At 62.4% G+C, this 112,513-nt stretch carries 109 protein-coding genes, 1 other RNA gene and 2 pseudogenes (2 of these 112 cut by a window edge); 55 read left to right on the plus strand and 57 right to left on the minus strand.

The window, feature by feature from the left end; genetic code table 11:
• Nucleotides 1–457: the 3' end of a CYTH domain-containing protein gene (locus tag FS777_RS04035; RefSeq protein ID WP_058638179.1), read on the plus strand. Its footprint begins 911 nt before the window's first position; the window shows 457 of its 1,368 coding nt (coding positions 912–1,368); its start codon lies off the left edge, out of view; the stop codon is at nt 455–457.
• Nucleotides 458–462: 5 nt separating this feature from the next.
• Here FS777_RS04035 and FS777_RS04040 read toward each other — a convergent pair whose 3' ends face one another.
• Nucleotides 463–933, minus strand: a complete 471-nt coding sequence (locus FS777_RS04040) for an Lrp/AsnC family transcriptional regulator (RefSeq protein WP_027913434.1) — start codon at nt 931–933, stop codon at nt 463–465.
• 125 nt (nt 934–1,058) lie between these two features.
• On the opposite strand from FS777_RS04040, the gene FS777_RS04045 reads away from it, so the two are divergent.
• The 3 genes from FS777_RS04045 (at nt 1,059) to FS777_RS04055 (ending at nt 3,575) form a co-directional block, all read left to right on the plus strand.
• Nucleotides 1,059–1,370: a hypothetical protein gene (locus tag FS777_RS04045; RefSeq protein WP_058638180.1), complete on the plus strand. Its 312-nt coding sequence runs from the start codon at nt 1,059–1,061 to the stop codon at nt 1,368–1,370.
• Between the two features lie 132 nt (nt 1,371–1,502).
• A complete protein-coding gene (locus FS777_RS04050) occupies nt 1,503–3,176 on the plus strand; it encodes a GspE/PulE family protein (protein ID WP_058638181.1) in 1,674 nt (557 codons plus the stop codon).
• A gap of 84 nt (nt 3,177–3,260) precedes the next feature.
• A complete protein-coding gene (locus FS777_RS04055) occupies nt 3,261–3,575 on the plus strand; it encodes a DUF2388 domain-containing protein (protein WP_058638182.1) in 315 nt (104 codons plus the stop codon).
• A gap of 94 nt (nt 3,576–3,669) precedes the next feature.
• Here the strand turns inward: FS777_RS04055 and gcvH are convergent, their stop codons facing one another.
• The 9 genes from gcvH to FS777_RS04100 all read right to left on the minus strand — a co-directional run bounded on the left by gcvH (nt 3,670) and on the right by FS777_RS04100 (nt 12,974).
• Complete coding sequence (gene gcvH, locus FS777_RS04060) at nt 3,670–4,053, minus strand: glycine cleavage system protein GcvH (protein ID WP_058638183.1); 384 nt, start codon at nt 4,051–4,053, stop codon at nt 3,670–3,672.
• A 51-nt stretch (nt 4,054–4,104) separates the two neighbouring features.
• A complete protein-coding gene (gcvT, locus tag FS777_RS04065) occupies nt 4,105–5,187 on the minus strand; it encodes a glycine cleavage system aminomethyltransferase GcvT (protein ID WP_058638184.1) in 1,083 nt (360 codons plus the stop codon).
• A gap of 135 nt (nt 5,188–5,322) precedes the next feature.
• On the minus strand, nt 5,323–6,945 hold the full coding sequence (locus FS777_RS04070) for an iron ABC transporter permease (RefSeq protein WP_058638185.1): 1,623 nt from the start codon (nt 6,943–6,945) through the stop codon (nt 5,323–5,325).
• Nucleotides 6,946–7,019: 74 nt separating this feature from the next.
• Nucleotides 7,020–8,021 carry an extracellular solute-binding protein gene (locus FS777_RS04075; RefSeq protein WP_058602829.1) on the minus strand — a complete coding sequence of 334 codons (1,002 nt, stop codon included), beginning with the start codon at nt 8,019–8,021 and terminating at the stop codon, nt 7,020–7,022.
• A 142-nt stretch (nt 8,022–8,163) separates the two neighbouring features.
• Nucleotides 8,164–9,387, minus strand: coding sequence for a 2-octaprenyl-3-methyl-6-methoxy-1,4-benzoquinol hydroxylase (locus tag FS777_RS04080; protein WP_145254082.1), 1,224 nt, complete (start codon nt 9,385–9,387; stop codon nt 8,164–8,166).
• Nucleotides 9,388–9,390: 3 nt separating this feature from the next.
• Complete coding sequence (locus tag FS777_RS04085) at nt 9,391–9,873, minus strand: DUF4442 domain-containing protein (protein ID WP_058638188.1); 483 nt, start codon at nt 9,871–9,873, stop codon at nt 9,391–9,393.
• The gene (gene ubiH / locus FS777_RS04090) at nt 9,870–11,069 is read right to left on the minus strand and encodes a 2-octaprenyl-6-methoxyphenyl hydroxylase (RefSeq protein ID WP_058638189.1); all 1,200 of its coding nucleotides are present in this window, start codon (nt 11,067–11,069) and stop codon (nt 9,870–9,872) included. The genes FS777_RS04085 and ubiH overlap by 4 nt, the downstream gene beginning before the upstream one ends.
• Nucleotides 11,066–12,400: a Xaa-Pro aminopeptidase gene (gene pepP, locus FS777_RS04095; protein ID WP_058602826.1), complete on the minus strand. Its 1,335-nt coding sequence runs from the start codon at nt 12,398–12,400 to the stop codon at nt 11,066–11,068. Before pepP ends, ubiH begins: the two co-directional genes overlap by 4 nt.
• 19 nt (nt 12,401–12,419) lie before the next feature.
• Complete coding sequence (locus FS777_RS04100; protein ID WP_027913422.1) at nt 12,420–12,974, minus strand: YecA family protein; 555 nt, start codon at nt 12,972–12,974, stop codon at nt 12,420–12,422.
• A 181-nt stretch (nt 12,975–13,155) separates the two neighbouring features.
• On the opposite strand from FS777_RS04100, the gene FS777_RS04105 reads away from it, so the two are divergent.
• The 4 genes from FS777_RS04105 (at nt 13,156) to FS777_RS04120 (ending at nt 14,540) form a co-directional block, all read left to right on the plus strand.
• Nucleotides 13,156–13,338 carry a TIGR02449 family protein gene (locus tag FS777_RS04105; protein WP_033693939.1) on the plus strand — a complete coding sequence of 61 codons (183 nt, stop codon included), beginning with the start codon at nt 13,156–13,158 and terminating at the stop codon, nt 13,336–13,338.
• On the plus strand, nt 13,335–13,655 hold the full coding sequence (locus tag FS777_RS04110; RefSeq protein ID WP_023532287.1) for a cell division protein ZapA: 321 nt from the start codon (nt 13,335–13,337) through the stop codon (nt 13,653–13,655). The genes FS777_RS04105 and FS777_RS04110 overlap by 4 nt, the downstream gene beginning before the upstream one ends.
• A gap of 17 nt (nt 13,656–13,672) precedes the next feature.
• Nucleotides 13,673–13,852, plus strand: a non-coding RNA gene (ssrS, locus tag FS777_RS04115) — 6S RNA.
• Nucleotides 13,853–13,931: 79 nt separating this feature from the next.
• Nucleotides 13,932–14,540, plus strand: a complete 609-nt coding sequence (locus tag FS777_RS04120; RefSeq protein WP_058602825.1) for a 5-formyltetrahydrofolate cyclo-ligase — start codon at nt 13,932–13,934, stop codon at nt 14,538–14,540.
• Nucleotides 14,541–14,556: 16 nt separating this feature from the next.
• Here the strand turns inward: FS777_RS04120 and FS777_RS21360 are convergent, their stop codons facing one another.
• Nucleotides 14,557–14,709 (minus strand): hypothetical protein, encoded by a 153-nt coding sequence (locus FS777_RS21360; RefSeq protein ID WP_023532702.1) that lies wholly within the window; start codon nt 14,707–14,709, stop codon nt 14,557–14,559.
• 178 nt (nt 14,710–14,887) lie between these two features.
• Between FS777_RS21360 and FS777_RS04125 the strand changes: the two genes are divergently transcribed.
• On the plus strand, nt 14,888–15,337 hold the full coding sequence (locus FS777_RS04125) for an EVE domain-containing protein (RefSeq protein WP_058638191.1): 450 nt from the start codon (nt 14,888–14,890) through the stop codon (nt 15,335–15,337).
• Nucleotides 15,338–15,408: 71 nt separating this feature from the next.
• On the opposite strand, the gene FS777_RS04130 is transcribed toward FS777_RS04125, so the two are convergent.
• A complete protein-coding gene (locus tag FS777_RS04130; RefSeq protein WP_058638192.1) occupies nt 15,409–15,813 on the minus strand; it encodes a flagellar basal body-associated protein FliL in 405 nt (134 codons plus the stop codon).
• Nucleotides 15,814–15,971: 158 nt separating this feature from the next.
• Between FS777_RS04130 and FS777_RS04135 the strand changes: the two genes are divergently transcribed.
• Nucleotides 15,972–16,955 (plus strand): NADPH:quinone oxidoreductase family protein, encoded by a 984-nt coding sequence (locus FS777_RS04135; RefSeq protein WP_058638193.1) that lies wholly within the window; start codon nt 15,972–15,974, stop codon nt 16,953–16,955.
• Here the strand turns inward: FS777_RS04135 and FS777_RS04140 are convergent, their stop codons facing one another.
• From FS777_RS04140 to trxA, 5 genes are all read right to left on the minus strand, one after another.
• Nucleotides 16,956–17,606 carry a gamma-glutamylcyclotransferase gene (locus FS777_RS04140; protein ID WP_058602821.1) on the minus strand — a complete coding sequence of 217 codons (651 nt, stop codon included), beginning with the start codon at nt 17,604–17,606 and terminating at the stop codon, nt 16,956–16,958.
• 265 nt (nt 17,607–17,871) lie between these two features.
• Nucleotides 17,872–18,840 (minus strand): CDP-6-deoxy-delta-3,4-glucoseen reductase, encoded by a 969-nt coding sequence (locus FS777_RS04145; protein ID WP_058638194.1) that lies wholly within the window; start codon nt 18,838–18,840, stop codon nt 17,872–17,874.
• The gene (gene ubiD, locus FS777_RS04150) at nt 18,840–20,306 is read right to left on the minus strand and encodes a 4-hydroxy-3-polyprenylbenzoate decarboxylase (RefSeq protein ID WP_023532812.1); all 1,467 of its coding nucleotides are present in this window, start codon (nt 20,304–20,306) and stop codon (nt 18,840–18,842) included. Before ubiD ends, FS777_RS04145 begins: the two co-directional genes overlap by 1 nt.
• A gap of 172 nt (nt 20,307–20,478) precedes the next feature.
• Nucleotides 20,479–21,738 (minus strand): transcription termination factor Rho, encoded by a 1,260-nt coding sequence (gene rho, locus FS777_RS04155; protein WP_023532437.1) that lies wholly within the window; start codon nt 21,736–21,738, stop codon nt 20,479–20,481.
• 225 nt (nt 21,739–21,963) lie between these two features.
• Entirely contained in the window at nt 21,964–22,290 is a 327-nt protein-coding gene (gene trxA / locus FS777_RS04160) for a thioredoxin TrxA (protein WP_058602819.1), read from the minus strand.
• 256 nt (nt 22,291–22,546) lie between these two features.
• Between trxA and ppx the strand changes: the two genes are divergently transcribed.
• Complete coding sequence (ppx, locus tag FS777_RS04165; protein ID WP_058638203.1) at nt 22,547–24,049, plus strand: exopolyphosphatase; 1,503 nt, start codon at nt 22,547–22,549, stop codon at nt 24,047–24,049.
• On the opposite strand, the gene ppk1 is transcribed toward ppx, so the two are convergent.
• The gene (ppk1, locus tag FS777_RS04170; RefSeq protein ID WP_058602818.1) at nt 24,036–26,279 is read right to left on the minus strand and encodes a polyphosphate kinase 1; all 2,244 of its coding nucleotides are present in this window, start codon (nt 26,277–26,279) and stop codon (nt 24,036–24,038) included. The genes ppx and ppk1 overlap by 14 nt on opposite strands.
• A gap of 213 nt (nt 26,280–26,492) precedes the next feature.
• On the opposite strand from ppk1, the gene FS777_RS04175 reads away from it, so the two are divergent.
• Nucleotides 26,493–27,077: a DedA family protein gene (locus tag FS777_RS04175; protein ID WP_023532679.1), complete on the plus strand. Its 585-nt coding sequence runs from the start codon at nt 26,493–26,495 to the stop codon at nt 27,075–27,077.
• A 101-nt stretch (nt 27,078–27,178) separates the two neighbouring features.
• Nucleotides 27,179–27,838 carry an isoprenoid biosynthesis glyoxalase ElbB gene (elbB, locus tag FS777_RS04180; protein WP_058638195.1) on the plus strand — a complete coding sequence of 220 codons (660 nt, stop codon included), beginning with the start codon at nt 27,179–27,181 and terminating at the stop codon, nt 27,836–27,838.
• A 54-nt stretch (nt 27,839–27,892) separates the two neighbouring features.
• On the opposite strand, the gene FS777_RS04185 is transcribed toward elbB, so the two are convergent.
• A complete protein-coding gene (locus FS777_RS04185) occupies nt 27,893–28,345 on the minus strand; it encodes a YaiI/YqxD family protein (protein ID WP_058638196.1) in 453 nt (150 codons plus the stop codon).
• 152 nt (nt 28,346–28,497) lie between these two features.
• On the opposite strand from FS777_RS04185, the gene FS777_RS04190 reads away from it, so the two are divergent.
• Entirely contained in the window at nt 28,498–31,353 is a 2,856-nt protein-coding gene (locus FS777_RS04190; protein ID WP_145254085.1) for a class I adenylate cyclase, read from the plus strand.
• Between the two features lie 32 nt (nt 31,354–31,385).
• Here the strand turns inward: FS777_RS04190 and rnk are convergent, their stop codons facing one another.
• The 3 genes from rnk to cyaY all read right to left on the minus strand — a co-directional run bounded on the left by rnk (nt 31,386) and on the right by cyaY (nt 32,570).
• On the minus strand, nt 31,386–31,796 hold the full coding sequence (gene rnk, locus FS777_RS04195) for a nucleoside diphosphate kinase regulator (protein ID WP_058638197.1): 411 nt from the start codon (nt 31,794–31,796) through the stop codon (nt 31,386–31,388).
• 218 nt (nt 31,797–32,014) lie between these two features.
• A complete protein-coding gene (locus FS777_RS04200; protein ID WP_058602813.1) occupies nt 32,015–32,236 on the minus strand; it encodes a DUF1289 domain-containing protein in 222 nt (73 codons plus the stop codon).
• A 1-nt stretch (nt 32,237) separates the two neighbouring features.
• Nucleotides 32,238–32,570 (minus strand): iron donor protein CyaY, encoded by a 333-nt coding sequence (gene cyaY, locus FS777_RS04205; RefSeq protein WP_023532439.1) that lies wholly within the window; start codon nt 32,568–32,570, stop codon nt 32,238–32,240.
• Nucleotides 32,571–32,814: 244 nt separating this feature from the next.
• Here cyaY and FS777_RS04210 point away from each other — a divergent pair, with 244 nt between their 5' ends.
• Genes FS777_RS04210 through FS777_RS04235 form a run of 6 tightly spaced genes read left to right on the plus strand, consistent with a single transcriptional unit; the run spans nt 32,815 to nt 37,437 of the window.
• Complete coding sequence (locus tag FS777_RS04210; protein ID WP_058638864.1) at nt 32,815–33,030, plus strand: lipoprotein; 216 nt, start codon at nt 32,815–32,817, stop codon at nt 33,028–33,030.
• Between the two features lie 9 nt (nt 33,031–33,039).
• Nucleotides 33,040–34,287 (plus strand): diaminopimelate decarboxylase, encoded by a 1,248-nt coding sequence (gene lysA, locus FS777_RS04215; RefSeq protein WP_058638863.1) that lies wholly within the window; start codon nt 33,040–33,042, stop codon nt 34,285–34,287.
• A gap of 4 nt (nt 34,288–34,291) precedes the next feature.
• Entirely contained in the window at nt 34,292–35,122 is an 831-nt protein-coding gene (dapF, locus tag FS777_RS04220; protein ID WP_058602810.1) for a diaminopimelate epimerase, read from the plus strand.
• A gap of 13 nt (nt 35,123–35,135) precedes the next feature.
• Nucleotides 35,136–35,846, plus strand: a complete 711-nt coding sequence (locus tag FS777_RS04225) for a DUF484 family protein (protein ID WP_145254087.1) — start codon at nt 35,136–35,138, stop codon at nt 35,844–35,846.
• Nucleotides 35,846–36,742 (plus strand): tyrosine recombinase XerC, encoded by an 897-nt coding sequence (gene xerC, locus FS777_RS04230; RefSeq protein ID WP_058602808.1) that lies wholly within the window; start codon nt 35,846–35,848, stop codon nt 36,740–36,742. The genes FS777_RS04225 and xerC overlap by 1 nt, the downstream gene beginning before the upstream one ends.
• The gene (locus FS777_RS04235) at nt 36,742–37,437 is read left to right on the plus strand and encodes an HAD family hydrolase (protein WP_058638861.1); all 696 of its coding nucleotides are present in this window, start codon (nt 36,742–36,744) and stop codon (nt 37,435–37,437) included. The genes xerC and FS777_RS04235 overlap by 1 nt, the downstream gene beginning before the upstream one ends.
• A 77-nt stretch (nt 37,438–37,514) precedes the next feature.
• On the opposite strand, the gene sutA is transcribed toward FS777_RS04235, so the two are convergent.
• The 3 genes from sutA to glnK form a co-directional block, all read right to left on the minus strand.
• Nucleotides 37,515–37,844 carry a transcriptional regulator SutA gene (gene sutA, locus FS777_RS04240; RefSeq protein ID WP_023532471.1) on the minus strand — a complete coding sequence of 110 codons (330 nt, stop codon included), beginning with the start codon at nt 37,842–37,844 and terminating at the stop codon, nt 37,515–37,517.
• 505 nt (nt 37,845–38,349) lie between these two features.
• The gene (locus FS777_RS04245) at nt 38,350–39,681 is read right to left on the minus strand and encodes an ammonium transporter (RefSeq protein WP_058602806.1); all 1,332 of its coding nucleotides are present in this window, start codon (nt 39,679–39,681) and stop codon (nt 38,350–38,352) included.
• A gap of 47 nt (nt 39,682–39,728) precedes the next feature.
• Nucleotides 39,729–40,067, minus strand: a complete 339-nt coding sequence (gene glnK, locus FS777_RS04250; RefSeq protein ID WP_002555808.1) for a P-II family nitrogen regulator — start codon at nt 40,065–40,067, stop codon at nt 39,729–39,731.
• A 363-nt stretch (nt 40,068–40,430) separates the two neighbouring features.
• Here glnK and FS777_RS04255 point away from each other — a divergent pair, with 363 nt between their 5' ends.
• The gene (locus FS777_RS04255; RefSeq protein WP_058602805.1) at nt 40,431–40,688 is read left to right on the plus strand and encodes an accessory factor UbiK family protein; all 258 of its coding nucleotides are present in this window, start codon (nt 40,431–40,433) and stop codon (nt 40,686–40,688) included.
• Between the two features lie 35 nt (nt 40,689–40,723).
• Here the strand turns inward: FS777_RS04255 and FS777_RS04260 are convergent, their stop codons facing one another.
• On the minus strand, nt 40,724–42,733 hold the full coding sequence (locus FS777_RS04260; protein WP_078479464.1) for a DUF4034 domain-containing protein: 2,010 nt from the start codon (nt 42,731–42,733) through the stop codon (nt 40,724–40,726).
• A 232-nt stretch (nt 42,734–42,965) separates the two neighbouring features.
• Between FS777_RS04260 and FS777_RS04265 the strand changes: the two are divergent.
• The 4 genes and pseudogenes from FS777_RS04265 (at nt 42,966) to FS777_RS04280 (ending at nt 47,188) form a co-directional block, all read left to right on the plus strand.
• Nucleotides 42,966–44,455, plus strand: a pseudogene (locus FS777_RS04265) (YifB family Mg chelatase-like AAA ATPase).
• A gap of 117 nt (nt 44,456–44,572) precedes the next feature.
• Nucleotides 44,573–45,349, plus strand: a complete 777-nt coding sequence (locus FS777_RS04270; RefSeq protein WP_145254090.1) for an alpha/beta fold hydrolase — start codon at nt 44,573–44,575, stop codon at nt 45,347–45,349.
• The gene (locus tag FS777_RS04275) at nt 45,349–46,146 is read left to right on the plus strand and encodes an SDR family NAD(P)-dependent oxidoreductase (RefSeq protein ID WP_145254092.1); all 798 of its coding nucleotides are present in this window, start codon (nt 45,349–45,351) and stop codon (nt 46,144–46,146) included. Before FS777_RS04270 ends, FS777_RS04275 begins: the two co-directional genes overlap by 1 nt.
• 130 nt (nt 46,147–46,276) lie before the next feature.
• The gene (locus FS777_RS04280) at nt 46,277–47,188 is read left to right on the plus strand and encodes a LysR substrate-binding domain-containing protein (protein WP_058638856.1); all 912 of its coding nucleotides are present in this window, start codon (nt 46,277–46,279) and stop codon (nt 47,186–47,188) included.
• 200 nt (nt 47,189–47,388) lie between these two features.
• Here the strand turns inward: FS777_RS04280 and FS777_RS04285 are convergent, their stop codons facing one another.
• From FS777_RS04285 to ycaC, 4 genes are all read right to left on the minus strand, one after another.
• On the minus strand, nt 47,389–49,230 hold the full coding sequence (locus tag FS777_RS04285) for an amidohydrolase (RefSeq protein ID WP_058602800.1): 1,842 nt from the start codon (nt 49,228–49,230) through the stop codon (nt 47,389–47,391).
• A 77-nt stretch (nt 49,231–49,307) separates the two neighbouring features.
• Nucleotides 49,308–50,126 (minus strand): alpha/beta fold hydrolase, encoded by an 819-nt coding sequence (locus FS777_RS04290; RefSeq protein ID WP_058638855.1) that lies wholly within the window; start codon nt 50,124–50,126, stop codon nt 49,308–49,310.
• Between the two features lie 37 nt (nt 50,127–50,163).
• Complete coding sequence (locus FS777_RS04295) at nt 50,164–50,730, minus strand: antibiotic biosynthesis monooxygenase (protein WP_078479338.1); 567 nt, start codon at nt 50,728–50,730, stop codon at nt 50,164–50,166.
• 113 nt (nt 50,731–50,843) lie between these two features.
• Nucleotides 50,844–51,473 carry an isochorismate family cysteine hydrolase YcaC gene (ycaC, locus tag FS777_RS04300; protein ID WP_023532859.1) on the minus strand — a complete coding sequence of 210 codons (630 nt, stop codon included), beginning with the start codon at nt 51,471–51,473 and terminating at the stop codon, nt 50,844–50,846.
• Between the two features lie 223 nt (nt 51,474–51,696).
• Here ycaC and FS777_RS04305 point away from each other — a divergent pair, with 223 nt between their 5' ends.
• Nucleotides 51,697–53,124 (plus strand): mechanosensitive ion channel family protein, encoded by a 1,428-nt coding sequence (locus FS777_RS04305; RefSeq protein WP_145254094.1) that lies wholly within the window; start codon nt 51,697–51,699, stop codon nt 53,122–53,124.
• Between the two features lie 29 nt (nt 53,125–53,153).
• Here the strand turns inward: FS777_RS04305 and FS777_RS04310 are convergent, their stop codons facing one another.
• Entirely contained in the window at nt 53,154–54,440 is a 1,287-nt protein-coding gene (locus FS777_RS04310) for an FAD-binding oxidoreductase (protein ID WP_058602796.1), read from the minus strand.
• A 159-nt stretch (nt 54,441–54,599) separates the two neighbouring features.
• Nucleotides 54,600–56,090, minus strand: a complete 1,491-nt coding sequence (locus FS777_RS04315; RefSeq protein ID WP_058638851.1) for an aldehyde dehydrogenase family protein — start codon at nt 56,088–56,090, stop codon at nt 54,600–54,602.
• Between the two features lie 133 nt (nt 56,091–56,223).
• Here FS777_RS04315 and FS777_RS04320 point away from each other — a divergent pair, with 133 nt between their 5' ends.
• Together FS777_RS04320 and FS777_RS04325 are read left to right on the plus strand one after the other, a co-directional pair.
• Nucleotides 56,224–57,114: a LysR family transcriptional regulator gene (locus FS777_RS04320; RefSeq protein ID WP_058602794.1), complete on the plus strand. Its 891-nt coding sequence runs from the start codon at nt 56,224–56,226 to the stop codon at nt 57,112–57,114.
• A 137-nt stretch (nt 57,115–57,251) separates the two neighbouring features.
• Nucleotides 57,252–58,646 (plus strand): VOC family protein, encoded by a 1,395-nt coding sequence (locus tag FS777_RS04325; protein WP_078479340.1) that lies wholly within the window; start codon nt 57,252–57,254, stop codon nt 58,644–58,646.
• 38 nt (nt 58,647–58,684) lie between these two features.
• Here the strand turns inward: FS777_RS04325 and FS777_RS21830 are convergent, their stop codons facing one another.
• The 3 genes and pseudogenes from FS777_RS21830 to FS777_RS04335 all read right to left on the minus strand — a co-directional run bounded on the left by FS777_RS21830 (nt 58,685) and on the right by FS777_RS04335 (nt 61,665).
• The gene (locus FS777_RS21830) at nt 58,685–59,545 is read right to left on the minus strand and encodes a methyl-accepting chemotaxis protein (protein ID WP_372239207.1); all 861 of its coding nucleotides are present in this window, start codon (nt 59,543–59,545) and stop codon (nt 58,685–58,687) included.
• Nucleotides 59,540–60,583, minus strand: a pseudogene (locus tag FS777_RS21835) (Cache 3/Cache 2 fusion domain-containing protein); the annotation flags it as partial. The gene FS777_RS21830 and the pseudogene FS777_RS21835, both read right to left, overlap by 6 nt.
• Before the next feature lie 155 nt (nt 60,584–60,738).
• Nucleotides 60,739–61,665: a LysR substrate-binding domain-containing protein gene (locus FS777_RS04335; RefSeq protein WP_058602791.1), complete on the minus strand. Its 927-nt coding sequence runs from the start codon at nt 61,663–61,665 to the stop codon at nt 60,739–60,741.
• Between the two features lie 154 nt (nt 61,666–61,819).
• Here FS777_RS04335 and FS777_RS04340 point away from each other — a divergent pair, with 154 nt between their 5' ends.
• Nucleotides 61,820–63,208, plus strand: a complete 1,389-nt coding sequence (locus tag FS777_RS04340) for a NorM family multidrug efflux MATE transporter (RefSeq protein ID WP_058638848.1) — start codon at nt 61,820–61,822, stop codon at nt 63,206–63,208.
• Nucleotides 63,209–63,257: 49 nt separating this feature from the next.
• Here FS777_RS04340 and FS777_RS04345 read toward each other — a convergent pair whose 3' ends face one another.
• Nucleotides 63,258–64,925, minus strand: coding sequence for a bifunctional diguanylate cyclase/phosphodiesterase (locus FS777_RS04345; RefSeq protein ID WP_145254098.1), 1,668 nt, complete (start codon nt 64,923–64,925; stop codon nt 63,258–63,260).
• A gap of 290 nt (nt 64,926–65,215) precedes the next feature.
• Between FS777_RS04345 and rep the strand changes: the two genes are divergently transcribed.
• Entirely contained in the window at nt 65,216–67,225 is a 2,010-nt protein-coding gene (gene rep, locus FS777_RS04350; protein WP_058638846.1) for a DNA helicase Rep, read from the plus strand.
• Between the two features lie 62 nt (nt 67,226–67,287).
• On the plus strand, nt 67,288–67,860 hold the full coding sequence (gene xpt, locus FS777_RS04355; protein WP_023532789.1) for a xanthine phosphoribosyltransferase: 573 nt from the start codon (nt 67,288–67,290) through the stop codon (nt 67,858–67,860).
• Between the two features lie 60 nt (nt 67,861–67,920).
• Here xpt and FS777_RS04360 read toward each other — a convergent pair whose 3' ends face one another.
• From FS777_RS04360 to dadA, 5 genes are all read right to left on the minus strand, one after another.
• Entirely contained in the window at nt 67,921–69,777 is a 1,857-nt protein-coding gene (locus FS777_RS04360; protein ID WP_058638845.1) for an acetyl-CoA hydrolase/transferase C-terminal domain-containing protein, read from the minus strand.
• Nucleotides 69,778–70,204: 427 nt separating this feature from the next.
• The gene (locus FS777_RS04365; protein WP_228385158.1) at nt 70,205–70,654 is read right to left on the minus strand and encodes a cytochrome c5 family protein; all 450 of its coding nucleotides are present in this window, start codon (nt 70,652–70,654) and stop codon (nt 70,205–70,207) included.
• Nucleotides 70,655–70,763: 109 nt separating this feature from the next.
• On the minus strand, nt 70,764–71,312 hold the full coding sequence (locus tag FS777_RS04370; protein ID WP_023532512.1) for a cupin domain-containing protein: 549 nt from the start codon (nt 71,310–71,312) through the stop codon (nt 70,764–70,766).
• A gap of 94 nt (nt 71,313–71,406) precedes the next feature.
• Entirely contained in the window at nt 71,407–72,480 is a 1,074-nt protein-coding gene (gene alr / locus FS777_RS04375) for an alanine racemase (RefSeq protein ID WP_058638844.1), read from the minus strand.
• Between the two features lie 80 nt (nt 72,481–72,560).
• A complete protein-coding gene (gene dadA, locus FS777_RS04380; RefSeq protein ID WP_023532358.1) occupies nt 72,561–73,865 on the minus strand; it encodes a D-amino acid dehydrogenase in 1,305 nt (434 codons plus the stop codon).
• A gap of 154 nt (nt 73,866–74,019) precedes the next feature.
• Between dadA and dadR the strand changes: the two genes are divergently transcribed.
• Nucleotides 74,020–74,508, plus strand: a complete 489-nt coding sequence (gene dadR / locus FS777_RS04385) for a transcriptional regulator DadR (RefSeq protein WP_039581953.1) — start codon at nt 74,020–74,022, stop codon at nt 74,506–74,508.
• A 22-nt stretch (nt 74,509–74,530) separates the two neighbouring features.
• On the opposite strand, the gene FS777_RS04390 is transcribed toward dadR, so the two are convergent.
• Nucleotides 74,531–74,884, minus strand: coding sequence for a YkgJ family cysteine cluster protein (locus FS777_RS04390; protein WP_023532519.1), 354 nt, complete (start codon nt 74,882–74,884; stop codon nt 74,531–74,533).
• A 102-nt stretch (nt 74,885–74,986) separates the two neighbouring features.
• Here FS777_RS04390 and FS777_RS04395 point away from each other — a divergent pair, with 102 nt between their 5' ends.
• Nucleotides 74,987–76,279: an FAD-binding oxidoreductase gene (locus FS777_RS04395; RefSeq protein ID WP_058638843.1), complete on the plus strand. Its 1,293-nt coding sequence runs from the start codon at nt 74,987–74,989 to the stop codon at nt 76,277–76,279.
• Between the two features lie 6 nt (nt 76,280–76,285).
• Here the strand turns inward: FS777_RS04395 and FS777_RS04400 are convergent, their stop codons facing one another.
• The gene (locus FS777_RS04400; protein ID WP_078479345.1) at nt 76,286–76,516 is read right to left on the minus strand and encodes a DUF1127 domain-containing protein; all 231 of its coding nucleotides are present in this window, start codon (nt 76,514–76,516) and stop codon (nt 76,286–76,288) included.
• A 176-nt stretch (nt 76,517–76,692) separates the two neighbouring features.
• On the opposite strand from FS777_RS04400, the gene FS777_RS04405 reads away from it, so the two are divergent.
• Complete coding sequence (locus FS777_RS04405; RefSeq protein ID WP_058638841.1) at nt 76,693–78,123, plus strand: PLP-dependent aminotransferase family protein; 1,431 nt, start codon at nt 76,693–76,695, stop codon at nt 78,121–78,123.
• Nucleotides 78,124–78,181: 58 nt separating this feature from the next.
• The gene (locus FS777_RS04410; protein ID WP_058638840.1) at nt 78,182–79,735 is read left to right on the plus strand and encodes a phospholipase D family protein; all 1,554 of its coding nucleotides are present in this window, start codon (nt 78,182–78,184) and stop codon (nt 79,733–79,735) included.
• 10 nt (nt 79,736–79,745) lie between these two features.
• Here the strand turns inward: FS777_RS04410 and FS777_RS04415 are convergent, their stop codons facing one another.
• Both FS777_RS04415 and FS777_RS04420 read right to left on the minus strand, forming a co-directional pair.
• On the minus strand, nt 79,746–80,885 hold the full coding sequence (locus FS777_RS04415) for an MFS transporter (RefSeq protein WP_058638839.1): 1,140 nt from the start codon (nt 80,883–80,885) through the stop codon (nt 79,746–79,748).
• 178 nt (nt 80,886–81,063) lie between these two features.
• Entirely contained in the window at nt 81,064–82,557 is a 1,494-nt protein-coding gene (locus FS777_RS04420) for an aldehyde dehydrogenase (protein ID WP_078479347.1), read from the minus strand.
• A gap of 193 nt (nt 82,558–82,750) precedes the next feature.
• On the opposite strand from FS777_RS04420, the gene FS777_RS04425 reads away from it, so the two are divergent.
• Nucleotides 82,751–83,110: a cupin domain-containing protein gene (locus FS777_RS04425; protein WP_058638837.1), complete on the plus strand. Its 360-nt coding sequence runs from the start codon at nt 82,751–82,753 to the stop codon at nt 83,108–83,110.
• 80 nt (nt 83,111–83,190) lie between these two features.
• Here the strand turns inward: FS777_RS04425 and rpmG are convergent, their stop codons facing one another.
• Together rpmG and rpmB are read right to left on the minus strand one after the other, a co-directional pair.
• Nucleotides 83,191–83,346 (minus strand): 50S ribosomal protein L33, encoded by a 156-nt coding sequence (gene rpmG, locus FS777_RS04430; RefSeq protein ID WP_003253507.1) that lies wholly within the window; start codon nt 83,344–83,346, stop codon nt 83,191–83,193.
• Between the two features lie 11 nt (nt 83,347–83,357).
• On the minus strand, nt 83,358–83,594 hold the full coding sequence (gene rpmB / locus FS777_RS04435; protein WP_003253504.1) for a 50S ribosomal protein L28: 237 nt from the start codon (nt 83,592–83,594) through the stop codon (nt 83,358–83,360).
• 361 nt (nt 83,595–83,955) lie between these two features.
• Here rpmB and FS777_RS04440 point away from each other — a divergent pair, with 361 nt between their 5' ends.
• Nucleotides 83,956–85,545, plus strand: a complete 1,590-nt coding sequence (locus FS777_RS04440) for an ABC transporter substrate-binding protein (protein WP_058602777.1) — start codon at nt 83,956–83,958, stop codon at nt 85,543–85,545.
• A gap of 103 nt (nt 85,546–85,648) precedes the next feature.
• Here FS777_RS04440 and radC read toward each other — a convergent pair whose 3' ends face one another.
• Nucleotides 85,649–86,329 (minus strand): DNA repair protein RadC, encoded by a 681-nt coding sequence (gene radC, locus FS777_RS04445; RefSeq protein ID WP_145254101.1) that lies wholly within the window; start codon nt 86,327–86,329, stop codon nt 85,649–85,651.
• 123 nt (nt 86,330–86,452) lie between these two features.
• Between radC and coaBC the strand changes: the two genes are divergently transcribed.
• From coaBC to argB, 4 genes are all read left to right on the plus strand, one after another.
• A complete protein-coding gene (coaBC, locus tag FS777_RS04450) occupies nt 86,453–87,664 on the plus strand; it encodes a bifunctional phosphopantothenoylcysteine decarboxylase/phosphopantothenate--cysteine ligase CoaBC (protein ID WP_023532606.1) in 1,212 nt (403 codons plus the stop codon).
• 5 nt (nt 87,665–87,669) lie between these two features.
• Entirely contained in the window at nt 87,670–88,125 is a 456-nt protein-coding gene (gene dut, locus FS777_RS04455) for a dUTP diphosphatase (RefSeq protein WP_058638836.1), read from the plus strand.
• Between the two features lie 119 nt (nt 88,126–88,244).
• Nucleotides 88,245–89,636, plus strand: a complete 1,392-nt coding sequence (locus FS777_RS04460; protein WP_372239208.1) for a phosphomannomutase/phosphoglucomutase — start codon at nt 88,245–88,247, stop codon at nt 89,634–89,636.
• A gap of 30 nt (nt 89,637–89,666) precedes the next feature.
• Nucleotides 89,667–90,575 (plus strand): acetylglutamate kinase, encoded by a 909-nt coding sequence (gene argB / locus FS777_RS04465; protein ID WP_023532327.1) that lies wholly within the window; start codon nt 89,667–89,669, stop codon nt 90,573–90,575.
• A 102-nt stretch (nt 90,576–90,677) separates the two neighbouring features.
• Here argB and pyrE read toward each other — a convergent pair whose 3' ends face one another.
• Entirely contained in the window at nt 90,678–91,319 is a 642-nt protein-coding gene (gene pyrE / locus FS777_RS04470) for an orotate phosphoribosyltransferase (protein ID WP_058602773.1), read from the minus strand.
• Nucleotides 91,320–91,399: 80 nt separating this feature from the next.
• Between pyrE and FS777_RS04475 the strand changes: the two genes are divergently transcribed.
• Nucleotides 91,400–92,179, plus strand: a complete 780-nt coding sequence (locus FS777_RS04475; protein ID WP_023532406.1) for an exodeoxyribonuclease III — start codon at nt 91,400–91,402, stop codon at nt 92,177–92,179.
• 34 nt (nt 92,180–92,213) lie between these two features.
• On the opposite strand, the gene FS777_RS04480 is transcribed toward FS777_RS04475, so the two are convergent.
• Nucleotides 92,214–92,582 carry a DUF4870 domain-containing protein gene (locus FS777_RS04480; RefSeq protein WP_023532399.1) on the minus strand — a complete coding sequence of 123 codons (369 nt, stop codon included), beginning with the start codon at nt 92,580–92,582 and terminating at the stop codon, nt 92,214–92,216.
• Nucleotides 92,583–92,604: 22 nt separating this feature from the next.
• Nucleotides 92,605–93,327 (minus strand): ribonuclease PH, encoded by a 723-nt coding sequence (gene rph, locus FS777_RS04485; RefSeq protein WP_023532860.1) that lies wholly within the window; start codon nt 93,325–93,327, stop codon nt 92,605–92,607.
• Nucleotides 93,328–93,552: 225 nt separating this feature from the next.
• Between rph and FS777_RS04490 the strand changes: the two genes are divergently transcribed.
• Nucleotides 93,553–94,416: a YicC/YloC family endoribonuclease gene (locus FS777_RS04490; protein WP_058638834.1), complete on the plus strand. Its 864-nt coding sequence runs from the start codon at nt 93,553–93,555 to the stop codon at nt 94,414–94,416.
• Nucleotides 94,417–94,429: 13 nt separating this feature from the next.
• Entirely contained in the window at nt 94,430–95,050 is a 621-nt protein-coding gene (gene gmk / locus FS777_RS04495; RefSeq protein ID WP_058638833.1) for a guanylate kinase, read from the plus strand.
• A 68-nt stretch (nt 95,051–95,118) separates the two neighbouring features.
• Here the strand turns inward: gmk and FS777_RS04500 are convergent, their stop codons facing one another.
• The gene (locus FS777_RS04500) at nt 95,119–96,660 is read right to left on the minus strand and encodes an APC family permease (protein ID WP_058638832.1); all 1,542 of its coding nucleotides are present in this window, start codon (nt 96,658–96,660) and stop codon (nt 95,119–95,121) included.
• A gap of 110 nt (nt 96,661–96,770) precedes the next feature.
• Entirely contained in the window at nt 96,771–98,153 is a 1,383-nt protein-coding gene (locus FS777_RS04505) for a glutamine synthetase family protein (RefSeq protein ID WP_058638831.1), read from the minus strand.
• A 206-nt stretch (nt 98,154–98,359) separates the two neighbouring features.
• Between FS777_RS04505 and FS777_RS04510 the strand changes: the two genes are divergently transcribed.
• From FS777_RS04510 to FS777_RS04530, 5 genes are all read left to right on the plus strand, one after another.
• On the plus strand, nt 98,360–99,232 hold the full coding sequence (locus FS777_RS04510) for a LysR family transcriptional regulator (RefSeq protein WP_078479351.1): 873 nt from the start codon (nt 98,360–98,362) through the stop codon (nt 99,230–99,232).
• 237 nt (nt 99,233–99,469) lie between these two features.
• Nucleotides 99,470–99,733: a DNA-directed RNA polymerase subunit omega gene (gene rpoZ / locus FS777_RS04515; protein WP_012312123.1), complete on the plus strand. Its 264-nt coding sequence runs from the start codon at nt 99,470–99,472 to the stop codon at nt 99,731–99,733.
• A gap of 59 nt (nt 99,734–99,792) precedes the next feature.
• On the plus strand, nt 99,793–101,901 hold the full coding sequence (spoT, locus tag FS777_RS04520; protein ID WP_058638829.1) for a bifunctional GTP diphosphokinase/guanosine-3',5'-bis pyrophosphate 3'-pyrophosphohydrolase: 2,109 nt from the start codon (nt 99,793–99,795) through the stop codon (nt 101,899–101,901).
• 23 nt (nt 101,902–101,924) lie between these two features.
• Nucleotides 101,925–102,305 (plus strand): RidA family protein, encoded by a 381-nt coding sequence (locus FS777_RS04525; protein WP_058638828.1) that lies wholly within the window; start codon nt 101,925–101,927, stop codon nt 102,303–102,305.
• Between the two features lie 58 nt (nt 102,306–102,363).
• Nucleotides 102,364–103,095 carry a hypothetical protein gene (locus FS777_RS04530; protein WP_058638827.1) on the plus strand — a complete coding sequence of 244 codons (732 nt, stop codon included), beginning with the start codon at nt 102,364–102,366 and terminating at the stop codon, nt 103,093–103,095.
• Between the two features lie 55 nt (nt 103,096–103,150).
• On the opposite strand, the gene FS777_RS04535 is transcribed toward FS777_RS04530, so the two are convergent.
• The gene (locus FS777_RS04535; protein ID WP_078479354.1) at nt 103,151–104,002 is read right to left on the minus strand and encodes an SDR family oxidoreductase; all 852 of its coding nucleotides are present in this window, start codon (nt 104,000–104,002) and stop codon (nt 103,151–103,153) included.
• Between the two features lie 165 nt (nt 104,003–104,167).
• Here FS777_RS04535 and exbB point away from each other — a divergent pair, with 165 nt between their 5' ends.
• The 6 genes from exbB (at nt 104,168) to FS777_RS04565 (ending at nt 110,871) form a co-directional block, all read left to right on the plus strand.
• Complete coding sequence (gene exbB, locus FS777_RS04540; protein WP_058638825.1) at nt 104,168–105,130, plus strand: tonB-system energizer ExbB; 963 nt, start codon at nt 104,168–104,170, stop codon at nt 105,128–105,130.
• 3 nt (nt 105,131–105,133) lie between these two features.
• Nucleotides 105,134–105,562, plus strand: a complete 429-nt coding sequence (gene exbD, locus FS777_RS04545; RefSeq protein WP_058602766.1) for a TonB system transport protein ExbD — start codon at nt 105,134–105,136, stop codon at nt 105,560–105,562.
• Nucleotides 105,559–106,290, plus strand: coding sequence for an energy transducer TonB (locus FS777_RS04550; protein WP_027913359.1), 732 nt, complete (start codon nt 105,559–105,561; stop codon nt 106,288–106,290). The genes exbD and FS777_RS04550 overlap by 4 nt, the downstream gene beginning before the upstream one ends.
• A 93-nt stretch (nt 106,291–106,383) precedes the next feature.
• Complete coding sequence (locus FS777_RS04555; protein WP_023532770.1) at nt 106,384–107,310, plus strand: hydrogen peroxide-inducible genes activator; 927 nt, start codon at nt 106,384–106,386, stop codon at nt 107,308–107,310.
• 3 nt (nt 107,311–107,313) lie between these two features.
• Nucleotides 107,314–109,392, plus strand: coding sequence for an ATP-dependent DNA helicase RecG (gene recG, locus FS777_RS04560; protein ID WP_023532570.1), 2,079 nt, complete (start codon nt 107,314–107,316; stop codon nt 109,390–109,392).
• A 75-nt stretch (nt 109,393–109,467) separates the two neighbouring features.
• Complete coding sequence (locus FS777_RS04565) at nt 109,468–110,871, plus strand: aminoacyl-tRNA deacylase and HDOD domain-containing protein (RefSeq protein WP_058602765.1); 1,404 nt, start codon at nt 109,468–109,470, stop codon at nt 110,869–110,871.
• A gap of 32 nt (nt 110,872–110,903) precedes the next feature.
• Here the strand turns inward: FS777_RS04565 and FS777_RS04570 are convergent, their stop codons facing one another.
• The 3 genes from FS777_RS04570 to FS777_RS04580 form a co-directional block, all read right to left on the minus strand.
• A complete protein-coding gene (locus tag FS777_RS04570) occupies nt 110,904–111,278 on the minus strand; it encodes a helicase (protein WP_078479356.1) in 375 nt (124 codons plus the stop codon).
• Between the two features lie 145 nt (nt 111,279–111,423).
• A complete protein-coding gene (locus FS777_RS04575; RefSeq protein WP_058602763.1) occupies nt 111,424–111,723 on the minus strand; it encodes an HU family DNA-binding protein in 300 nt (99 codons plus the stop codon).
• Nucleotides 111,724–111,912: 189 nt separating this feature from the next.
• Nucleotides 111,913–112,513, minus strand: partial view of an NAD(P)/FAD-dependent oxidoreductase gene (locus FS777_RS04580; protein WP_078479357.1) — the 3' portion only. 548 nt of this gene lie beyond the right edge of the window; only the last 601 of its 1,149 coding nucleotides appear in the window; its start codon lies beyond the right edge, outside the window; it ends in the stop codon at nt 111,913–111,915.

Below are 112,513 nucleotides of genomic sequence, written 5' to 3' on the forward strand. Positions count from 1 at the left end.
TGACGAAGACATCCGCCGCGCTGCGCCCGAGCAGTTCGCAGAAGAGCTGGATGATCCTCGCTGGGGCCAGTTCTCCCTGGAAACCTCGCGTTGGCTGCTGTCGCGTGCCTGGGCTGCCGAGCGCAAGGGCCGTGGCGAGCGCCAGGGCAAGGCGCTTCTGGCAAGCTGGCTGGCACACCTGATTGCCGAGGAAGGCCGCGCTCTGAAGTTGTCGCTATACACCCAGCGCCCCGAAGACCTGGCAGAGCAACTGCCGCGCATCGAGCAAGTGATGGCCTGGCTGCACCATGCCCGCCATGTGCTGGATGCACCACAAATGGACCGCCTGTACGGCGACATGAAGAAACTGCACGAGCTGGCTGAGCACCCGATCAGCGATGAGGTGCTCGAAGCCCGCATCGAGCAGGCGCGTGCCGTCGATCAGAGCCGTGGCTGGAAGCATCTGCTCAAAGCGTGATGCCTTCAGCCCGACAGCGGCAGGCTGGTGGTGGACTTGATCTCCGAAAGGGCCACGATCGAGTTCACCTCCTGAATACCGGGCACGTTCGAGAGCTTTTCGAAGAAGAACCGTTCGTACGCCTCGATATCCGGGGTGACGATACGCAGCAGGAAGTCCACCGAGCCCATCAGCACGTAGCACTCGAGCACCTCTGAAAACCCGCGGATCGCCTCTGTGAACTCGGTGAAATTCGAGCGGCCATGGGCATTCAATTTCACTTCGGCGAATATCTGGGTGTTCAGCCCGATTTTCTTGCGGTCCAGCAAGGTGACTTGCCCGCGAATCACCCCTTCCTCTTTGAGCCGTTGAATCCGTCGCCAGCATGGCGACTGTGACAAGCCAATGCGTTCGGCGATCTGAGCGCTGGACAGCGAAGCGTCTTCTTGTAGCAACTCGAGGATACGACGGTCGTAGGCATCCAATGCGCTGTGCATGAAAAATTCTCCAGATCGAACTGCTTCGATCATAGTTATGCAAGAACAGGCTGATTGGGTCGAATCTTAGCGAAAAAATACCGGTTCAGGCGTGCAAAACTTCCTTCACTCAAAGAGGATGACGCATGAACTCACTGCCGCGTGTCGATGTATGGGCCAACAGCAATGCTCACACCACTGTGCTGTATCGCTTGCAGGCCGAAGCCGAGCCCGACAGCTTGTGCCGGGTGCTCAATCAGTTCGCCTTGCAAATGCTCACACCGCATAGCGTCCAGGTCACTCAACAGGATGACTGGTTGGCCATCGATATCGGCATTGGCGGCTTGAGCTGGCACCGCGCCGAAGTGATCGCTCAGAAATTACGCAACATGGTGTGTGTGGCTGACGTGCACTTGGCCCCGCAACACCGTGTAGAGCTGTCGGTAGTGCACGCCTAGCGGCGCACCGGCCAGCGCTTTGACATGAGCATGAATAGCCCTCAGGCAAAACCCTGACATCCTTTCGATTCGGCTTTGGCGGAGGCTGAACTAGCCTTGATCGGGTCTTCTTGATCAGGCACGGACGCCTTTATGCACAACCCCGATACCCTGGCACTCGATCTGCATCGGGTGCTCGAAGCCTTGCTCATTGACCAGCGCCTGCACGCCAGCGATAGCGTGCGTGTACTTGAACATGCCGTCGATCACCCTGCCGATCATCCGCTGGAGCAAGTGGCCGCCTGCAACCTTGCCGACCGCCTCCATCCGGGGCAAGTACTGGACCTGGATCGGCTTTGCCAATGGCTGGCTGCCAAGACGGGCCTGCCCTATCTGCGTATCGATCCGCTGCAAATCGACCTGCAGCAGGTGGCTGAGCTGGTGTCCCCAGCCTTTGCGCAGAGCCACGGCATTCTCATCGTGGCAGCTGACGCGGCGAGCGTCACCGTGGCCAGCGCACAGCCCTATCAGTGCCGTTGGCAGGCCGATCTGGCCCTGAGCCTTGGACGAACCGTGCGGCGAGTGCTCGCAAGCCCTGTGCAGATGCGTCAGGCCGGTGAACCCTTCCAGCGCCTGGCGCAGTCGGTCAAGGGCGCGCACCACCAGCAATCGAACCGCTTCGGCGAACTCGAGCAGTGGCTGGAGCTGGGCAAGCGTCACTCGCAGGCCAACGCGGATGACGCGCATATCGTGCATATCGTCGACTGGCTGCTGCACTACGCGATCGACCAGCGCGCCAGCGACATCCATCTGGAGCCGCGCCGCGACCAGGGCCACTTGCGCTATCGCATCGATGGCCTGTTGCACACCGTCTATGTTTTCCCCGCCGCAGTCGCAGTGGCCTTGATCAGCCGCCTGAAGCACCTTGGGCGCATGGACGTCGCGGAAAAACGCAGGCCTCAGGATGGCCGACTGCAAAGCCGCCTGCCAAACGGGAGCGAGGTGGAGCTGCGTTTGTCGACCCTGCCCACTGCCTTTGGTGAAAAACTGGTATTGCGCCTGTTCGACCCGCAGCAGCTGCACGAGAGCTTTGATCGGCTCGGTCTTCAGGGGCAGCAATTGGGTCAATGGCAAGGCCTGCTGCAACGGCGCCAGGGCATCATCCTGGTCACAGGGCCTACGGGCTCAGGCAAGACCAGCACGCTGTACGCCAGCCTCAAGCTATTGGCCACCCCGCAGGTCAACCTGTGCACCATCGAGGACCCCATCGAACGGCTCGAACCCGGGTTCAACCAGTTTCAGGTGCAGCCGGCCCTGGACCTGGGCTTTGCCAACGGCGTGCGCGCTATGCTGCGCCAGGATCCGGACATCATCATGATCGGCGAAATACGGGACCCCGACACCGCACGGGTGGCCGTGCAGGCCGCCCTTACCGGGCACCTGGTGCTGTCTACCCTGCACACCAACGACGCCTGTGCCGCGATCATCCGCCTGCAAGAACTGGGTGTGGCTGACTACTTGATCAAAGCGACATTGATTGCCGTGATGGCCCAGCGCCTTGTGCGCACGCTGTGCAGCCAGTGCCAGGGGCGCGACGCAGCCAGCTGCAGAACGTGCCGCGGCACGGGTTTTCATGGGCGTACCGGCTTGTTCGAATTACTCGAACCCAGCGACAACCTGCGTGCCCTGATCGGCCCTCATACGGACCTTGCGCAATTGCGACGCCAGGCCCAGGCAGATGGCCTTGTGGACCTGCGCCGCTGCGGCGAGGCCAAGGTTGCGTGTGGGCAAACCCTGGCTGACGAAGTACTGCGTGCATGCAGCTGATCAGAAGCGGCAGGCCCAGGAACTTGGCAGGTTCGCGAGCATCCAACCGCACATCTTCAACCCTCACCTTCGAGGTGTCTCATCATGCGTCTCAACACTGCCATCGCTGCCGCAGCCCTGCTCGCGCTGCCTGTGGGCTCGGCCATGGCCGATTCCTTCTGGCGTAATGTGATCTCTTCCGGTGCAACCACCGGCTCGACCTACCTGACCTCGCGTGACCACAAGTTGGTAATGGCGGCGCAGGATGATGCTGGCAGCTTCGTAGCCAGTGAAGGCGCCATCCGTGGGCCATTCCTGGAGTCGGCAATCAAGCAGGTGCGTGCGGAACATCCAGGGCTTCACGCGTCTGACATGGAGCTGGCCAATGCCATTCTGGCCAAGCATGCAATAGCCGACTGATCGGTACAGCGCCGGCCTCAACGCCGGCTAACTCGCGCCGGGAGGTCTTCAACCCCTGGCTGCGAGTGCTTTCTGCCGGTGACGCAAGGACGGCTTACTCGCCAATGGCGGCCTTGTAGCCAGCCGCATCCAGCAGTTTCTCCAGATCGGCCTGGCTGCTCGGCTTGAGCTTGAAGATCCATGCGTCGTAGGGCTGCTCGTTTAGTTGTTCAGGGCTGTCGGCCAACGCCTCGTTGACCGCGATCACTTCGCCACCGACCGGGGCGTAGATGTCGGACGCGGCCTTGACCGACTCCACGACACCGGCCGCGTCGCCTGCGGCAAACACCTTGCCCACTTCGGCCAGCTCGACGAATACCACGTCACCTAGCGCTTCCTGCGCATGGTCACTGATGCCTACCGTGACGGTACCGTCGGCTTCCAGGCGGGCCCATTCATGGCTTTGGGCAAAACGAAGTTCGGCGGGGATAGTGCTCATGTCTTGAATTCCTCGATTGGCTCAGCGGTACGCCCGCCGTTTGATGATGGATCAGATCAGGATCTTGCCGTGGCGCACGAAAGTCGGCCTGACCACGCGCACCGGGTACCACTTGCCACGAATTTCCACTTCGGCCCGGTCGCCCGTGGCCATGGGCACGCGTGCCAGGGCAATGGACTTGCTCAGCGTAGGTGAGAAACTACCACTGGTGATCTCTCCTTCGCCAATTCCCGCCACACGGACCACCTGGTGGGCGCGCAGGACACCACGCTCCTCCAGTACCAAACCCACGAGCTTTTCCTGTACGCCCCGCTCGATTTCCGCCAACAGTGCCGCGCGGCCGATGAAGTTTCGGCTTGCCGGCTCCCAGGCGATGCTCCAGCCCAGGTTGCACGATAACGGCGTATGCTGCTCGTCGATGTCCTGCCCGTAAAGGTGCATGCCGGCTTCGAGCCGCAACGTGTCGCGAGCCCCCAAGCCGCTGGGCGCGATACCGGCGCCGACCAGGTCGTTGAAAAAGGCCACGGCCTGGTCACCCGGAAAGATCAACTCCAGGCCATCTTCGCCGGTATAGCCGGTGCGCGCGATGAACCAGTCCCCGTCCATCACCCCTTCGAAGGGGCGTAGCGTGCGTATCAGAGCGGCCCGCGAGGCACTGACCAAAGCAGCTACCTTCTCGCGCGCGTTCGGGCCCTGAACGGCAAGAATGGCGAGGTCCGGACGAACCTGAACGTCGACGGCAAGCCCATCACGCTGCTGGTCCAGCCACTCCAGCACCCGGGCTCGGGTGGCAGCGTTGGTGACCAGGCGGTAACCGGTCGCCGTGCGGTAGGCGATCAAGTCATCGATCACCCCGCCCTGCTCATGCAGCATCGGGCTGTAGAGTGCCTTGCCAACCTGATCGAGCCGGGCGACATCATTGGCCAGCAGCCGCTGCAACCAAGCCGTGGCCGCATCGCCCCGGATATCAATGACGGTCATGTGGGACACGTCGAAGACCCCACAGTCACTGCGCACCTGGTGGTGCTCATCGACCTGCGAGCCATAGTGCAGCGGCATGTCCCAGCCACCGAAATCGACCGTCTTGGCACCAAGCGCCAGATGCAGGTCGTACAAAAGCGTGCGCTGTCCCATGGGTTTCTCCTTCCGGGCGTGGCGAAGCGGCAGCAGTGGAAGGCTCATGGCCTTCAGCTGTGTGAACAGCGTTGTTTTGATTGCCTGCTGCGCGAGTGCCGCGCATTGTAGCGGCAAGGGCGCAAGCTGACACCCTTAGCAGGAATGGCCTGGCCTGCGCGCCGAGCGGCGTATCAGGCCAATGACCGGCAGCAGCCCGACCACCACCAGCGTCAATGCCGGCAGCGACGCCCGCGCCCATTCACCCTCGCTGGTCATCTCGAACACCCGTACCGCCAGCGTATCCCAGCCAAAAGGACGCATCAGCAGGGTAGCCGGCATCTCCTTGAGCACATCGACGAACACCAGCAACGCCGCGCTCAGTGCGCCTGGCAGCAGCAGCGGCAAGTACACCTTGATGAACAGCCGCACCCCGCCCACACCCAGGCTGCGCGATGCCTGCGCCAACGAGGGACGAATCCGTTCCAGGCTGCTCTCCAGCGGGCCGTAGGCCACGGCGATGAAACGAATCACATAGGCCAGCAGCAATGCTGCAAGGCTGCCCAGCAGCAATGGCCTGCCCGCGCCTCCCAGCCAGCTGGACAGCGGCGCGACGACCTGGCTGTCCAGGTAGCTGAAGGCCAGCATGATCGACACCGCCAGTACCGAGCCGGGCAAGGCGTAGCCCATGTTGGCGAGCCCTACACCGACGCGAATGCCCGGCATGGGCGCCTGGCGCCGGGCAAAGGCCAGTAGCAGCGCCACGCAGACCGTCACCAGCGCTGCAACGCCGCCCAGGTATAGGGTATGAAGCACCAGGCCGATGTAGCGCTCATCCAGATCGTGGCGCCCGCGCTGCCAGAACCACACCAGCAGTTGCAGCAAAGGGATGACGAATGCGCAGGCGAAGACCAACAGGCACCAGCCGCTGGCCAGCACGGCCTTGCCACCCTGCAGGCGGTACAGCGCCTGGCCTCTGGGGCGTTCACTGGCGCTGTGGTTGGCGCCCCGCGCACGGCGCTCGCCGTACAGCACCAGCATGACGGCCAGCAACAGCAAACTGGCCAATTGCGCAGCGCTGGACAGGCTGAAGAAGCCATACCAGGTCTTGTAGATGGCGGTCGTGAACGTGTCGAAGTTGAAGACCGCCACGGCGCCGAAGTCGGCGAGGGTTTCCATCAGGGCCAAGGCGATGCCCGCCCCGATGGCAGGTCGGGCCATGGGCAGGGCCACCCGCCAGAATGCCTGCCAGGGCGAGAGCCCCAACACCCGGGCGGCCTCCATCAACCCTTTGCCCTGGGCAAGAAACGCTGTGCGTGCCAGCAGGTAGACATACGGATAGAACACCAGCACCAGCACGATGATCACGCCGCCGGTAGAGCGCACCCGCGGCAGGCGCATGGGCCCGAAAGCCTCGCGCAGGGCACTCTGCACCGGGCCGGCGAAGTCCAGCAAACCTACGAAGACGAAGGCCAGGACGTACGCCGGAATGGCGAACGGCAACATCAGCGCCCAATCCAGCCAGCGACGGCCCGGAAACTCGCACAGGCTGGTGAGCCAGGCCAGGCTGACACCGAGCAAGGTGACACCCAGACCGACCCCCACCACCAAGGTAACGGTGTTGCCCAGCAAGCGCCCCATCTGCGTGTCGAGCAGGTGTGACCAGATCTGCAGGTCGATCGACTGCCACGACAACAGCAGCACGCTCAGGGGCAGCAGCACGAGGCCGGCGATCAGAGTGACGGGGAGGTACCAGCGACGACGGTGGGTGTAGGGCACGTTATGTCTCGATGACGGGTCGCTGCAGGACCCACGAAGAGGCCTCGGCAGGCCTCTCGGGCAGGGAGCGCCGCTCAGTTCCAGCCAGCACGGTCCATCAGGCGGATGGCTTCGGCCTGCCGCTTGCCGGCCACTTCCACCGCAATGCTGTCGGCCTTGAAGTCGCCCCACGCGGCGACTTCGTCAGAGGGCTTGACCTGGGGGTTGGCCGGAAATTCCTGATTGAGGTCGGCGAACAACTTCTGCGCCTGTTCACCGGTCATCCATTCGACCAGCTTTGTTGCGGCCTCAGGATGAGGCGCGTGCTTGGTCAGGCCGATGCCGGAGAGGTTTACGTGCACGCCACGGTCTTGCTGGTTGGGCCAGAAGATCTTCACCGGCAGGTTGGGGTTCTGCTTGTGCAGCCGGCCGTAATAATAGGTGTTCACCACGCCCACGTCGCACTGACCCGCCTCGACGGCCTGGATCACGGCGTTGTCATCCGAGAACACGTCGGTGGAGAGGTTATTGACCCAGCCCTTGACGATCTGCTCGGCCTTCGCCTCACCATGGCTTTCGATCAGGGTGGCGGTCAGGGACTGGTTGTACACCTTCTTCGCCGTGCGCAGGCACAGCCGACCTTCCCACTGCTTGTCGGCCAGGGCTTCATAGGTGCTGAGCTCGGCCGGCTTGACCCGTTCGGTGGAGTAGATGATGGTGCGCGCCCTCAGGCTCAGGCCGGTCCAGTCGTGGGACGAGGCACGGTATTGAGGCGGGATGTTGCGCTCGATGATCTCGGATCGGATCGGCTGCAGGATGCCCATCTGCTCAGCCTGCCACAGGTTGCCTGCGTCGACGGTGAGCAGAAGATCCGCCACACCGTGCTCGCCCTCGGCCTTGATGCGCTGCATCAGGGGGGCTTCCTTGTCGGTGATGAACTTGACCTTGACCCCGGTCTCGGCCGTGTAGGCGTCGAACACTGGCTTGATCAGCTCGTCGATACGCGAGGAATAGACCACGACCTCGTCAGCTGCCTGCACGGTACCACCGACAACGCTCAGGGCCAGGGCGGCCAGTAGGGACTTGCGTGGCAACATGGAAGGCGCTCCTCGATCGATTAGAGAGGCGCAGATGGTAGTGAATCCCATTTGAACCCTCACCCCCATTGCCGTTACTGGATGTTGCTATGTGCCAGGGTCCGCCACGTATCCATACTCGACAGTAGGCCCTGAGCAGCCTTCACGCCTTGGCAAGATCCGGCAAGTCGCCACTCAAGCCGAGCGCCTGGCGCACGAATACGGCTTTTGCCTCCGGCAACTGCTCGACCAGCTTCAAGCCACTGTTGCGCAGCCAGCGCAGCGGCAACTTGTCGGCCTGGAACAGCCGCTCGAATCCTTCCATGGCTGCCATCAGCGCCAGGTTGTGCGGCATGCGTCGACGCTCATAGCGGCTCAGCACCTTGACATCGGCCAGCCTTTCCCCCCGCTTGCAGGCGTCCATCAGGACTTCGGCCAGTACCGCCGCGTCAAGGAACCCCAGGTTCACCCCTTGCCCTGCCAGCGGATGAATGGTGTGGGCCGCATCACCGATCAACGCAAGGCCGGCTTCCACGTATCGCTTGGCATGCCGCTGGCGCAGGGGTACGCACAGCCGCGGGTCAGCTTGCAGCACCGTTCCGAGGCGGCCCTCGAATGCACGCTCCAGCGCCCTGAGGAAGGCTGGCTCATCCAGCGCCATCAGCCGCTCGGCCTCGACCGGCGTGGTTGACCACACGATCGAGCACCAGTCCTGCTTGCCGTCTCGGGTCAAAGGGAGGAAGGCGAGCGGGCCATCGTCGGTGAAGCGTTGCCAGGCGGTGGCTTGGTGATTTTGGGCACAACGCACGCTGGTGACGATGGCGTGGTGCAAGTAATCCCACTCGCGCGTTTCACACCCAGCCAGGCGGCGAACCGCAGAATGAGCACCGTCGGCAGCCACGACCAGCGGTGCGCGCAGCTGCCGGCCGTCGTGCAGCGTCATCAGCCAGTCATCGCCGGAATGGCGCAGCTGTTCCATGCGCGCATTGGGCAGCAGGCCGATGTCGCTGTCATGCAGGCGTTCGAGCAAGGCATCCTGCACCACTTTGTTCTCGACGATATGGCCCAGCACCTGCGCATGCACGCTGGTGGCGGAAAAGTGAATCTGCCCAGTGCCACTGCCATCCCAAACCTGCATATTGGAATAGGGCGTCGCGCGCCGCCGTGCAATGCCCTCCCAAGCGCCCAGGCGGTCGAGAATACGCTGGCTAGCCGCGGACAACGCACTGACCCTGGGCTCGAACGGCGCCTTGGCGTCGAACGGCCTGACTGCCAGGGGGCCGCCATCGAGCAGCAGCACCTGCAGACCGCTATGGCGCAATGCGAGCGCCAGCGCGCTGCCGACCATACCAGCACCTACGATCAGAACATCTGCGCGTGTTTCCATGCCTTACGCCAGCCTCGCTTGCGGCTTGAGCCGCACGTATAGGGTTTTATCGACCCGCGCCACCAGTTCACCAGCGCCGTCGCGGATATCGACCTGCAAACGGGGCAGGCATTTCTTGCCAGTGGCGGTCTGCTGGCGGATATCGTCCAGCAGCGCGTCATCGACATGGAACTCGGCATACACAGGGCCCTTGCCAGGGGTGATGAAATCGATGCTGGCGGCCTTGTCCCAGACGATGTAGTCGCGCCCCAGCCGTTCGATGAGCAAGAGCATGTAGAACGGGTCGACCATGGCGTAGAGGCTGCCACCGAACTGGGTGCCCACGTAGTTGCGGTTCCAGCGGGTAAGCTTCATCGCCACCCGGATGCTGCGCATGTCAGGGCTAATGTGCTGCACACGGATACCTGCGCCCAGGTAAGGCGGATACAGGTTCAGCATCCAGCGCAGGACGCGCGCACGCCGGGCCAGTTTGCGTGGGTTGTTCATGCCTTGCCCCGTACATCGGAACGCGTACCCAGGCCCATGGCCTGACGGGCGAACCAGCTTTTGGCCGGTGGCAGCAGGTCAAGGCCCAGCAAACCCAGGTTACGGCCTGCGGCGAGCAAAGGCTGGCCGCTGCCGAACAGCCGCGTCACCTGATCGGAAAACCCGATGGTCAGCGTTTGATCCAGGCGCTGGCGCTTGCCATAAGCCTGCAAGGTCGCAAGGTCACCTGGCCGTTGCGGCCCTGCAAGCAGCGCCTCGGCAAGGGACTGCACATCCCGCAGTGACAGGTTGAATCCCTGCCCCGCGATGGGGTGCAGGCTGTGCGCAGCGTTACCTAGCACGACCAGGTGGGGACGGATCTGCTCCTGCGCCTCGATTAGCGACAGCGGGTACAGATGCCGTACGCCTACCTGCCGAAGGGTGCCCAGGCGGTAACCGAAGACGCCCTGCAATTCACGCAGGAAACTGCGCTCATCCATGTCAGCCAGGCGCTGCGCATCCATGCCCTGCCGTGTCCAGACCAGCGCGCAGCGGTTTTCCGGTAACGGCAGCAAGGCCATGGGACCGGCTTCGGTGAAGCGCTCGAAGGCCTGCCCGCGGTGAGGCTCGCCGGGGGTGATGTTGGCGATCAATGCGCTTTGTTCGTAAGGGGTATGGCAGACGTGAATACCCAGTTGCTCACGCAGGCCCGAGCGGCCACCATCGGCCAGCACCGCCAGGTCGCAGTCAATGTGCGTGTCGTCATTGAGGCGCAGACGGTAACCGCCCTCGATAGCCTGCATCGACGTCACTTCCGCCGGGCAGCGCCAACTGACCACATCGCTGTCCAGGCCCTGCCACAGGCATTGCCCGAGCCAGGCATTCTCGACCACGTAGCCCAAGGCCGGAACGCCTTCTTCCCTCGCATCCAGGCGGGTGGCACCAAAGCGCCCCCGGTCCGAGACATGAATTTGGGCGATCGGTTCGGCACGCCGCTCGATGGCAGGCCACAAGCCCAGTCGATCGTAGATCTGGCGGGTACCGAACGACAGCGCCGAAGAACGCGCATCGTAGCTAGGCTGGAAGCTGTCGCCGGGGGCGAAGGGCTCAATGAGAAGGATTTTCCAACCACGCGCCTTGGCCCCTGCCTGCAGGGTCAGCGCCAAGCTGGCCCCAACCAGCCCGCCGCCGATGATCGCGAGATTCACCTGGGTCATAGGCTGGCCTGACGCGCGTCGTGCATCAACGCCTCGATCTCGGCGACGGTGCGGGGAACGCCCGATGTCAGGATTTCACAGCCTTGCCTGGTGACCACCACATCATCCTCGATCCGAATGCCGATGCCGCGCCATTTCTTGGCCACGCTTTCATTGTCGGCTGCTATGTAGATGCCGGGCTCGACGGTCAAGGCCATGCCTGGCTCGAGCACCCGCCACTCACCGCCCACCTTGTAATCGCCCACGTCATGCACATCCATGCCCAGCCAATGGCCGGCACGGTGCATGTAGAACGCCCGGTACGCCTCGCTCTCGATCAACGCCTGCACGTCGCCCTTGAGCAGACCCAGCTCAACCAGCCCTTCGGTGATCACCCGCACGGTGGCTTCATGGGCATGGTTCCAGTGCTTGCCCGGGGCGATTTCGGCAAACGCCGCTGCCTGGGCGCTGAGAACCAGCTCATAGATCGCCTTCTGCTCCGGTGAAAACCGCCCGCTGACGGGGAAGGTGCGGGTGATGTCACTGGCATAGCAATCGATTTCGCAGCCCGCGTCGATCAGGACCAGGTCGCCCTCTTTGAGCGGCGCGTCGTTCTGCTGGTAGTGCAGGATGCAACCATTGCGCCCTGCGGCGACGATCGACCCGTACGCCGGCATTTTTGCCCCGCCCTGGCGGAAGGCGTAATCGAGTTCGGCTTCCAGGCTGTACTCATGAAGGCCCGGGCGGCAAGCCTGCATCGCCCGTACATGGGCTTTGGCAGATATCTCGGCGGCCGTGCGCATCACTTTCACTTCCGCCGCCGATTTATACAGGCGCATGTCGTGCAGCAGGTGATCCAGGGCAACGAATTCGTTCGGGGGCTGTGCACCGAGGCGGGCCTTGGAGCGGATCACGTTGATCCAGTCCATCAGCCGGCGATCGAACTCGGGATTGCTGCCCATGGCGCTGTAGACGCGTTCGCGGCCTTCAATCAGGCCCGGCAGGATCTCGTCAATGTCGGCGATGGGAAACGCGTCGTCAGCACCGAAGTCGCGCACCGCACCTTCCTGACCGGCCCGCAAGCCGTCCCACAGCTCGCGCTCAGGATTGCGCTCGCGGCAGAACATCACGTATTCGCCATGCTCACGGCCAGGTATCAACGCAATGACCGCCTCGGGCTCGGGAAAACCACTGAGGTATTGAAAGTCGCTGTCCTGGCGATACACGTGCTCCACATCACGGTTGCGGATGGCAACGGCGGCGGCAGGCAGGATGGCAATGCTGTTGGGAACCATCTGCGCCATCAGCGCCTTGCGCCGGCGGGCATATTCGGCCTTGGGAATGCGGCTCATGGGCAGACTACCCCGTCGTTCAGTGCAGAGAAGGCTTGGGCGCAGGCGCTGCGGGCTTGGCCAGTTCGGAAAACAGCAGCAACGGCGCGACGCGCAGGTATTCCATCACTTCCATGTAATCGCTTTCGCCGTCCTCGGATTCTTCCAGCGCTTCCTGCACCTGGGAGATGGCCACCAGGTCCTGGAGCACTTCCTTGGCCTCGATGGACAGGTCTTTGCCACCGGCGTTCAGGCCGAAGCCTGTGATAAAGCCTTGGCACCACTGCCCCAGGGCGGTGGCGCGATCGGTCAGCGCAGCATCATCGGACGGCAGCAGCAGCACGATCGCCATGTCGTCGCTGGTAAGCTCGCCCTTGACCATTTCCTGCAGGCCGATCAGGGCATTGCGCACAGCGTCTTGCGGTTCGGTTTCCAGCAACTGGGCCGCATCGGCCAGCCAGCCGTCGGCATCGAAGCCGGCACCCGCACAGCTGCGGCCGATGAGCAGGCCGTGCAGTTCGGCGGGTGTGACGGGGTGGCCATTGCTGGAAAGCAGCATGGCGAAAGCAACGTAGGGCGATTGAGTATTGGGCATGGGCTGCTAGGCGCCGGAGGGCGCAATGACTAGAATGAAGGCCTTGTATCCTAGCACCGGCAGGCGCGCCAAGACCATCGGCACTGGCAGTCACGGCCCAGGGAGAGGCATCATCGCAAGATGAGTCAATGACGGAGCGAATCGAGTGCAACCCACGCAAGAGAACGACCTGCAGGCCCTGATGAGCCGATTCGAGCTGCTGATCGAGCGTGTCGAGCAACTTAAACGGCAAAATGCACTCCTAGTAGCTCAGGAAAAGTCCTGGCGCGAAGAGCGCGCCCACCTCATCGAAAAGAACGAGATCGCCAGGCGCAAGGTCGAGTCGATGATCTTGCGTCTCAAGGCCCTGGAGCAAGACTCATGAGTTCAAGCAATAGCGTCACCGTGCAGATCCTCGACAAGGAATACTCGATCATCTGCCCGCCCGAAGAGCGCAACAACCTGGTCAGTGCAGCTCACTACCTGGACAGCAAGATGCGCGAGATTCGCAGCAGCGGCAAGGTGATCGGTGCCGACCGCATCGCGGTCATGGCGGCGTTGAACATTACCCACGAGATGCTCCATCGCCAGGAAGACCGCAGCGCGGCTCCGGCCGGCGGGGCCACGCGCGAGCAGGTGCGCGATTTGCTGGACCGGGTCGACCAGGCGCTGTCCGACGAGACGGGTACCAAAAAAAACTGAGGTTGTTATACTGGCGCCACTCCCTGGTGGATGCGCCAGTCGGTTATGTCCCTGAGCCGATACGCACAACCACGGGGGTTGCACGCTGGGGCAGGTGTGCATGTCCGCTCGACGGAAAGCCTTAATGTCCCCTGCAATCTCCACCTTGAACTTTCGGGTTCAAGGGCTACACCGATAGCGGTCTTATCGGGGAGCCCGAATTCCTTTGCCCGCCACTCGGCGGGCAAGTCGTTTTGGCCGACAGCAATGGCCAGCACTTCTCGGATCGCCCGTGCCATGACCGACACCGCGACGCTCACCCGCCCTCAACTTCGCAGGCACCTGCGCAACGCGCGCCGGGCGCTCACGCCCGCCCAGCAGCGTCAGGCCGCTGCAGGCCTGTACCGTCTGCTGGCACAGCATCCACTCTTTCGCAAGGCCAGGCATATCGCCTTGTACCTGCCCAACGACGGCGAAATCGACCCTGCATTGTTGCTGCGCGAGGCGCAGCGTCGCGGCAAGCGCACGTACTTGCCGGTGCTGCATGCATGGCCACGCACCCGCATGGTGTTTCAGCGATTCGAGAAGGGCGAGAAGCTCACGCCCAACCGTTTCCGAATCCCTGAGCCGGCCACTGACCGCAGGCGTCAACGCCCGGTGTGGGCACTGGACCTGATTCTGCTGCCCCTGGTGGGCTTCGACGACGCGGGAGGGCGACTGGGCATGGGCGGTGGCTTCTATGATCGCAGCCTGGCTTACCTGGCCCGTCGGCAGACCTGGAAAAAACCACGGCTGCTAGGCTTGGCGCATGAGTGCCAGAAGGTCGAGCGGCTAGCACAAGCCAGTTGGGACGTGCCTTTGCAGGGAACGGTCTCGGATCGTCACTGGTACGTGGCACCGCGCTAAGCGGTGCCGGGAAGGGTCAGCGTTGCGCCTGACCAGCTTCGTATGGCATCTGGTAGGCGTTATCCAGCTTGCGCTCCCAGATCCCCTGCGCATAACCGGTGGTAACCACACCCAAGCCAAAGATGAACACCAGGACCCACAGCAGGTCCGGCTTTTTACGTTGATTCATCGACGATTGCCCCCCAGGCAAACTGTTCAGTGCTCGGCGACTTCTGGGTAGTACCTGAGCATCGCACCTCAAACGGGGCGCATTCTCCGACAACCTGAGCCACCACGCAAACGTTGACGTCAACCGGCCGTCGGTTTGATGGAACGAGTTATTTCAAAGCATTTCTGGAGCAAACAACATGGCCTATTGGCTGATGAAGTCCGAGCCCGACGAACTGTCGATTGAAGGCCTGGCTCACCTTGGCGAAGCTCGTTGGGACGGTGTACGCAATTACCAGGCGCGCAACTTTATGCGTGCGATGAGCGAGGGGGACACGTTCTTCTTCTACCATTCCAGCTGCCCTCAACCCGGCATCGCCGGCATTGCCAAGGTCATCCGCGCAGCCTATCCGGACCCCACTGCGCTGGACCCGCAGAGCCCTTACCACGATGCCAAGGCCACGCCCGACAAGAACCCGTGGAGTGCGGTAGACGTGGCCCACGTGCGGACCCTGCCGCGCGTGCTTGAGCTGGGCTGGTTGAAACAACAGCCAGCCCTGGCCGAGCTGGCGCTGGTACAAAAAGGCAGTCGCCTGTCGGTCATGCCGGTCACGGCCGAGCAGTGGACGGCCATCCTGGCGATGGTTTGAGGCACCTGCCCCGCTCCGGCATTCCCTTGAACCCCAGCCTTGAGTGGCTGACCGAAAACCGGGTCAGCCGCTCACTGGACGATCAGGTTGTTGAACAGCAGGTCCTCGACGATCGGCTTGCCCTCTTCGGTCTCCATCACCTGCTGAACCTGCTTTAGGGCCTCCTGACGTAAATGCTCCTTGGCCTCCACATTGCTCATGCTGTCCACGGTCTGTTGAGTGAACAGTGCGACGAGCTGGTTGCGGATCAGTGGTTCATGATGCTGTACCGCCTTGGCGGCCTCATCCCCGGTCACTCGCAATGCGACGTCCGCCTTGAACACCCGCAAGCGCGGACCACCATCGAGCGCATAGTTGCCCACGAACGGCGGCGTCAGCGTGATATAGGCCACCTTGGGCGCACCCTCCTTGCCCTCCTCGGCCACGGCTGCGGCGGGTAACACCAGTGCCAACACCATCAATATCCACGCTTTCACGAAATCGCTCCTCTATTCAGGTGGCGCCAGCTTAACCAGCACATCGTTCAAACCCAAGCCTGGGCTTATGCCGGCCCATCAGGACAAGCCATGCTCGTTGACCCAACTGGCGGCCCTCCTACACTTATCGGCCATTACCCGCAAAGGAATAGGCCACGATGAAAGCGCTGCTATGCAAGCACCTGGGCCCGGCCCGCGAACTGGTCCTGGAAGACGTGCCCAGCCCAACGCCCAAGCCCAACGAAGTGCTGTTGAACGTGCAGGCGGCTGGGGTCAACTTTCCCGATACCTTGATCATAGAAGGTAAATACCAGTTTCAGCCGCCCTTGCCCTTCTCACCGGGTGGAGAGGCCGCGGGCACGGTCGCAGCCGTCGGCGCCAAGGTGGGCGCCTTCAAGGTGGGTGACCGGGTCATGGCACTGACCGGCTGGGGTGCTTTTGCCGAGCAAGTGGCAGTGCCCGCCTCCAACGTAATGCCCGTGCCAGCCAGCATGGACTTCATCACCGCCGCCGCATTCGGCATGACCTACGGCACCTCGATGCACGCCTTGCACCAGCGCGGTCGATTGCAAACCGGCGAGACCTTGCTGGTATTGGGCGCGTCCGGCGGGGTGGGCCTGGCGGCGGTCGAGATCGGCAAAGCCATGGGGGCGCGGGTCATCGCGGCTGCCAGCAGTGCGCAAAAGCTCGCGGTGGCCCGTGCCGCTGGGGCCGATGACCTGATCGACTACAGCCAGGACAATCTGCGCGAGGCCATCAAGCGTCTGACCGATGGCAAAGGTGTGGATGTGATTTACGATCCGGTAGGCGGCGAACTGTTCGAGCACGCCGTGAGGGGCCTGGCGTGGAACGGTAGGTTGTTGGTAGTGGGTTTTGCCAGCGGCACCATTCCCCAATTGGCAGCCAACCTTGTGCTGCTCAAGGGGGCGGCGGTACTGGGCGTCTTCTGGGGCGCGTTTGCCCAGCGCCAACCCGAGGATAACGCGGCCAACTTCAAGCAGCTGTTTGCCTGGCACGCGCAGGGCAAATTGAAGCCTCTCGTTTCACAGACATACGCCCTGGCCGACGCGGGTGCGGCCATCGAAACGCTGGGCCAGCGCCAGGCGGTCGGCAAGCTGGTGGTGGTGCCGCCGCGTGCGTGATCACCGTTCGCGCAGATCGTGACAGCGCCTGAAGCGCGCTTCCAGGTTGCGATCAGGCATATGGTGGCTGCGCAGGGCATGAAGGGTCTGCTCGACGTAATCGCGCGTGGTGCCATAACGCCCTTTGGCGCTGGCCAGTATGTGGCTGAGCACGTTATCCGGCAGATTGCCCGCGTAGCAAGGCAGGTGCCGCTCCAACACGAACCCCAGGGCCTGCACCCTGCTGCCATCGTCGAGTCGACAGTTGAGCCAGTGGGGGCGGTAGGCGGGGTAAGGCATTTCGCGTTGCCACAGGGCTCGCAGCGATGCATCGAGTGTCGCGTCATCCAGCCTGTAGGCAAAGCCGCTGCACGAGCCGCCTCGATCCAGGCCAAACACCAAACCTGGGGTTTCGGGCGTGCCACGGTGCTCGTGCGACCACAGGTACAAGCCCCGGTGGTAACCGTGCACCCGCGCACGTCGACGCTCCACCGCGCTGCACTCGGGCCGCCAGATCAAAGAGCCATAGGCAAACAGCCACACCGGCCCGCCCTGGTGACGGGACATGGCGGCTTGCATGGAGTGATGCAATTGCTCGTGGGTCAGTTGCTGACCAAAATCGAGCGAAGGGGGGTATGTGACTTGCCAGGATGACCGTTCGAGCGCCGACATAAGCTGCCGCTATGATTCCCTGTTAACAAAGCATGTAACGTGACCGAGCCTGATGCGTTGTCACTGCGTCGTTGACCAGAACCCTCAGGCAAGTCATTCACGGCAGTCGCGCCAGGCGGTGTATAAGCTAAGTCAGGGCAAGGGGCTGAACAAGTGCATGCAGTGATTTTCACGTCAGGCGCCGACGACCGGCCGTGCAGCGCGTTACCTGCTTACGGGGTGGCGCGGGCAGCCACAGGGGCGCCACGCACCGCGATGGAATTCCTCAGCCGCGAGGCGCGTAGGCGAACACGTCCGCACGCATGCGGTGCGCATCCATGCCAGCGTCCACCAGTGCATCGAGCGTTGCGTAGATCATGTTCGGCGAGCCACTGGCGTACACATGAACGCTGTTGAGGTCGGGGATGTCCTCGCAAACCGCTTCGTGCAGCATCCCGCAACGGCCTTCCCAGCCGCACAGGTCGCTAACCACCTGGTGCAGGTACAGGTTAGGCAAACTCAGCCACTGATCCCAATGCTCGATCTGGTAGAAGTCTTCCGGGCGTCGTACGCCCCAGTACAAGTGAACAGGGTGCTTGAAGCCCTGAGCGCGGCAGTGCTCCACAAGGCTGTGCATCTGGCCCATGCCGGTACCGGCGGCGATAAGCACCAATGGCCCGTCCGGCAGTTCGGCCAGGTGGGTATCGCCAAAGGGCATTTCGATGCGAGCCAGGCGATCGCGCTGCAATTGCTCGATCAACTGCACGGCACTGGGCTCGCGCGCCAGTACATGCAATTCAAGCTCGCGTCCGGAATGGGGAGCGCAAGCCAGCGAAAAAGCGGCCGGCTTACCCGCTTCGCGTTCGATCATCAAATACTGCCCAGCATGGTAGCGCGGCGGCTTGCCCGCAGGGGCCAACAGCCGCACGCGCCAGACGTCGCCACCCACTTCACGGCATTCACTGACCGTGCAGGTCAGCTTGCGCACCGGCAGCTCGCCCAGGGCGAGCACGCCGTCCCACAGCAGGATGCAATCCTCGAGCGGCTCGGCGATGCAGGTGAACAATTCGCCATGGTCCCGGACTTCTCCGTTCTGGCGCACGCTGCCTTCGACCAGCAATGCAGCGCAGACATGGCAGTTGCCATTACGGCAGCTGTTGGGGCAGTCATAACCCAGCCGACGCGCACCTTCCAGGATCCGTTCCCCGGGCTCTAGCGTCAGCACTGCTCCGGACGGCTGCAACGTTACCTGCATCAATCTATTCCCAACTGATCCCACAGCTCATCGATACGCCGGGTGACGGCTTCGTCCTTGACGATGACTCGCCCCCACTCGCGTGTAGTTTCGCCCGGCCACTTGTGCGTGGCATCCAGGCCCATTTTCGATCCCAGGCCCGACACCGGAGAGGCAAAATCCAGGTAGTCGATCGGCGTGTTGTCGATCATCACCGTATCACGCTTGGGGTCCATGCGTGTGGTGATGGCCCAGATCACGTCGTTCCAGTCGCGGGCGTTGATGTCGTCGTCGGTCACGATAACGAACTTGGTGTACATGAACTGTCGCAGGAACGACCACACACCCAGCATCACGCGCTTGGCATGCCCTGGGTACTGCTTCTTCATGGTCACCACCGCCATGCGGTAGGAGCACCCCTCTGGCGGCAGGTAGAAATCGACGATTTCCGGGAACTGCTTCTGCAGGATCGGCACGAACACTTCGTTCAGCGCCACCCCGAGAATGGCCGGCTCATCCGGCGGCCGGCCGGTGTAGGTGCTGTGATAGATCGGCTTTTGCCGATGGGTGATGCGCTCGACGGTGAACACCGGGAAACTGTCCACTTCGTTGTAGTACCCGGTATGGTCCCCATACGGGCCTTCAGGCGCCATCTCGCCCGGGTGAATGACCCCTTCGAGGATGATCTCGGCCGTGGCCGGCACCTGCAGATTGCTGCCGCGGCACTTGACCAGCTCGGTGCGATTACCCCGCAACAGGCCCGCGAAGGCGTATTCGGAAAGCGTATCGGGAACCGGGGTCACTGCACCCAGGATAGTGGCAGGGTCTGCCCCCAACGCCACGGCCACTGGGAACGGCTGGCCAGGGTTTTTTTCACACCACTCACGGTAGTCCAGGGCGCCACCACGGTGGCTGAGCCATCGCATGATCACTTTGTTGCGACCAATCACCTGCTGCCGGTAGATACCCAGGTTCTGGCGGTCCTTGTTCGGACCGCGCGTTACGGTCAGGCCCCAGGTGATCAGCGGTGCCACATCGCCCGGCCAGCAATGCTGGATCGGCAATGCGCCAAGGTCCACGTCCTCTCCTTCGAGCACCACTTCCTGGCAAACGGCGTCCTTGACCACCTTGGGCGCCATCGACACCACTTTCTTGAAGATCGGCAGCTTGGACCAGGCGTCCTTGAGCCCTTTGGGAGGCTCAGGCTCTTTGAGAAAAGCCAGCAGCTTGCCGATCTCGCGCAGCTCATCGACCGACTCGGCACCCATGCCCATGGCCACCCGTTCAGGCGTACCGAACAGGTTGCCCAGTACGGGAATGTCGAAGCCGGTCGGCTTTTCGAACAACAGCGCAGGGCCTTTGGCACGCAGGGTGCGATCGCAGACCTCGGTCATTTCCAGCACTGGGGAGATCGGGACCTGGATGCGCTTGAGCTCGCCGCGCTGTTCCAGGCCACGAATGAAGTCGCGCAAGTCGCGATACTGCATGCATGAGCCTCGTGTTGGCCGTATCGATCGGGGGTTCAGAGTGTAGCGCCGTTCAGCGTGCAATGGTCAAAACTGATCAGGGCCGCTTCGCGTCCCATCGCAGCCGGTCCGGGGCACCGGACCGACTGCGATGGGCTGCGAAGCGGCCCCGTTCGATTCAGACCTGAAACGCTTACTTGCGCTTCATCGACAGGAAGAACTCGTCGTTGGTCTTGGTCTGCTTGAGCTTGTCGACCAGGAACTCGATGGCAGCGATCTCGTCCATCGGGTGCAACAGCTTGCGCAGGATCCACATGCGTTGCAGTTCGTCGTCAGCGGTCAGCAGCTCTTCGCGGCGAGTACCCGAACGGTTGATGTTGATGGCGGGGAACACACGCTTTTCAGCGATACGACGGTCCAGGGGCAGCTCCATGTTACCGGTGCCCTTGAATTCCTCGTAGATCACCTCGTCCATCTTCGAACCGGTTTCGACCAGCGCGGTGGCGATGATGGTCAGCGAGCCGCCTTCCTCGATGTTACGGGCGGCCCCGAAGAAGCGCTTGGGCTTTTCCAGGGCGTGGGCGTCGACACCACCGGTCAGCACTTTGCCCGAGCTTGGAATGACCGTGTTGTAGGCGCGTGCCAAGCGGGTGATGGAGTCGAGCAGGATGACCACGTCCTTCTTGTGCTCGACCAGGCGCTTGGCCTTCTCGATGACCATTTCGGCCACTTGCACGTGACGGGTTGGCGGCTCGTCGAAGGTAGAGGCAACCACTTCGCCGCGTACGGTACGCTGCATCTCGGTCACTTCTTCCGGGCGCTCGTCGATCAGCAGAACGATCAGGTGGCACTCAGGGTTGTTACGGGTGATGTTGGCTGCGATGTTCTGCAGCATGATGGTCTTGCCCGCCTTGGGCGGGGCGACGATCAGGCCACGCTGGCCCTTGCCGATCGGGGCGCACAGGTCGATGACACGGCCGGTCAGGTCTTCGGTGGAGCCGTTGCCAGCCTCCATCTTCAGGCGCTTGTTGGGGAACAGCGGCGTCAGGTTTTCGAACAGGATCTTGTTCTTGGCGTTTTCCGGCCGGTCGAAGTTGATGGTATCGACCTTCAACAGGGCGAAGTAACGCTCCCCTTCCTTCGGCGGGCGGATCTTGCCAACGATGGTATCGCCGGTACGCAGGTTGAAGCGGCGGATCTGGCTAGGCGAAACGTAGATATCGTCAGGGCCGGCCAGGTAGGACGCATCAGCAGAACGCAGGAAACCGAAGCCATCCTGGAGAATCTCCAGCACGCCGTCACCCGAGATCTCTTCGCCGCTTTTCGCATGCTTTTTCAGCAGGGAGAAAATCACGTCCTGTTTGCGCGAACGGGCCATGTTCTCGATGCCCATTTGTTCGGCCATTTCCAAAAGATCGGTAATCGGCTTTTGCTTGAGTTCAGTCAGGTTCATAAGGGGAATGACGTAATCATGTAAGAAGGGAGAATTAAGCTTCTGGCTTAATGAAGCCGCGCCGCTAGATGGCGAAAGGATCGCGTACTGATTCGAATTGGGGATGCTTCGGCGACGGCATGTAGAGGGCACTGAAGAAGCAGTGCGAGGCCGAATGTAACACTTGCTTTTTTGTGCGTCTAGTGCTCTGGAAAAGAAAAGCCCCGCATTTGCGGGGCTTTTTCATCACAGGTGGGCGTCGAGAAACGCTGCCAGCTGCGATTTGGACAAGGCGCCGACCTTGGTGGCTTCGACGTTGCCGTTCTTGAACAGCATCAGCGTCGGGATACCACGCACGCCGTGCTTGGCTGGGGTTTCCTGGTTTTCGTCGATGTTCAGCTTGGCAACGACCAGCTTGCCTTCGTACGTAGTGGCGATGTCGTCCAGAACCGGAGCGATCATCTTGCACGGGCCGCACCATTCAGCCCAGTAGTCGACCAACACCGGGCCTTGAGCCTGAAGCACTTCGGCATCGAAGGTGGCGTCGGTGACGTGTTTGATTTTGTCGCTCATGGAAATCTCCAAGGTCGTAAGCACGGAAAACGTTGCCCATCATAGCCGCCCCCGCGGTCGACAGGAAGCCGCAGACGATTGAGTGTAACTATAGTTGTGCAAGAGCACTCGAATCGAAACTGTCACATCGCCGTCATCCAATCGAATGGCATATTGCCGTATATCAAGCTCACCGCGCAGGCCAGGTGCCACGCGTTGGCGACCAGCCTGCTATCGTGGCACGATTGCCAGGTTAATGACCGAGAACTTCCAGATCATGCCGCATACAACCGCGAAGAACCTGTCCCTGATAGCCGCCATCGACCTTGGCTCCAACAGCTTCCACATGGTCGTGGCCAAGGCCCACCACACCGAAATCCGCATTCTCGAGCGGCAGGGCGAGAAGGTACAGCTGGCCGCCGGCATCGATGAGGAGCGCAAGCTCAGTGAAGAAGCCATGGAGCGCGGCCTTGAGTGCCTCAAGCGCTTCGCTCAGCTGATCAACGGCATGCCCGCAGGCTCGGTGCGCATCGTCGGCACAAACGCCTTGCGTGAAGCGCGCAACCGCAACATCTTCATCCAGCGTGCCGAAGCCATCCTTGGCCACCCGGTGGAAGTCATTTCAGGCCGCGAAGAGGCCCGCCTGATCTACCTGGGCGTTTCCCACACGCTGGCCGATACCCCAGGCAAGCGCCTGGTGGCGGACATCGGCGGCGGCAGCACCGAATTCATCATTGGCCAGCGCTTCGAGCCCCTGTTGCGCGAGAGCTTGCAGATGGGCTGCGTCAGCTTCACCCAGCGCTATTTCCGTGACGGCAAGATTACCCCGGCGCGATATGCACAGGCGTATACGGCCGCCCGGCTTGAGCTGATGAGCATCGAGCATGCCCTGCACCGCCTGACCTGGGATGAAGCCATCGGCTCGTCCGGCACTATTCGTGCCATCGGCGCCGCCATTAGGTCCGCAGGCCTGGGCAATGGTGAGGTGAATGCCGACGGGCTGGCCTGGGTCAAGCGCAAGCTGTTCAAGCTGGGCGAAGTCGACAGGATCGACTTCGATGGGGTCAAGCCGGATCGGCGCACCATCTTCCCGGCGGGCCTGGCCATCCTCGAAGCGATCTTCGATGCCCTGGAGCTGCAGCGCATGGACCACTGCGACGGTGCGCTGCGTGAAGGTGTGCTGTTCGATCTGCTTGGACGGCATCATCATGAGGACGTACGCGAGCGTACCCTCAACTCGCTGATGGAGCGCTACCACGTCGACCAAGGCCAGGCCGCCAGGGTCGAGCGCAAGGCACTGCATGCCTTCGACCAGGTGGCCGAGGCATGGGACCTGCAGGACGGCAACTGGCGCGACCTGCTGGGTTGGGCAGCCAAGGTCCACGAGATCGGCCTGGACATCGCCCACTATCATTACCACAAGCACGGCGCGTACCTGATCGAGCACTCCGACCTGGCAGGCTTCTCGCGCGAGGATCAGCAGATGATGGCCTTGCTGGTGCGCGGCCACCGCCGCAACATTCCCAAGGACCGTTATGCCGAACTGGGGGATGAAGGGGTCAAGCTGCTGCGCCTGTGCGTGCTGCTGCGCTTCGCCATCCTGTTCCACCATATCCGGGGCACGCAGCAGATGCCCAAAGTCGAGCTCAAGGCGGCCGACAACCGCCTGGAAGTGGTATTCCCGGAAGGTTGGCTCGAACAGAACCAGCTGACCCAGGCCGACTTCGCCAACGAGGCGGAGTGGCTGGCCCGGGTCGGCTTCGTCCTCAGCGTACGTTAAGGACCGGGTTGCTCAGGCGCTCCAGCAGGGTCGCCTGGGCACTGCGCGGGTTCTGGTTACCCGTTGGACTGCTGCGCACATAGCGCCCGTCTGGCTGAAGGGTCCAGGCGTGGGTGTTGTCGGTCAGGTACGCCTCCAGTTCCTTCTTCACCCGCAACAGCAGCTTCTTGCCCTCGACCGGGAAGCAGGTCTCGACCCGCTTGTCGAGGTTGCGCTCCATCCAGTCGGCACTGGAGAGGTAGATCTGCTCTTCACCGCCATTGAGGAAATAGAACACACGGGTGTGTTCCAGGAAGCGGCCGATGATCGAGCGCACCTGGATGTTATGTGAAACCCCTGGAATCCCTGGACGCAGGCAGCACATGCCACGCACGATCAGGTCGATCTTCACCCCCGATTGACTGGCCTTGTACAAGGCCTTGATGACCTTCGCATCGGTCAGCGAGTTGAATTTGGCGATGATGTGCGCCGGCTTGCCGTCCAAGGCGAACTGGGTTTCGCGGGCGATCATGTCCAGCATGCCCTTTTTCAAGGTGAACGGCGCATGCATCAGTTTCTTCATGCGCAGGGTCTTGCCCATGCCGATCAACTGGCTGAACAGCTTGCCGACGTCCTCGGTGAGCGCATCGTCGGAGGTGAGCAGGCTGTAGTCGGTGTACAAACGGGCGTTGCCAGCGTGGTAGTTGCCGGTCCCCAGGTGCGCATAACGTACGATCTCGCCCTGCTCGCGGCGCAGGATCAACATCATCTTGGCGTGCGTCTTGAAACCGACCACGCCATAGATCACCACCGCGCCTGCCGCTTGCAGGCGGCTTGCCATCTGCAGGTTGGACTCCTCGTCAAAGCGTGCACGCAGTTCGATCACTGCGGTGACTTCCTTGCCGTTGCGCGCTGCATCGACCAGCGCATCGACGATTTCCGAGTTGGCGCCGGAGCGGTACAGCGTCTGGCGTACGGCCAGGACGTGCGGGTCCTTGGCTGCTTGGCGCAACAAGTCGATGACCGGCGTGAACGACTCGAAGGGGTGCATGAGCAGGATGTCCTGCTTGCTGATCACGCTGAAAATATTGTCGGCGTTCTGCAGCAACTTCGGGATGGCCGGGGTGAACGGCACGTATTGAAGCTCGGGGTGGCTGTCCAGCCCGGTAATGCTGAACAACCGCGTCAGGTTGACCGGCCCGTTGACCTGGTACAGCTCGCTTTCGCTCAGGCTGAACTGCTTGAGCAGGTAGTCCGACAGGTGCTTGGGGCACGTATCGGCGACTTCCAGGCGCACGGCATCGCCATAGCGGCGCGAGAACAGCTCGCCACGAAGCGCCCGGGCCAGGTCGTCGACTTCCTCGGAATCCAACGCCAGGTCGGCGTTGCGGGTCAGGCGGAACTGGTAGCACCCCTTGACCTTCATGCCCTGGAACAGGTCGTCTGCGTGGGCGTGGATCATCGACGAAAGGAAGACATAGTTGGCACCGGTGCCACCCACTTCCTCAGGCACGCGAATGACCCGTGGCAGCAGCCGCGGTGCCGGAATGATGGCCAGGCCTGAATCGCGGCCGAAGGCATCGACGCCTTCGAGCTCGACGATGAAGTTCAGGCTCTTGTTCACCAGCAACGGGAATGGGTGGGTAGGGTCCAGGCCGATCGGGGTGATGATGGGCGCGATCTCGTCGCGGAAGTAGCGACGCACCCATGTCTTGAGCTTGGGTGTCCAGTGACGACGACGAATGAATCGAATCTGGTGTTTTTCCAGCTCCGGCAGCAATACATCGTTGAGAATCGCGTATTGGCGATCGACCTCGATATGCACCAGTTCGCTGATGCGCGTGAGGGCCTGGTGCGGCTGCAAGCCGTCGGCGCCGGCCTGCTCGCGAGCGAAATTGATCTGTTTCTTAAGCCCAGCCACACGAATCTCGAAAAACTCGTCCAGGTTGCTCGAGAAAATCAGCAGGAACTTCAGGCGTTCGAGCAGCGGGTAGCTTTCATCCAGCGCCTGCTCCAGTACCCGGATGTTGAACTGCAGTTGGGACAGTTCGCGATGAATGTACAGGCTGGTATCGTCCAGGCCGGGCACGGCGATGGGCGGTGCCGGGGCCGGCGTGGGCGTCGCTGGCTCCGCTGCAGGCTCTACAGCGACCTGGGACCCGGGTGGCAGATCAGGCGGGGTCTGCACCAGCTCCTCTGGAAGCTCCTTGGCATCCTTGATCAAGACAGGGGGAAGCACTTCGTTATTCATCTGGCGGTCCTGAGGACGTTAACGCCCTATCATCAATTGAGCGGCAAGATAAGCGCCCATTATGACGCCTGTGTTACACGCCAGGGCAAGCCATGGCACACGGTTGCAGACATTGTGGTGGCGGGCACTGTTCACGTCGAGACACATTTGGACACTTTCCCGAACGCACGCGAAGGGGTAGGCTGCGCGTTCATTTCGCCAGCACCTCAGAAAATGCTCCAACAATTCCTGCAGGATTTCGGCTACTTTGCCCTTTTTCTAGGCACCTTCTTCGAAGGCGAGACCATTCTGGTCCTTGCAGGCTTTCTTGCGTTCCGCGATTACATGGACATCAAGCTGGTATGCCTGGTGGCATTCATGGGCAGCTATGCCGGTGATCAGCTGTGGTATTTCATGGGTCGTCGCCATGGGCGCAAGATTCTGGCGCGCAAGCCCCGCTGGCAGGCAATGGGCGACCGCGCCCTGGGCCACATCCGTCGCCATCCCGATATCTGGGTGCTCAGCTTCCGCTTCGTTTACGGGCTTCGCACGGTAATGCCGGTCGCAATCGGCCTCTCGGGCTATCCGCCGCGGCGCTACCTGCTGCTCAACGGCATCGGGGCCGCGATCTGGGCCATCGCCCTGGGTGCTGCGGCCTATCATTTCGGCGCAATCCTCGAAGGCCTGCTGGGCAATATCAAGCGCTACGAACTGTGGGTACTCGGTGCCTTGCTGGTGCTTGGCGTAGGCCTGTGGCTGCACCGGCGCTTTCGTACGCTGCGGGCAGAGCGCCGGGCTGCGCGCGAGTCCCAGGACTGAACACCTGCACCGCGGCACACTCCAACAGACATGGACCATCCCGCACTGCGCCGCGCTGCCAGCCTGACGGGTATCAAGCGCTTCGACCTGGAGTAATGAGCATGACAAAAAAAGTGGCGGTGATTCTTTCTGGCTGTGGCGTTTATGACGGTGCAGAAATTCACGAAAGCGTGATCACCCTGCTGCGCCTGGACCAACGCGGCGCGCAGGTGCAGTGCTTTGCACCGAACATCGCGCAGATGCATGTCATCGACCACCTGACCGGCAACGAGATGCCCGAGTCGCGCAACGTGCTGGTGGAATCTGCCCGTATTGCGCGTGGCGATGTGAAAGACATCCGTGAGGCGCGCGTCGAGGACTTCGACGCGTTGATCGTTCCGGGCGGCTTTGGCGCAGCCAAGAACCTCTCGGACTTTGCCGTAAAAGGCGCAGACTGCACTGTCAATCCGGATGTCCTGGCGTTGGCCGAGGCGTTCGCCGCTGCCTGCAAGCCAGTTGGCCTGATCTGTATCTCGCCTGCACTGGCTGCCAAGATCTATGGCCCTGGCGTGGTCTGCACCATCGGTAACGACGCCGATACCGCTGAGGCCGTCGTCAAGATGGGCGGCACCCACGAAGAATGCGACGTGCACGACATCGTCGAGGACCCGCAGCGCAAACTGGTGACCACTCCCGCCTACATGTCGGCAAAGACCATCAGCGAAGCCGCTAGCGGGATCTACAAGCTGGTTGATCGCGTGCTGGAGCTGACCCACGAGTAAGCTCCGCTTGCCCGGCTGGAGCGCCTGACCGGGTGGTTGACGCTCTACTGGATATCAACGCACCGATAGCCGAGTGATAATCCGGTCCAGCGCATTGGCAAACGCCTGTTTTTCGCGATCCCCATAGGGCCCCTGCCCGCCGCCCGACTGGCCCTGTTCACGCAGTTCGGTGAACAGGTTGCGCGTAGCCAGGCGCTCGCCCATGTTGCGCTCGTCGAACTCGCGCCCGCGCGGGTCCAGCGCCGCTACGCCTTTCTTCACAAGCCGGTCGGCCAGCGGTACGTCGCTGCAGACGACCAACTCACCCGGCACGGCATGCTCGACGAGATAATCGTCGGCCGCATCCATGCCGCTGGGTACCACGATCAGTTGTACGATGCCGAAGGCTGGCTTGGCCACCGCCTGACCCGCGACCATGACCACTTCGAACTTGCGCTTGAGGGCGAACTTGACGATCAGGTCCCTGGCGGCCTTTGGACACGCGTCGGCATCGATCCAAACACGCATGATTTACCTCACGTTGTCATTTAGCCAGCCATGATGCACTACCCCACAGGTTGCAGGAACTCGCGCAAATGGCCTCAGTACTCAATGAGCCTGCGTGGGCCGTATCGTTCAGGCTACACTCGCCCCAGCTTCAGCGGACTGATGAGCGCAAAATGAATTGTCCCGACGAGATCCAACTGGACCTGGACAACGGGATCGACCGTAAGCAGCTGGCCACCTTGCGCGGGCGCTATCTACAGATCAACGCAGGCCGCCTGCAGCGGGCAATGGCCGGTTTGCCCTCCCGCCAGCAGCAGGTGCTGACCGTGCTGCCAGTGCTGTTCCATGTGAACCATCCGTTATTGCCCGGCTATGTTTCGTCGATGACGCCGGCAGGGATCTGCGACTTCGAGCCAAGCGGCGACCAGGTATTCGAAGCCCAGCGCCTGGCACGTGCCTTCAGCTACAAAGCCCGCGACAACACCTCTGCACGGTCCATCGACGGGCTGTTTCTAATCGGCAGCCTGGGCACGCTTGCCCAGGCTGAGGACAGCGACATCGATGTGTGGGTATGCCATACCAGCGACCTGGAGCACGAAGCGTTGGAGTCACTGCAGCGTAAATGCCAGTTGCTGGAGACCTGGGCCGCGAGCCAGGGCGCCGATACGCATTTCTTCCTGATTGACACCCAGGCGTTCGCTCAAGGCCAGCGCACAGGCCAACTCGGCACCGACGATTGCGGCACCACGCAGCATTATCTTCTGCTGGACGAGTTCTACCGCACGGCCCTCTGGTTGGCAGGTCGGACGCCACTGTGGTGGTTGGTGCCGCCCGATCAGGAGTGCGCTTACCCGGCCTACGCCCAGGCCCTGCTGGCAAAGCGTTTCGTACGCCCTGGGGAAGCGCTCGATCTGGGCCACCTGGCGCAGATCCCAGGCCACGAATTCATTGGCGCCGGGCTTTGGCAGCTGTTCAAAGGTATCGATGCCCCTCACAAGTCCTTGCTCAAACTGCTGCTGGCCGAAGCCTATGCCAGCGAATACCCCACCGTGCGGTGCCTGAGCCTTGACTACAAGCAAGCGGTGTTCGCCAATCAGCTCGACCTTGACCGTCTCGATCCTTACGTCATGGTCTACCGACGGATCGAGCGCTACCTGATACAGCGCGGTGAGCTGGCTCGGTTGGAGCTGGTGCGGCGCAGCTTGTACCTGAAAGTGAACGGCAAGCTCAGCGAACAGGGGCGCGCCGAGGGCTGGCAACGCCGCCTGCTGCGCAGCCTGACCGACGCATGGGGATGGGGAGGCGCGCAGCTGGCCATGCTCGATGGACGCCCTGGCTGGGGGGTGCACCAGGTTACCCTGGAGCGCCGCGAACGGGTGGCCGAGCTCAGCCGCAGCTACCGGTTTCTGGTGCAGTTCGCACGCGCTCACGACGCGACCAGCCGCGCTGACCTGCGCGAGCTCAGCTTGTTGGGGCGGCGCCTGCAAGCGGCATTCGAACGCCGTGCAGACAAGGTGGAAATCCTCCAGGGCGACCGTGCTTGCGACCTGGCCGAACAAACCGTGACGTTGGCCCAATCACCCAGCCGCAGAGCGCCAGGCAGCCACCCCTGGGCACTCTACAGCGGTAACCTGCATGGCCATGAGATGGAACTCGCCAACCCGATCAAGCGCTGCTGGCACCTTGTGGAACTGTTGGTCTGGGCCCATTGCAATGGCGTGATAGACAGCCACACACGACTGGCGCTTCATCCGGGCATCAGCGATCTGAAAGAGCCTGAATTGCAGGGCCTGCTCGCGAGCCTGCAGCAACTCATCGTGTTGCCGCTGCTGGCCGTCAGCGAGATGAGGCTATTGCAGCCAAGCGCTGCCGACGATGTGCTGCTGCTGATCAACGTGGGCATCGACCCCCTGCCCCACCACCGTGAACTGGATATCCTGCTGACCACTGAACGTACCGACTCGCTCAGCTACGGTGGCCTGCGGGAAAACCTGGTATTGACGGTGGACCAGGTCACGATCAGCTCCTGGAACGAGGTGCTGGTACACCGCTACGACGGCGAGCACGCGCTGATGCGATGCCTGCGCGACTTCATCAACCTGCCGAAACAGGCAAGCGGCTGGCCCAACGTGCGGGCGCACTGCTTTGCCCAGCACCGGGCGCAGGCCATCAGTCAGCGTGTCGCCGAGCTCTTCCAGACCGCGCGGCAGTTGCACGAACAGGAGGCCCCTGGCCGTTACCTGGTGCAAGTGGCGCACCAGGTTCATGTGCTGGAGTGGCTTGGGGGCAAGGTCGTCCTCACAAGCCTGGACGATCATGATGCGCTACTCGCGTTCCTGGGCCAGGCGCGCAGCACCTACAGCCCTGTGTATCTGGACGCCAATGCCCTGGCGGACACCGATGTGGGCCTTGTGCTCGAGCAAGCCCGCCGCGACTGCGTTCAGGTCTTCTATCGACTATTCGACAACTGGGCCGAGCTCTACGTGCTGGATGAATGCAACGCCTTGTGGCACGAGCGCGTGCCGTTGCAGGACGAACCTCATCTTCTGCTGCCGCTGCAACGCTTTCTGGCATCGGTCTTGCGACGACGCGAGGCGCAGGTGCCTTATGGTGCAAGGCAAGCAGCACGCCTGGACATCGCGTACGCGCAGCTGCTCGGGTCTGGATCAGGCAGGGCACGGGGCCTGGAGCAGCGGGTGGCACCGGATGCGGGGAACGCGCAGCCCTACTACGACGTCCAGGCCATGCTTCACGCCGACACCGACGGTGCCACGCACGTGACCTTGTTCTGCGAAGAGCAGGAGTTCTCCGAGCTCGACCATGGGCCGAGCCTGTATGGCGTGGTGGCCCGGAAAATCATCGCCCAACGGCGAAACGCGGGCCAGTATCGGTGCTACATCACCGATCTGGATGTTTCCGGGTTGCTCGATGGCCACCATGCCACGACGCAGGTCCACCTGAACTACAAACGGACGCTTGAGCAGGCCTTGAATGAGGGGCTACGGCAGGTGCTGGCGAGCCAGGCTTAGGCACTGGCCGCGCCAGCGGTGCGTTGCAAGCACTAAAGGTCGAAATCGCCCGCCGCTTCCGGCTGGTACTCGACTTCCAGCAACTCCAGCTTGAGGGTCTTGCCCCCTGGCGCCGGCCAGTCGATCTGCTCACCCACCGACAACCCGAGCAAGGCACAGCCGATGGGCGCCAGGACCGAGACCTTGCCGTCTGGCCCGGCATCCTTGGGGTAGACCAAGGTCAGGTGGTAGTCCTTGCCACTGGCTTGCTCGCGGCAATGCACGCGCGAATTCATGGTCACCACACCTGCCGGTACCTCATCATGACCTACCACCTGCTCGGCACGGTCGAGCTCGCCGCTGAGCGCGAGCACGCCAGGGGTACTTTCGTCGAGGCTATCGAGCAGACGCTCCAGACGTTGTACATCCAAACGGGTGAGGATAAGGGAAGGCTTGGTGCTCATGATCCAGTCAGACTCCTTTGAACAGGCAGTTTTTCGATGCACAGATAAAGCGAAACCCCGCCCTGAGCGCGTAGTGCTGTTCACTTGAGATTGTTGGGGCTGCTGTGCAGCCCTAAGTGACCAGCATTACGCCCAAAGGCGGGGTTTTCGAATGCTTTGGCGTCATCGACGCAAGCCCCGACACTACCACAGCGGGGCAAATACTCAAGCCCTTGCTATCAGTGTGCCTTACGGTCGCGAAGCGCAGTGGCTTCACGGCAGATCTGCCGACGGCGCTCGTCATCGGCAGAGCGCCATTCGCGGATATGTTCCACATGCCGATGACAGCCGGTGCACACGCGCTGCTCGTCAAGGCGGCAGATGCTGATGCACGGCGATGGCACCGCTGGGCTGACGTTGCTGTAAAGCGGTTTGGGGGGCCGAACGGGTGCATTGCTCATGTCAGATGTCGTCGAAATCCAGCTTTTCGCCGGCTCGCTCCCACACGATGCGCTCGAGCATTTCACCTAGCAGCTCTTCGCTCTTCTCGCACACCCACTTGCCGCTCTCTTCGTCATAGTCAAAGTGGAAGCCGCCTGACCGATCGGCCAGCCACAGCTGGCGCAAAGGCTCCTGGCGGCTGAAGATCAGCTGGGCTCCACCTTCGAACTTGACGGTAAGCACCCCAGCGGAGTTCTCCATGTCCAGGTCCAGCCCGCTTTCGTCGAACAGGTCTTCCAGCGCCTGCTGGGTAGCGTCGACCAGATCATGGAAACGCGCTTCACTCAAACTCATTGCAGGAACCTCGAAATTGGCGGCGTGACAGGCAAGCCGGGCACGATACGGGCGCTGGCCGATGAATGCAAAGGTTTAGCCAGGGTCCTTGCAGGCCACTTCGCTCGCAATGCAGCCCTGACGGCAAACAGGTGCAGGTCGGCACCAAGGATAGCCTGCCCGGCGGGCCGGTACTTGCATAGGCAAGCCGCCGGTCGCTCGGTATACTCGGGCTCAATACTGCATTTTTCTAAGGATTTCATCCATGAAGCGCCTGATTTCCTCCCTCGCGGCGCTGGTCGCTGTTGCCTGCCTCGTTTCTGCATGCGGCCAGAAAGGCCCGCTGTACCTGCCCGATGACGGCAAGGACCGCAAAGACGCCCACTCGGCGCACCAGCACCAGACCAAAGCCAAGTCAGCACAGACCGAGGAGCAGCAAGACACGCTGCAGTCCGAGCCTGAGCAGTCGCCTGAGCAATAAGGGAATCGGATGAACGTCTTCAATTACCGCGACGGTGAACTGTTCGCGGAAGGGGTGTCCCTGTCGGCGATCGCCGAGCGGCACGGTACCCCCACCTACGTGTATTCGCGCGCCCACATCGAGGCCCAGTACCGCAGCTACACCGATGCCTTGCAAGGGTGTGAACACCTGGTCTGCTTCGCCGTCAAAGCCAACTCGAACCTGGGCGTGCTCAATGTACTGGCGCGCATGGGTGCAGGCTTCGACATCGTTTCAGGTGGCGAACTCGAGCGCGTGTTGGCTGCTGGCGGGCGCGCCGACCGCGTGGTGTTTTCCGGCGTGGGCAAAACCCGCGAAGACATGCGTCGTGCGCTTGAAGTGGGCGTGCATTGCTTCAACGTCGAGTCCACCGACGAGCTGGAGCGCTTGCAGCAGGTGGCCGCCGAAATGGGCAAGGTCGCGCCCGTCTCGCTGCGGGTCAACCCGGACGTGGATGCAGGTACCCACCCGTACATTTCCACCGGGCTCAAGGAAAACAAGTTCGGCATCGCCATCGCCGATGCAGAGGCCATCTACGTGCGGGCCGCTCAGTTGCCCAACCTGGACGTAGTCGGGGTCGATTGCCATATCGGTTCGCAGCTGACCACCGTGGAGCCCTTCCTCGATGCGCTGGACCGCTTGCTGGTACTGGTCGACCGCCTGGCAGAATGCGGTATCCACCTGCGCCACCTGGACCTGGGCGGCGGGGTCGGCGTGCGCTACCGCGACGAAGAACCACCGCTGGTAGCCGATTACATCCAGGCCATTCGCACGCGCCTGGGCGATCGAGACCTGGCACTGGTGTTCGAGCCGGGGCGCTATATCGTGGCCAACGCTGGCGTGCTGCTGACCCGTGTGGAGTACCTCAAGCACACCGAACACAAGGACTTCGCCATCATCGATGCGGCCATGAACGACTTGATTCGCCCAGCCCTGTACCAGGCCTGGATGGGCATCTGTGCAGTCAAGCCGCGTGAGGGCGAAGGTCGTCCGTATGACCTGGTCGGTCCGATCTGCGAAACCGGCGATTTCCTGGGCAAGGACCGAGTCCTGAACCTTGCCGAAGGTGACCTGCTGGCCGTTCAGTCAGCAGGCGCCTATGGTTTCGTGATGAGCTCCAACTACAACACCCGTGGCCGTTGCGCGGAAATACTGGTCGACGGCGACCAGGCTTTCGAAGTACGCCGCCGGGAAACCATCGCCGAATTGTACGCTGGCGAAAGCCTGCTGCCGGAGTAAGCCCATGCTGCTGCGTTTTACCAAGATGCATGGGCTGGGCAACGACTTCATGGTCCTGGACCTGGTAAGCCAGCATGCCCACATCCAGCCCAAGCACGCCAAGCAGTGGGGCGATCGCCACACGGGCATCGGCTTTGACCAGTTGCTGATCGTCGAGGCGCCAAACAACCCGGAAGTCGATTTCCGCTACCGTATCTTCAATGCCGACGGCTCCGAAGTTGAACAGTGTGGCAATGGTGCACGCTGCTTTGCGCGGTTCGTGCTCGACAAGCGCCTGACCGCCAAGAAGCGCATACGTGTGGAAACCAAGGGCGGCATCATCGTGCTGGACGTGCAGAACGACGGCCAGGTCAGTGTCGACATGGGCCCGCCACGCTTCGTCCCTGCCGACATCCCGTTCGTCGCCGACGCGCAGTCGGTGAGCTACCCGCTGGAGGTGGACGGTAAGGTGCATTCGATTGCAGCGGTGTCCATGGGCAACCCTCACGCCGTACTGCGCGTGGACGATGTGGTCAGTGCCCCTGTGCATCAGCTGGGGCCGAAGATCGAAAACCACCCGCGCTTCCCCCAGCGCGTCAATGCCGGCTTCCTGCAGGTCATTGACCGCCACCGCGCCAACTTGCGCGTGTGGGAGCGCGGTGCTGGGGAAACCCAGGCGTGTGGTACCGGGGCCTGTGCAGCTGCCGTGGCTGCCATCAGCCAGGGCTGGATGGACTCGCCCGTCTCCCTTGACCTGCCGGGCGGGCGCTTGCATATCGAGTGGGCCGGGCCAGGCAAGCCGGTGGTGATGACCGGCCCAGCCGTACGCGTCTACGAAGGACAGGTTCGATTTTAAGCGAGTAACCGTCATGACCGATCACCCCAAGGATATACCCCAGCAGGCCGCTGAGCTCGATGCCCAAGCGGTGGTCGCTTACCTGCGTGCTCATCCGACCTTCTTCACCGAGCATGATGAACTGCTGGTCGAGCAGCACATTCCACACCAGCGCGGTGACAGTGTTTCCTTGGTCGAGCGCCAGCTCAAGTTGCTGCGCGACCGCAACATCGAGATGCGCCACCGCCTTTCGCAGTTGATGGACGTGGCCCGTGACAACGATCGGTTGTTCGACAAGACCAGACGCCTGATCCTGGACTTGCTCGACGCCACCACGTTGGAAGACGTGGTGATGGTCGTCGAGGACAGCCTGCGTCAGGAGTTCCAGGTGCCTTTCGTCAGCCTGATCCTGTTTGGCGACAACGTGGCGCCCGTGGGGCGCTGGGTCAGCAACGCCGAAGCCCAGCAAGCGATCGGCCCGCTGCTCGGTAGCGGCAAGACCGTCAGCGGCAGCCTGCGTGATCATGAGCTGGCGTTTTTGTTCGGTGAGGAGCAACGCCGCGACGTAGGCTCCAGCGCAGTGGCGACCCTGGAGCACCAGGGGCTGCATGGTGTGCTGGCCATTGGTAGCCGCGACCCGCAGCATTACAAGAGCAGTGTCGGCACGCTGTTCCTGAGCTATATCGCCGAGGTGCTGGGCCGTGTGGTCCCCCGCGTCAGCCAAAGCCTGCGCCCGGTGCGCTGATGGAGCGCCAGCTGGAGGCTTACTGCGCACACCTGCGCAATGAGCGCCAGGTTTCCGAGCACACGCTTGTGGGCTACCGTCGGGACCTGGAGAAGGTCATGGCCTACTGCAGCGAGCAGGCTATCGGGGGCTGGCAAGCCTTGCAGATTCAGCACCTGCGCCAGTTGATCGCGCGCCAGCATCACCAGGGCCAGTCTTCGCGCAGTCTGTCCAGGCTGCTATCGGCGGTGCGAGGGCTGTACCGTTACCTCAACCGCGAAAAGATCTGCCAGCACGATCCTGCCAATGGCCTGAGCGCCCCCAAGGGGGAGCGTCGATTGCCCAAGGTGCTCGACACCGACCGTGCCTTGCAACTGCTCGATGGCGGCGTGGACGATGATTTCATTGCCCTGCGCGATCAAGCCATCCTCGAATTGTTCTACTCCTCAGGCCTGCGCCTTTCGGAGCTGACCAACCTTGATCTCGACCATGTCGACCTGGCCGGTGGCCTGGTACAGGTGCTGGGCAAAGGCGGCAAAGCCCGCGTGCTGCCGGTAGGGCGCAAGGCGCGGGAGGCGCTGCAGGCGTGGTACCGCGTGCGTGGCGCCGGCAACCCCAGGGATCGCGCCGTATTCATCACTCGGCAAGGCAATCGCATCAGCCCACGCGCCGTGCAACAGCGGGTCAGGGTGGCCGGAGAACGCGAGCTGGGCCAGCATTTGCATCCGCACATGCTTCGCCATTCCTTCGCCAGCCACGTGCTGGAATCGTCCCAGGACTTGCGCGCTGTACAGGAAATGCTCGGACACGCCGACATCGGCACGACGCAAATCTATACGCACCTGGATTTCCAGCACCTGGCAACGGTGTACGACAGCGCCCATCCCAGGGCCAAACGCAGCAAAGGCACCGACTGATGAACATCAAGCTGATCACCTTCGACCTCGACGATACTCTGTGGGACACAGCGCCGGTCATTGCCAGTGCCGAGGTTGTGCTGCGCGACTGGCTTCAAGCCAATGCCCCGTTGCTGGGCGACGTGCCTGTCGAACATCTGTTCGCCATCCGTGAACGGATCGTCCTGGCAGAACCCGAGCTCAAGCACCGCATAAGCGCCTTACGCCGCCGCGTGCTGACCTGCGCCCTCGAAGATGTCGGCTACGGCCAGACGCAGGCGCAACAATTGGCCGAACAGGGGTTCGAGGTGTTCTTGCAGGCCAGGCACAAGGTCGAGATTTTCCCGGAAGTCCAGCCGATGCTGGAATTGCTGAGCCAGCATTACGCCCTGGGCGTCATCACCAATGGCAATGCCGATGTCAGCCGGCTGGGGCTGGCCGACTATTTCCGCTTCGCCTTGTGCGCGGAGGACCTGGGTATCGGCAAGCCCGACCCTGCCCCGTTTGAAGAGGCCCTGCGGCGCAGCGGCGTGCCTGCCAGCGAAGCGGTGCACGTCGGCGATCATCCTCGCGATGACATTGCCGGTGCTCAGCGCGCCGGGCTGCGCGCTGTCTGGTTCAACCCCCAGGCCAAGGCATGGGTCGGTGAACAAGCGCCCGATGCCGAAATTCAGCGCCTGTCGCACCTGCACGAGGTGCTTGCTCGCTGGCAATGACCTCGCCGACAGCACCTCGCCGCGCAAACCAGGCATAAAAAAACCCGCAGCGACGGCGGGTTTTTCGAGGGCATCGCTTATATAGGGCGACTGCCGTATTTGTTGTCCGGCTTCTTGGGTGGGTCGGCGACCACGTTGGCCTCGACTTCCTGAACCTTGCCACCACGCGACAGGAACTCTTCCATGGCCTTGGCCAGGGCATCGCGCTCCTTTTGCTTGGCTTCCAGGCTGGGCATCTCGTCTACCGAGACAGCCGCCTTGGATTTGCCCTTGGCAGCGGGTGCAGGACTGCTGTCGTCGTCGCCAGCGTCTTCTGCAACATCATCGGCAGCCGCTTCCAGGCCGTCGTCAGCCTCGTCTTCATCACCGACCTCGAGGTCATCATTTTCCAGATCGTCGTCGCTCATGTTCTACCTCATGACGTGCAAAAGCAGGTTAGTTAGAGACCAGTGCAGCCGTAGACCGGCAGCTCTTCGTGAAAATTCAACTGGCCGTGGGTCCGACCTCGGCCTTTGGGGCAACACATCTGACGGACGGCTGTACCCTGGTGGGCCTGCACGTGGCAGTGCCGCACAAAACCTGTGGCCCCTGCTGGGCCACGCGCTTTTTAGCAAGCCCGGCAAAGGCTGGCAGGGGTGATGAATGCATGATCCAACACCCTTCGGCGCGCATTCTAGCGCGCTCGCAGAAAAAGCAAAGCGCCATGAATGCCCCAACTTTTGTAAGTTTTGTACCCGTGTCACAAACAGGCGGGATAAACCGTTTGCGCGCCTGAAAATACTGGGCAAATGATTAAAAAAGGCAGCAGGTGAGCCACATGCCAGCCCATGCCCCGGACGCCTGCCCAGGCCGACCCCAACCACAAGACGAAAAAATGCCCGGCAAGCCGGGCACATTTCTGCAGCTTCGTTGTTACAGGTTGTAGCCGCGTTCGTTGTGCTGCGCCAGATCCAGACCAACGGCTTCTTCTTCTTCGTTGACCCGAAGCCCCATCACCAGGTCCAGGACCTTGAGGATGATGTAGGTGACGATGGCGGTGTAGGCCACGGTGAAAATCACGCCCTTGGCCTGCACCCAGACCTGCATGCCGATATCGGTGACCGCGCCGAAGCCGCCCAGCGCCGGGGCTGCGAACACACCGGTCAGAATGGCGCCGACAATACCGCCGATGCCGTGTACGCCAAATGCGTCCAGGGAGTCGTCGTAGCCGAGCTTGCGCTTGAGGCTGGTGGCGCAGAAGTAGCAGATCACGCCCGATGCCAGGCCGATGACCAGAGCGCCCATCGGCCCCACCGTGCCCGCTGCCGGCGTAATGGCGACCAGGCCGGCGACCACGCCCGATGCGATACCCAGCGCACTGGGCTTACCGTGACCGATCCATTCGGCGAACATCCAGCCCAACGCCGCAGCAGCCGTGGCGATCTGGGTGACCAGCATGGCCATGCCTGCAGTGCCGTTGGCCGCAGCCGCCGAACCCGCGTTGAAACCGAACCAGCCGATCCACAGCATGGCCGCGCCCATCAGCGTGTAGCCCAGGTTGTGCGGTGCCATGGGTGTGGTCGGGTAGCCTTTGCGCTTGCCCAGCACCAGGCAGCAGACCAGGCCTGCGATACCGGCATTGATGTGCACGACGGTGCCACCCGCGAAGTCCAGCACGCCCCAGTCCCACATCAGGGCACCGTCACCGCTCCACACCATATGGGCGATCGGCGCATAGACGAGGGTGAACCAGATGCCCATGAACACCAGCATGGCCGAAAACTTCATGCGCTCGGCGAAGGCGCCCACGATCAAGGCCGGTGTGATGATGGCGAATGTCATCTGGAAGGTGATGAACACCGCTTCGGGGAACAGCGCCGTGGCCGAGGTCAGGCTGTCAGGCGTCACGCCGCTGAGAAATGCCTTGGAGAAGCCGCCGACGAAGGAATTGAAGTTGAGAACGCCCTTCTCCATACCGGTGGTATCGAAGGCCATGCTGTACCCGTAGACGACCCAGAGAATGCTCATCAAGCCAGTGATGGCGAAGCACTGCATCATCACCGACAACACGTTTTTCGAGCGCACCATGCCGCCATAGAACAGCGCCAGGCCTGGGATGGTCATGAACAGCACGAGCGCCGTGGCGGTGAGCATCCAGGCGGTGTCGCCGGAGTTGAGTGCTGGCGCGGCCTCCTCTGCTAGGGCAAGCCCTGGCATGACGAAGGACAATAGGGCTCCTAGCCCTGCGATCTTACGCAGAGTCATATTGTTTTCTCCTGGGGCGTTGGGTTTGGTGAGGCTTGTGTTGCTGCTTAGATCGCGTCGGTATCGGTCTCGCCGGTACGGATGCGGATCGCCTGCTCCAGATTCACCACGAAGATCTTGCCGTCACCGATCTTGCCGGTGTTGGCAGCCTTGGTGATGGCCTCGATTACCCGATCCAGGTCTTTGTCATCGATGGCAACATCGATCTTCACCTTGGGCAGGAAATCGACCACGTATTCGGCACCGCGATACAGTTCGGTGTGACCCTTTTGACGCCCGAAGCCTTTGACTTCGGTGACGGTGATGCCCTGCACGCCGATTTCCGACAGTGACTCGCGCACGTCGTCCAGCTTGAACGGCTTGATGATGGCTGTGACTAGCTTCATGAAACTCTCTCCCGATTTGGTGGACTTGCCCCAGGAAAACAAACCCGTCTCAAGTCTAAGCGCAGCGGTTGCCTTTTGTAACGCGTCGTCGGCATGCGCACTGCCTGGTCACAAGGAACTGCATCAGTGCATGGCTCGCTTAGCACTTTGCAGAAACCTTGCCAGGTCTGTGAAAGCCAGCAAAATCAGACCTTTGGTCACATTGCACGGCTTTGGCCCATCGCCACTACGCAGCCTGTGCACTCATACGGTGCGAAGCCGACACTGCCGTTGCGCGAAAAATGTGCAACGCCGCCTTGTCATTGGAGGCATCGGGGTGCGTGGTACACTGGCCGCCATTTCCCGACACCGGTGGACACCTTCATGCTCGCGCCCAAAGCCCTTCTCGATGCCCTGAGCGACCAGGCCTCGCGCCTGTTCAGCAGCGACAACACCCAGCCTCGGGCCGAGCTGGAAAGCCAGTTCAAGGCCCTGATGCAGGGCGCTTTGAGCAAGCTCGACGTGGTCAGCCGCGAGGAATTCGATAGTCAGATGGTTGTGCTGGCACGCACCCGGACTCGCCTGGAGGCGCTGGAAAAACAAGTCGCCGAACTCGAAGCGCGCCTGGAAGCTAAACGCTGACGCCTAGGCTGAGTGAATCAGCCTCTTATCAGGTTTCAGCGCGCTTCAAGCCTGCGGGCCGGTCGATCCAGGCCAGGTTTGGGCGGCAGTTCGCTGGGGCGTAGGGTGCCCCGGAACAATGCAGCACCGTATTGCGTGAACAGGGTGCGTACCCTGTTATGCGAATTGAGGACTTCGGCGTGAATGTCTTCGATGGCAGTGTCGCCAGGTCGCAGACTCGCCGCGTGGGTCACCCACTCGATGGCTGCGTAGCGGCTTTGCCTGCGTGTACCTTGCCCCTGCATCCAGGCAAGCCCCAGCTCGGCACTGGCACGCGCCGCAATAGCGCTGTCCGGGTGTTCCACCAGGCTGAGCAAGTAGGCGACCGCCTCGGCTCGCTCACGCGGCTGGCCAAACTGGCGCAGCAATATGCCCAGGTGCAACCGTGCGCAGGCATTGGTCTGAGCATTGCCCAGGGCGTCTATCAACAGGCACCTGACCTCAAGCACCTTGTCTCGATCACCAAAGTTCGTCCCCCCTTGCATCTGCAGGCAGGCCAACCGGTATTTGGCTTGGCGACTGCCCGTCTGAACGGCGCGCAGCAACCATTGCTCAGCCACTTCACGGTCCAGATATCGCCCAGGGGTATCGTTCCACTCACCCTGGTGCAGTTCGAACAGGCTCAACGCCGCACCTGACAGGGCTTGCTCGGCGCCGCCCTGAAGCAAAAAGTAGGCGACCTCATGCCGACCGTAGGACCAGAGCAAGCGGGACAGTTCCAGGATTTTCAGGCCCGGCGCCTGGCCCGCCCGCTGGCGCTTGATCGCAATCGCCAGCCAGCGCTTGGCTTGATCGCCGCTGCGCGCCAGGCCCCACAAGCCAAAGTGATGACCCGCGGCCCGCAGCGCACAGGCAGCGGCGTGAGAGCGGCCATCGCTCAGGCGAAGGATCGCGGTATTGAGCAATGCCTGTTCGCGCGCGGGCGTGCTCGTCAAAGCCGTGATGACCAAATGCCGAAGCGGCGGCCCCAGCGCCTGGATGCCGCCCAGGTCGGCAGGGCATGCAAGGCTCTGGGTAAAATCGGCCAGTGCCTTGTCGTGATCGCGCAAAACGCTCGCCTGCAAGGCACCGCGCCATGCCAGCATCACGGCAGTATCCCTGGGCCGCAGTGGTCGCACAGCCCAGTCTTCGAACAACTGCTGGTACTTGGCCACGGCGCTTGGGCGCTCGGCACTCGGAAGTTTCAAGCGTGCCTCGACGGCCATCCATCGCAGTGCATTGCGCAACGGCTCGCTCCAGCCCCGGCAGGGCGGCGTGTTGACCAACCGCTCGACGGACTCGACTTGCCCACGCCGGTCCTGCAACAGATACAACGCATGGGCCTTGATGGCCTCGAAGCAGCCCGGCCGTGCGGCCAATGCCTGGCTCAGCCAATAGGCCTGCGGTTCCTGGCGCTCGGTGCGCGGCGCGAGCCCATCGGGCAACATCCGAGGCAGCTCGGCCAAGGGCATCACCCCATGCCTGACCAAATACGGCGCCGCAGCCTCCTGCACCTCTACATCCGCACGTGCACTGGGCCTGAAGCGGGCAGGCTGTTCATTGAACAGCTCCATCAGCCAGCCCGGCTCGCGGAACCTGGCACTGAGCAACTGCAAGCCTATGGAGGCCGCAACCGGTCGCTCCGAACGGGCCAGGGCTTTGAGTAAATGGGCAGTGGCGGTTTCGCACATTTGCTCTATCGCCAGCCAGCGTGCCGGTGTGCGGGCGCCGCCCTGGTCCACCTGGCAGGCACGGTTGAGGCAATAAAAGCCCATGACGACCTGCGGGTGATAGGCCCTGGGGCAGGCATCGATCCAGGCACGAAGGACCTGGCTCAGCGCCCTGTCCCCCTGGTCCGGGTCGATCAGCAGATGGCGCTCGACAGCTGAGAGGTAAGCTGGGAACTCACCCGGAGGGGCTTGGTGCCAGCGGGCCTCCAGGGAATCGAAATAGCGGTTGAGCTCGACGAACGCATTGGTCTGAACCAGTTCGCGAATAACCTCACGGGTGTGGGTGAGCGTTTGCACAGCGCAATACCTCAAGTCCATTTCAAGGTCGAAGCGGTGCCATCCCATGGCATCGGTGGTTTGCTTGAACAACACTAAGCCAAAGAAGGTCGCTGCGCAAAGCTATTGGATCCATTTCCAGGCGCTACTTAGGCGGAAATGATCAGAAGCACACTGGTAACCCCACCGCCATCCTGGCTCGCTATGCTTGGTCCATCCGCAGGAAGCGGTCTTGGCAGCGAATGGAGCGCCCATGTCTTTAGCCCTTGTCCACAGCCGCGCCCAGGTAGGCGTACAGGCCCCGGCCGTCAGCGTCGAAACCCATTTGGCCAATGGCTTGCCTCATCTCACATTAGTCGGCTTGCCCGAAACCACGGTCAAGGAAAGCAAGGACCGCGTGCGCAGTGCCATCGTCAACAGTGGCCTGAATTACCCTGCGCGGCGCATCACGCAAAACCTCGCACCCGCCGACCTGCCCAAGGACGGTGGCCGCTATGACCTGGCCATCGCCTTGGGCATCCTGGCGGCCGACGCCCAGGTGCCCGTTGGTGCCCTGACCGAGCTCGAATGCCTGGGCGAGCTGGCGCTGTCGGGCACGTTGCGGCCGGTGCAGGGCGTCTTGCCCGCAGCACTCGCCGCACGCGAGGCTGGCCGAGCGCTGGTAGTACCCCGTGAAAATGCCGAGGAAGCCAGCCTTGCCAGCGGTTTGGTGGTGTATGCCGTCGGCCATCTATTGGAGCTGGTGGCCCATCTGAACGGGCAGGTACCGCTACCTGCCTATGCCGCCAATGGCTTGCTCCTGGACCCTCGCCCCTATCCCGACCTGAGCGAGGTGCAGGGCAACTGGCCGCCAAACGCGCGCTGCTACTGGCCGCTGCCGGGGCGCACAACCTGCTCTTCACCGGGCCGCCGGGCACTGGCAAAACCTTGTTGGCCAGCCGCCTGCCGGGCCTGCTGCCACCGCTGGATGAGCATGAAGCCCTGGAAGTCGCCGCCATCCAGTCGGTCAGCGGCCACACCCCGCTGAGCAGCTGGCCACAGCGACCGTTTCGCCATCCTCACCATTCCGCCTCCGGGCCTGCGCTGGTGGGTGGTGGAAGCCGGCCGCAGCCCGGGGAAATCACCTTGGCCCACCACGGGGTGCTGTTTCTGGACGAGTTGCCCGAATTCGAGCGCCGGGTACTTGAAGTGCTGCGTGAACCCTTGGAATCTGGCGAGATCGTGATCGCCAGGGCGCGGGATAAAGTGCGCTTCCCTGCCCGCTTTCAGTTAGTCGCCGCCATGAACCCCTGCCCCTGCGGCTACCTGGGCGACCCCACAGGGCGATGCCGTTGCAGCACCGAACAAATCTCCCGTTATCGCAATAAACTGTCAGGCCCGCTGCTGGACCGGATCGACTTGCACCTGACCGTGGCGCGCGAGAGCACCACACTCAACAATCGGCCCTGCGGGCAAAGCAGTGCCGACGTCGCCCTCCAGGTCGCGCACGCCCGGGACGTGCAACAGCGTCGGCAAGGGTGCGCCAATGCATTCCTCGACCTGGACGGGCTGCGCCAGCACTGTAGCTTGGCAGCACCTGATCAGGCTTGGCTGGAAGGCGCCTGTGAACGGCTGACGCTGTCGCTGCGAGCAGCACACCGATTGCTCAAGGTCGCCAGGACACTGGCAGACCTTGAGGGATGCACGGCGATTGGCCGGGCGCATCTGGCCGAGGCCCTGCAGTACCGTCCTGGGGGTGGCTGAAAGGAAACCTGGATGCCCACCCCGCAGAAACAATGCTGCCCAGTGCCCGCAGCGCCTGAATGAACTTCCCCAGCCGCTTCGCTTTCCATCTATAAAGCGAACGATTTCAGGTGCTCGATGCTCCCACACAGCCAGCAAGGCCGCGGTCCCGTTACCTTCGTGTTGATGCATTTTCTGGGCGGCTCGCACCGAACATGGTCCGCCACCCTCCCTTACCTGGACCGAGCGCATGCTTGCGTCGCCCTGAACACACCCGGGTACGGCGATGCCAATGCCGTCACCGGTTATACCGTCGACGAAATGGCCGACCAGGTCGATGCCAGCATTCGTGAGCTTGGGCTCAAGCACTGCATCCTTGTTGGCCACTCGATGACCGGAAAAGTCGCGGTCGTGCTGGCCGCTCGCCGCCTGGACTACCTTCAGGGCCTGATCCTGGTCGCCCCATCACCCCCTGGCCCCCAGCCGATGAGCGATGAAGACCGCGACCAGCAACGGGCCTACACCGCCAGCCGGGAGCAAGCCGAAGCCTTCGTCGATGACTCGAGCTACCACAGGCTGCCCGATGCCCTGCGCGAAGTCGCCATCGCCGACGCCCAGGCCGTCAACCTCGACGCCTGGCGTGCCTGGGTCGATCACGGCAGCCGCGAAGACTGGAGCGATCGCATCGGCCTGCTGCCCTATCCGGCCCTGCTGATCTGCGGCGCCGATGACCAGCAGGTGCCCGACGCCCAAGAGCAGCAACGGACGACCTTGTCGCACTTCCCTAACAGCACTGTGCTTACCCTGCCTGGTGCGGGGCACCTGATGCCTTACCAGACCCCTCAGGCATTGGCCGAGCCGATGCTTGATTTCGCAAGACCTATCGCTGCTAAACTTTCCCTGGGAGATCGTTGATGGATTTAGGTTTGAAAAACCGTGTGGCCTTGATCAGCGGCGCAGCTGGCGGCATTGGCCTGGCCACCGCTCGCCTCCTCGCCGAGGAAGGTGTGAAGCTGGTATTGACTGACATCGACCAAGGTAAACTCGAAGATGCCGCCAAGGCGTTGGGTGGCGCGCCCTTGCTCATAGCGGCGAACATGACCCGCCAGGACGAGGTGAACAACTTGGTCCGGCAAGCCGAAGAGCGTTTTGGCCAAGTGGACATCGTGGTGCACACTGCGGGTGTGACAGGCGCCAAGGGTGACCCGCTGGAAATGAAGGACGAGGACTACCAGGAAGCCTGGGATACCGACTTCTTCACCGCCGTGCGGGTGGCGCGGGCCACCCTTCCGGCGATGCGCAAGCGAGGTTGGGGACGGTTGGTGTGCATCACCTCCGAGAATGCCGTGCAGCCTTACTGGGAAGAGGCTGTGTACAACGTCGCCAAGGCCGCACTGGCTGCGTTCATCAAGAACCTGTCCTACAAAGAGGCGGCGCATGGGGTGCTGTGCAACACGGTGTCGCCTGCCTTCATCGAGACCAACATGACCGATGGCATGATGAAACAGCGCGCCGAAGAGAAAGGCGTGAGCTTCGAGGAGGCTATCGAAAGCTTCCTCGAAGAGGAGCGGCCCGGCATCGTGCAGAAGCGTCGAGGCAAGCCTGAAGAGGTCGCGGCCGCGATCGCGCTGCTGGTTTCGGAGCGGGCTTCGTTCATCAATGGCAGCAACCTGCGGGTCGATGGCGGCTCGGTGCAAAGCGTCCAGAACTGAACCAGCACGGGTGCTCGGGCCGGGGCGGGCCCGAGCGCGCTCCGCGCCCCAAGCGCCAGATCCACCATCCAGCCGCCAGGAACGTTAAACTGCGCAGGCCGCCCTTGGCGGGTTCTGTGGAGACGCATTCTTGGAAGACCTCAACTCACTCTACTACTTCACCCAAGTGGTCGAGCACGGTGGCTTCGCCCCGGCGGGTCGGGCGCTGAACATGCCCAAGTCGAAACTCAGCCGACGCATTGCCGACCTCGAAGAGCGTCTGGGCGTGCGCTTGCTGCAGCGCACCAGCCGCCACTTCGCGCTGACCGAGATCGGCCAGGCCTATTACAACCGTTGCCTTGCCATGCGCGTCGAAGCCGAGGGTGCTGCCGAGATCATCGAGCGCAACCGCAGCGAGCCCCGAGGGCTGGTGCGTATCAGTTGCCCGACCACTCTGCTCAACGCCTGGGTCGGGCCGATGTTGACGCGCTACATGCTTAAGTACCCGCAGGTGGAGCTGTTCATCGAAAGCACCAACCGACGCGTCGATCTCTTGCATGAAGGCTTCGACATCGCCCTGCGTGTTCGTTTTCCGCCGCTGGAAAACACGGATATGGTGATGAAGGTGCTGAGCGACAGCATCCAGTGTCTGGTGGGCCATCCTCGCTACCTGACGCAATTGCCAGACGGTTTCGATCCTCAGTTGCTGGGCGCGCTGCCCAGCCTGCATTGGGGCAGCGCCCAGCGGGAGTATCACTGGGAGCTGTCCCAGGGCGGTGACAACAACCAGAGCATCGTCATACCGCACACGCCGCGCATGGTCACCGACGACCTGTTTGCCCTGCGCCACTTCGTGGTTGCGGGTATCGGCATTGCGCACCTGCCACGCGTGGCTGTGCGTGACGACCTGGCAGCGGGCCGCCTGGTGGAGTTGCTGCCAGGCTGGTACCCGCGCAGTGGCATCGTGCATGCGATCTTCCCCTCACGACGCGGCTTGCTGCCCTCGGTGCGTGCATTGATCGATCACCTGGCGGACGAATTTGCGCTTTGCGACATGGCTTGAGGTTCGAACCGGTAAGGTTCATGGCGGGCGCGCGACATTGTCCCGCCGCTTCAGTTACAAGGCAGTGAACGGCTGCGGGTAACCGGATGCTTTGGCCCACAACCTGTCTATCGGAATGTCGCCTGGGACGCTAAGCCGTTCAAAACCTTGCGCGTTGTATCTGAAATGCTGGGGCTGCTGCACAGCCCTCAGAATCGGGCCTAGAACGCAAAGCACGAGCAACCCAGCGCGCCCCAGAACCCCTGGAAGTCATTGACCGGCACGCTGGAATGCCGGGCCTTTTCATGGCTGTGGGCGTGGACACCGCACGGGCCCGAGCACTGGTGTGCCATGCCGACCAGCGAGGGGGTGCCCACGCGCCAGTGGCCAGGCACCTTGGCGACCGGTGACCACTCAGGCAACACCGGCACCTGGGGTGGCCCTAACGTGTCGAACTCGGCGGCGCCGTACACGACCTTGCCGTCCACCACGGTGAGCACCGACTCGATACCCTTGATCGCCTCTTCCTCCACCGAGAAGAAATCCAGCGACAGCGCCGCCAGGTCGGCGAGCTGACCGACCTTGATCTGCCCCTTCTTGCCCTGCTCACTGGAGAACCAGGCACTGCCCTGGGTGAACAGCTGCAAGGCCGTGTCCCGGCTCAGTCCTTCGGGATACAGCGCCATGCCGCCAACGGTCTTGCCGCTGACCAGCCAGTACAGCGAAGTCCACGGGTTGTAGCTGGACACGCGGGTCGCATCGGTACCCGCCCCTACTGGCACACCCATCTCCAGCATGCGCTTGATCGGCGGCGTCTGCTGCGCCGCTTGGGCGCCATAGCGGTCGACGAAATACTCGCCCTGGAAGGCCATGCGGTCCTGAATGGCAATGCCGCCACCCAAGGCGCGTACCCGCTCGATGTTGCGGGGCGTGATGGTTTCGGCATGGTCGAAGAACCACGGCAAGCCATTGAACGGTACGTCGCGGTTGACCTTCTCGAACACATCGAGCATGCGCGTGATCGACTCGTCATAGGTCGCATGCAGGCGGAACGGCCAGCGTTGCTCGACCAGGTGTCGCACCACCGGCTCCAGTTCCTGCTCCATGGTCTGCGGCAGGTCCGGGCGCGGTTCCAGGAAGTCTTCGAAGTCGGCAGCCGAGAACACCAGCATTTCGCCTGCACCGTTGTGACGCAGGAAATCGGTGCCGCTGTGCAACTTGACGCTGGCCGTCCATTTGCGGAAATCGTCCAGCTCTTCCTTGGGCTTCTGGGTGAACAAGTTGTAGGCGATGCGCACCGTCAGCTGACCGTTGTCGGCCAGCTCCTGGATCACCGAATAATCGTCCGGGAAATTCTGGTAGCCGCCACCGGCATCGATGGCACTGGTCAGCCCCAATCGATTCAGTTCGCGCATGAACTGGCGTGTGGAGTTGACCTGGTATTCGAGAGGCAGCTTGGGGCCTTTTGCCAGCGTGGCGTAGAGAATCATGGCATTTGGCCGCGCGATCAGCATGCCCGTCGGGTTGCCGAATTTGTCACGCTGGATTTCCCCCCCAGGTGGATTGGGCGTGGTCTTGTCATAGCCCACAGCCTTGAGCGCTGCACGATTGAGTAATGCCCGGTCGTACAGGTGCAGCAGGAACACCGGGGTATCAGGCGCAGCCTGGTTGATTTCCTCAAGGGTGGGCATGCGTTTTTCGGCGAACTGGAACTCATTCCAGCCACCCACGACCCTGACCCATTGCGGGGTCGGCGTACGTGCGGCCTGATCCTTGAGCATGCGCAGGGCATCGGCCACCGACGGAACCCCTTCCCAACGCAGCTCCAGGTTGTAGTTGAGGCCCCCGCGGATCAGGTGCAGGTGCGAGTCGTTGAGCCCGGGAATGACGGTGCGCTGGCGCAGGTCCACAAGCTGGGTGGCCGTTGCTTTGTGGGCCATGGCCTCGGCATCGCTGCCCACGGCGATGAAACGACCGTCCTTGATGGCTACGGCGGTGGCGTTGGGGTTCTCGCGGTCGACGGTGTGCAGCTTGCCGTTGAACAGAATCAGATCAGCGCCCATGGGGCCTCCTTGGAATGGGTAGCAAATTCATACGTCAGGCGCAGCGGCGGCGTGGCGACGCCGCCTGCCCGTCTGGCTCAACGCTGGAGAAACGCCAGCAGGTCTTCGTTCAGTTGTTGCGCATGGGTCACAGCAAACCCATGCGGCGCACCGGCATACACTTTCAGCTCGGCGCCGGCGATCAGCTGCGCCGCGCGCTTGCCGGTGGTCTCGAAAGGCACGACCTGGTCGGCATCGCCGTGAATCACCAAGGTCGGCACATCGACCTGGGTCAGGTCCTGACGGAAATCGGTTTGCGAAAATGCCGTCACGCAGTCCAACGTCGCCTTGAGCGAGGCCAGCAGCGCGATGTTCAAGGTCTGCGTCTGTACGCCTTGGGACACCTGCTGGCCCTGGTTAAGCCCGTAAAACGGGGCAGCGAAGTCGGCGATGAACTGAGCGCGGTCGGCCCGCAACCCGGCCTCGATCCCTTCGAACACCGACAGATCCACCCCGTCCGGATTATCTGGGCGCTTGCCGAACACAGGCGTCACGGCTCCCAGCAGCACCAGACCGGCCACCCGCCCGGTACCGTGGCGACCGATATAGCGGCTGACATCACCGCCTCCCATCGAAAAGCCCACCAGGGTGACCTCATGCAGGTCCAGGTGCTCGATCAGTTGCGCGATGTCATCGGCGAAGGTGTCATAGTCGTAGCCGGTCCACGGCTGGCTCGACCGACCAAAGCCACGGCGGTCGAAGGCGATGGCCCGGTAGCCGCGGCTGGCCAGGTACTCCATCTGCGTGTCCCACATGTCGGCATCCAGCGGCCAGCCATGGCTGAACAGCACCGGCTTGCCAGTACCCCAGTCCTTGAAATAGATCGAGGTGCCATCACGCGTTTGGAACGTGCTCATATCGGTATCTCCTAGCGGTACGTGGAAAAGGGCTTGTTCAGCCGCGCAGCCAATGGGCGCAACGGCGGGTGACCCAGGGCATGATGTAGAACACCACAGGCAGGATGACGAACAGGTTACCGATCAGGGTGCCTCTGACCGGCCCAGCCAGCTGTGGAAAACGTTCGAAGAGCGGGACCAGCAGGTGCGGGACCACCAACGTCATCGGGCAGATCACCAGGTACGTCAGCACCGCCTGTTTCCAACGCGGCGGTGGTACGGCGCCGGTGCCGGGTGGGGTGAACCAGAACTCCGGGTCCTCATGGACCTGTGGGCTGTCACCACCGTCGAGCAGCGGCAGCACGTCCCGGATCATCGCCTGGCGTTCTGCTGAATTGACCCACGCCTGCAACAATTCGGCATTGGCGAACCGGACCACGGTGGTGAAGTGTAGACCGCCCTGGTCGGGTCGAATGACGTTGACGTCCAGGTGCCCCGCCTGGCGGCGGGCGGTGCCGACCGCGTGCTTGAGCCACACTTCGTAGTCGCTCAGTGACGCGGCGCGGACCTTGTGCTGGATCACCAGGGTAACCACATTGCGGTTGTCTTGGGCGGCGGTGTTCATCTGCATTCCTTGGGCTGAGCCTGCCCGCATCCGCTGGGCAACAGGGGACGGGCTGAACGTTATCGAGGTGTGCGGCCCTGCGGGCACCGGCCGGGGTGCCCGCGGCGGTGGGGTTACTTGCTGGCGTTGAAGGCGTTGTAGCTGGTCATCAAGTTGCGGTAGTCAGGGATATGGTTGGAGCACAGCGCGGCCAAGCCCTCGACGTCGTTGCGCCAGTCGCGGTGCAGTTCGCAGGCTACGCCGAACCAGGTCATCAGCTGGGCGCCAGCACGGCTCATGCGGTCGTGGGCGGCATCGCGGGTCATGGCATTGAAAGTGCCGGACGCGTCGGTCACCACGAACACCTCGAACGCCTCTTCCAGGGCGGCCAGGGCCGGGAAGGCCACGCACACTTCGGTGACCACACCTGCGATGATCAGTTGCTTCTTGCCAGTGGCCTTGACCGCCTTGACGAAGTCTTCGTTGTCCCAGGCGTTGATCTGGCCAGGACGTGCGATGTAAGGCGCGTCCGGGAACAGGGCCTTGAGCTCCGGCACCAATGGGCCGTTAGGGCCTTGCTCGAAGCTGGTGGTGAGGATGGTCGGCAGGTTGAAGAACTTGGCCAGGTCCGCCAGGGCCAGCACATTGTTCTTGAAGGTGTCGGGCTCGATATCGCGCACCAGCGACAGCAGCCCAGCCTGGTGATCGACCAGCAGAACGGCAGCGTCGTCTTTGTTCAGGCGGTTGTATTTGAATTGAGTCATGGCGGTTGCTCCAGTAGTCGTGATTTGCAGTAGGTGGGGTGTTTCGCGTTGATGGGAGAAGATTAAAACCATCCAGTTTTAGGCGGTAGATAGTGTTTTTTGGCTTTAGCGTTCTATTTTGTGAACGATGGTTCAGCGCCATTAACTGCAGCGCCGTGCCCATTGCCTCCTGCATGAACCTGCTCTATTACTACCCGCAGCCCATCCCCGCCCCGAGACCACCATGCTGGCGTTCATCCAGTCGTCCCCACTGCTGCTCGGTACCACCCTGTTGCTGCTTGACCTGATCGTTTGGCACCTGATTCCGGCCCAGCGCCATGCCTGGCGAATAGCCACGCGGCTGACCCTGTTCCTGCTTTTCAGCCTGGTGCTGGTGGCTGCGGGTATGAGCCCGCTGCAGCCCGCCCCTTGGGTCGCCGACGTTGCCCGCAACTTGCTGGCCACCGTGCTTGCCATCGCCTGGTGGCTGTTTGGCGCGCGCACCGTCACGGTGGTTTTCGGCCTGTTGTTGGTGGCGCGCGGCAGCCACGGTGGACGCTTGCTGCAGGATGTGCTCGGCGCATTGATCTTCATCGCTGCCGTGGTGGCGGCGGCCGGCTATGTACTGCAATTGCCCGTCAAGGGGCTGCTGGCCACATCGGGGGTGATGGCCATCGTTATCGGCCTGGCCTTGCAGAGCACCCTGGCGGACGTGTTCAGCGGCATCGTGCTCAACACCACGCGGCCCTATCAGATTGGTGACGCCATTTCCATCGATGGCACGGAGGGCAAGGTGCTGGACATCGACTGGCGCGCTACCCGCCTGCTCACCAGCAGCGGCAGCCTGGCGGTCATCCCGAACTCCGTGGCTGCCAAGGCCCGCTTACTCAACCATAGCCGTCCGGCTGATGTGCATGGGGTGTCGATCAGCGTGGTCGTGCCTGCCAGCGTGCGCCCTGGCAAGGTGTTCGATGCGCTGGAAAAGGCGCTGCGCGGTACCCGTGCGATTCTTTCCGCACCCGCCTCCAAGGTGGCCGTGAAAACCTCGACGCTCGATTCGGTGGAATACGAAGCCAGCGGTTTCATCGCCGACATGAGTGGCAAGAACGCTACGCGCAACCAGTTGTTCGACCTGGCCCACCGGCACCTGGAAGCGAACGGGGTGCTCTGGAACCAGGACCTGACGATGCCGCCGCGCAGTCGTCAACGGGAGGTGCTGGACGAGGTACGGGTGTTCCGCGCCCTGAGTGATGAAGAGCGTGACACACTGAGCCAGCACATGACCGCCGTCGAGTACCTGGCTGATACGACGATTCTGGAGGTGGGCAAGCAGTCCGAGCACGTGCTGATCATAGGGCGAGGCGTCGTATCGGCGGCGGTGCTGGAGGATGGCAAGCGCCTGGAGGCCGGACGCATGGGCCCAGGTGAAGTACTGGGCATCGACGGGCTCGTTGACGAAGACGACTCGCTGGTGGAGTTCAGAACCTTGACCAGTTGCCTGCTGTATCGCATCGACAAGCAACGGGTCAAAGCGTATCTGCAGCAACATGGCGATGTGCAGACCGCCTTGAGCAAACTGCAACGCGTCCGGCGTCAGGGTCGCGAATCGCTACTCTTGCACAAGCCTGTTTCCATCAGGAAAGGCGGTTTCTTGAGCTGGCTGCACAAATGACGCGTCACCTGCCGGTGTGGGGCGTTGCCTCACAGCACCACACGCAGGCACTGGCCGGCGTGATACAGCGAGAATCCGGACTCATAGAACGCCGTGCGCAGTGACGTCGCGCTCACGCCTTTCATGGTCGAGAACGGTATCGGCAGGCTGGCTGCTTCCCCTTTTGACAGAAACTCTGCGAACGCCCGGCCAATGACGGTGCCGGTGGTATTGCCACGCCCGTTGTAGCCGGTGACCGCCACCAACCCAGGGGCGGGTTCGAACAAACGCATCAGGTGGTCGGGCGTAAAGTCGATGCAGCCGGTCCAGTGCATGTCCCATTCGACCTTGCCAAGCGCAGGATAGTAGTGACGCTGGATACGGTCGGCCCAACTGCGCACGAACCACGCGGGCTTGTTGTCGACCCGGCCCAGGCTGCCGAGCAGCAAACGGCCCTGGTCATCGCGGCGAATACTGCTGAGCACGGTGCGGGTATCCCAGGAGCCTTGGCCGTGAGGGAGTATCTTGTCGGCCTGCGCGCCCTGCAATGGCTTGGAGGCGACCTGGTAGTAGTAGCCTTTGAAGAACTGCTTTTGCAGGTTGCTCCAGTCCCCTTCGGTGTAGGCGCCCGTGGAGATCACCACCTTCTCGGCGCGAACCGAACCGCGTGCGGTCTGCACACGCCAGCCGTCACCCTCGCGCGTCAGGCCCTGAACTGCGGACTGTTGGAACAGCTTGCCGCCCAGGCGCACCACGGCAGCTGCCAGGCCCTGGGTGTAGCCCATCGGGTTGATGGTGCCGGCACGGCGGTCGAGCAAGGCGGCGGCGATCTTGTCGGTACCGCAATATTCCTGGCACTGTGCGCCGGTCAGCAGCTCGACATCGGCACCGCGCCGTCGCCACTGCTCGTGGCGGGCCTGCAGATCGGCGATGCCGGTGGCGTTATGTGCCATGTGCAGGGTGCCCTGGTGCCGTGCCTGACAGTCGATGCCCAGGCGTTCGATCATGGCGAACACATCGGCCGGGGCCTGCCCCAGCACCGTATTCAACCGGCTGCCTTGCTTCTGGCCCAGGGTGGCTTCAACGTCGTCCGGGCGAATCCACGTACCGGCATTGACCAGCCCGACGTTGCGGCCAGAGCCGCCGTGGCCCACCTTCCAGGCCTCCAGCACGATCACCGACTTACCCTGCTCGAGCAGGTGAATGGCCGCTGACAACCCGGTAATGCCGCCGCCGATCACGCAGACATCGGCGTGGTGTTCCCCCGCCAGGGCCTGGACGGTCACGCTTGGCACGGTGACGCATTCCCACAAGCATTCTTGACGCAGTTCGGACATGGCCCGGCTCCCGCAATTTATTCTTGTTCGAGACCGCCGTGCGGCCTTTCGCAGCCAAGCCCGCGTCCCCAGGCATCGAGGCATATGCACCGATCCCGATGGAGGCGGGCTTGGTCGCCCACCAAGGGGCGTGCCCCTGGTTCTACACAATCACGCTAGTCAGTCGAACACGATGCCCTGCGCCAGTGGCAACTCACGGGAGTAGTTCACGGTATTGGTCTGACGGCGCATGTAGCCTTTCCAGGCATCGGAACCGGATTCACGGCCACCACCGGTCTCCTTCTCACCCCCGAACGCCCCGCCGATTTCAGCACCGCTGGTGCCAATGTTGACGTTGGCGATACCGCAATCACTGCCAGCCGCGCTCTGGAAACGCTCAGCCTCGCGCAGGTCGGTGGTGAAGATGCAGGACGATAAGCCCTGGGGGACCTCGTTGTTCAGGCGCAAGGCTTCGTCGAAGTCATCGTAGGCCAGCACATAGAGAATCGGCGCGAACGTTTCATGGCGCACCACCTCGCTTTGCCCAGGCATTTCGGCAATGGCAGGCGATACGTAATAGGCATTGGGATATTGGTCGGCCAACTGGCGCTCACCCCCGAACACTTGGCCGCCTTCGTCGCGAGCCTTGGCCAGGGCGCCTTGCATGGCATCGAACGAGGCCTTGTCGATCAGGGGCCCAACCAGGTTGTCCTTGCGCGGGTCACCAATGCGCACCTTGCCGTAGGCGGCTTTGACCCGAGCCAGTACTTCATCCTTGATCGAACGGTGCACGATGAGGCGGCGCAGCGTGGTACAGCGCTGCCCGGCAGTGCCGACTGCCGAGAAGAGAATACCCCGCACGGCCAGGTCCAGGTCGGCGCTAGGTGCCAGGATCATTGCATTGTTGCCGCCAAGTTCCAGGATGCTGCGGCCAAAGCGTGCCGCTACACGCGGCCCGACTTCACGGCCCATGCGCGTGCTGCCGGTGGCACTCACCAGGGCCACGCGGGGGTCATCGACCAGGGCTTCGCCTGCTTCACGGCCGCCGATGACCAGCTGCGCAAGACCTGCCGGCGCATCACCGAAGGCTTTCAACGCCTTGTCGAACAACGCCTGGCACGCCAGGGCGGTCAATGGCGTTTTCTCGGAGGGCTTCCACACCACCGAATTGCCGGCCACCAGAGCCAGGGCGGTGTTCCAGGACCAGACCGCCACCGGGAAGTTAAACGCGCTGATCACACCGACCACACCCAGCGGGTGCCAGCTTTCGCGCATGTGGTGGCCAGGGCGCTCGGAAGCGATGGTCAGGCCGTACAACTGACGTGACAGCCCCACTGCAAAGTCGCAGATGTCGATCATTTCCTGCACTTCGCCCAGGCCTTCCTGGGTGATCTTGCCTGCTTCGATCGAAACCAGTTCACCCAGGTCTGCCTTGTGCTCGCGCAACACTTCGCCGAACAGGCGCACCAGCTCACCCCGGCGTGGGGCAGGCACGCTGCGCCACGCCTCGAACGCCTGCTGGGCCTGCTCGATACGCGCGGTGGTCTCGGCTTGACCGAGCAGCGTCACTGAAGCGATCTGGCTGCCGTCGATTGGCGTGTGTACAGCGTAATCGCCTTGGGTGTAAGCCTGGGCAGCAACGCCCAGACGCTCGAGCAATCCAGCAACCATTGGTGTTCTCCTACATGGCTAGACAGGTTGGATATGATGTGGATCAGTATTAATCCGATCAGTTAAGCGCAACAAACGACCTTTATTCCGCATATCATTCCGTCAGGTAATGATTTGAGCCCGTGAGAACGCTATGTCAAAACGTCTGGTGCCGTCCATGACCGCCCTGCAGTGCTTTGAAGCTGCAGCCCGCCACTTGAGCTTCACCCGAGCCGCCGAAGAGCTGCATTTGACCCAAAGTGCGGTCAGCAAGCAGGTGGCGCAGCTCGAAGACCTGTTGCGTCACCACCTTTTCCTGCGCATTCGCCGACGTTTACAGCTCACGCCAGCCGGCAGCCTCTATCTGGCCGAGGTGAACAAGATCCTCACGCAGGTCGATATGTCCAGCCGCTACGTGCTGACGTACGGGGAGCAGACCGAGATCCTGAAGGTCGCGACGCAGCCAAGCTTCGGCGTGCGCTGGCTGATCCCCCACCTCAAGGGCTTCGGCCGGCGGCACAGCAACATTCACTTGGACATCCGCAACGAAATGGAGCCCTTTTCACTGTTGCAGGGCTCGGCTGACGTCGTGTTCTTCTACGGCCAGGGCACCTGGCCGGGGGCCAGCTGCATCGAGCTGTTCGGTGAAGAAGTCGTGCCGGTGTGTTCGCCAGAGCTGCTGGCAGGCCGTGACCTGCCGAGTGCCGAGGCATTGACCGACCTGGTGTTGCTGCAAAGCACTTCACGGCCAGAAGCCTGGCACGAATGGTTCCTGGAGCAGGGCCTGCAAAGCGTCAGCGCGTACCACGGCCCGCGCTTCGACACGTTCTACATGGCCCTGAGCGCTGCCCAGGCCGGTTGCGGGGTGGCGCTGGTGCCGCGTTACCTGGTGGCGAAGGAGCTGGCCGAGGGCAGCCTGGTCGTGCCCTGGAATCATGCAATGCGCAGTGCCGGCGCGCACTACCTGGCGTATGCCGAACATGCCGCGGAAGTGCCCAAGGTGCGGGCGCTGGTGGATTGGATCGGTGAGCAGCTGCAGGCATGAAGCCCTCGACAGGAGGAGCACCCTACGCCTGTCTAGGTCGATCAAAAAAGGAATGACACGCCTACTTTTTTTCGCTTGTGGCCCGGGTGCATTCCCCGCTTTCATGTAAGGGTCAGCCATTAACCAGGAATCCAGCGATGCCCGCCCATGATTTCGTCAGCCCCGACAGCATCCGTGCGCAGTTTTCTGCCGCCATGTCGCTCATGTACAAACAGGAAGTGCCGTTGTACGGCAAGCTGCTGGCGCTGGTGAGCGAAATCAACCAGCAGGTGATGGCCGAGCAACCAGAAGTGGCGCAGGCGCTGCGCTGGACAGGGGAACTCGAGCGGCTGGGCCATGAACGCCATGGTGCCATCCGCGTGGGTACGGCCGAGGAGCTGGCGACCATCGCGCGACTTTTTGCGGTCATGGGCATGCAGCCAGTGGGCTACTACGACCTCAGCAGTGCTGGGGTCCCGGTGCACTCCACCGCGTTCCGTGCCGTGCATGAGCAGTCGCTGCACGTCAGCCCGTTCCGTGTCTTCACCTCGCTGTTGCGCTTGGAGCTGATCGACAACCTGCAGTTGCGGGAAATGGCCAAGGATATCCTGGCCAAACGCCAGATCTTCACCCCTCGCGTACTCCATCTGATCGAGCAGCGCGAACGCGATGGCGGCTTGAATACCGCAGATGCCCAGACTTTCGTACAGGAAGCCCTGCACACCTTCCGCTGGCACCGCGACGCTACCGTCACCGCCGAGCAGTACCAGCAGCTGCACGACCAGCACCGCCTGCTTGCCGATGTTGTCGCGTTCAAGGGCCCGCACATCAATCACCTCACTCCGCGCACCCTGGACATTGATGCCATCCAGCTCGGTATGCCGGCCAAGGGCATCACGCCCAAGGCCGTGGTCGAAGGCCCCCCTCCCCGCCGCCACCCCATTCTACTGCGCCAGACCAGCTTCAAGGCCTTGCAGGAAAAGGTCGTATTCTGCGGTCAGCACGGTAGCGAAGGTAGCCACACCGCGCGCTTTGGGGAAATCGAGCAACGTGGCGCGGCGTTGACGCCGAAGGGGCGCCAGCTCTATGACAAGCTGCTCGACAGGACTCGCGTCGCATTGGGTGGTGCACCCGCCGAAGCCAATGCCGCACAGTACATGGCGATGCTCACAGACACCTTCGCCGCCTTCCCGGACGACCTGGTGCAGATGCGTGAGCAGGGCCTGGCGTATTTTCGCTACTTCGCGACCGAGAAAGGCTTGGCCGCGCGCGGTGAACAAGGCAGGCCAACTACCCTGCAGGGGCTAATCGACGCAGACCACGTGCATTTCGAGGCACTGGTGTACGAAGATTTCTTGCCGGTAAGCGCCGCAGGGATCTTCCAGTCCAACCTGGGCGACGATGCCCGGGCCGAGTACGGCAGCAACGCCAACCGCGCGGCCTTCGAAGCGGCGCTGGGGCTGCAGGTGCAGGATGAACTGGCGCTCTATGCGCAAAGCGAGCGCCGCTCGCTGCAGGCGTGCGCGCAGGCACTGAACCTGATATCGCTGTAAAGCGACACGTTGAAGGGGCACTTGGGTGCCCCACCGTGTCAGCGGAAACGGTCCACTTCCTGACGCAACTGCGCGGCCAACCGTTCCAGCTCCCGCGCTGTTAATGCCAGCTCGTTGGCCACCTCGCGCTGCTCACCGTTGGCCTGGGCGATGCTCTGCAAATTGCGGCTCAGCACGGTCGCTGTGCTGCTCTGCTCCTGGGTCGCCATACTGATCACGGCAAACTGCTCACCCGCCGCACGGCTTTGTTCGTCGATGCGGGCAAGTGCCTGCGCGACCTTGCCATTGCGCTCCAGGCCGTCCTGCATCAGCTGGTTACTCTGCTCCAGCGTGGTGATGGCATGCCCGGTCTGCTGCTGGATGCTGGTGATCATGCCGGATATCTCATCGGTGGCCTGTCGGGTTCGCGCTGCCAGCCCACGCACCTCGTCAGCCACCACTGCAAAGCCACGCCCCTGCTCACCGGCACGGGCCGCTTCGATGGCAGCATTCAAAGCCAACAGATTGGTCTGCTCAGCGATGGCGGTGATGACACTTATGATGCTGCCGATCTCTTGCGAACGTGCACCCAGGCTGTTCACGACCGTGGCTGTGTCACCCAGGGCATCGGCAATCTGCTTGAGCGAGTGCGATGCTTCGTCCATGGCGCCGCGGCCCACGCGGGTCTGCTGCGCATTGTCGCGGGCCATGCGCTCGGTGCCAGCCATGTTGTCGGCGATGTTCATGGACGTGGCGCTGAACTCTTCCACCGCGCCCGCCATGCTGGTGATTTCGCCTGATTGCTGGTCCATGCCCACACAGGCGCCAGCCGACAGGCCTGACAGCGAGCGGGCGCGGGTACTGACCTGTTCGGAGGCACTGCGGATGTGCTCGACCATGTTCGAGAGGGCTTCACCCATCGTGTTGAAGCTGCGCGCCAACTGTCCGATTTCATCGTGGCTGGTCACGTTCAGCCGTGCGTTCAGGTCACCCGCTCCGAGCGCTTGTGCTTGCCGTACCAGATCATCCAGCGGGCGCAGCTTACGCCTGAGCAACCAGAGCGTGGCAGCCACGGCCATGAGCATGGCCAGCACGCTGCCGACGGCAAGGCGCAGCCCCACGCTCCAGGTTACCTCGCGGATCTCCGCCAGGGGCATGCTCGCTACCACCGTCCAAGGCCCTTCGGCGAAGGGCGCCGTCGCGCTGTACAGCGGCTGCTCGGCATTGGCCGGCGGCACCAGCCACTGGCCCTTTTCATCCTGCAGTGCCAACGAACCGGTTTGGCCAATGCGGAAGCGTTTGAGGTTGGCGAACTGCGCGTTCTGCGCATCGGTGTAATCGAAACCCACGAACAGCACCGCGATCACCCGGCCATTACCGTCGGTCATCGGCACATAGCGCGTCATGTAGTTGCGGTCGAACAACACGGCACGGCCAACGTACATCTGCCCGGCCAGTAACTTGGCGTAAGCGGGGTGCTGGCGGTCGAGCTGGGTACCGATGGCGCGGCTGCCGTCCTGTTTTTTCAAATTGGTGCTGATGCGCACGAAATCGTCACCACTGCGCACGAATACCGTGGCGATACCGGCAGTCATCTGTTGGAAGTCGTCCACTTGCTGGAAGTCGTTGTTCAATAGCTGATCGCCCAGGTACAGGGCCGGCGTTGCCTGCCCTGCTACCTGCACGGTCTGCCCTGCATGCAGCGACAGCCCTGATGCGAAGCGTCGCTCGAACAAGCCGCTCAAGCGCTGGGTATTGTCCTTGAGCGAGCCGTGGAACGTGTCAAGCTGGTCGCCCAGCAAGCGCGCCTCACTGGCCAGGTGGGCCTGGCGCGTAGCGAGGTTGGCATCGTCCAGTGAACGCAGGGCAAAAAGGGTACTGCCGGAAATCACCAGCGCCAGCACGATGGCGAGGGCGATACCGAGTTGCGAGGCAATCCGGGCACGCGGTTGAGGCATGGGCAAGCTCCTGGCAAGAGGCCGGGATCATCCTGATCACGCTGACCGCCCGCTTTTATTTGACGGAAAGCGCGCCCTCTTCCGGGACGCTGGTGCCATCTGATCGGCGTCGGCGCTGAATACTTGAGTGCCGGACCGGGATATAGCGCTCGCAATCAAAGGGCTGGCAGGATCACCACCTCGGGTAGCGCCATGGCATTCACCTCGGCTTGCAGGAAGGCACTGAGGCGGCGCAGGCGCTCGCCGCCCGGCCGGGTCCGCGGCCATACCAGGTAGTAGTCCATGCCGCTGGGGACTGCTGTCGGCCATGGCAGGCTCATGCGCCCCTGCGCCACATCTTCGGCCACCATCATCAGGTCACCAATTGAAACACCGTAGCCTCGGGCCGCTGCAATCATGCCCAGTTCCAACGTGTCGAACACCTGCCCGCCCTTGAGCGAAACCCTGCTACTCAGGCCCAGGCGCTCCAGCCATACCCGCCAGTCACGCTTGTCCATTGTAGGGTGCAGCAGTTCGCTACTCGCAAGGCGCGCCGCGGTCCAGGGCCCGTCATCCAACAGCCCTGGTGCACCCACCGGCACCAGCAGTTCGGGGAACAGCTTGCGTACCTCCCACTCCGCCGGGAACACCCCATCGCCCAGCAGCACCGCGCAATCGAAAGGTTCCTGGTTGAAGTCCACATGGTCGACGTCCATCCAGGCACTGGTCAGTTGCACTTCATTGCCAGGTTGCAGCCGACGGAAGCGGCTCAGCCGGGCCAGCAACCAACGCATGGTCAGGGTGGACGGCGCCTTCATGCGCAGCATCTCGTCTTCACCGCGCAACGTGTCACAAGCACGCTCAAGCGCGGCAAAGCCTTCGCGCACACCCGGTAGCAGTACCCGTGCAGCTTCGGTCAGTTGCAGGCTGCGGCCACTGCGCACGAACAGTCGGCAGGCAAAGTGATCCTCCAGCGTGCGAATGTGCCGGCTGACCGCGCTTTGGGTAATGGACAACGCTTCGCCAGCACGGGTGAATGAGTTCAACCTCGCCGTAGCTTCGAATGCACGCAACGCATAAAGGGGCGGTAGCTTGCGGGTCATGAGGTTCCTTGTTCAGTGGAGAAACGGCGAACTGCGCATCATATCGCCATGATTAAAACTCATGCCAATGATCGCATTTATCCTTTTGTTAAAAGCTGACCCAGGCCTCAGAATCGCCCTTCGTCCGCCACCGTCTTCGCCAAGGATCACATCCATGCACGTCGCACCTACCCACGAGCTCAAGGCATTACTGCGCTTGGCAGGCCCGCTGATCGCCTCGCAGCTGGCGCACATGCTCATGGTACTGACCGACACCCTGATGATGGCACGCATCAGCCCGCAGGCCTTGGCCGGTGGCGGGTTGGGCGCGGCGGGCTATTCGTTCGTGTCCATCTTCTGCCTGGGCGTCATCGCGGCGGTCGGCACCCTTGTAGCCTTCCGCCGAGGCGCCAATGACATCGAGGGCGCCACACGGCTGGCGCAAAGCGGCCTGTGGCTGGCCTGGGGCCTGGCCTTGTTCGCGGCGCTGGTGCTGTGGAACCTCGAACCTGTGCTGCTGCTTTTCGGGCAGCAGCCTGACAACGTCGCCTCGGCGGCCGAGTTTCTCACCCTGCTGCCGCTGGCGTTGCCGGGCTACCTGACCTTCATGGCCTTGCGTGGCTTCACTAGCGCCCTGGGCCGCTCTACGCCGGTGATGGTCATCAGCCTGGTAGGCACCGTACTCAACTACTTGCTGAACGTTGCGCTGATCGAAGGCATGTTCGGCCTGCCCAAGCTTGGTCTGATGGGCATCGGCCTGGTCACTGCGGTGGTCTCGATGGGCATGGCCATTGCCCTGGCGCTGTACATCCGCTGGCACCCGGCTTATGCCGCCTACCCGCTGCGCAAGGGCCTGTCGCGGCCATCGCTGCCAGCGTTGGGCGAGCTGTGGCGGCTGGGCCTGCCGATCGGCGGCACCTACATGGTGGAAGTAGGGCTGTTCGCTTTTGCGGCGCTGTGCATGGGCGTACTGGGCAGTACCGAGTTGGGCGCGCACCAAATCGCCCTGCAGATCGTGTCGACCGCCTTCATGGTGCCCACTGGCCTGTCCTATGCCGTGACCATGCGCGTAGGCCATTACTACGGTGCGGGCAACTTGCTCGCCGCGCGCAGCGCTGGCCGGGTGGGGATCGGCTTCGGGGCCATGCTGATGTTCGCCTTCGCTGCGCTGTTCTGGTTGCTGCCAGACGCATTGGTAGGGCTGTTTATCGACAGGGCCGACCCGGCATTTGCCGCCATCTTCCAGCTGGCGGTCCAGCTGCTGATGGTAGCCGCCTGGTTCGAGCTGTTCGATGGCGTGCAGACCATCGCCATGGGCTCTATTCGTGGACTGAAAGACGCCAAGACTACGTTCCTGATCGGGCTGGTGTGCTACTGGCTCATCGGGGCACCCAGCGCCTGGTTGTTCACTTTCGTCTTTGGCGGGGGCGCGCTGGGCGTCTGGTGGGGGCTGGCCTTGGGGCTGGCGTGCGCCTCGGTGGCGCTGACCTTCGGCTTCGAATGGCGGATGCGGCGGCTGTTGCGCCACGCCGGAACACGCGCCGCAACGGCCACATCTGCCTGATTTCAACCCATTGAGGTGGCTTTGCGCATTGGCCAGAGGGGGCGGACAGCTAGCCTGCAACCCCCACTTGGCGGTGTGACGACTGCAGCAGGAACGGGATCAGCGCGTCTACCGGCAGGGGCTTGCTGACCAGGAAACCCTGTACCTGGTTGCAGCCAAACCCGCGCAGCAAGGCCAATTGCGCTTCGCTTTCGACGCCCTCGGCCACCACTTCGAGGTTGAGGTTGTGGGCCAGGTTGATCATGGCATGCACCAGCTTGCGGTTCTCTTCGCGCATATCCATCTTCGCAACGAAACTGCGGTCCACCTTGAGCAAGGTGATCGGCAGGCTGTTGAGGTGCACGAACGAAGAGAACCCTGTGCCAAAGTCGTCCAGCGAGAAGCGCACGCCCAGGCGGCCCAGTGCATCCATGGTCTGCCGCACCCGCTCATTGCGCCGCATCACGGCCGTTTCGGTCAGCTCGAATTCCAGCCAGTGGGCATCGACACCGTACTCGGCGATCAGCCGGCTCAAGGTTGCCAGCAACTGGCTGTCCTGAAACTGCCGGAAACTGAGATTGACCGCCATGTGCAACGGCGCAAGCCCCTGTGTGTTCAGGGCCTGCATGTCGCGCAGGGCACGGGCGATGACCCAGTAATCCAGCGGCACGATCAACCCGCTTTGCTCGGCCAATGGCACGAACTCACTGGGCGGCAGCAAGCCCCGTTCGGCGTGGCGCCAGCGCACCAGCGCTTCGAGACCGACGATCCGCCCATCAGCCAGGTTCAAGCGCGGCTGATAGTGAAGCTCCAGCTCGTCACGGCGCAAGGCCCGGCGCAGCTCGCTTTCGAGATCGGCCAGGCTGCGTGCGTGGCGATTGATGCGCTCGTTGAAGACATGGAAGGTACAGCCCTGGGTGGCCTTGGCCTGACGCATGGCGATGTGCGCATGCCACATCAGCGGGTCGGCGCCACTCTGGGCGCGGGCGTGGGCCAGGCCCAGGCTGCAACCGAGCAGCAGGCTTTCGCCATCGACCCAGTAGGGCTCGGCCAATGCCTCGACGATGCGCTCGGCCATCCACTCGGCACGCCCTGGGTCGCGGCGGGTGTCGATCAGCAAGGCGAACTCGTCACTGCCCAGGCGTGCCAGCTGGTCGCCTGCTTCGAGTTGATGCTTCAGACGTAGTACAACCTGCAGGATAAGGCGATCCCCACTCTGGTGCCCCAGGGCGTCATTGACATGGCGAAAGTTGTCCAGGTCCAGATGCCCTAGGGCGACGCCGCGCCCGTCATGGTCGGCCAGGCGCGTGGCCAGCAAGGCCTGGAAGCCCTGGCGGTTGGCGATGCCGGTCAAAGGGTCTTGCTCGGCCAAGCGTTGCAGGGTGGCTACCAGTACACCTCGCTCGCGCACGTGGCGCAGGCAGCGACGCAGGCTGTCGACATTGACTTGGTCGCTCACTAGCCAGTCGCTGACGCCGCTGGGCGCCGCCTCTGGCTCGCTGTGCAACAGCAGGATGGTCGGCAGTTCACAACGACCGGGTGCTGGCTGCAACGCTGGCGTGGTCAGCACCACGGCCTGCCGGTCGCGGCTGAACAGACTGTCGACGGCATCCCAGTCGGGTGCCGTGAGCAGTACGGCCGCGCCCTTCAAGGCAGGCATGCACGCGTGCAGCAAGGCCGCCCACTCGGGCTCACTGGCCAACAGCAGCAAACGCATAGGTTCGACAGGCGCGGACAAGACGGCTCCTTAAGGCTCGACGATGCAACGTAGACCGATGAACAAACCGGCGCATCTAATGGAAATGATTTTCACTTGTGAGCGCGCCTTTTAACAGCCTGGTCCGACGTATTTTGTCGTGCATCCTGCGCGAAAGCAGACAGACCAGCAAATACGATTTTTTCAGGCGCAAGCATTAGCGGCGCTAATGATCGTTTCGAAAGTCTGACTCGAACGTCAGACGGTCACGCCATGAACACGCATGCCTGTTAGAATGCGCGGCTATTTTCTGGCGACCCCCGGTTTCTAGCATGTCCCGACTCAATCCCCGGCAGCAGGAAGCCCGTGACTATGTCGGCGGCCCTCTTTTGGTGCTCGCCGGTGCAGGTTCGGGCAAGACCAGCGTCATTACGCGCAAAATTGCCCACCTCATCCAGAACTGCGGTATTCGCGCCCAGTACATCGTGGCCATGACCTTCACCAACAAGGCCGCCCGCGAGATGAAGGAGCGGGTTGCCAGCCTGCTGCGTCCGGGCGAAGGCCGAGGGCTGACGGTCTGCACGTTCCACAACCTGGGCCTGAACATCATCCGCAAGGAGCACGAACGCCTGGGCTACAAGCCTGGTTTTTCGATCTTCGACGAGTCGGATATCAAAGCCCTACTGTCGGACATCATGCAGAAGGAGTACTCCGGCGACGACGGCATCGACGAAATCAAGAACATGATCGGTGCCTGGAAGAACGACCTGATCCTGCCTCCCGAGGCCCTGGAGAAAGCACGCAACCCGCGCGAGCAGACCGCTGCGGTCGTTTACACCCACTATCAGCGCACGCTCAAGGCGTTCAACGCCGTGGACTTCGACGACCTGATCCTGCAACCGGTCAAGTTGTTCCAGGAACACCCCGAGGTGCTCGAGCGCTGGCAGAATCGCGTGCGTTATCTGTTGGTGGACGAATACCAGGACACCAACGCCAGCCAGTATCTGCTGGTGAAGATGCTGATCGGCATGCGCAACCAGTTCACCGTGGTGGGCGACGACGACCAGTCGATCTATGCCTGGCGCGGCGCGCGCCCCGAGAACCTGATGCTGCTCAAGGAGGACTATCCCTCACTGAAAGTGGTTATGCTGGAGCAGAACTACCGTTCCACCAGCCGCATCCTGCGCTGCGCCAACGTGCTGATCGCCAACAACCCGCACGCGTTCGAGAAACAGCTGTGGAGCGAGATGGGCGTGGGCGATGAGATCCGGGTGATACGTTGCAAGAACGAGGATGCCGAGGCCGAGCGCGTGGCGATGGAAATCCTCACGCTGCACCTGCGTACCAACCGTCCCTACAGCGATTTCGCCATCCTGTACCGCGGCAACTACCAGGCCAAGCTGATCGAGCTGAAGTTGCAGCACCACCAGGTGCCTTACCGTCTTTCCGGCGGCAACAGCTTCTTTGGCCGTCAGGAAGTCAAGGACCTCATGGCCTACCTGCGCCTGCTGGTGAACCCTGACGACGACAACGCCTACCTACGTGTCATCAACGTGCCGCGCCGGGAAATCGGCTCGACCACCTTGGAAAAGCTCGGCAACTATGCCACCGGCCGGGGCATTTCGATGTATGCCGCCAGTGAGGAACTGGGCCTGGGCGAGCACCTGGATGCGCGCTACACCGAGCGCTTGCAGCGCTTCAAGCACTGGCTGGACGGTGTGCGCCACAAGGTGGCGCTGGACGACCCCATAGCCGCCCTGCATGAAATGATCCGCGACATCGACTACGAAAACTGGATCCGCCAGCAGACCGCCAGCGACAAGGCCGCGGAGTTTCGCATCAGCAATGTCTGGTTCCTGGTCGAAGCGCTGAAGAACACCCTCGAGAAGGACGAAGAGGGTGACATGACCATTGAGGACGCCATCGGCAAGTTGGTGCTGCGCGACATGCTCGAGCGCCAGCAGGAAGAGGAAGAAAACGCCGACGGTGTGCAGATGATGACCCTGCACGCGTCCAAGGGCCTGGAATTTCCCTACGTGTTCATCATGGGCATGGAGGAGGAGATCCTGCCTCACCGCTCCAGCATCGAGGCCGACACCATCGAGGAAGAGCGCCGCCTGGCTTATGTGGGTATTACCCGCGCACGCCAGACGCTGGCGTTCACGTTCGCCGCCAAACGCAAGCAATACGGGGAAATCATCGACTGCACGCCCAGTCGCTTCCTCGACGAACTGCCCCCCGAAGACCTGTCCTGGGAAGGGCTGGACGATGCACCGGTCGAGGTCAAGGCCGCACGCGGCAACAATGCCCTGGCCGACATCCGGGCGATGCTCAAACGCTGATCAACCATTACTCTTAAACACTGCCGCTGTTTGCGGCCATTTCTGTTCCGAGGAATACCATAGTGGAAGCACTGCATCAGAAGATTCGCGAAGAAGGCATCGTGCTTTCCGACCAGGTTCTCAAAGTCGATGCGTTTCTCAACCATCAGATCGACCCGGCGCTGATGCAGCTGATCGGTGACGAGTTCGCCCGCTTGTTCGCCGATGCCGGCGTGACCAAGATCGTCACCATCGAGGCGTCGGGCATCGCGCCTGCGGTGATGACCGGGTTGAAGCTGGGCGTGCCGGTGATCTTCGCGCGCAAGCACCAGTCGCTGACCCTCACCGAAAACCTGCTGACGGCTTCTGTGTATTCGTTCACCAAGCAGACCGAGAACACCGTGGCCATTTCGCCGCGCCACCTGAGCAGCAGCGATCGGGTGCTGGTGATGGATGACTTCCTGGCCAACGGCAAGGCGTCCCAGGCGCTGATATCGATCATCAAGCAGGCCGGGGCGACCGTGGTAGGCCTGGGGATCGTGATCGAGAAATCGTTCCAGGGCGGGCGCGCTGAGCTGGATCGCCAAGGCTATCGCGTGGAGTCGCTGGCGCGAGTGAAATCGCTGGAAGGCGGTGTGGTCAGCTTCATCGAGTGATGCGGCACCGGCTCGCTCGCATCCGGGCACAGGGGGCTGCGTGGCAGCCCCCTGCCGGTTTCAAGTCGCCGCCAGGCCCGCCAACAGCAACCGTTGGTACAGCGCTTCTTTTAGCCCCTGAGGCTGGTCAAGTTGCATCCGTGCCAGATGCCGCTCATACCCTTGCGGCTCTGGCGCCTCCAGCGTGGCCTTGCCCAGTTCGAGCGCCTCGCTGAGCTTGAACTTGCTTTTCAACCAGTTCAGTGCCCGTAGCAAGTCCTGCTCTTCAACCGTGAAATCGGTCCCCATGGGGTATTCCGGGAACAGCTGTGGGTGCTGTGCCTGGACCGCGGCCAGGCGCTGCGGCGTGTTATCGGCAAAACGCCTGTCGAGCTGAAAATCTTCCGCCAATTTGCCAGCGTTTTTGGCCTGCACGATCAGGCTCTGCTGGAACCGGGCGTCACACACCGCAAGCAATCGCGCAATGACCTCGCTGTCGGTCTGCCCCCTGAGGTCGGCGATGCCATATTCGGTCACCACGATATCGCGCAGGTGGCGGGGAATGGTGCAATGGCCGTAGTTCCAGAAGATGTTCGACGACACCTCGCCGCCCGCTTCGCGCCAACTGCGCAGCAGCAGTATCGAGCGGCCACCTTCCAGCGCGTGCCCTTGGGCGACGAAGTTGTACTGCCCACCTACCCCGCTCAACACTCGCCCGTCTTCGAGCTGATCGGCCACACCCGCACCGAGCAGGGTCATGCCGAACACCGTATTGATAAAGCGTGCGTCTTGTCGCTGGCGACGCTTGAGCTGTTCGTCACCGTAGAGCTCGTTGACGAAATTGATCCCGGTCATGGCAAACCGTGCGCGCTGCTCAAGGGGCATGTCGCGCAAGCGCTGGTAGAACGCTTGCGGGCCGAGGAAGAACCCCCCGTGCAGGATCACTCCCCGGTCATCCACAGCACGCCGCAGCACGCCCGCCTCGGCCAGCGCCAACAGCCCGTTGACGAACATCTCGCTACAGCCATACAGCCCCTGTTCGAAGGGCGCGAGCCCCCCTTCCCGCTCGATCAGTGCCTGCGTGGTGCCCGCGCCAAGGCCGTCGAGCGCTGCACGGTAGGCAACGTTATCGCTCTGGCGGGCGAGCAGCGCGGCGGCAACCGCGTCGCCCATGGCACCAATCCCGATCTGCAGGGTGCCGCCGTCGCGCACCAGGCTGCTGGCATGCAGGCCGATGCAGTGGTCCTGTATGGTGACCGGCATGTTGGGCGTTGAAAACAGTTGGCGCTGCTCGGCTTCGTCCAGCAACAGGTCGAACGCATCCATTGGCAGTTCGGCATCACCGGGCATGTAGGGCAGCTGCGCATGCACCTGACCCAGCATGAGAATGGTCTCGCCGGCGGCACGGCGGCGTTCGACCATGGGTAACAGGTCCAGGGTGATGTCCGGGTTGCAGGCCAGGCTCAGATGGACAGGCCGCTCCGGCGTAGCCGCCACCAGCTGGGCGATGAGGTTCAGACCCTTGGCATTGATGTCTCGCGCGGCATGGCTGTAGTTGCTGCTGACGTAATCCTGTTGAGCCGACTCACTGGCAAGCAGGCTGCCGGGCTGCATGAAGAATTGTTCTACGCGAATGTTCGGCGGCAGGCTGTCATTGCGCAGGTCGGCCAGATAGTGAAGCTCTTCGTAGTCGCCGAACACGCGCTCGACGAAGGGCTCGAGCAAGCGTTGCTGCAAGCCATCACCCAGCGCTGGTCGCCCCAGGGAGAGGGCTGTATAGATGGTCAGACGGCGTTCGGGCAACTCACGGATGCGGGCATAAAGTGCGTTGACGAACGCATTGGGTTTGCCCAGGCCCAGCGGCAGGCCCATGTGGATATGGGTTGGCAGGCGGGACAGGACCTGTTCGACGGCCTGGTCGATGGAACTGAGGTGCATCGAGGCCTCCTGGTTCGTGCTTGGGTTCAGGAGGTTCGACAGGCAGGTGGAATGGTTGGTTGCCTGGGCGGGAAGCGGAAGGCGCAGACAATTGGACAAGCACTGGCAGCCACTCGACAATTCGGTGGCCTTCAGGCTCAGCGAAGGTATAAGCGTACGCGGTGCCTGTAGGAGCGGCCCCGGCAATTAGCGATAGTGCTCACATCTCCGGGGCTGCTGCGCAGCCCATCGCGGCACGAGGCCGCTCCTGTGATCGTGGGATGGCTGAAGTAGCGCGATTGCAGGAGCAACTGCCTTTCACCGCCTCTAAGGGCCAGCGCCCCCCGTGTGGGAGCGGCCTCGCGCCGCGATGGGCCGCGAAGCGGCCCCGGCAAGGCAAGATGCGAAGCTAGAATACTGGGACTGCTACGCAGCACATTGCAGTAACTTACAGGCCAGACATCTTCTCAATAGCGGCCTTTAGCTCATCATCCGAACAATCCGCGCAGGTGCCCTTGGGCGGCATGGCGTTGATGCCCGTGATGGCCTTGGCCAGGATGCCATCCAACCCACCCTGGTGGTCGGCACGCTCCTTCCAGGCTGCGCTGTCGCCCACTTTCGGCGCGCCGAGCAGGCCCGTGCCATGGCAGGCCGTGCAATGCTTGGCGATGATGTCGTCGGGCGTTCTGGCAGACCCGGCGCCAGCGCTGGCGGTCACGGCCATGCCCTTGCATTCCTGGCCCTGGATACACACCTTACCGACCGGTTCCAGGCGCTTGGCGATATCGTCATTGGTCGCAGCGGTAGCGGTAATTGCCCACAGGGCCAGTACGGCGGCCGGGATGGCCAGCATCTTCTTGACTTGATTCACGCGAACACCCTCATGGTGGCTAATCATGCTCGCGGCCACGGATCCTCGAGCGCCGAAAAGTATAACGGCAAGCCCGAAGCCGGGAAACGACCCTACACAGGAAAGGGGTATTGACGCGTCAATGCACTGCGCTGGATCAAAAGTTCGAGGGGGTGGCGGCGCTGATCAAGCGTGCTGGCTGTTCGAACGGGTTGCGAAAACGGTGCGGGCGGGTACTTTCGAAGTAATAGCTGTCGCCTGCTTCGAGAATGAACAGCTCGGTACCGACCACCAATTCCAGGCGGCCTTCAAGCAGAATGCCAGTCTCTTCGCCATCATGGGTCAGCATTTCGGCACCGGTGTCGGCGCCGGGCGGGTACACCTCGGTCAGAAAAGCGATGGCACGGTTGCGGTGCGATTTGCCAACCAGCTTCATGGTCACCGCACCATCGGAGATGTCGATCAGTTCGTGGGCTTTGTAGACGATCTGCGCAGGGCTCTCGGGTTCGAGCTCCACGGAAAAGAACTCGACCATGGACATGGGAATGCCGCTCAGTACCTTGCGCAGCGAACTGATCGACGGGCTCACACTGTTTTTCTCGATCATCGAGATGGTGCTGTTGGTAACCCCTGCGCGCTTGGCGAGTTCACGCTGAGACAGGCCCTTGAGCGTGCGGATGGCTTGCAGTCGTTCGCCGACGTCCAAAGCTGGAGCCTCCTGAGACGGGTTATGCGGGTGGATGTGAACGATATCATGGCAACGCCGTTCAGTATTTACAACACACCACCCGCCTGACGCCCTAGTCCCCAATGTATTCCCGGGGCACCCGCTTGAGATTGCAGAAGATCTGGTAAGGAATGGTACCGGCCTGGCTCGCCACCTCAGCGGCATGGACCTGCTTGCCCCATAGTTCGACTGGGCTGCCGACGGTCGCCTGCGGCACGTCGGTCAGGTCGATGCTCAGCATGTCCATCGACACGCGACCGATGAGCGGGGCCCGGCTGCCAGCAACGATGACCGGCGTACCGTTGGGCGCCTGGCGAGGGTAACCGTCGGCGTAGCCCATGGCGACCACGCCTACACGGGTGGGCCGCGTGCTGACGAACGTGGCGCCGTAACCCACCGGCTCGCCGGCCGGCAGCTCCCGCACACTGATGACCCGCGACTGCAGTGTCATGACCGGCTGCAGGCGTTGGGCCTGAGCTTGGGGCATATCGAACGGCGTTGCGCCATAGAGCATCAGCCCTGGGCGCACCCAATCACCGGCTGCCTGGGGCCAACCCAGCACGGCTGGGGAGTTGCGCAGGCTGCATTCTGCTGCCAAGCCCTGGCGTGCGGTTTCGAAAACGGCAATCTGCTCGGCCGTGGCCTGCGCACCCAGCTCATCGGCACGGGCGAAATGGCTCATGAGCACAATGCGCCCTACCTTGCCGCAGGCCAGCAGGCGCTCATAGGCATCGCGATAGTCCTTGGGATGCAGCCCTACACGGTGCATGCCGGTATCGAGCTTGAGCCAGACGGTGAGCGGGCTGGCCAGCGGGCTTTTCTCGATGGCCTCCAATTGCCAGGCCGAATGCACGACGCACCACAGGTCATGTTCGACGATCAACGGCAGCTCACTTGCCTCGAAGAAGCCCTCCAGCAGCAGGACCGGGCCCCTGATGCCGGCCGCACGCAGCTCCAGCGCCTCCTCGATGCAGGCCACGGCAAACCCGTCCGCTTCGGGCTCGAGCGCCAACGCGCAGCGCACAGCACCATGGCCGTAGGCGTCGGCCTTGATCACGGCAAGCGCCTTGGCACCGGTCAGTTCGCGGGCGAGACGGTAATTGTGGCGCAGGGCCTGGAGGTCGATCAGGGCACGGGCGGGGCGCATGCGGCTGCCTTATAAGTCATACGGGTTGAAATCGAAGCTGGGGCATTCGCAGGTCACCGGCGAATATCCCAATGGATGGCTCACTGCTGATGAGCGGGCGAACCATGCCCGTGACGGGCCACTTCGCGGCTACTGCCATAGCGCGAGATGTCCAGCCCCTCTGCACTGATCTGCGGTTTCTTGCGCGCGATCAGGTCAGCCAGCAGACGACCCGAGCCACAGGCCATGGTCCAGCCCAGCGTGCCGTGACCTGTATTGAGGAACAGGTTACGGAAGGCGGTTGCACCCACGATGGGGGTACCGTCTGGCGTCGCGGGACGCAGCCCAGTCCAGAAACTGGCCTGGCTCAAATCACCGCCGCGAGGATAGAGGTCGTTGACGATCATCTCCAGCGTTTCGCGTCGGCGGGGGTTGAGCGACAGGTCGAAGCCGGCGATCTCAGCCATACCTCCAACACGGATACGGTTGTCGAAACGGGTGATGGCGACCTTGTATGTTTCGTCGAGGATGGTCGAGGCAGGCGCCATGTCACCGTTGGTGATGGGTACGGTCAGGGAGTAGCCCTTCAACGGATAGACCGGCGCCTTGATGCCCAGGGGCTTGAGCATCTGCGGCGAATAGCTGCCCAATGCCAGCACGTAGCGGTCGGCGGTTTCGAGCTTGCCATCGATCCAGACACCGTTGATGCGGTCACCTGCATGATCCAGGCGCTGGATGTCCTGCCCGAAGCGGAACTCCACGCCCAGGTTGCGGGCCATTTCTGCCAGTTTGGTGGTGAACAACTGGCAATCGCCGGTCTGGTCGTTGGGTAGGCGCAGGGCGCCGGCGAGAATGCCCTTCACACTGGCCAGGGCAGGTTCGACGCGGGCGATGCCATCGCGGTCGAGCAATTCATAAGGCACGCCTGATTGCTCAAGCACGGCGATATCCTTGGCAGCTGCATCGACCTGGGCCTGGGTGCGGAACAGCTGGGTGGTGCCCAGGCTACGATTCTCGTACGCAATGCCGGTTTCGGCGCGCAGTTCGTCGAGGCAGTCGCGGCTGTACTCGGACAACCGCACCATGCGCTCCTTGTTCACGGCATAGCGGTTGGCCGTGCAGTTGCGCAGCATCTGGGCCATCCACAGGTACTGGTCTACGTCACCGGTCAGCTTGATGGCAAGCGGAGCGTGGCGCTCGAGCAGCCATTTAACGGCTTTCAGAGGCACCCCCGGCGCCGCCCACGGCGAGGCATAGCCAGGCGAGATCTGGCCGGCGTTGGCAAAGCTGGTTTCCATGGCCACCGCTGGCTGGCGGTCCACCACCGTCACTTCGAACCCTTGCCGGGCCAGGTAATAGGCACTGGCGGTTCCGATCACGCCGCTACCAAGTACCAGAACTCGCATCGTTTCTTTCCCCTCGCGGCCTGCCGCGGTGTGTTGTTGGACTGCCATTGATGGGCGAAGTATAGGAATTCGAGAGCAGTGCAATTCACTATATAAAAGCCTATTATTGGCGAGAATTCTCGGCACAATGGCCTTTTACGGAGGGGCATCCCCTATGAGAACCCAGCATCAAAGTAAGCGTGAGCTGGACAAGATCGACCGGAACATCCTGCGCATCCTGCAGAGCGACGGGCGTATCTCCTTCACCGAACTGGGCGAGAAGGTCGGCCTCTCCACCACGCCGTGCACCGAGCGCGTGCGCCGGCTGGAACGTGAAGGCATCATCATGGGCTATAACGCCCGCCTGAACCCACAGCACCTCAAGGGCAGCCTGCTGGTCTTCGTGGAAATCAGCCTGGACTACAAGTCTGGCGATACCTTCGAGGAGTTTCGCCGGGCAGTCCTGAAGCTGCCGCACGTGCTCGAATGCCACTTGGTTTCCGGCGACTTCGACTACCTGGTCAAGGCGCGCATTTCGGAAATGGCTTCGTATCGCAAGCTGCTTGGCGACATCCTGCTCAAGCTGCCCCACGTGCGTGAGTCCAAAAGCTACATCGTGATGGAGGAGGTGAAGGAAAGTCTCTGCCTGCCGATCCCGGACTGACGCCGGGCCCTACCGCAAACGCCTAGACCAGCACTTGCCGGGTGGTGGCAATGAACTGGTGCACCAGTTGCTCGGCCGCAGGGTCGATCATGGGTTCGGGCCCACGACCACGCGGGCAGGCCAGTCGTGGGGTGGTACCGAACAGGCGACAGATCAGTGGCCGCTCTTCATATACCGTGCAGCCCTGGGGCCCCAGATGGACGCAGTCCAGGCGCTCCAGGGCAGCGTCCTGTTCGGCCTGGGATTTGCGCGGCAGCCGAGCCATCTCTTGCGCCGAGGTGGTAACCGGCCCGCAGCAGTCATGGCAGCCAGGCTCGCATTCGAAAGAAGGGATGAGTTCGCGCAGGAAGTGGATCTTGTGGCGGTCGCAGGACATGACGAGGCACAGGTTGAAAAGGTCCGCCCATTATAGGCCGGTTGCCCGCCCTGGGCCTGCGGCTTATTCTCCCGTTCCAGCCCACGCACCAGGACTCGTCCAATGATCCACAGCGCGCAGCATGCCGCTTCTTACTACGCCGCCAGCAGCGCGCCTCACCCTGATCATGCCTATCTGCAAGGCGAGCACACCGCCGATGTGTGCATCGTCGGTGGTGGCTACTCCGGTTTGAACACGGCCCTGGAGTTGGCCGAGCGTGGCTTCTCGGTGATCCTGCTCGAAGCGCGCAAGATCGGCTGGGGCGCCAGTGGGCGCAACGGTGGGCAGTTGATCCGCGGGGTCGGCCATGGTCTGGAGCAGTTCCTGCCGGTCATCGGCGAGCAGGGCGTTCGCGACTTGCAACTGATGGGGCTGGAGGCCGTGCAGATCGTGCGCGATCGTGTAGCGCGGCACGCCATCGCCTGCGACTTGACCTGGGGCTATTGCGACCTGGCCAACAAGCCGGCGCAAATGGCGGGCCTGGCCGAAGAGGCCGAACACTTACGCAGCCTGGGTTACGCCCACGAACTGCGGCTGGTCGCAAAGGATGACATTCACGATGTGGTGGGCTCGCAGCGCTATGCAGGCGGGCTGGTGGACATGGGCTCTGGCCACTTGCACCCCCTTAACCTGGCGTTGGGCGAAGCCGCGGCAGCCGCGCGCCTGGGTGTGAAACTCCACGAGCAGTCCGAGGTGACCCGCATCGACTATGGCCCGCAGGTGCAGGTACACACCGCCCAGGGCCGGGTCCGGGCGCAAACGCTGGTCCTGTGCTGTAACGCCTACCTCAATGGTTTGAACGGTGAGCTGGGCGGCAAGGTATTGCCCGCCGGCAGTTACCTCATCGCCACCGAGCCGCTGGGTGAAGCGCGTGCACGCTCGCTGTTGCCACAGAACATGGCCGTGTGCGACCAGCGCGTGGCGCTGGACTACTACCGCCTGAGCGCAGATCACCGGCTGCTGTTCGGCGGCGCTTGCCATTATTCCGGGCGCGATCCAAAGGATATCGCCGCCTACATGCGGCCCAAGATGCTGCGCGTGTTCCCTCAGCTGGCCGACGTACGCATCGATTACCAGTGGGGCGGCATGATCGGGATCGGCGCCAACCGCCTGCCCCAGGTGGGCCGCCTGCCTGATCAGCCGAACGTTTACTACGCCCAGGCCTACGCAGGCCACGGGCTGAACGCTACTCACCTGGCCGCCCGTCTGCTCGGGGAAGCCATCAGCGGCCAGCAAAGCGGGCGTTTCGACTTGTTTGCAAAGGTGCCACACATGACGTTCCCAGGGGGCAAGCACTTGCGCTCACCTTTACTGGCCTTGGGCATGCTGTGGCACAGGCTCAAGGAGCTGGTGTGAAAGCAGTCACGGCTTCCAGAAAGGCTTGCAGCCTTCTGAGCGCGCCTCTTGCCAGCTGAGACCCACATCGCGCAGTTCATGGTCGCTCAACTGTAACAGCGCCCTGCGGGTGTGCCAGCGGCGCAACATCAGCCGCCAGCGGCTCAACGCCTGGGGCGCAGCGTGGGTTTTGCTTCGCTGCAGGGCTTCTTTTTCGCCTACCGACTGTTCGATGCGCACATCGCTCAAGCTTCCCATCGCTGCTGTCTCCCTTTCGATGACAATGTGGGGACAGCATGCCGGGTGCACGGCCTGACAATACAGATCCAAAAAAGCGTTATTATTTGGATACAGATCGGGCTCGCAGGTAACTGAATGCTGCCTTTTCTGCCAATCTGTATGGTGCGTTGACCGGCGCAGCCCAGGAGTATGACGTGACGCTCTACCTGAACCTTGCCGAGGTACTCGGCGCGCGTATCGAACAGGGCCTCTATCGGCCCGGCCAGCGGCTGCCATCGGTGCGGGCACTGAGCGTGGAGCACGGGGTGAGCCTGAGCACCGTGCAGCAGGCCTACCGCATGCTCGAAGACAGTGGCATGGTCTCGCCACGGCCAAAGTCCGGCTACTTCGTGAGCGACCATCGCCACCTGCCGGCCTTGCCGGCGGTCAGCCGGCCCGCCCAGCGCCCGGTGGACATTTCCCAATGGGAGCAGGTTCTGGAGCTGGTGCGCAGTACCCCGCAACCGGGTGTGATACAGCTTGGACGGGGCATGCCGGACATCGAGAGCCCTACCCTCAAGCCGCTGTTGCGCAGCCTCGCCAGGCTCAGCCGTCGCCAGGACATGCCCGGGCTGTATTACGACAATATCCACGGCAACCTGGCCTTGCGTGAACAGGTGGCACGCCTGGCCCTGGACTCTGGGTGCAGGCTCTCGCCCTCTGAGTTGGTGGTGACGACAGGCTGCCACGAAGCTTTGTCGTGCAGCATCCGCGCCGTGTGCGAGCCTGGCGATATCGTTGCGGTGGACTCGCCCAGCTTCCATGGCGCCATGCAGACGCTCAAGGGCCTGGGCATGAAGGCGCTGGAGATCCCCACAGACCCGGTGACAGGCATCAGCCTCGAGGCGCTCGAACTGGCCCTTGAGCAGTGGCCGATCAAGCTCATCCAGATCACCCCAAGTTGCAACAACCCGCTGGGCTACATCATGCCTGAGGCTCGTAAAAAGGCCCTGTTGAACCTTGCACAGCGCTACGACGTAGCCATTCTCGAGGACGATGTCTACGGTGACCTGGCCTATACCTACCCTCGGCCACGGACGGTCAAGTCATTCGATACGCAAGGCCGCGTGCTGTTGTGCAGTTCATTTTCCAAGACGCTTGCCCCTGGCCTGCGTGTCGGTTGGGTAGCGCCTGGGCGCTACCTGGAGCGGGTCCTGCACATGAAGTACATCAGCACGGGCAGCACCGCCAGTCAGCCTCAATTGGCGGTGGCGGACTTCATCGCCAACGGGCATTACCAACCCCATGTGCGGCGCATGCGCAGCCAGTACCAACGCAGCCGTGAATTGATGAGCGACTGGGTGACCCGGTATTTTCCGCAAGGCACCCGCGTAAGCCGTCCGCAAGGCGGCTTCATGCTATGGGTGGAATTGCCGGAACATTTCGATACCTTGCAGCTCAATCACGCCTTGTTGGAGCAAGGCGTACAAGTGGCCGTGGGCAGCATCTTTTCCGCTTCCGGCAAGTTCCGTCACTGCCTGCGCATGAACTTCGCCGCCAGGCCCACTGCGCAAATCGAGGCGGCGGTGCGCAAGGTTGGTGAGACCGCCCAACGCTTGCTGGACGAGGACATCATCGCGACGTAACTTTGCGTTGCCCGCCACTGTCCAATCCCAAAGCCCTGCTGCACAGGACGATCCACCGTTGAAACTCCAGCGAGCCCTACCCTTGCTGCTGACGCTGCTGCTCGGCGTCTGCGGCTGCGCCAGCGTCGATACGCCGCGCCAAACCAGTCAAGCCCTGCCCGCCGATGGCTCATCGTTCGGCCGCTCGGTGCTGCGCCAGGCAGCCCCTTATGAAGGCCGTTCCGGCTTTCGCCTACTCCCCAACAGCAACGAGGCTTTCCGGGCGCGCGCCGAGTTGATACGCAATGCGCAGGCCAGCATCGACGTGCAGTACTACATCGTCCATGACGGACTCAGCACCCGCGCCCTGGTCCATGAGCTGTTGCGGGCGGCCGACCGGGGCGTGCGCGTGCGCATTCTGCTGGACGACACCACCAGTGACGGCCTGGATGCAATCATGGGCACCCTCGCCGCTCACTCGAACATCCAGATCCGTGTGTTCAACCCCCTGCACCTGGGGCGCGCCACTGGGGTCACACGCGCCATGGGCCGGTTGCTCAACCTGTCGCGTCAGCACCGGCGCATGCACAATAAGCTGTTCCTGGTGGACAACAGCATGGCCATCGTCGGCGGGCGAAACCTGGGTGACGAGTACTTCGATGCCGAGCCCAACCTGAACTTCACCGACATCGATCTGCTGGGTGTGGGCCCTATAGCAGAACAGTTGGGACACAGCTTCGATCAGTACTGGAACAGCGCCCTGAGCCGCCCGATCACCGATTTCCTCTGGCACCAGCCCAATGCCAGCGACCTGCGCACCAGCCGCCATCGGCTGGAAGTCTCGCTGGCCGAAGCCAGAACCCGGCGCAAGGTCTTGTACGACCGCTTGATGGCCTACCAATCCCAGCCGCGACTGGACACCTGGCGCAACGAACTCATCTGGGCTCATGCCCAGGCGCTGTGGGACGCCCCCAGCAAGGTGCTGGCCGATGACGAGCCTGATCCACAGCTACTGCTGACCCGACAACTCGGCCCTGACCTGCGCGATGTGCGTCACGAGCTGATTCTGGTCTCCGCTTATTTCGTACCCGGCGAACCGGGGCTGCTTTACCTCACCCAGAGTGCCGACGCGGGTATTTCGGTAAAGCTGTTGACCAACTCACTGGAGGCTACCGATGTGCCTGCCGTACACGGCGGTTATGCACCTTACCGCAAGGCGCTACTGGAGCACGGGGTGAAGCTGTATGAAATGCGCCGCCAGCCCGGAGATCCCAGCGCGGGCAAACTGAGTTTCCATGGCAGCTCCAACTCCAGCCTCCACAGCAAGGCGATCGTGTTCGACCGTCACAAGACGTTCATTGGCTCGTTCAATTTCGATCCACGCTCGGTGCTGTGGAACACCGAAGTCGGCGTATTGGTCGACAGCCCCGAACTTGCCGAATACACCCGTGCACTGGCGGTGCAGGGCATGGCACCGGCCCTGAGCTATCAGCCTGAGCTCGTGGCCGGCAAGCTGGTCTGGGTGACCGAGGAAGACGGACAGCGGCGGGTGCTCACGTCAGAGCCTGGTAGCCTGTGGCGACGATTCAATGCCTGGATCAGCAAGGCGGTGGGGCTGGAAAAGATGCTCTAGCGCTGCACCGTCACGCAGCCGCTGGCTCGAACGCTCCGCGCCGCCGGGTCAGCACCACAAGCCCAGCGGCGCCTGCTGCCATCAGCAGCGGCAAGGCATGCCCACTGATCCACTGGCTGCCTGCGCCGGCCAGTAACGGCCCAAGCAGGCAACCGATGCCCCACAGCTGGGCCACGTGGGCATTGGCCCGCACTAGAGCATCGTCTCGATAGCGCTCGCCGATCAACACCAGCGACAAGGTGAACAACCCCCCAGCGCTAGCGCCGAACAATACCCACACAGGCCAGATGGCCCAGGTGTGCAACAGCAGGGGGATGGCAAGGCTCGACCCCAACAATGCCAGCGCGCAACCGGTGAACAGCGCGCGCCGCGACATATGGTCCGCCAGTGCGCCAATGGGCAACTGCAGCACCGCATCGCCGACCACCACCGTACTGACCATGAACAACGCGATTTCCGTGCTCAGGCCCTGTTGCAGGCAGTACACCGGCAGCAGGGTCAGGATCATGGCTTCGAACGAAGCGAACAACGCAATGGCCCAGGCGATCACGGGCAGCCTTCTGCAGAAGGCGAACAGGTCGGCAAAGGTGACGTTGCAAGCCTCTGTAGAGGGCGCGCCCCCGCGGCCTAGCAACAGCAAGGGCGATACCAGCAGCAGGCCGGTCGCCGCCCAGAAGCCGAAGTCGTCATCCGACCCCAGCATGCCCAGCACCAGCGGACCCGCCAGTTGGCTCAGCGCATAGCTACTCCCGTACAGAGCCACCAGCCGTCCGCGCCACTGCTCGACCACCAGTTGGTTGATCCAGCTCTCACCCAGCACGAACACCACGGTCAACGCCATGCCGATCAACAGCCGCAGCACCAGCCAAAGCGGATAGCTTGGCAGCAGGGCCAACAGGCCAATGGACAATGCCCCGCCCCACAGGCACAGGCGCATGGCCGCAGGCACGCCCACCCACCCGGCAAGCCGGCTGGCCAGGCTGGCGCCGGCCAGCACGCCCAGGGCAGGCATGGCGGCCATGACGCCAATGGCGAAGCTGCCATAACCCCAGGCTTCCAGACGCAAGGACACCAACGGCATGCTCACACCCAATGCGAGCCCGACGCTCAGCACCGATGCCAGCACGGCAAAATAGGTTCCCCAACGCATGACGGCCTCCCAGGCAGCATTCTTGTACGGCAGAAACGACGAAGCCGGGACGGTATACGCCGCCCCGGCCAGTGTTGGAATGTCAGGCCCCGCGGGCAGTCGAGCTTGCTCAGTCCCGGCTCAGCTCGCGAAAGCGTGCCAGGGCCTTGGAAGCCGACCTGCCGAGGGGCCGCTGGACTTACAGCTTGATCCAGGTGGCCTTGAGCTCGGTGTACTTCTCCAGCGCGTGCAGCGACTTGTCACGGCCGTTACCCGACTGCTTGAAGCCACCGAATGGTGCAGTCATGTCGCCGCCATCATATTGGTTGACCCAGACACTGCCGGCGCGTACGGCACGGGCCGTCCTGTGCGCCTTGGAAATGTCCGAAGTCCAGATGCCCGCCGCCAACCCATAGGGTGTGTCGTTGGCGATGGCAACCGCCTCCTCGGCCGTGTCGAAGGCAATCACGGACAGTACCGGGCCGAAGATTTCTTCCTGGGCGATTTTCATGGCATTGGTCACGCCGTCGAAGATGGTCGGCTCGACGTAGGTGCCGCCGGTATCTTCCAGCGTCCGCTTGCCGCCGGTCAGCAGCTTGGCGCCGTCCTTGTGGCCCGCCTCGATGTACGACAACACGGTATTCATCTGCTGGGTATCGACCAGTGCACCCACGGTGGTCTGCGGGTCCAGCGGGTTGCCGGGCTTCCAGGCCTTGAGGGCCTCGACCACCATGGGCAGGAAGGTGTCCTTGATCGAGCGCTCCACCAGCAAGCGCGAACCTGCGGTGCACACTTCACCCTGGTTGAAGGCGATGGCGCTGGCAGCAGCCTGGGCGGCGGCCTCAAGGTCTGGCGCGTCGGCGAAGACGATGTTCGGGCTCTTGCCACCGGCTTCCAGCCAGATGCGCTTCATGTTCGACTCGCCTGCATACACCATCAGCTGCTTGGCGATCTTGGTCGAACCGGTGAATACCAGGGTGTCGACATCCATGTGCAGGGCCAGGGCCTTGCCCACGGTGTGGCCATAGCCAGGCAGCACGTTCAGCACACCTGCTGGGATACCGGCTTCCACTGCCAACTGAGCGATGCGAATAGCGGTCAGCGGCGACTTCTCGGAAGGTTTGAGCACGACCGAGTTGCCCGTAGCCAACGCTGGGCCCAACTTCCAGCTCGCCATCAGCAGCGGGAAGTTCCAGGGAACGATGGCACCCACCACGCCCACTGGCTCGCGTGTGACCAGGCCCAGTTGATCGTGCGGCGTCGGAGCGACTTCGTCGTACACCTTGTCGATGGCTTCGGCTGTCCAGTGAATGGCATTGGCAGCGCCTGGGATATCGATGCTGGAGGAGTCACCGATCGGTTTGCCCATGTCCAGTGTTTCGAGCAGCGCCAGCTCTTCGACGTTCTTGCGCAGCAAGTCGGCGAAGCGGATCAGGATGGCCTTGCGCTTGGCTGGGGCCAGCTGTGACCATACGCCCGAGTTGAAGGTCGCGCGGGCGTTTTCGACCGCGCGGTTGGCGTCGGCCAGGTCGCAGCTGGCAACCTTGGCCAGGAAGCGTCCGTCGACCGGGCTCAGGCACTCGAAGGTTTCACCGGATGCGGCATCGGTGTATTCGCCGTTGATGAAGGCGCGGCCTTCGATCTTCAGTTGCTGGGCACGTTGTTCCCAGTCTGCACGAGTCAGGGTGGTCATACGAAACTCCTCCTCTTGTTTAGGTGCAACGCTGCACTGAGGACTTGCAGGCGTTGTCGGGGTCCGGGCGTGCGGCAGGCGCACACAGGCATGCGATACCCTAAACCAGCGCTTTCAAACTATCAATATATTTGACACTATCAGCTCAAACGCCCAGTGATGTTAATTTTATTGAACATGCAGGAGCCTCTTTATGAGTATCGAAAGTATCATCGACTTCGCCCAGGCCATTACCGAGGCCGAGCGCTATCGCCCCGCAGCCGAAAAAGTGCTCAAAGGCGAGCCGGACCAGGCCGTGTACAACCACTATGCAAGCCCCTGCGGGCAGTTTGCCGCTGGCGTCTGGGAGGGGGAAGTGGGCCAGTGGGAGGTCAACTACACCGAGCATGAGTACTGCGAAATCGTGCAGGGCGTGTCGGTGCTGCGCGACGAACAGGGCGCCAGCAAGACGCTGCGTGCGGGTGATCGGTTCGTCATCCCCGCCGGATTCAAAGGGACATGGGAAGTGCTGGAGCCTTGCCGCAAGATCTATGCATTGTTCGAGCAGAAGTGATCCCTGGCCAGCTGACCCTTTCGGCCAGACATAAAAAAACCCGCCTCTCAGAGGCGGGTTTTTTTCAGGTCGCCGATCAATTACTTGATCTTGGCTTCCTTGTACACCACGTGCTTGCGAACAACGGGATCGTATTTCTTGATCTCGATTTTGTCCGGGGTGGTGCGCTTGTTCTTGTCGGTGGTGTAGAAGTGGCCGGTACCGGCACTCGAAACCAGACGGATCAATTCACGCATGATGCTCTCCCTTAAACCTTGGCGCCAGCTTTACGGATGTCAACCAGTACGGCATCGATGCCGCGCTTGTCGATGATGCGCATGCCTTTGGCGGAAACGCGCAGACGCACGAAACGCTTCTCGGATTCAACCCAGAAACGGTGGTGCTGCAGGTTTGGCAGGAAACGACGACGGGTTTTGTTGTTTGCGTGGGAAATGTTGTTCCCGGTTACTGGACCCTTACCAGTAACTTGACAGACTCTCGACATGACTCAGCCCTCTAAAACCACATGCCCAACCCGGCATGGGTTGGCCGCTTAATCTCTCAGTCTTTGGCGCCGAGGCGCCGTGATTCTGGAGGTCTTATCGACCGGATTCGCTGATGCGACAGGCCGAGCCCCTAGAAAAGAGCGCTGCTTTATACCAGAAAGACTCGATTGCAACAATACCTGATCAACATTCGAGCCGAGGCGAACCGCCGCGAGCAGCATGACCGAAGGCCCTATCAGGTGCCGACCGTTCGTCGCCAATATTGTAAAAAAGAGTGTGGTCATTTTCTGGCAGTCACACTAGGGTAGGCCTTTTCCAGACTGCACTGGCAGATGGGCCACTGACAGCCAAGGAGCCACCATGCGTGCCGCCGCCCTTTCCTTATTGTTCACCTCCCTGCTTGCCGTGGGTGCAGCCCAGGCAGCGCCACTGAGCGTTTGCAGCGAAGCCAGCCCCGAAGGCTTCGACGTGGTGCAGTACAACTCGCTGACCACCACCAATGCCACGGCCGATGTGCTGATGAACCGCCTGGTGGAATTCGACGCAGGCAAAGGCAAGGTGGTGCCGAGCCTGGCCGCCAGCTGGACGGTGTCGGCCGATGGCCTGGTGTACGATTTCACCCTGCGCGACAACGTGAAATTCCATACCACTGCCTATTTCAAGCCCAGCCGTACGCTCAATGCCGACGACGTATTGTTCAGCTTCCAGCGCATGCTCTACCCCGCTCACGCCTGGCACAAGACAGCGCCCGGCGGCTACCCCCATGCCCAGTCGCTGCAACTGGGCAGCCTGATCAAGACGATCGACGCGCCGGCGCCCAATACCGTGCGCTTTACCCTTACCCACCCGGATGCGACCTTCCTGGCCACCCTGAGCATGGGCTTTGCCTCGATCTATTCAGCCGAATATGCCGACAAGTTGCTCAAGGCAGGCACGCCCGAGAAACTCAACAGCCAACCCATCGGCACCGGGCCATTCGTCTTCCAGCGGTTCCAGAAGGACGCGGTGGTGCGCTATCGCGCCAACCCTGACTACTTTGCCGGCAAGCCAGCCGTCGACCCACTGATCTTCGCCATCACCACCGATGCAAACGTGCGCCTGCAGAAACTCAAGCGCAACGAGTGCCAGGTAGCCCTGTCGCCCAAGCCACTGGACATTGCCGAGGCCAGCCAGGACAGCAGCCTCAAGGTGGCCAGCACGCCAGCGTTCATGACGGCATTCATCGCGCTCAACAGCCAGCACCCACCACTGGACAAGCCAGAGGTGCGCCAGGCCATCAACCTGGCCTTCGACAAACAGGCCTACGTGAAAGCTGTTTTCGAAGACTCGGCGATTGCGGCCAATGGCCCGTATCCGCCCAATACCTGGAGCTATGCCAAGGACCTGCCCGGTTACCCACTGGATGTGAAGAAAGCCAAGGCCCTGCTGGCCAAGGCCGGTCTGGCGGACGGCTTCAGCACAACGATCTGGACACGCCCTTCCGGTAGCCTGCTCAACCCCAACCCTAGCCTGGGCGCGCAGATGCTGCAGGCTGATCTCGCCAAGGTGGGCATCAAGGCTGAAATTCGGGTGATCGAATGGGGCGAACTCATCCGCCGCGCCAAGGCCGGCGAGCATGACCTACTGTTCATGGGCTGGGCAGGCGACAACGGCGACCCGGATAACTTCCTCACCCCGCAGTTCTCCTGTGCAGCGGTCAAATCCGGGACCAACTTCGCGCGGTTCTGTGACAATCGCCTGGATCAGCTGATCAGTGCCGGTCGCACCACCAATGATCAGAGCGTGCGCAGCCGGCTGTACCAGCAGGCGCAGACCCTGATCCAGCAGCAGGCGCTGTGGGTGCCATTGGCGCATCCGACGGCGGCGGCCCTGCTGCGTCAGGGTGTCGAGGGTTATCAGGTCAACCCGTTCGGCCGGCTGGACTTCAGCAAGGTGAGCGTGACCAAGTAGGCCTTAGATACGCTTGAGCGTTGCGGTGATCGGGGAAGGCGCCACCCTTACCCCCGGTCATGACAGGTCATCCTGAACTGCGCCGCGCTCGCGGTGGCGTGCCCTAAGCTACGACCCACCCTTGCTCGGCCATGGACAGCGGCTCCCCGTCGCCAATGATGATGTGATCCAGCACGCGTACATCGATCAAGGCCAGCCCACGCTTGAGCGAAAGGGTCAGGTGCACATCCTCTTTGCTGGGTTCGCTGTTGCCCGAAGGGTGGTTGTGACAGAGGATCAGCGCCGCGGCGTTGTGCATCAATGCACGCCGCACCACTTCCCGCGGATAGACACTGGCTCGGTCGATGGTACCCTTGAACAGGATCTCGAACGCCAACGGTCGGTGTTTGGTGTCCAGAAACAGGCAACCGAACACCTCGCTGGGTTCATGGCGCAGCATGGCCTTGAGGTAGCGCCTTACGGCCTGGGGTTCCTCCAACGCCGCTGCGCGGGTGATCCCTTCATTGAGGTAGCGGCGACCGATTTCCAGCAATGCCTGCAGCTGTGCGTATTTGACCTCCCCTATGCCAGGCTCGCGCAAGACCGCCCGCCGATCGGCCTCGAGAAACGGCCGCAAGCCGCCAAAGCGCACCAGCAGGCCGCGCGCCAGGTCGAGCACATTGCGCCCTGCAACGCCTGACCCCAGCAGCACAGCCAGCAGCTCGGCGTCAGACAGCACCCCCGCCCCACGCTGCAGTAGCTTTTCCCTTGGCCGATCCTGAGCCGGCCATTCCCTGATGTTCATCGCTGCCCTGCCCTTGCTGCGGCCCATTTCGGCCCTGTGTTAATCTATTTGCCCTCGTACATGCGACGTTCTGCCGCACGCAGTTCCTGTCGCCGCCCGCTTTCACTGGAAAAAGGCAACCCTATGCAGCGGCTGTATCGCAAGCGCATCGTTCTTGGCGTCGGTGGTGGCATCGCCGCCTACAAGAGCGCCGAACTGATCCGCCGACTCCTGGAGCACGGCGCCCAGGTGCGTGTCGTCATGACCCGCGGTGGCGCTGAATTCATCACGCCGCTGACCTTGCAGGCGCTGTCCGGCCACCCGGTGCACCTGGACCTCCTCGACCCAGCAGCAGAGGCGGCCATGGGCCATATCGAGCTGGCCAAATGGGCTGACCTGGTACTGATCGCTCCGGCCACCGCCGACCTCATGGCACGCCTGGCCCAGGGCATGGCCGATGACCTGTTGACGACCCTGGTACTGGCCACCGATGCCACCGTTGCCGTCGCCCCGGCCATGAACCAGGCCATGTGGCGTGACGCTGCCACCCAGGCCAACCTGCAGGTGCTCAGGAGCCGCGGCATTCAGGTGTTCGGCCCTGCCTCGGGCAGCCAGGCCTGTGGCGACGTAGGCCTGGGCCGCATGCTCGAGGCCACCGACCTGGCCTGGTGCGCCGCCGAGAGCTTCAAGCGCCAGGCATTGACCGGCAAGCACGTGCTGATCACCGCCGGCCCCACCCAGGAGAACATCGATCCGGTGCGCTACATCACCAATCATAGCTCCGGGAAGATGGGCTTTGCCCTAGCCGAGGCGGCCGCCGAAGCCGGGGCTCGGGTGACCCTCGTGACCGGCCCTGTGCACCTGCCTACCCCCGACCGGGTCAGCCGTATCGACGTGGTCAGCGCGCGGGACATGCTGGCGGCCTGTGAGGCGGCCATGCCATGCGACCTGTTCATCGCGTCGGCGGCGGTGGCGGACTACCGCCCAGAGGTGATAGCGCCACAAAAACTGAAGAAAGATCCCACGACTGGCGATGGCATGCTGCTGCAGATGGTGCGCAATCCCGATATCCTTGCCACCCTGGCCGGTCGCACCGACCGCCCTTTCAGTGTCGGCTTCGCCGCCGAGACCGAACACTTGCTCGATTACGCCACGCGCAAGCTCAAGGATAAAAACCTCGACCTGATCGTCGCCAACGATGTGGCCAACCCCAGCATCGGCTTCAACAGTGAAGAGAACGCCTTGACCGTGATCGATCGCCAGCAGCACCAGACCCTCTTCGCGCAGACCAGCAAGGGCAAGATCGCCCGCCAGCTGGTTGCCTTCATCGCCGAACGGCTCAACCAGGTTCAATAAGTTACATGCACGCATTACAAGCCAAGATCCTCGACCCACGCCTGGGTACCGAATTTCCGTTGCCGCAATACGCCACGCCGGGCTCTGCCGGCCTGGACCTGCGCGCTCTGCTCGCGCAAGACACGGTGCTCGAACCCGGCCAGACGGTGCTGATTCCGACAGGCCTGTCCATCCATATCAGCGACCCGGGTCTTGCCGCACTGGTGCTGCCGCGCTCGGGCCTGGGCCACAAGCATGGCATCGTGCTGGGCAACCTGGTTGGGCTGATCGATTCGGATTACCAGGGCGAGCTGATGGTGTCGTGCTGGAACCGCGGCACCACCACCTTCACCATCGCAGTCGGTGAGCGTATCGCCCAGCTGGTGCTCGTGCCCGTGGTACAGGCGCAGTTCGAGATCGTCGAGTCGTTCGACCAGAGCCAGCGCGGCGCCGGTGGCTTTGGTCATTCCGGCACCCGTTGAACCGGACATGAGCGAAATCGCCACGGATGGCGAACTCCGGGCCGCAACCTTCGTCCAAGCGCTCTGCGTGCGCCTGCAACCGAGCGCTTCTGACTGATGGGGTTTTCCAGATGAACGACATGGCCCCGGCGGTTCACGCCCACTTGCCGCCAGGTATCTTTCGCGCTTACGACATCCGCGGCATCGTCGGCAAGACACTGCACGCCGATACCGCCTACTGGATAGGCCGCGCCGTCGGCGCACAGAGCCTGGCCATGGGCGAACCCCAGGTCAGCGTGGGCCGCGACGGTCGCCTGTCCGGCCCACTGCTCGTCGAGCCTCTGATCCGCGGCCTGGTCGAGGCAGGCTGCCATGTGAACGACCTCGGTCTGGTCCCCACGCCGGCGCTGTACTACGCCACCCACGTACTAGGCGGCAAGTCGGGCGTGATGCTCACCGGTAGTCACAACCCCCCGGACTACAACGGCTTCAAGATCGTCATTGCCGGCGACACCCTGGCCAACGAGCAGATCCAGGCGCTGCTCGGCCGGTTGCAGGCCAATGACCTGACCTTTGGCACAGGGCATGTGCAACAGGTAGCGATTCTGGAGCGCTATTTCCAGCGGATCGTCAGTGACGTGAGGCTGGCCAGAAAGCTCAAGGTGGTCGTGGACTGCGGCAATGGCGTCGCTGGCGTGATCACACCGCAACTGATAGAAGCGTTGGGCTGCGAGGTGATTGCGCTGTTCAGCGAAGTGGACGGCAACTTCCCGAACCACCACCCCGACCCCAGCAAGGCGCAGAACCTTCAGGTGCTGATCGACACGGTCAGGCGCACGGGGGCGGACCTCGGCCTGGCATTCGACGGCGACGCGGATCGCGTCGGTGTGGTAACCGAGGCCGGCAGCATCATCTACGCCGACCGCTTGCTGATGCTGTTTGCCCAGGATGTCCTGGCTCGCAACCCAGGCGCCGAAATCATCTTCGACGTCAAATGCACCCGACGCCTGATCCCCCTGATCGAACGATTGGGCGGTCGTACCCTGATGTGGAAGACCGGTCATTCGTTGATGAAGAAGAAGATGCAGCAGACCGGCGCCTTGCTCGCAGGCGAGATGAGCGGTCATATCTTCATCAAGGAGCGCTGGTACGGTTTCGACGACGGCATCTACAGCGCTGCGCGCCTGCTGGAAATCCTCAGCAAGACCGAGCAGAGCGCCGAAACCGTGTTCGCCGCGTTCCCCAACGATATTTCCACGCCGGAACTCAATATTGATGTGACCGACGAAGGTAAATTCAGCATCATTGATGCACTGCAACGCGACGCCGATTGGGGTGACGCGCGCCTGACCACCATCGACGGTGTGCGAGTGGACTATGCACAGGGCTGGGGCCTGGTGCGTGCCTCCAACACCACGCCGGTTCTGGTACTGCGTTTCGAGGCCGACAGCGAGGCCGAGTTGCAGCGTATCAAGGATGTTTTTCGCACGCAGTTGCTGCGGGTAGAGCCTGACCTGCAACTGCCGTTCTGACCGACTATCTGGCCCTCACAGGAGCCCTGCATGACCCTCGATCGCGATGCCGCCACCCACGTAGCCGAAGTGCTGTCCGAAGCCTTGCCCTACATTCGCCGCTTCGTCGGCAAGACGCTGGTGATCAAGTACGGCGGCAACGCGATGGAAAGCGAGGAGCTCAAGACGGGCTTCGCCCGCGACATCGTGCTGATGAAGGCCGTGGGCATCAACCCGGTGGTGGTGCACGGTGGCGGCCCGCAGATCGGTGATCTGCTCAAGCGTCTCTCCATCGAAAGCCATTTCATCGACGGCATGCGCGTGACCGATTCGGCGACCATGGACGTTGTGGAAATGGTACTGGGCGGCCAAGTCAACAAGGACATCGTCAACCTCATCAACCGGCATGGCGGCAGCGCCATCGGCCTGACCGGCAAGGACGCGGAGCTGATCCGTGCACGCAAGCTCACCGTCAGCCGCCAGACGCCGGAAATGACCACCGCCGAGATCATCGACATCGGCCATGTGGGTGAAGTGGTGAGCGTGAACACCGACCTGCTGAACATGCTGGTCAAGGGTGATTTCATTCCCGTGATCGCCCCCATCGGCGTCGGCATCAATGGCGAGTCCTACAACATCAATGCCGACCTGGTAGCAGGCAAGGTCGCCGAAGCGCTGCAGGCCGAGAAGCTGATGCTACTGACCAACATCGCCGGACTGATGGACAAGCAGGGCCAGGTCCTGACCGGGTTGACCACAGAGCAGGTCAACGAGCTGATCGCCGACGGCACCATCTACGGTGGCATGCTTCCGAAGATCAAATGCGCCCTGGATGCGGTGCAAGGCGGCGTGAACAGCTCACACATCATCGACGGCCGCGTGCCGAACGCGGTGCTGCTGGAAATCTTCACCGACAGCGGCGTAGGTACTTTGATCACCAACCACAAGTCGCTTTCCTGACCTGCATGGCCCTGTCGCCGGCAGCCGGTAACAGGGCCAAACTGGCGACACAAAAAAGGCGACCTCAAACCGAGGTCGCCTTTTTCGCTTCCAGGCCCTGGGTCAGATCCCGTACTGCGCCCGATAGGCCTCAACCGCCGGCAGGTGCTGCTTGAGTTGCGGGTCGTCAGCCAGGAACTCCAGTACCTGAGTCAGCGAGACGATACTGACCACCGGTATGCCGAAGTCGCGCTCTACCTCCTGGATGGCCGAGAGCTCACCATTGCCACGCTCTTCACGATTCAATGCGATCAGCACGCCAGCGGCGTTGGCCTGCTGCGCCTTGATGATCTGCATGACTTCGCGAATGGCGGTACCGGCAGTGATCACGTCGTCGATGATCAGCACATCGCCTGCCAGGGGCGCACCGACCAGGCTGCCGCCTTCGCCGTGGTCCTTGGCTTCCTTGCGGTTGAAGCACCAGGGCACGTCTTGCCGATGCTGGTCAGCCAGCGCGACGGCAGTGGTCGCGGCCAGGGGAATACCCTTGTAGGCCGGGCCGAACAGCACGTCGAACGAGATCTTGCTGTCAACGATGGCGGCGGCGTAGCAACGCCCCAGCTCGGCCAGCGCCGAACCTGTGTTGAACAGGCCGGCGTTGAAGAAGTACGGGCTGGTACGCCCGGACTTGAGAGTGAATTCACCGAAACGCAGGACCCCGCGATCGATGGCAAAACGGATGAAGTCGCGCTGATACGGCTGCATGGAAAGTCCCGGACACCACGGATTTAGCTAAATGGGTTGAGCTCGGGTATCATACACGCACGAGATTTATGGGGCCATTTATGCGGATCATCAGTGTGAACGTTAATGGCATTCAGGCTGCGGCCGAGCGTGGTTTGCTCAGCTGGCTACAGGCCCAGAATGCCGACGTCATCTGCCTTCAGGATACCCGCGCCTCGGCCTTTGAACTCGATGACCCAGCTTTCCAGCTCGATGGCTATTTCCTTTATGCCTGCGACGCGGAGGTGCCTGCCCAAGGTGGTGTGGCCCTTTATTCGCGCATGCAGCCCAAGGCAGTCATCACCGGCCTGGGCTTCGAGACAGCCGACCGTTACGGGCGTTACCTGCAAGCAGATTTCGACAAAGTCAGTATTGCCAGCCTGCTCTTGCCTTCGGGCATGAACGGGGATGAAGACTTGAACCAGAAATTCAAGTTGATGGACGACTTCGCCAAGTACCTGGACAAGCAGCGTCGCAAGCGCCGCGAGTACATCTATTGCGGCTCGTTCTATGTGGCCCAGCAGAAGCTCGACATCAAGAACTGGCGTGACAGCCAGCAGTCGCCGGGCTTCCTGCCGCCAGAGCGTGCCTGGATGGATGCCATTACCGGCGAGATGGGTTACGTGGATGCCCTGCGAGAAGTCAGCCGTGAGGGTGACCAGTACAGCTGGTGGCCGGACAACGAGCAGGCCGAAATGCTGAACCTGGGCTACCGGTTCGACTACCAGATCCTTACCCCCGGCCTGCGCCGCTTCGTGCGCAACGCGCGCTTGCCACGCCAGCCGCGCTTCTCCCAGCATGCGCCGCTGATCGTCGACTACGACTGGACGCTGACCATCTGAGCAATCAGTGGGGCTGCCTTGCAGCCCCACCTGGCTATTTGATCGGTCGCCAGATCATGGGGTAGCGGTAAGGCTTGCCTTCGTTGGCCCGTACCGCAGCAATGACGATCAGAATCATCACCGCCACTGACAGCACGGCAAACAGCACCAGCCCGATCACCACGAATATCAGCAGGAGGCAGATGAACCCTGCCACGGTCACGCTGATCTGGAAATTCAGCGCTTCCTTGCCTTGCGCATCGATGAATGGGTCCTGCTCGCGCTTCAGATGCCACAGCACCAACGGCCCCAGCAGGTGCCCGAGCGGGATCACCAGGCCAAGGAGCGCGGAAAGGTGGCAGAGCATCGCCCACTGCCTGACCTCGGCACTGGGCGGGATGATCGAAAGATTCGGATCGGTCATGCCTGCACCCTCCTGATCAGGTTCAGTCTGCCAGCGCGGCTTGCTGCAGCTGGAAGATCTCGTCCATGCCCTTCTGCGCCAGGGCAAGCATGGCGTTGAAGTCTTCTGGCTGGAACGGCGCACCTTCTGCCGTACCTTGCACCTCGATGAACCCGCCAGCGCTGGTCATGACCACGTTCAGGTCGGTTTCGGCTGCCGAGTCCTCCAGGTAGTCCAGGTCGAGCACCGCTTCACCCTGATACATACCCACCGACACGGCGGCGATCATGTGCTTGAGCGGATTGCCCGCCTTCAGGCCACCACGCTTCTTGATCACGGCCAGGGCATCGCAGACGGCAACCATGGCACCGGTAATGGAGGCTGTACGGGTGCCGCCATCGGCCTGGATGACATCGCAATCGATGTAAAGCGTAATGTCACCGAGCTTGCTCATGTCCAGTGCCGCACGCAATGAACGGCCGATCAGGCGCTGGATCTCCAGCGTGCGACCACCTTGCTTGCCACGGCTGGCTTCGCGCTGGTTACGTTCACCCGTCGAGCGTGGCAGCATGCCATATTCGGCGGTCAACCAACCTTGGCCCTGGCCTTTGAGAAAGCGCGGCACGCCGTTTTCCACGCTGACCGTGCAGATGACTTTCGTGTCACCGAACTCGACCAGTACCGACCCTTCGGCGTGCTTGGTGTAGTTGCGGGTGATGCGGATCGAGCGGAGCTGATCGGCGGCGCGACCACTTGGACGTTTCATCTGGGATACCTGTACTGGGACATTGAATCTGGCAGGCATTATAGAGCCCGTAGCCTAGTGAGGACACGCCTATCGTCGCTGACGGTCCAGCGCGCCTGCATTTGCGGCGGTCCTGTCCGTCGCTCAGGCGCAGCGGCGCATTGGGCCGCAAGGCCCCAGTGCGCTACAATCCTGCGCCTCGCAGCCAGCAGGCTGCAATGTCCAACCTATACGCGAGGTACCCCCATGGTGCACAGCATGACCGCGTTCGCACGGGTCGAGCGCGCCGGCAGCCAAGGCACCCTGGTCTGGGAGCTGCGCTCGGTCAACCACCGTTACCTGGAGCCGCACCTGCGCCTGCCCGACGCCCTGCGCGACCTTGAAGGTGGCGTGCGTGAAGGCCTGCGCCAAGGCCTTTCCCGAGGCAAGGTGGAGTGCACCCTGCGCCTGAACGAGGACAGCAGCGGCAAGCCGTTGCAGGTCGACCGCGAGCGCGCTGCGCAGCTAGTGGCCGCCGCCGAGCAAGTGGCGGCGTTGATCCAGCAGCCGGCGCCGCTCAACCCCTTGGAAGTGCTGTCTTGGCCGGGCGTATTGGTCGCTGATGCCAGCGACCCACAGGCACTCAATGCCCAGGCCATGGCACTGTTCAACGACGCGCTTGCCGAACTCAAGGCCGGGCGTCAGCGCGAAGGCCAGGAACTGGCCCGTCTGATCAACGAGCGCCTGGACAGCATGGCCGAAGAGGTCACGACGCTGCGAGCGCTGGTGCCGCAGATGCTGGCCGCGCAACGTCAGAAGATCCTGGACCGCTTCAACGACCTTCAGGTTGAAATCGACCCGCAGCGCCTGGAACAGGAAATGGTCCTGCTGGCCCAGAAGAGCGACGTGGCCGAGGAGCTTGATCGCCTAGACACCCATGTAGCCGAAGTACGACGCGTACTCAAGGGTGCAGGTGCCGCCGGGCGTCGTCTGGATTTCCTGATGCAAGAACTCAATCGCGAAGCCAACACGCTCGGTTCCAAAGCCTTCGATCCCCGCAGCACGCAGGCGGCGGTCAATTTGAAGGTACTGATCGAACAGATGCGTGAACAAGTACAGAATATCGAGTAAGGCCACACCGACCATGAACCACACCAGCGGCACCCTCTATATCGTTTCCGCTCCGTCCGGCGCCGGCAAGACCAGCCTGGTCAACGCCCTGACCCAGGACGACAAGCAGATCCGTGTTTCCGTCTCGCACACTACCCGCGCCATGCGTCCTGGCGAGCAGCATGGTGTGAACTACCATTTCGTCGAGCATGATGCGTTCAGGGCACTGATCGAACAGGGCGATTTTCTGGAGCATGCCGAGGTGTTCGGCAACTTCTATGGCACCTCGCGCAGCGCCCTGCAGCAGACGCTGGACCAAGGCTTCGACCTGATCCTGGAAATCGACTGGCAAGGCGCGCAGCAGGTGCGCAAGCTGATGCCACAGGCGCTGTCGGTCTTCATCCTGCCGCCAAGCCAGGCCGCATTGCGCGAGCGCCTTGATGGTCGAGGCCAGGACAGTGACGCGATCATCGCCGGGCGCATGAAAGAGGCCGTCAGCGAGATGGTGCATTACAACGAGTACGACTACGTGATCATCAACGATGTTTTCGATACGGCACTGGCGGACTTGAAGGCCGTGTTCCGTGCCAATCGGCTGCTCCTGAAGAAGCAGCAACACCGTCATGGGGCACTGCTCGAGCAGTTGATCGGCTGATGTGCACGGGCCTCCTGGGAGGCCCTTGCATAACCTTCAGCACGTCTTAGGCAAGGCCCTGGCCCTGGTCAGTCCTGCAACGGCAAAGTGGCGTGCTGACGCAGCGTAGCCCCCAGGAAGTAGGCCGGGGCTCGCAGCCGGGACATCAGCATCAACACGATCCCCAGGACAGAGATGATCGCCGCGATCACGAACACCAGCCCGACCCCGCCCACGTGCGAGCCACTGCCGAAGTCCGGCGAGGCGCTGTCTATGGCCGTGCGCACGAAGATCACCGACAGAATCACCCCGCCCACCAAAGGGCACAGCCCGCGCATGAGTAAATGCCGAAGGCTGCCGAACAGGCTGCTGCGGAAATACCAGACGCAGGCGAAGGCCGTGAGTGAGTAATAGAAGCAGATCATCATGCCCAGGGCGGTGATGGTGTCGGCCAGTACGTTCTCGCTGAGCGTGCGCATGGTGACGTAGAAAAGTCCGGCGGCCACCCCGGCGCAGATCGTGGCGTAACGCGGCGTCTGTGAGCGCGGGCAGACCTTGGCAAACTTCTGCGGTACCGCCCCGTAGTAGCCCATGGCAAGCAGGGTGCGCGCAGGCGAGACGAAGGTCGATTGCAAGGAAGCGGCAGTGCTGGCCAGTACCGCGATGGACATCAGGATTGCCAGCGGCCCCATGACCGGGCCGGCCAGGTGAGCGAACACGTTTTCCTGGATGCGCGGGTTATTCAGGCCCAGCCCCGACTCGCTGATGCCGGCGAACTGCAAGGTGGCAATGGCCGTCAGCAGGTACAGGCCCAGAATCAACAGCACGGTCCAGGTGGCTGCCTTGCCCGGAACCTCTTCGCTGCCTACCGACTCTTCACTGACGGTCAGGCATACGTCCCAGCCCCAGAAAATGAAGATCGACAACGATAGGCCGGCGGCGAACGCCGAGAAGGATTCAACCCCGAACGGGTTGAACCAGGCGAAATCGAACGCCAGGGGCGGTGGTGCCGTTGTTTCGCCGAACGCTGCGAAGGCAAAGCCCACCAGTACCAGCAGTTGCAACGCCACCAGACCGTACTGCACGGTCATGGTCGTGGTCATGCCTCGGCAACAGATCCATACGGCCAAGGCAATGAACACGCAACAGGTCACGATGTTGATCAGCAAGTTGTCGGCAAGCGCCGCCAGTTCAGGGTTGCCCGTGATCTGGCCGAGGAACAGGTAGAAGAAATCCACCGCCACACCGGCCAGGTTCGACAGCACGATAGTAGTCGCCACCACCAGCCCCCAACCGCCGATCCACCCGATCATCGGGCCGAAGGCTCGCGCCGACCAGGTGAACGACGTACCGCTGTCCGGCTCGGCCGAATTCAGCTCGCGATAGCCCAGGGCGACCAGCAGCATAGGCAGGAACCCGACGATGAACACCGCTGGCAGGTGAGCCCCGACCTCGCGCACGGTCGGGCCCAAGGCGCCGGTAAGGGTGTAGACCGGCGCAATGGTGGAGATGCCCAGCACCACGCTGGCCAACAGCCCCAATCGGCCCTTGGCCAGGCCCTTGCTACCCTGTTGGATGCTTTCGCCAGCCGCCACATCGGGTGGGCGGCCGGCTTCTGTGTAATCGCTCATGAGTATCAGCCGTAGATGTTGGAATTGTTTTTAACAAGCCTCTCGCCAAGGCCTGCCCACTCAGAGCCCGCTGCGAAACCTTCCCCTGGCCTCATGCAGGCGCCTTGGCGCTACACCGTGTGCAGGTACCAGTTGTATTCGAGGTCGGAAATCGACGCCTCGAATTCGGCCAGCTCGCTGTCCTTGCAGGCCACGAAGACATCGATGTAGTGCGCACTGATGTATTGCCTGAGTACGTCACTGTCTTCCAGCGCACGCAACGCGTCGCGCAGGTTGTTCGCAAGGCTCTGCTCCAGTTGCTCGAAAGCATTGCCTTCAATGGGCGCCTGCGGCTCGATCTGGTGGGTCAGGCCATGGTGAACGCCAGCAAGAATCACAGCAAGCATTAGGTAGGGATTGGCGTCTGCACCTGCCACGCGATGTTCCAGACGCGTGCTTCGGCTGTTATCTGTCGGTACACGCAGGGCGACGGTACGGTTATCCAAGCCCCAGCCTGGGGCATTTGGCACATTGAACTGGGCGCCGAACCTGCGATACGAATTGATGTTCGGGCACAGGAAGGCCATGGACGCAGGGAGCGTCTGCAGCATGCCGCCGATAGCATGGCGCAGCGCGTCGCACCTCAGTGGGTCTTCGCTTGCAAAGAGGTTCCTGCCGCTGTGTTTTTCTACCAGCGACAGGTGAACATGTAGACCACTGCCCGCCTGGCCGGGATAGGGCTTGGCCATGAATGTCGTGTCCATTTCGTGGTCGTAGGCAACGTTCTTGATCAGGCGCTTGAGCAGGATCGCTTGATCACAAGCTTTCAGAGGGTCAGCCACGTGATGCAGATTGACCTTGAACTGCGCAGGTGCGCTTTCCTTAACGATGGCATCCACCGGCAAGCCTTGGGCCTTTGCCGCTTCGAGAATGTCCTGCAAACAGTCGGCGTACTCGTCCAGGTCGTCGATGAAGTAGGCCTGGGTCGAATGGGCACGCTTGCCGGATAACGGCGAGCGCGGCGGCTGCGGTCGCCCATTGAGGTTGTCCTGGTCGATCAGGTAGAACTCGAGCGCCAACGCAACGCACAGGGACAGGCCCAGCGCGTCGAACCGGCTCACGACCTGACGCAAGACCTCGCGCGGATCAGCGAAGAACGGCTGACCGTCCAGTTCGTGCATGGTCATGAGCAACTGGGCGGTGGGACGCTTCTGCCAGGGCTCGTGCGCAAGCGTATCGGCAATGGGGTAGCAGATGCGATCGGCATCGCCCATATCCAGGCCCAGCCCGGTGCTTTCTACGGTGGCGCCGTTGATGTCGAGCGCAAACAGCGATGCCGGCAGGTTGATGCCTCGCTCATACACCTTGTGCAAGCTGGCCCGCTCGATGCGCTTGCCGCGCACGACTCCATTCATATCGGCAATCAGCAAGTCGACGTACTGGGTGTCGGGGTGTGCCTGCAGGAAGTCATTCATCTCGCGTGAGGAACGGGCGCACGGGGCTACCGACGTCATGGCTGTACATCCTTTGCTGGGCTGCGGCGATGTGGAGAGACGGCTGGCGCCTGGTAGGCGACGATGGTTGCAGCTGTTGTTGTTTTCACTTTCCCATCGTGGGGATTGGTAACCGCAGCGGGCGCATTGATTCCCGGGGGTCGTTTCACTATAAAATGGCTCTGACGCAACAGACATTGGCAATTCGGCAACGAGAGCGTGCACCAATGCAATATCAAATTACCCATGCCGATCTTTCCCTGGTTCTGGCGTTGGAACGCGGGCGCTCTCTGGCCAAGGCGGCCGAGTTGCTCAAAGTGGACGTATCGACCGTTTTCCGGTCGATACGCCGCCTGGAGTCGGCGCTGGGCACGGCTCTGTTCGTCAAGAGCCGCAAAGGCTACTTGCCTACCGATACTGCACAGGCCCTCGCCGAGCAGGCCGAGCGCGCCGAGCAAGCACTCGAGGCGGCGCGCATTGCCATGACCAGCGGTGAACAGGTCGTCAGCGGCACCGTGCGCCTGACCTGCACTGAGGCCGTCATGCACAGCCTGCTGCTGCCTGCACTGGCCGACTTCATGCAGAATTACCCCGCGCTGTCGCTGGAGATGGGCACCTCAAACGTGTTCGCCAACCTCAGCCGGCGAGATGCAGACATCGCCCTGCGTTTGACCAACACGCCTCCCGAACACCTGGTGGGGCGCAACCTGGGGTCAACGTCCTACGTGATATGTGGCCAACCTCAGTGGCGCGACCGCCTCGGTGAAAGCGCCAGCGCGGTGCCATGGATCGCGCCGGATGACGCCATGCAGGACCATCCGACGGTAGTCTGGCGCAACCAGCAACACCCTGGCCTGAGCCCGCGCTACCAGTGCAGCAGCATGTCCACCATTGCCCAACTGGTCACCGCTGGCCTGGGCGTGGCAGCGCTGCCGGACTACATGGTGCATAGCCTGCCAGGGGTCGATGCACTCAGCGGGCCGCTGCCAGGTTGCGACACCCAGTTGTGGCTCTTGACCCGACCGGACTGCCGCGCGCTGCGCTCGGTCCAAACCCTTTTCGAGGAGCTCACCCCGCGGTTGCGCGACGCAATGCTCTGAGGTTATTGTCGGGGCCATTGCAAGGCGTCTATGGCGGTCCTTGCACTGCGTCCCAGAGGTATCGTCAGGCCTGGCAAACGCGGGCATGCACCGCAGTACCTGAATGACTCGCAGCGCACCGCACGGCGGCGCTCGACAAAACAGCGCTTCCCTATTGGCTGGTGAATTTTTATACTATCGAGTCCGCCTGCCCACTAATGGGCTGCACGCCTACCGCATTTGCTACTGAGGAAGACCATGGCCCGCGTAACTGTTGAAGACTGCCTGGAACACGTGGATAACCGTTTTGAGCTGGTCATGCTCTCGACCAAGCGCGCTCGCCAGCTGGCGACCGGCGGTAAAGAGCCACGCGTTGCGTGGGAAAACGACAAGCCCACCGTCGTTGCCCTGCGCGAAATCGCCGAAGGCATCGTGACCAACGAATTCATCGCCGCTGAAGAAATTGTCACCGAGGATCCGGTCTTTGCCGCGTTCGAGGACGAGTCGAACGAGGCTGTCTGATTGATGCCCGGTCGACGTCGCAAGGCGCAAGGCCCCCTATCTCGGCAGGAGGCTAAGCCATGCCGGGTATAGAGGCCTTGGCCGAACGGCTGTCGACTTACCTGGGCCCCGAACAGGTCAACCTGGTACGGCGTGCCTACTTCTACGCAGAACAAGCGCACGATGGGCAACGTCGCCGCAGTGGCGAGCCCTACGTAACGCACCCGTTGGCCGTGGCCAGCATCCTTGCCGACATGCACATGGACCATCAAAGCCTGATGGCAGCCATGCTCCATGACGTGATCGAAGATACCGGCATTGCCAAGGAAGCCCTCAGCCAGCAGTTTGGCGAGACGGTTGCCGAGCTGGTGGACGGCGTCAGCAAGCTGACCCAGATGAACTTCGAAACCAAGGCCGAGGCGCAAGCCGAGAACTTCCAGAAAATGGCCATGGCCATGGCACGCGACATTCGCGTGATCCTGGTCAAGCTGGCCGACCGCCTGCATAACATGCGCACCCTGGAAGTGCTGTCCGGCGAGAAACGACGCCGGATTGCCAAGGAAACCCTCGAGATCTACGCCCCCATCGCCAACCGCCTGGGGATGCACACGGTACGCGTCGAGTTCGAAGACCTTGGCTTCAAGGCCATGCACCCGATGCGCTCGTCGCTGATTCATCGCGCCGTCAAAAGTGCACGGGGCAACCGCAAGGAAATCGTCGCCAAGATCGAGCAGTCGCTGGCCAACTGCCTGGCTGCCGACGGTATCGAAGGCGAGATCAGTGGCCGGCAAAAACACCTCTATGGCATCTACAAGAAGATGCGCGGCAAGCGTCGCGCCTTCAACGAGATCATGGACGTGTATGCCTTCCGCATCATCGTCGACAAGGTCGATACCTGCTACCGCGTCCTCGGTGCCGTGCACAACCTGTACAAACCGCTGCCAGGGCGGTTCAAGGACTATATCGCCATTCCCAAGGCCAACGGCTATCAGTCGTTGCACACCACCTTGTTCGGCATGCACGGCGTGCCCATCGAAATCCAGATCCGTACGCGCGAAATGGAAGAGATGGCCAATAACGGTATCGCTGCGCACTGGCTGTACAAGGCCAATGGGGATGAGCAGCCCAAGGGCAACCATGCCCGTGCCAGGCAGTGGGTCAAAGGCATCCTTGAATTGCAGCAACGTGCAGGCAACTCGCTGGAGTTCATCGAGAGCGTCAAGATCGACCTGTTCCCGGACGAGGTGTACGTCTTCACGCCCAAAGGCCGCATCATGGAGCTGCCCAAGGGTTCCACTGCCGTGGACTTCGCCTACGCAGTGCACACCGACGTTGGCAACAGCTGCATCGCATGCCGTATCAACCGGCGCCTGGCACCGCTCTCCGAGCCGTTGCAGAGTGGCTCGACGGTAGAGATCGTCAGCGCACCGGGGGCTCGACCCAATCCGGCGTGGCTCAATTTCGTGGTCACCGGCAAGGCGCGCACACATATTCGCCATGCGCTCAAGCAGCAGCGCCGCTCCGAATCCATCAGCCTGGGCGAGCGGCTGCTCAACAAGGTACTGACTGGTTTCGACAGCGCGCTGGATCAGATTCCCCGCGAGCGCGTGCAGGCAATCCTCAGCGAATACCGCCTGGAATTGATCGAAGACCTGCTTGAAGATATCGGGCTGGGCAACCGCATGGCCTACGTGGTCGCGCGCCGTCTGCTGTCTGCAGAAGGCGAGCAACTGCCGGCCCCCGAAGGTCCGCTGGCGATTCGCGGTACCGAAGGCCTGGTGCTCAGCTATGCCAAGTGCTGCACGCCGATTCCGGGCGACCCGATCGTGGGTCACCTTTCGGCGGGCAAGGGCATGGTCGTGCACCTTGAGAACTGCCGAAACATCAGTGAAATTCGCCACAACCCCGAGAAATGCGTCCAGCTTTCCTGGGCCAAGGACATCACTGGCGAATTCAACGTCGAGTTGCGCGTAGAGCTGGAGCACCAGCGCGGCCTGATTGCCTTGCTGGCCAGCAGCGTCAACGCGGCCGATGGCAACATCGAGAAGATCAGCATGGACGAACGCGACGGCCGTATCAGCGTGGTCCAACTGGTGGTCAGCGTGCACGACCGCGTGCACCTGGCGCGTGTGATCAAGAAGCTGCGTACCCTGACCGGTGTGGTTCGCATCACCCGCATGCGTACGTAGTCCGCCAACCGCAAGGAGTCATCATGAGCAAGACCGTCATCAACAGCGACAAGGCCCCTGCCGCCATCGGCACCTATTCGCAGGCGATCAAGGCCGGTAACACCGTGTACATGTCTGGCCAGATCCCGCTGGATCCCAAGACCATGGAACTGGTCGAAGGCTTCGAGGCCCAGACCGTCCAGGTGTTCGAGAACCTCAAGGCTGTGGCGGAAGAAGCAGGCGGTTCGTTCAAGGACATCGTCAAGCTGAACATCTTCCTGACCGACCTGAGCCATTTCGCCAAGGTCAACGAGGTGATGGGTCGCTACTTCGAGCAGCCCTACCCCGCTCGCGCCGCCATCGGCGTGGCCGCGCTGCCAAAAGGCGCGCAGGTCGAGATGGACGCCATCCTCGTCATCGAGTGATGCCCCAGGCGGCGGGCATTGCACTCGCCGCCTTTCCCTCTCCTGGAAGGTTCCCGACATGCGCATAGCATTGCCTCTTACGCTGGCAGCCCTGGTCCTGGGCGGCTGCGCCAGCCACAAACCTGAAGACTTCAACGGCACCTGGATCAACCAGGACGCCATCACTGCGGCCGTCAAGCAAGGCAACCTTCGCCAGGCCCTGAATGAGCATGGCCCGGTCTTCGAGTGGAAGCTCGATGTTGCTACCCAGCGCGCCAGCTACAGCAACGGGTTCGAGGCCTCGGATGGTCAGCTCAGCGCCAATGACAAGCAGTGGCTGGCCACTTTCGAAGGCGGTGCCACCGAGCAACTGTCGCTGGACGGCGACGAACTGCAAACAGTCGACCAGCGAGGCGCGAAACAGCGCTTCGAGCGTGCCAAGACGCCCAGTGGCAACAATGCGCCACTGGGCAGCAGCTTCGAGCAGGCGCTGTACCAGGCTTATCTCGGCGGCGCCTGGACAATCATGGATGGCCCAGGCAAGGGCGCCAACGTAACGTTCAGCGACAGCGGCAACGTCACCGGCCTGCCCGGTCCGGATCGTTTCGCCCTGTGCCTGGCCGGTGATTGCGCAACGATGGGCGGCAGCAATGACAGCCTGTGGCTGGAGCGCAACCAGCGCGGGGCCCCGTTCATCATCAAGCGCAATGGCAATCAGCTGGAAATCTTCCAGGCGGTGAACCGCGCCCAGCCGGATGAAATGCCGATGCTCGCAGCCGGCAAGCGCCAGTGGCTGCTGCAACACAACTGACGATACCCCAGCCGGCGCGCAGGTAACGCAAGCTACCTGCGCGCCGGCCAGGGGATCATTGCCCGAGGATCGCTGCGTAGCCTTCCTTGTAACTGGGGTACTGCGGGGACCAGCCTAGCCCCCGTGCGCGGGCGTTGCTGCAGCGCTTGCTGCCCGTGCGACGCACACGCTCCTCATCGGACCACTGCGTAACCCCCAACTGTTCACGCAGCCAGGCCACGACTTCGGCCAGCGGTGCCGGGCTGTCGTCCACGCCGATGTAGCAATCGTCCAGCGCCTTGCCTTGGCTGTCGCATTGCAGCAGGAATGCCAGCAGGCTGGCAGCATCGTCCACGTGAATACGGTTGCCATACAACGGCGGTTGCTCGGCGACGCGATAACCCTGACGCACCTGACGCAACAGCCACTCTCGACCTGGCCCGTAGATGCCGGTCAGGCGAACCACGCTGGCTGGCGCAGCACCGGACAGCGCCAGCCTTTCAGCTTCGAGCATGATGCGCCCCGAGTACCCCTCAGGTTCGGTGGCCGATTGCTCATCAACCCACTCCCCACCCTTGTGCCCAAACACGCTGCTGCTGGACACGAACAAAAGGCGTCGGGGTTGTTGCCCACGCTCGGCCAGCCAGCGCTGCACGTGACGCAACCCCTGGACATACGCCGCCTGATACCCTGCCTCGTCATGCTGGCTGGCAGCCACGCAATAAACCACGTAGTCGGGTGCCCGCTCAGGCCAGGCAGCTGGGATGTTCGGGTTCGATAGATCAGCTGCAATCGGCGCTACGCCATCAGGCAACTGCGCCACCGAACGGCGCAGGCCGCTGACTTGCCAACCACGCGTCAGCATTTGCCGAGCCAGGCGACTGCCGACGTCCCCACATCCTACGATCAACACACTCAAGTCAGACATCTGAAGCCCTCTAGGGCCGATTGCTCAGCCCCTCTGCAGGAGAAAAAGCAACAATATTACTTTTGTTAACAAGAATTACTTGCAATAATGGCGACCAAATTGTTCTCGGCCTGCCTCGAGGCCTTGAAGAACGCTCACCCATCATCTTCATCAGGTCCGGCCAGCATGACACGTACCCAACCTTCCGCTTCGCCAACCCCATCGCGCGCCTGGCGTGCCACCGCTGCGCTGATTCTCAGCCTGGCGCTGGCCCCGGTCGCCATGGCCGATGAGCCCAATGCCGCTGCCCCAGTGACGGCCCCGGCGGCCAGCGCTGCTGCACCAGCTAGCGCTCCGGCCGGCGAAGCGGCACCGGGTACCGTTGCACAGGCTCCGGTTGCTGCAGACCCGGACGCCCAAGCCCTGGTGGAAGATACCTCGCTCGGCATGGCCCATGACCTGTCGCCTTGGGGCATGTACAAGAACGCCGATGTCGTGGTCAAGGCCGTCATGATCGGCCTGGCCATCGCCTCGATCATCACTTGGACCATCTGGATCGCCAAAGGCTTCGAGTTGATGGGGGCCAAGCGCCGCCTGCGCGGGGAAATCGCCCGCCTGAAGAAATCGACCAGCCTCAAGGAAGCCAGCGAAGTCTCCGACAAGCAAGGCACCCTGGCCCATACCCTGGTTCACGATGCGCTCGAGGAAATGCGCCTGTCGGCCAATGCCCGTGAAAAGGAAGGCATCAAGGAGCGCGTGAGCTTCCGCCTGGAACGACTGGTACACGCCAGCGGGCGAAATATGAGCAGCGGCACGGGCGTGCTGGCCACCATTGGTTCCACTGCGCCATTCGTGGGCCTGTTCGGCACCGTGTGGGGCATCATGAACAGCTTCATCGGCATCGCCAAGACTCAGACCACCAACCTCGCCGTGGTCGCCCCGGGTATTGCCGAAGCGCTGCTGGCCACCGCACTGGGCCTGGTTGCCGCCATCCCGGCCGTGGTCATCTACAACGTCTTCGCCCGCTCCATCGCCGGCTACAAGGCACAGGTGTCCGACGCTTCGGCCCAGGTGCTGCTGCTGGTCAGCCGCGACCTGGACCATCAGGGCAGCGATCGCGCCGCCCCGCACATGGTGAAAGTGGGGTAAGCCATGGGCCTGCATCTGAACGAAGGTGGCGACGACCTCGCCGAAAACCACGAAATCAACGTGACGCCGTTTATCGACGTGATGTTGGTGCTGCTGATCATCTTCATGGTCGCAGCGCCCCTTGCCACGGTCGACATCAAGGTCGACTTGCCTGCTTCGACGGCCAAGCCGGCGCCCAGGCCCGAGAAGCCTGTCTTCGTCAGCGTCAAGGCCGACCAGAAGCTCTATGTCGGCGATGACCCGGTCCCAACGCCCGAGCGCCTTGGCCCGATGCTGGACGCCAAGACCAAGGGTGACAAGGACACCACCATCTTCTTCCAGGCCGACAAAGGTGTGGACTACGGTGACCTGATGGAAGTGATGAACAACATGCGCGCGGCCGGCTACCTCAAAGTCGGTCTGGTAGGTCTTGAGACGGCAGCCAAGAAATGACGAAGACGCGGCACAATCTGGCGCGTTACAGCGGCAGCCTGGCGCTTGTGCTGGGTGTCCATGCCGTCGCTGTGCTGCTCATGCTTAACTGGTCGGTGCCCCAGGCCATCGAGCTGCCCCCGGCAGCCATGATGGTCGAGCTGGCACCGCTGCCGGAGCCAGCGCCACCACCCCCTCCCAAAGCAGTTCCCCAACCACCGGCGCCGGTCGAAGAACCCCCGCTGCCGAAGGTCGTGGAAGCCCCTAAACCCAAGATTGCCATTCCCAAGCCGCCCAAGCCGAAGGCCAAGCCACAGCCGCCCAAGCCTGAGAAAAAGCCTGAGCCGCCGAAGGAAGCGCCGCCGACCAAGGAAACGGTAGACGCACCACCGAGCAATACGCCGCCGCAGAAGTCCGCAGCGCCCGCACCGAGCGTCGCCTCCAACAGCACCGCACTGCCGACCTGGCAGAGTGACCTGTTGCGCCACCTGGCGAAGTACAAGCGGTACCCGGAAGACGCGCGGCGCAGAGGCTTGCAGGGCATCAATCGCCTGCGTTTCGTGGTCGATGCCGAGGGTAAGGTCGTGTCGTATTCACTGGCCGGTGGGTCGGGTAGTGCGTCCCTGGACCGGGCAACCATGGAAATGATTCGGCGAGCGGGCAAGGTACCCAAACCGCCAGCTGAGCTGCTGAACAACGGGACGATCGAAGTCGTCGCGCCGTTCGTGTACTCACTGGACCGCCGCTGACGTTTTGTTTCTGTCACAAGTCGGCAAGTCTGATAACGTGCGTCTATCGATTGCAGCCGCTATGCTGGGCTCGCAACTTCATGGACGCACGTTATGACCCTCACAGAACTCCGTTACATCGTCACACTCGCCCAGGAACAGCACTTCGGCCATGCAGCCGAGCGTTGCCATGTGAGCCAGCCTACCCTTTCGGTGGGTGTGAAGAAGCTCGAGGATGAGCTCGGCGTACTGATCTTCGAGCGCAGCAAGAGCGCGGTGCGCCTCACGCCGGTTGGCGAAGGCATCGTGGCCCAGGCCCAGAAAGTGCTCGAACAGGCTCAGGGCATCCGCGAACTGGCCCAGGCCGGCAAGAACCAATTGACCGCCCCGCTCAAGGTAGGCGCGATCTACACCGTCGGCCCCTACCTCTTTCCTCACCTGATCCCACAGCTGCACCGTGTGGCCCCGCAGATGCCGTTGTACATCGAGGAAAATTTCACCCATGTGCTGCGTGAGAAGCTGCGTAACGGTGAACTGGATGCGGTGATCGTCGCCTTGCCCTTCAACGAAGCCGACGTGCTGACCCTGCCGCTCTACGACGAGCCTTTCTGCGCACTGATGCCAGCCGACCACCCGTGGACGGCGAAGAAAACCATCGATGCGGCATCGCTCAACGACAAGAGCCTGTTGCTGCTGGGCGAAGGTCACTGCTTCCGTGACCAGGTGCTGGAGGCGTGCCCTACCCTGAACAAGGGCGGTGAAGGCGCACGCCACACCACGGTCGAATCCAGCTCGCTGGAAACCATCCGCCACATGGTGGCCTCTGGGCTGGGTGTCTCCATCCTGCCGCTGTCTGCCGTGCACAGTCATCACTACGCACCGGGCGTGATCGAAGTGCGTCCGCTGACAGCACCAGCGCCATTTCGTACCGTGGCGATCGCGTGGCGCGCCAGTTTCCCGCGGCCCAAGGCCATCGAGATTCTTGCCGACTCGATCCGCCTGTGCTCGGTCGCCAAAACGCCCACCGAGCAAACTGCCTGAGCCATGAGTGAGTTGTCGAAGGTACCGGTCACTGTGCTCAAGGGTGTCGGTGACGCCATGGCGCAGAAGCTTGCCAAGGTGGGCCTGGAAAACCTGCAGGACGTGTTGTTTCACCTGCCCTTGCGTTACCAGGACCGCACCCGCGTGGTGCCGATCGGGCAACTGCGGCCAGGGCAGGACGCGGTGATCGAGGGCGTGGTCAGCGGCGCGGACGTGACCATGGGCAAGCGACGTAGCCTCGTCGTTCGTCTGGGCGACGGGAGCGGCGTGCTGAGCCTGCGCTTCTACCATTTCAGCAACGCACAGAAGGAAGGGCTCAAGCGCGGCACTCACCTGCGTTGCTATGGCGAAGCCCGGCCGGGCGCATCGGGCCTGGAGATCTATCATCCGGAATACCGTGCACTGAACGGCGACGAACCCCCGCCGCCGGTCGAACAGACGCTTACCCCGATTTACCCGTCTACCGAGGGGCTCACCCAGCAACGGCTACGCCTGCTCTGCCAACAGAGCCTGGCCTTGCTCGGGCCGCGCAGCCTGCCGGACTGGCTGCCCGAGGAGCTTGCGCGCGATTATCAGCTGGCCCCGTTGGACGATGCCATACGGTACTTGCACAACCCGCCGGCTGACGCCGACCTCGATGAGCTTGCCGAAGGCCACCACTGGGCCCAGCACCGCCTGGCATTCGAAGAGCTGCTGACCCACCAGCTGTCGCAGCAGCGATTGCGCGAAAGCCTGCGCAGCCTGCGCGCACCGGTGCTGCCCAAGCCTTCACGCCTGCAGGACGAGTACCTGGCCAATCTCGGCTTCAAGCCTACGGGGGCGCAGCAGCGGGTCGCCAATGAAATTGCCTACGACCTCAGCCAGCACGAACCCATGCTGCGCCTGGTGCAAGGAGATGTGGGCGCCGGCAAGACCGTGGTCGCGGCACTGGCAGCCCTGCAGGCGTTGGAGGCGGGTTACCAGGTGGCGCTGATGGCACCTACCGAGATTCTTGCCGAGCAGCACTACATCACCTTCAAGCGCTGGCTGGAGCCACTGGGCATCGAAGTCGCCTGGCTGGCCGGCAAGCTCAAGGGCAAGGCCCGGGTCAGTGCACTGGAGCAGATCGCCGCCGGTGCGCCAATGGTGGTGGGTACCCACGCCCTGTTCCAGGAAGAGGTCAAGTTCAAGCACCTCGCCCTGGCCATCATCGACGAGCAGCACCGTTTTGGCGTCCAGCAGCGTCTGGCGTTGCGCAAAAAGGGTGTGAATGGCGAGTTGTGTCCTCATCAGCTGATCATGACGGCGACGCCCATTCCGCGTACGTTGGCCATGAGCGCCTATGCTGACCTGGATACTTCCGTGCTGGACGAATTGCCTCCCGGGCGTACACCGGTCAACACGGTGCTGGTGGCCGACAGCCGTCGCTTCGAAGTGGTCGAGCGGGTACGCGCCGCCTGTGCTGAAGGGCGTCAGGCCTACTGGGTCTGTACCCTTATCGAGGAGTCTGAAGAGCTGACCTGCCAGGCCGCCGAGAGCACCTACGAGGAACTTGGCAGCGCCCTGGGCGAATTGCGGGTCGGGCTGATTCACGGGCGTATGAAACCGGCAGAAAAAGCCGAGATCATGGCGCAATTCAAAGCCGGTGATCTGCAGCTGCTGGTTGCCACGACCGTGATCGAAGTTGGCGTCGATGTGCCCAACGCCAGCCTGATGATCATCGAAAACCCGGAGCGCCTGGGGTTGGCCCAGCTGCACCAGTTGCGTGGGCGGGTGGGCCGTGGCAGCGCTGCCAGCCACTGCGTTCTGCTGTATCACCCGCCCTTGTCACAGGTGGGCCGCGAGCGCCTGGGCATCATGCGCGAAACCAACGATGGCTTCATCATCGCGGAAAAGGACCTGGAGCTGCGCGGCCCGGGCGAGATGCTCGGCACGCGCCAGACGGGTCTGCTGCAGTTCAAGGTCGCTGACCTGATGCGCGATGCCGATCTGCTTCCGGCCGTTCGTGATGCAGCCCAGGCATTGGTGGCCCGCTGGCCGGAACATGTCAGCCCCTTGCTTGAACGCTGGCTGCGTCACGGGCAACAGTACGGCCAAGTCTGACCCAAGCGGTCAATGGATCCAGCCTCCCGGCGAGGCTGGTTATACTTCGCTTTTAGGAACCAGTGGACACGGACCATGACTCAAGCTGCCTTGGACACCGCAACCCCACAAACACCGTCGGTTATCCGGTTGCTGCTCGACAAGCTAGGCGTTGCCTACCGTGAAGTGTTGGCGCATCCCCCCCCGCCGGCTCAAGCCTGTGTACAGGCGGTGCTGCTGGACGACGAGGTGGGCGCACTGATGGTGCTGCTGCCGCAAAGCCAACTGCTGGACCTGAGCCGGCTCACCGAGCTGACTGGCCGGACACTTACCGCTGTGCCGGTGCCCCGCTTGCGCCAAATGCTGGAAAAACACCATCTCAAGGTTCTTCCAGGCATACCGGCGCTGACCAGCTCACCTTGCCAGTACGAAAAAAGCCTGCTCGAACCCGCGACCGTGTTCATTCAGTCAGGCCAGGAAGGCCTGCTGCTGGCCATCGACCGTGACCCGTTCAAACGCCTGCTGAGCAAAGCCAGCGCCAGCGCATTCGGGCAGGAGGTGCAGGCCATTGCCCTGAACCTGGACCGTCCGGACGATGACACCCGCGAGATCAGCCAGGCAGTTCAGGCCTTCACTGCACGACGCATTCAAAAGCGGCTCGAAGAAACCATCGAAATCCCGCCCCTGGCCGATACCGCGCAGAAGATCATGAAGCTGCGTGTCGACCCGAATGCCAGCATCGACGATATCACCGGGGTGGTGGAAACCGACCCGGCGCTGGCTGCGCAGGTCGTGAGCTGGGCGGCATCGCCCTATTACGCCTCGCCCGGCAAGGTACGCTCGGTCGAGGATGCGATTGTCAGGGTGCTGGGTTTCGATCTGGTGATCAACCTGGCTTTGGGCCTGGCCATGGGCAAGACGCTCAGCCTACCCAAGGACCAGCCTCAGCAAGCGACGCCTTACTGGCAGCACTCCATCTACACAGCGGCTGTCATCGAGGGCCTTACCCGTGCAATGCCCCGTGCCGAACGACCTGAGGCAGGCCTCACCTACCTTGCCGGTCTTCTGCACAATTTCGGGTACTTGCTGCTGGCACATGTGTTTCCACCGCATTTTTCGCTGATCTGTCGGCATCTGGAGGTCAACCCCCATCTGTGCCACACCTATGTGGAGCGCCACCTTCTAGGGATCAGCCGCGAGCAGATTGGTGCCTGGCTGATGAAGCTGTGGGACATGCCCGAGGAGTTGTCCACGGCGCTGCGCTTCCAGCATGACCCCAACTACGAGGGCGACTATGCAGCCTTTCCCAACCTCGTCTTCCTCGCGACTCGATTGCTTCGCTCACGGGGTATCGGCTCGGGCCCGAAAGAGGAGATTCCCGATGCATTGCTTGAGCGTCTTGGGCTTTCCCGCGACAAGGCCAATGATGTCGTGAACAAGGTACTCGAGGCTGAGACCTTGCTGCGCGAGCTTGCGTCCCAGTTCGCTGCGCCACACTGATTGACTGGGGCCGTCGCTCGGCCCCTGCGCGGTCAATGCTTCTTTTTAGGTTTCAGGTACTTCATCAGGCCCTGGAACCACATCACCAAGGCCGGGTTGCCCTTGATCTGGATCGCCTTGTCCTGGATGCCCTGCATGAATGCCAGCTGCTTGTTGCGCGCCTGCAGGGTAGTGAAGCCATAGGCAGCATCCTTGAAGGCGATGGCGAAGGCAGGCTGCGCGAACGCGCCCCCTTTGCTACGGATGCGTTCGTTGGCGACGATGAAGTGCCGAGCGATCTTGCCGTCGAGGGTTTGCATCTGGAACACCAGATCCTTGCCCTTGAGCTGCTGCTGGAAAGCCGGATTGTTTCGGCTTGCCCTGGCCATCAGCAGGCCCAGGACCCAGAGAAGTAAGCGGAACTTCATTTGAGCGTCTCGTCTAAGAAGTGACTGTGAGCGCCAGTTTATCCGCTTTATGTGCTTTTCAGGGAATCGAAGAATCTTTTTCGTATGCGAAGACAACGGGCGCTGTGGGCGCCCGATTGATCGTCATGCCGCTGACAGGCCTAGGTCATTTAGTCTTTTTAGCAGGCTTGGCGGGCACGTTGATACTGTCGCGCAAGTTCTTGCCTGGCTTGAAGGCTACCGTGTTGCTTGCCTTGATCTTGACGGGCTCACCCGTCTGCGGGTTTTTACCGGTTCGCGCCCCACGATGACGCTTCTCGAACGTGCCGAACCCCACCAGCGTCACTGTATCGTTGTTCACAGCCTGGGTAATGCTTTCGAGAATCGCGTTCAGCACCTCGTTGGCCTGGTCTTTGGTCAGGTCGGTCTTCTCGGCGATGACAGCGGCGAGTTCTGGTTTGCGCATGATGATGAAGCCTCTTTGACGGAATTCTTGTTGTTATGCCGTGCCGCCTCAAGGGCAGCGTTCAAGGCGCCACGGGCTCTAAGCCGCGGCAGACGAGTGTGAGAATGGCACGCGCTTGAGTACCGCGCCAGTATCGGTACGGCCAGAATGCACAAGCAAAAAAGGCATACCCGACAGTTCGTGCGCTATTTACGCCATGACGGGTGGAAGCTGGCGGTTGAGCATCAGTCTTTCCATCACGGTACTGCCGGTAAGGGCGTACCCGATCAGCTGGCCATCGGCGGCGTGGCAGAGCGCTTTGACGTCATTGCCCTCACCCTCTGCCTGCCACGTACCAATCTGCCCATTCGGCGGTGGCGACACCACCACAGGACAGGCAGGCGTCTTGACGGTGATGGGCATTGGTCCATAGCTGACGGCAGTGGGGGTGCCTGTCAGTGTCTGCGCCAGCGCTCGAACGCCACTCATCAACGGCATCACGTAGAGCAGGTTGATGCCGTCAACCTCGGCACAATCGCCCAAGGCGTGGATATTGGCATGGGAGGTACGCAGGAATCGGTCCACACAGATACCCCGCCCAGTCTGCAGGCCCGCTGCGGCAGCCAGGTCCGTTCGTGGGCGCAGGCCTACGGCCGACACGACCAGGTCGCACGCGATGACCTGGCCGTCGGACAGCTGTGCACGCACGCCATGCCCCTGGCGCTGCAAGCGCGTCAGCACGGGCCCGAGATGAAAGCGAATGCCGATACCCTGTAGCCCGCTCTGTACCGCCTGGGCCGCTGCCGGGTGC

The organism is Pseudomonas sp. DE0157 (assembly GCF_007678615.1).
Classification (GTDB): domain Bacteria; phylum Pseudomonadota; class Gammaproteobacteria; order Pseudomonadales; family Pseudomonadaceae; genus Aquipseudomonas; species Aquipseudomonas parafulva_B.

Coding starts and splice junctions, on each gene's coding strand:
- ubiH (WP_058638189.1), bottom strand. CDS start 11,069: ATGACCCAGGTGAATCTCGCGATCATCGGCGGCGGGCTGGTTGGGGCC.
- FS777_RS04125 (WP_058638191.1), top strand. CDS start 14,888: ATGGCCTATTGGCTGATGAAGTCCGAGCCCGACGAACTGTCGATTGAA.
- FS777_RS04500 (WP_058638832.1), bottom strand. CDS start 96,660: ATGAGCGATTACACAGAAGCCGGCCGCCCACCCGATGTGGCGGCTGGC.
- FS777_RS04365 (WP_228385158.1), bottom strand. CDS start 70,654: ATGATTAGCCACCATGAGGGTGTTCGCGTGAATCAAGTCAAGAAGATG.
- FS777_RS04390 (WP_023532519.1), bottom strand. CDS start 74,884: ATGTCCTGCGACCGCCACAAGATCCACTTCCTGCGCGAACTCATCCCT.
- ppk1 (WP_058602818.1), bottom strand. CDS start 26,279: ATGAATAACGAAGTGCTTCCCCCTGTCTTGATCAAGGATGCCAAGGAG.
- FS777_RS04420 (WP_078479347.1), bottom strand. CDS start 82,557: ATGACCACCCTGACTCGTGCAGACTGGGAACAACGTGCCCAGCAACTG.
- FS777_RS04510 (WP_078479351.1), top strand. CDS start 98,360: ATGCAATATCAAATTACCCATGCCGATCTTTCCCTGGTTCTGGCGTTG.
- FS777_RS04120 (WP_058602825.1), top strand. CDS start 13,932: ATGACCGACACCGCGACGCTCACCCGCCCTCAACTTCGCAGGCACCTG.
- FS777_RS04145 (WP_058638194.1), bottom strand. CDS start 18,840: ATGCAGGTAACGTTGCAGCCGTCCGGAGCAGTGCTGACGCTAGAGCCC.
- FS777_RS04530 (WP_058638827.1), top strand. CDS start 102,364: ATGCGCATAGCATTGCCTCTTACGCTGGCAGCCCTGGTCCTGGGCGGC.
- FS777_RS04550 (WP_027913359.1), top strand. CDS start 105,559: ATGACGAAGACGCGGCACAATCTGGCGCGTTACAGCGGCAGCCTGGCG.
- FS777_RS04050 (WP_058638181.1), top strand. CDS start 1,503: ATGCACAACCCCGATACCCTGGCACTCGATCTGCATCGGGTGCTCGAA.
- FS777_RS04395 (WP_058638843.1), top strand. CDS start 74,987: ATGATCCACAGCGCGCAGCATGCCGCTTCTTACTACGCCGCCAGCAGC.
- FS777_RS04570 (WP_078479356.1), bottom strand. CDS start 111,278: ATGAAGTTCCGCTTACTTCTCTGGGTCCTGGGCCTGCTGATGGCCAGG.
- dadR (WP_039581953.1), top strand. CDS start 74,020: ATGAGAACCCAGCATCAAAGTAAGCGTGAGCTGGACAAGATCGACCGG.
- FS777_RS21360 (WP_023532702.1), bottom strand. CDS start 14,709: ATGAATCAACGTAAAAAGCCGGACCTGCTGTGGGTCCTGGTGTTCATC.
- FS777_RS04290 (WP_058638855.1), bottom strand. CDS start 50,126: ATGAGCACGTTCCAAACGCGTGATGGCACCTCGATCTATTTCAAGGAC.
- rph (WP_023532860.1), bottom strand. CDS start 93,327: ATGAAACGTCCAAGTGGTCGCGCCGCCGATCAGCTCCGCTCGATCCGC.
- FS777_RS04270 (WP_145254090.1), top strand. CDS start 44,573: ATGCTCCCACACAGCCAGCAAGGCCGCGGTCCCGTTACCTTCGTGTTG.
- FS777_RS04200 (WP_058602813.1), bottom strand. CDS start 32,236: ATGAGCAATGCACCCGTTCGGCCCCCCAAACCGCTTTACAGCAACGTC.
- FS777_RS04100 (WP_027913422.1), bottom strand. CDS start 12,974: ATGCCCAATACTCAATCGCCCTACGTTGCTTTCGCCATGCTGCTTTCC.
- pyrE (WP_058602773.1), bottom strand. CDS start 91,319: ATGCAGCCGTATCAGCGCGACTTCATCCGTTTTGCCATCGATCGCGGG.
- FS777_RS04400 (WP_078479345.1), bottom strand. CDS start 76,516: ATGGGAAGCTTGAGCGATGTGCGCATCGAACAGTCGGTAGGCGAAAAA.
- FS777_RS04425 (WP_058638837.1), top strand. CDS start 82,751: ATGAGTATCGAAAGTATCATCGACTTCGCCCAGGCCATTACCGAGGCC.
- FS777_RS04135 (WP_058638193.1), top strand. CDS start 15,972: ATGAAAGCGCTGCTATGCAAGCACCTGGGCCCGGCCCGCGAACTGGTC.
- rpmG (WP_003253507.1), bottom strand. CDS start 83,346: ATGCGTGAATTGATCCGTCTGGTTTCGAGTGCCGGTACCGGCCACTTC.
- FS777_RS04320 (WP_058602794.1), top strand. CDS start 56,224: ATGTCAAAACGTCTGGTGCCGTCCATGACCGCCCTGCAGTGCTTTGAA.
- FS777_RS04140 (WP_058602821.1), bottom strand. CDS start 17,606: ATGTCGGCGCTCGAACGGTCATCCTGGCAAGTCACATACCCCCCTTCG.
- FS777_RS04310 (WP_058602796.1), bottom strand. CDS start 54,440: ATGTCCGAACTGCGTCAAGAATGCTTGTGGGAATGCGTCACCGTGCCA.
- FS777_RS04535 (WP_078479354.1), bottom strand. CDS start 104,002: ATGTCTGACTTGAGTGTGTTGATCGTAGGATGTGGGGACGTCGGCAGT.
- gcvH (WP_058638183.1), bottom strand. CDS start 4,053: ATGAGCACTATCCCCGCCGAACTTCGTTTTGCCCAAAGCCATGAATGG.
- ppx (WP_058638203.1), top strand. CDS start 22,547: ATGCCGCATACAACCGCGAAGAACCTGTCCCTGATAGCCGCCATCGAC.
- FS777_RS04055 (WP_058638182.1), top strand. CDS start 3,261: ATGCGTCTCAACACTGCCATCGCTGCCGCAGCCCTGCTCGCGCTGCCT.
- rep (WP_058638846.1), top strand. CDS start 65,216: ATGTCCCGACTCAATCCCCGGCAGCAGGAAGCCCGTGACTATGTCGGC.
- FS777_RS04255 (WP_058602805.1), top strand. CDS start 40,431: ATGCTCGCGCCCAAAGCCCTTCTCGATGCCCTGAGCGACCAGGCCTCG.
- FS777_RS04335 (WP_058602791.1), bottom strand. CDS start 61,665: ATGACCCGCAAGCTACCGCCCCTTTATGCGTTGCGTGCATTCGAAGCT.
- FS777_RS04185 (WP_058638196.1), bottom strand. CDS start 28,345: ATGCGTGTTTGGATCGATGCCGACGCGTGTCCAAAGGCCGCCAGGGAC.
- FS777_RS04415 (WP_058638839.1), bottom strand. CDS start 80,885: ATGCGTTGGGGAACCTATTTTGCCGTGCTGGCATCGGTGCTGAGCGTC.
- FS777_RS04285 (WP_058602800.1), bottom strand. CDS start 49,230: ATGGGCGCTGATCTGATTCTGTTCAACGGCAAGCTGCACACCGTCGAC.
- FS777_RS04210 (WP_058638864.1), top strand. CDS start 32,815: ATGAAGCGCCTGATTTCCTCCCTCGCGGCGCTGGTCGCTGTTGCCTGC.
- argB (WP_023532327.1), top strand. CDS start 89,667: ATGACCCTCGATCGCGATGCCGCCACCCACGTAGCCGAAGTGCTGTCC.
- FS777_RS04525 (WP_058638828.1), top strand. CDS start 101,925: ATGAGCAAGACCGTCATCAACAGCGACAAGGCCCCTGCCGCCATCGGC.
- FS777_RS04360 (WP_058638845.1), bottom strand. CDS start 69,777: ATGCACCTCAGTTCCATCGACCAGGCCGTCGAACAGGTCCTGTCCCGC.
- lysA (WP_058638863.1), top strand. CDS start 33,040: ATGAACGTCTTCAATTACCGCGACGGTGAACTGTTCGCGGAAGGGGTG.
- FS777_RS04080 (WP_145254082.1), bottom strand. CDS start 9,387: ATGGAAACACGCGCAGATGTTCTGATCGTAGGTGCTGGTATGGTCGGC.
- recG (WP_023532570.1), top strand. CDS start 107,314: ATGAGTGAGTTGTCGAAGGTACCGGTCACTGTGCTCAAGGGTGTCGGT.
- FS777_RS04245 (WP_058602806.1), bottom strand. CDS start 39,681: ATGACTCTGCGTAAGATCGCAGGGCTAGGAGCCCTATTGTCCTTCGTC.
- FS777_RS04075 (WP_058602829.1), bottom strand. CDS start 8,021: ATGTTGCCACGCAAGTCCCTACTGGCCGCCCTGGCCCTGAGCGTTGTC.
- rpoZ (WP_012312123.1), top strand. CDS start 99,470: ATGGCCCGCGTAACTGTTGAAGACTGCCTGGAACACGTGGATAACCGT.
- exbB (WP_058638825.1), top strand. CDS start 104,168: ATGACACGTACCCAACCTTCCGCTTCGCCAACCCCATCGCGCGCCTGG.
- radC (WP_145254101.1), bottom strand. CDS start 86,329: ATGAACATCAGGGAATGGCCGGCTCAGGATCGGCCAAGGGAAAAGCTA.
- ycaC (WP_023532859.1), bottom strand. CDS start 51,473: ATGACTCAATTCAAATACAACCGCCTGAACAAAGACGACGCTGCCGTT.
- FS777_RS04040 (WP_027913434.1), bottom strand. CDS start 933: ATGCACAGCGCATTGGATGCCTACGACCGTCGTATCCTCGAGTTGCTA.
- dapF (WP_058602810.1), top strand. CDS start 34,292: ATGCTGCTGCGTTTTACCAAGATGCATGGGCTGGGCAACGACTTCATG.
- FS777_RS04275 (WP_145254092.1), top strand. CDS start 45,349: ATGGATTTAGGTTTGAAAAACCGTGTGGCCTTGATCAGCGGCGCAGCT.
- FS777_RS04325 (WP_078479340.1), top strand. CDS start 57,252: ATGCCCGCCCATGATTTCGTCAGCCCCGACAGCATCCGTGCGCAGTTT.
- FS777_RS04565 (WP_058602765.1), top strand. CDS start 109,468: ATGACTCAAGCTGCCTTGGACACCGCAACCCCACAAACACCGTCGGTT.
- exbD (WP_058602766.1), top strand. CDS start 105,134: ATGGGCCTGCATCTGAACGAAGGTGGCGACGACCTCGCCGAAAACCAC.
- dadA (WP_023532358.1), bottom strand. CDS start 73,865: ATGCGAGTTCTGGTACTTGGTAGCGGCGTGATCGGAACCGCCAGTGCC.
- FS777_RS04505 (WP_058638831.1), bottom strand. CDS start 98,153: ATGACGTCGGTAGCCCCGTGCGCCCGTTCCTCACGCGAGATGAATGAC.
- FS777_RS04305 (WP_145254094.1), top strand. CDS start 51,697: ATGCTGGCGTTCATCCAGTCGTCCCCACTGCTGCTCGGTACCACCCTG.
- alr (WP_058638844.1), bottom strand. CDS start 72,480: ATGCGCCCCGCCCGTGCCCTGATCGACCTCCAGGCCCTGCGCCACAAT.
- FS777_RS04295 (WP_078479338.1), bottom strand. CDS start 50,730: ATGAACACCGCCGCCCAAGACAACCGCAATGTGGTTACCCTGGTGATC.
- trxA (WP_058602819.1), bottom strand. CDS start 22,290: ATGAGCGACAAAATCAAACACGTCACCGACGCCACCTTCGATGCCGAA.
- FS777_RS04085 (WP_058638188.1), bottom strand. CDS start 9,873: ATGAACAACCCACGCAAACTGGCCCGGCGTGCGCGCGTCCTGCGCTGG.
- cyaY (WP_023532439.1), bottom strand. CDS start 32,570: ATGAGTTTGAGTGAAGCGCGTTTCCATGATCTGGTCGACGCTACCCAG.
- gmk (WP_058638833.1), top strand. CDS start 94,430: ATGAACCACACCAGCGGCACCCTCTATATCGTTTCCGCTCCGTCCGGC.
- FS777_RS04315 (WP_058638851.1), bottom strand. CDS start 56,090: ATGGTTGCTGGATTGCTCGAGCGTCTGGGCGTTGCTGCCCAGGCTTAC.
- FS777_RS04225 (WP_145254087.1), top strand. CDS start 35,136: ATGACCGATCACCCCAAGGATATACCCCAGCAGGCCGCTGAGCTCGAT.
- glnK (WP_002555808.1), bottom strand. CDS start 40,067: ATGAAGCTAGTCACAGCCATCATCAAGCCGTTCAAGCTGGACGACGTG.
- rpmB (WP_003253504.1), bottom strand. CDS start 83,594: ATGTCGAGAGTCTGTCAAGTTACTGGTAAGGGTCCAGTAACCGGGAAC.
- rnk (WP_058638197.1), bottom strand. CDS start 31,796: ATGAGCACCAAGCCTTCCCTTATCCTCACCCGTTTGGATGTACAACGT.
- xerC (WP_058602808.1), top strand. CDS start 35,846: ATGGAGCGCCAGCTGGAGGCTTACTGCGCACACCTGCGCAATGAGCGC.
- FS777_RS04235 (WP_058638861.1), top strand. CDS start 36,742: ATGAACATCAAGCTGATCACCTTCGACCTCGACGATACTCTGTGGGAC.
- FS777_RS04175 (WP_023532679.1), top strand. CDS start 26,493: ATGCTCCAACAATTCCTGCAGGATTTCGGCTACTTTGCCCTTTTTCTA.
- dut (WP_058638836.1), top strand. CDS start 87,670: ATGCACGCATTACAAGCCAAGATCCTCGACCCACGCCTGGGTACCGAA.
- FS777_RS04105 (WP_033693939.1), top strand. CDS start 13,156: ATGAGCCGATTCGAGCTGCTGATCGAGCGTGTCGAGCAACTTAAACGG.
- pepP (WP_058602826.1), bottom strand. CDS start 12,400: ATGAGCCGCATTCCCAAGGCCGAATATGCCCGCCGGCGCAAGGCGCTG.
- ubiD (WP_023532812.1), bottom strand. CDS start 20,306: ATGCAGTATCGCGACTTGCGCGACTTCATTCGTGGCCTGGAACAGCGC.
- gcvT (WP_058638184.1), bottom strand. CDS start 5,187: ATGGGACAGCGCACGCTTTTGTACGACCTGCATCTGGCGCTTGGTGCC.
- coaBC (WP_023532606.1), top strand. CDS start 86,453: ATGCAGCGGCTGTATCGCAAGCGCATCGTTCTTGGCGTCGGTGGTGGC.
- rho (WP_023532437.1), bottom strand. CDS start 21,738: ATGAACCTGACTGAACTCAAGCAAAAGCCGATTACCGATCTTTTGGAA.
- FS777_RS04440 (WP_058602777.1), top strand. CDS start 83,956: ATGCGTGCCGCCGCCCTTTCCTTATTGTTCACCTCCCTGCTTGCCGTG.
- FS777_RS04460 (WP_372239208.1), top strand. CDS start 88,245: ATGGCCCCGGCGGTTCACGCCCACTTGCCGCCAGGTATCTTTCGCGCT.
- FS777_RS04110 (WP_023532287.1), top strand. CDS start 13,335: ATGAGTTCAAGCAATAGCGTCACCGTGCAGATCCTCGACAAGGAATAC.
- FS777_RS21830 (WP_372239207.1), bottom strand. CDS start 59,545: ATGGGTGAAGCCCTCTCGAACATGGTCGAGCACATCCGCAGTGCCTCC.
- FS777_RS04555 (WP_023532770.1), top strand. CDS start 106,384: ATGACCCTCACAGAACTCCGTTACATCGTCACACTCGCCCAGGAACAG.
- FS777_RS04340 (WP_058638848.1), top strand. CDS start 61,820: ATGCACGTCGCACCTACCCACGAGCTCAAGGCATTACTGCGCTTGGCA.
- FS777_RS04490 (WP_058638834.1), top strand. CDS start 93,553: ATGGTGCACAGCATGACCGCGTTCGCACGGGTCGAGCGCGCCGGCAGC.
- elbB (WP_058638195.1), top strand. CDS start 27,179: ATGACAAAAAAAGTGGCGGTGATTCTTTCTGGCTGTGGCGTTTATGAC.
- spoT (WP_058638829.1), top strand. CDS start 99,793: ATGCCGGGTATAGAGGCCTTGGCCGAACGGCTGTCGACTTACCTGGGC.
- FS777_RS04190 (WP_145254085.1), top strand. CDS start 28,498: ATGAATTGTCCCGACGAGATCCAACTGGACCTGGACAACGGGATCGAC.
- FS777_RS04475 (WP_023532406.1), top strand. CDS start 91,400: ATGCGGATCATCAGTGTGAACGTTAATGGCATTCAGGCTGCGGCCGAG.
- FS777_RS04480 (WP_023532399.1), bottom strand. CDS start 92,582: ATGACCGATCCGAATCTTTCGATCATCCCGCCCAGTGCCGAGGTCAGG.
- sutA (WP_023532471.1), bottom strand. CDS start 37,844: ATGAGCGACGACGATCTGGAAAATGATGACCTCGAGGTCGGTGATGAA.
- FS777_RS04045 (WP_058638180.1), top strand. CDS start 1,059: ATGAACTCACTGCCGCGTGTCGATGTATGGGCCAACAGCAATGCTCAC.
- FS777_RS04575 (WP_058602763.1), bottom strand. CDS start 111,723: ATGCGCAAACCAGAACTCGCCGCTGTCATCGCCGAGAAGACCGACCTG.